General features: G+C 68.4%; 92 protein-coding genes and 6 pseudogenes. 43 read left to right on the forward strand and 55 right to left on the reverse strand.

The window, feature by feature from the left end; translation table 11 throughout:
* Window positions 1-1,163, reverse strand: a 1,163-nt coding sequence (locus O3X23_RS15280) for an RNA polymerase sigma factor (RefSeq protein ID WP_443047859.1), incomplete at its 3' end; no start/stop codon positions are given.
* Between the two features lie 201 nt (window positions 1,164-1,364).
* Here O3X23_RS15280 and radA point away from each other — a divergent pair.
* Together radA and disA are read left to right on the forward strand one after the other, a co-directional pair.
* Window positions 1,365-2,750 (forward strand): DNA repair protein RadA, encoded by a 1,386-nt coding sequence (radA, locus tag O3X23_RS15285; RefSeq protein WP_269271916.1) that lies wholly within the window; start codon window positions 1,365-1,367, stop codon window positions 2,748-2,750.
* A 101-nt stretch (window positions 2,751-2,851) separates the two neighbouring features.
* Entirely contained in the window at window positions 2,852-3,976 is a 1,125-nt protein-coding gene (disA, locus tag O3X23_RS15290; protein WP_269271917.1) for a DNA integrity scanning diadenylate cyclase DisA, read from the forward strand.
* Window positions 3,977-4,092: 116 nt separating this feature from the next.
* Here the strand turns inward: disA and O3X23_RS15295 are convergent, their stop codons facing one another.
* Window positions 4,093-4,842 (reverse strand): hypothetical protein, encoded by a 750-nt coding sequence (locus tag O3X23_RS15295; protein ID WP_331283916.1) that lies wholly within the window; start codon window positions 4,840-4,842, stop codon window positions 4,093-4,095.
* A 206-nt stretch (window positions 4,843-5,048) separates the two neighbouring features.
* Here O3X23_RS15295 and O3X23_RS15300 point away from each other — a divergent pair, with 206 nt between their 5' ends.
* The 5 genes from O3X23_RS15300 (at window position 5,049) to O3X23_RS15320 (ending at window position 9,204) form a co-directional block, all read left to right on the forward strand.
* Window positions 5,049-5,945 (forward strand): A/G-specific adenine glycosylase, encoded by an 897-nt coding sequence (locus O3X23_RS15300; RefSeq protein WP_269271919.1) that lies wholly within the window; start codon window positions 5,049-5,051, stop codon window positions 5,943-5,945.
* Window positions 5,946-6,156: 211 nt separating this feature from the next.
* On the forward strand, window positions 6,157-6,687 hold the full coding sequence (locus tag O3X23_RS15305; RefSeq protein WP_138354128.1) for a SigE family RNA polymerase sigma factor: 531 nt from the start codon (window positions 6,157-6,159) through the stop codon (window positions 6,685-6,687).
* Window positions 6,675-7,283 carry a hypothetical protein gene (locus tag O3X23_RS15310; RefSeq protein ID WP_269271920.1) on the forward strand — a complete coding sequence of 203 codons (609 nt, stop codon included), beginning with the start codon at window positions 6,675-6,677 and terminating at the stop codon, window positions 7,281-7,283. The genes O3X23_RS15305 and O3X23_RS15310 overlap by 13 nt, the downstream gene beginning before the upstream one ends.
* Complete coding sequence (gene cseB, locus O3X23_RS15315; RefSeq protein WP_269271921.1) at window positions 7,276-7,959, forward strand: two-component system response regulator CseB; 684 nt, start codon at window positions 7,276-7,278, stop codon at window positions 7,957-7,959. Before O3X23_RS15310 ends, cseB begins: the two co-directional genes overlap by 8 nt.
* 6 nt (window positions 7,960-7,965) lie before the next feature.
* Window positions 7,966-9,204 carry a sensor histidine kinase gene (locus tag O3X23_RS15320; protein ID WP_269271922.1) on the forward strand — a complete coding sequence of 413 codons (1,239 nt, stop codon included), beginning with the start codon at window positions 7,966-7,968 and terminating at the stop codon, window positions 9,202-9,204.
* A 68-nt stretch (window positions 9,205-9,272) separates the two neighbouring features.
* Here the strand turns inward: O3X23_RS15320 and O3X23_RS15325 are convergent, their stop codons facing one another.
* The gene (locus O3X23_RS15325; protein WP_269271923.1) at window positions 9,273-10,853 is read right to left on the reverse strand and encodes an MDR family MFS transporter; all 1,581 of its coding nucleotides are present in this window, start codon (window positions 10,851-10,853) and stop codon (window positions 9,273-9,275) included.
* Window positions 10,854-11,048: 195 nt separating this feature from the next.
* Here O3X23_RS15325 and O3X23_RS15330 point away from each other — a divergent pair, with 195 nt between their 5' ends.
* Window positions 11,049-11,624 (forward strand): TetR/AcrR family transcriptional regulator, encoded by a 576-nt coding sequence (locus O3X23_RS15330; protein WP_269271924.1) that lies wholly within the window; start codon window positions 11,049-11,051, stop codon window positions 11,622-11,624.
* A gap of 19 nt (window positions 11,625-11,643) precedes the next feature.
* Here the strand turns inward: O3X23_RS15330 and O3X23_RS15335 are convergent, their stop codons facing one another.
* Window positions 11,644-12,348 carry a M23 family metallopeptidase gene (locus O3X23_RS15335; protein ID WP_269271925.1) on the reverse strand — a complete coding sequence of 235 codons (705 nt, stop codon included), beginning with the start codon at window positions 12,346-12,348 and terminating at the stop codon, window positions 11,644-11,646.
* A gap of 509 nt (window positions 12,349-12,857) precedes the next feature.
* Here O3X23_RS15335 and O3X23_RS15340 point away from each other — a divergent pair.
* Window positions 12,858-13,217: a trypco2 family protein gene (locus O3X23_RS15340; protein WP_269271926.1), complete on the forward strand. Its 360-nt coding sequence runs from the start codon at window positions 12,858-12,860 to the stop codon at window positions 13,215-13,217.
* Between the two features lie 62 nt (window positions 13,218-13,279).
* Here the strand turns inward: O3X23_RS15340 and O3X23_RS15345 are convergent, their stop codons facing one another.
* On the reverse strand, window positions 13,280-13,717 hold the full coding sequence (locus O3X23_RS15345) for an ATP-binding protein (RefSeq protein WP_269271927.1): 438 nt from the start codon (window positions 13,715-13,717) through the stop codon (window positions 13,280-13,282).
* Window positions 13,718-13,957: 240 nt separating this feature from the next.
* On the opposite strand from O3X23_RS15345, the gene O3X23_RS15350 reads away from it, so the two are divergent.
* On the forward strand, window positions 13,958-14,854 hold the full coding sequence (locus O3X23_RS15350; protein ID WP_269272072.1) for a helix-turn-helix domain-containing protein: 897 nt from the start codon (window positions 13,958-13,960) through the stop codon (window positions 14,852-14,854).
* Window positions 14,855-14,865: 11 nt separating this feature from the next.
* The gene (locus O3X23_RS15355; RefSeq protein WP_269271928.1) at window positions 14,866-15,066 is read left to right on the forward strand and encodes a DUF397 domain-containing protein; all 201 of its coding nucleotides are present in this window, start codon (window positions 14,866-14,868) and stop codon (window positions 15,064-15,066) included.
* A 237-nt stretch (window positions 15,067-15,303) separates the two neighbouring features.
* On the opposite strand, the gene O3X23_RS15360 is transcribed toward O3X23_RS15355, so the two are convergent.
* Complete coding sequence (locus O3X23_RS15360; RefSeq protein WP_269271929.1) at window positions 15,304-17,838, reverse strand: ATP-dependent Clp protease ATP-binding subunit; 2,535 nt, start codon at window positions 17,836-17,838, stop codon at window positions 15,304-15,306.
* Between the two features lie 429 nt (window positions 17,839-18,267).
* On the opposite strand from O3X23_RS15360, the gene O3X23_RS15365 reads away from it, so the two are divergent.
* Window positions 18,268-18,849 carry an SCO3374 family protein gene (locus O3X23_RS15365; protein ID WP_269271930.1) on the forward strand — a complete coding sequence of 194 codons (582 nt, stop codon included), beginning with the start codon at window positions 18,268-18,270 and terminating at the stop codon, window positions 18,847-18,849.
* Here the strand turns inward: O3X23_RS15365 and O3X23_RS15370 are convergent.
* The 10 genes from O3X23_RS15370 to O3X23_RS15415 all read right to left on the reverse strand — a co-directional run bounded on the left by O3X23_RS15370 (window position 18,780) and on the right by O3X23_RS15415 (window position 26,686).
* Complete coding sequence (locus O3X23_RS15370) at window positions 18,780-19,118, reverse strand: histone-like nucleoid-structuring protein Lsr2 (protein WP_138354121.1); 339 nt, start codon at window positions 19,116-19,118, stop codon at window positions 18,780-18,782. The genes O3X23_RS15365 and O3X23_RS15370 overlap by 70 nt on opposite strands.
* 122 nt (window positions 19,119-19,240) lie before the next feature.
* Window positions 19,241-19,759 carry an amino-acid N-acetyltransferase gene (locus tag O3X23_RS15375; protein ID WP_269271931.1) on the reverse strand — a complete coding sequence of 173 codons (519 nt, stop codon included), beginning with the start codon at window positions 19,757-19,759 and terminating at the stop codon, window positions 19,241-19,243.
* A gap of 9 nt (window positions 19,760-19,768) precedes the next feature.
* Window positions 19,769-20,164 carry a BlaI/MecI/CopY family transcriptional regulator gene (locus O3X23_RS15380; RefSeq protein WP_269271932.1) on the reverse strand — a complete coding sequence of 132 codons (396 nt, stop codon included), beginning with the start codon at window positions 20,162-20,164 and terminating at the stop codon, window positions 19,769-19,771.
* A gap of 39 nt (window positions 20,165-20,203) precedes the next feature.
* Window positions 20,204-20,383, reverse strand: coding sequence for a hypothetical protein (locus O3X23_RS15385; protein ID WP_269271933.1), 180 nt, complete (start codon window positions 20,381-20,383; stop codon window positions 20,204-20,206).
* A gap of 14 nt (window positions 20,384-20,397) precedes the next feature.
* Window positions 20,398-21,126 (reverse strand): hypothetical protein, encoded by a 729-nt coding sequence (locus tag O3X23_RS15390; protein WP_269271934.1) that lies wholly within the window; start codon window positions 21,124-21,126, stop codon window positions 20,398-20,400.
* A gap of 158 nt (window positions 21,127-21,284) precedes the next feature.
* On the reverse strand, window positions 21,285-22,082 hold the full coding sequence (locus O3X23_RS15395; RefSeq protein ID WP_269271935.1) for a type III pantothenate kinase: 798 nt from the start codon (window positions 22,080-22,082) through the stop codon (window positions 21,285-21,287).
* A gap of 8 nt (window positions 22,083-22,090) precedes the next feature.
* On the reverse strand, window positions 22,091-23,143 hold the full coding sequence (gene nadC, locus O3X23_RS15400; protein ID WP_269271936.1) for a carboxylating nicotinate-nucleotide diphosphorylase: 1,053 nt from the start codon (window positions 23,141-23,143) through the stop codon (window positions 22,091-22,093).
* Window positions 23,140-24,903: an L-aspartate oxidase gene (locus O3X23_RS15405; RefSeq protein WP_269271937.1), complete on the reverse strand. Its 1,764-nt coding sequence runs from the start codon at window positions 24,901-24,903 to the stop codon at window positions 23,140-23,142. The genes nadC and O3X23_RS15405 overlap by 4 nt, the downstream gene beginning before the upstream one ends.
* The gene (gene panC, locus O3X23_RS15410) at window positions 24,900-25,763 is read right to left on the reverse strand and encodes a pantoate--beta-alanine ligase (protein WP_269271938.1); all 864 of its coding nucleotides are present in this window, start codon (window positions 25,761-25,763) and stop codon (window positions 24,900-24,902) included. Before panC ends, O3X23_RS15405 begins: the two co-directional genes overlap by 4 nt.
* Window positions 25,760-26,686: a Rossmann-like and DUF2520 domain-containing protein gene (locus O3X23_RS15415; protein ID WP_269271939.1), complete on the reverse strand. Its 927-nt coding sequence runs from the start codon at window positions 26,684-26,686 to the stop codon at window positions 25,760-25,762. The genes panC and O3X23_RS15415 overlap by 4 nt, the downstream gene beginning before the upstream one ends.
* A gap of 182 nt (window positions 26,687-26,868) precedes the next feature.
* Here O3X23_RS15415 and O3X23_RS15420 point away from each other — a divergent pair, with 182 nt between their 5' ends.
* Entirely contained in the window at window positions 26,869-28,005 is a 1,137-nt protein-coding gene (locus O3X23_RS15420) for a threonine aldolase family protein (protein WP_269271940.1), read from the forward strand.
* A gap of 54 nt (window positions 28,006-28,059) precedes the next feature.
* On the opposite strand, the gene O3X23_RS15425 is transcribed toward O3X23_RS15420, so the two are convergent.
* The gene (locus tag O3X23_RS15425; protein WP_269271941.1) at window positions 28,060-29,040 is read right to left on the reverse strand and encodes a quinone oxidoreductase family protein; all 981 of its coding nucleotides are present in this window, start codon (window positions 29,038-29,040) and stop codon (window positions 28,060-28,062) included.
* A gap of 105 nt (window positions 29,041-29,145) precedes the next feature.
* On the opposite strand from O3X23_RS15425, the gene O3X23_RS15430 reads away from it, so the two are divergent.
* Window positions 29,146-29,463, forward strand: coding sequence for an ArsR/SmtB family transcription factor (locus tag O3X23_RS15430; protein ID WP_269271942.1), 318 nt, complete (start codon window positions 29,146-29,148; stop codon window positions 29,461-29,463).
* Window positions 29,464-29,517: 54 nt separating this feature from the next.
* On the opposite strand, the gene O3X23_RS15435 is transcribed toward O3X23_RS15430, so the two are convergent.
* The 3 genes from O3X23_RS15435 to cdgB all read right to left on the reverse strand — a co-directional run bounded on the left by O3X23_RS15435 (window position 29,518) and on the right by cdgB (window position 33,372).
* On the reverse strand, window positions 29,518-30,207 hold the full coding sequence (locus O3X23_RS15435) for a response regulator (RefSeq protein WP_269271943.1): 690 nt from the start codon (window positions 30,205-30,207) through the stop codon (window positions 29,518-29,520).
* A gap of 101 nt (window positions 30,208-30,308) precedes the next feature.
* Window positions 30,309-31,511, reverse strand: a complete 1,203-nt coding sequence (locus tag O3X23_RS15440) for a sensor histidine kinase (protein ID WP_269271944.1) — start codon at window positions 31,509-31,511, stop codon at window positions 30,309-30,311.
* 229 nt (window positions 31,512-31,740) lie between these two features.
* A complete protein-coding gene (gene cdgB, locus O3X23_RS15445) occupies window positions 31,741-33,372 on the reverse strand; it encodes a diguanylate cyclase CdgB (protein WP_269271945.1) in 1,632 nt (543 codons plus the stop codon).
* Window positions 33,373-33,691: 319 nt separating this feature from the next.
* On the opposite strand from cdgB, the gene O3X23_RS15450 reads away from it, so the two are divergent.
* Window positions 33,692-34,195 carry a flavin reductase family protein gene (locus O3X23_RS15450; RefSeq protein WP_269271946.1) on the forward strand — a complete coding sequence of 168 codons (504 nt, stop codon included), beginning with the start codon at window positions 33,692-33,694 and terminating at the stop codon, window positions 34,193-34,195.
* Between the two features lie 47 nt (window positions 34,196-34,242).
* Here O3X23_RS15450 and arfB read toward each other — a convergent pair whose 3' ends face one another.
* Window positions 34,243-34,671, reverse strand: a complete 429-nt coding sequence (gene arfB / locus O3X23_RS15455; protein WP_269271947.1) for an alternative ribosome rescue aminoacyl-tRNA hydrolase ArfB — start codon at window positions 34,669-34,671, stop codon at window positions 34,243-34,245.
* Between the two features lie 186 nt (window positions 34,672-34,857).
* Between arfB and O3X23_RS15460 the strand changes: the two genes are divergently transcribed.
* Complete coding sequence (locus tag O3X23_RS15460; protein WP_138354105.1) at window positions 34,858-35,433, forward strand: TerD family protein; 576 nt, start codon at window positions 34,858-34,860, stop codon at window positions 35,431-35,433.
* An 85-nt stretch (window positions 35,434-35,518) separates the two neighbouring features.
* On the opposite strand, the gene O3X23_RS15465 is transcribed toward O3X23_RS15460, so the two are convergent.
* Window positions 35,519-36,055, reverse strand: coding sequence for a GlcG/HbpS family heme-binding protein (locus O3X23_RS15465; RefSeq protein ID WP_269271948.1), 537 nt, complete (start codon window positions 36,053-36,055; stop codon window positions 35,519-35,521).
* Window positions 36,056-36,346: 291 nt separating this feature from the next.
* On the opposite strand from O3X23_RS15465, the gene O3X23_RS15470 reads away from it, so the two are divergent.
* From O3X23_RS15470 to O3X23_RS15495, 6 genes are all read left to right on the forward strand, one after another.
* Window positions 36,347-37,573: a sensor histidine kinase gene (locus O3X23_RS15470; RefSeq protein ID WP_269272073.1), complete on the forward strand. Its 1,227-nt coding sequence runs from the start codon at window positions 36,347-36,349 to the stop codon at window positions 37,571-37,573.
* Window positions 37,570-38,241, forward strand: a complete 672-nt coding sequence (locus tag O3X23_RS15475) for a response regulator (protein ID WP_269271949.1) — start codon at window positions 37,570-37,572, stop codon at window positions 38,239-38,241. Before O3X23_RS15470 ends, O3X23_RS15475 begins: the two co-directional genes overlap by 4 nt.
* A gap of 72 nt (window positions 38,242-38,313) precedes the next feature.
* A complete protein-coding gene (locus O3X23_RS15480) occupies window positions 38,314-38,802 on the forward strand; it encodes a hypothetical protein (protein WP_269271950.1) in 489 nt (162 codons plus the stop codon).
* Between the two features lie 67 nt (window positions 38,803-38,869).
* Window positions 38,870-39,283, forward strand: a complete 414-nt coding sequence (locus O3X23_RS15485) for an SHOCT domain-containing protein (protein WP_269271951.1) — start codon at window positions 38,870-38,872, stop codon at window positions 39,281-39,283.
* Window positions 39,284-39,407: 124 nt separating this feature from the next.
* Window positions 39,408-40,397 carry a zinc-binding dehydrogenase gene (locus O3X23_RS15490; RefSeq protein ID WP_269271952.1) on the forward strand — a complete coding sequence of 330 codons (990 nt, stop codon included), beginning with the start codon at window positions 39,408-39,410 and terminating at the stop codon, window positions 40,395-40,397.
* Between the two features lie 139 nt (window positions 40,398-40,536).
* Window positions 40,537-40,992: a tellurite resistance TerB family protein gene (locus O3X23_RS15495; RefSeq protein WP_269271953.1), complete on the forward strand. Its 456-nt coding sequence runs from the start codon at window positions 40,537-40,539 to the stop codon at window positions 40,990-40,992.
* A gap of 43 nt (window positions 40,993-41,035) precedes the next feature.
* Here O3X23_RS15495 and O3X23_RS15500 read toward each other — a convergent pair whose 3' ends face one another.
* Window positions 41,036-42,256, reverse strand: a complete 1,221-nt coding sequence (locus O3X23_RS15500; RefSeq protein WP_269271954.1) for a sensor histidine kinase — start codon at window positions 42,254-42,256, stop codon at window positions 41,036-41,038.
* Window positions 42,253-42,981: a response regulator transcription factor gene (locus tag O3X23_RS15505; RefSeq protein ID WP_269271955.1), complete on the reverse strand. Its 729-nt coding sequence runs from the start codon at window positions 42,979-42,981 to the stop codon at window positions 42,253-42,255. The genes O3X23_RS15500 and O3X23_RS15505 overlap by 4 nt, the downstream gene beginning before the upstream one ends.
* Window positions 42,982-43,105: 124 nt before the next feature.
* On the opposite strand from O3X23_RS15505, the gene O3X23_RS15510 reads away from it, so the two are divergent.
* The 7 genes from O3X23_RS15510 to O3X23_RS15540 all read left to right on the forward strand — a co-directional run bounded on the left by O3X23_RS15510 (window position 43,106) and on the right by O3X23_RS15540 (window position 48,494).
* On the forward strand, window positions 43,106-43,594 hold the full coding sequence (locus O3X23_RS15510; protein ID WP_269271956.1) for a hypothetical protein: 489 nt from the start codon (window positions 43,106-43,108) through the stop codon (window positions 43,592-43,594).
* A gap of 35 nt (window positions 43,595-43,629) precedes the next feature.
* Window positions 43,630-44,694, forward strand: coding sequence for a peptidoglycan-binding protein (locus O3X23_RS15515; protein ID WP_269271957.1), 1,065 nt, complete (start codon window positions 43,630-43,632; stop codon window positions 44,692-44,694).
* A 14-nt stretch (window positions 44,695-44,708) separates the two neighbouring features.
* Entirely contained in the window at window positions 44,709-45,470 is a 762-nt protein-coding gene (locus O3X23_RS15520) for an ABC transporter ATP-binding protein (RefSeq protein ID WP_269271958.1), read from the forward strand.
* On the forward strand, window positions 45,467-46,666 hold the full coding sequence (locus tag O3X23_RS15525; RefSeq protein WP_269271959.1) for an ABC transporter permease: 1,200 nt from the start codon (window positions 45,467-45,469) through the stop codon (window positions 46,664-46,666). Before O3X23_RS15520 ends, O3X23_RS15525 begins: the two co-directional genes overlap by 4 nt.
* A gap of 21 nt (window positions 46,667-46,687) precedes the next feature.
* Window positions 46,688-47,068, forward strand: coding sequence for an STAS domain-containing protein (locus tag O3X23_RS15530; RefSeq protein ID WP_269271960.1), 381 nt, complete (start codon window positions 46,688-46,690; stop codon window positions 47,066-47,068).
* A gap of 122 nt (window positions 47,069-47,190) precedes the next feature.
* Window positions 47,191-47,688 carry a Pycsar system effector family protein gene (locus O3X23_RS15535; RefSeq protein ID WP_269271961.1) on the forward strand — a complete coding sequence of 166 codons (498 nt, stop codon included), beginning with the start codon at window positions 47,191-47,193 and terminating at the stop codon, window positions 47,686-47,688.
* 2 nt (window positions 47,689-47,690) lie between these two features.
* Window positions 47,691-48,494 (forward strand): Crp/Fnr family transcriptional regulator, encoded by an 804-nt coding sequence (locus tag O3X23_RS15540; RefSeq protein WP_269271962.1) that lies wholly within the window; start codon window positions 47,691-47,693, stop codon window positions 48,492-48,494.
* On the opposite strand, the gene O3X23_RS15545 is transcribed toward O3X23_RS15540, so the two are convergent.
* The 8 genes from O3X23_RS15545 to O3X23_RS15580 form a co-directional block, all read right to left on the reverse strand.
* Window positions 48,473-50,161 (reverse strand): hypothetical protein, encoded by a 1,689-nt coding sequence (locus O3X23_RS15545; protein WP_269271963.1) that lies wholly within the window; start codon window positions 50,159-50,161, stop codon window positions 48,473-48,475. The two genes, O3X23_RS15540 and O3X23_RS15545, sit on opposite strands and share 22 nt — an antisense overlap.
* Entirely contained in the window at window positions 50,158-50,931 is a 774-nt protein-coding gene (locus O3X23_RS15550) for a protein phosphatase 2C domain-containing protein (protein WP_269271964.1), read from the reverse strand. The genes O3X23_RS15545 and O3X23_RS15550 overlap by 4 nt, the downstream gene beginning before the upstream one ends.
* 364 nt (window positions 50,932-51,295) lie before the next feature.
* Window positions 51,296-51,973, reverse strand: a complete 678-nt coding sequence (locus O3X23_RS15555; RefSeq protein WP_269271965.1) for a vWA domain-containing protein — start codon at window positions 51,971-51,973, stop codon at window positions 51,296-51,298.
* A gap of 61 nt (window positions 51,974-52,034) precedes the next feature.
* Window positions 52,035-53,738 (reverse strand): vWA domain-containing protein, encoded by a 1,704-nt coding sequence (locus O3X23_RS15560; RefSeq protein ID WP_269271966.1) that lies wholly within the window; start codon window positions 53,736-53,738, stop codon window positions 52,035-52,037.
* Between the two features lies 1 nt (window position 53,739).
* Entirely contained in the window at window positions 53,740-55,875 is a 2,136-nt protein-coding gene (locus tag O3X23_RS15565) for a hypothetical protein (RefSeq protein ID WP_269271967.1), read from the reverse strand.
* Window positions 55,876-55,988: 113 nt separating this feature from the next.
* Entirely contained in the window at window positions 55,989-56,789 is an 801-nt protein-coding gene (locus tag O3X23_RS15570; RefSeq protein WP_269271968.1) for a hypothetical protein, read from the reverse strand.
* A 165-nt stretch (window positions 56,790-56,954) separates the two neighbouring features.
* Window positions 56,955-57,602, reverse strand: coding sequence for a hypothetical protein (locus O3X23_RS15575; RefSeq protein ID WP_269271969.1), 648 nt, complete (start codon window positions 57,600-57,602; stop codon window positions 56,955-56,957).
* A gap of 270 nt (window positions 57,603-57,872) precedes the next feature.
* On the reverse strand, window positions 57,873-59,759 hold the full coding sequence (locus O3X23_RS15580) for a DUF2075 domain-containing protein (protein WP_269271970.1): 1,887 nt from the start codon (window positions 59,757-59,759) through the stop codon (window positions 57,873-57,875).
* A 334-nt stretch (window positions 59,760-60,093) separates the two neighbouring features.
* Here O3X23_RS15580 and O3X23_RS15585 point away from each other — a divergent pair.
* A pseudogene (locus O3X23_RS15585) lies at window positions 60,094-60,201 on the forward strand (IS5/IS1182 family transposase); the annotation flags it as partial.
* A gap of 36 nt (window positions 60,202-60,237) precedes the next feature.
* Entirely contained in the window at window positions 60,238-60,711 is a 474-nt protein-coding gene (locus O3X23_RS44180; protein ID WP_443047865.1) for a hypothetical protein, read from the forward strand.
* A 92-nt stretch (window positions 60,712-60,803) separates the two neighbouring features.
* On the opposite strand, the gene O3X23_RS15590 is transcribed toward O3X23_RS44180, so the two are convergent.
* The 3 genes from O3X23_RS15590 to O3X23_RS15600 form a co-directional block, all read right to left on the reverse strand.
* Window positions 60,804-61,028: a hypothetical protein gene (locus O3X23_RS15590; RefSeq protein ID WP_269271971.1), complete on the reverse strand. Its 225-nt coding sequence runs from the start codon at window positions 61,026-61,028 to the stop codon at window positions 60,804-60,806.
* Between the two features lie 233 nt (window positions 61,029-61,261).
* Window positions 61,262-61,870, reverse strand: a complete 609-nt coding sequence (locus O3X23_RS15595) for a hypothetical protein (protein WP_269271972.1) — start codon at window positions 61,868-61,870, stop codon at window positions 61,262-61,264.
* Window positions 61,870-68,580 (reverse strand): polymorphic toxin-type HINT domain-containing protein, encoded by a 6,711-nt coding sequence (locus O3X23_RS15600; protein ID WP_269271973.1) that lies wholly within the window; start codon window positions 68,578-68,580, stop codon window positions 61,870-61,872. Before O3X23_RS15600 ends, O3X23_RS15595 begins: the two co-directional genes overlap by 1 nt.
* 698 nt (window positions 68,581-69,278) lie before the next feature.
* Between O3X23_RS15600 and O3X23_RS15605 the strand changes: the two genes are divergently transcribed.
* Window positions 69,279-73,223 (forward strand): LamG domain-containing protein, encoded by a 3,945-nt coding sequence (locus O3X23_RS15605; protein WP_269271974.1) that lies wholly within the window; start codon window positions 69,279-69,281, stop codon window positions 73,221-73,223.
* Between the two features lie 219 nt (window positions 73,224-73,442).
* On the opposite strand, the gene O3X23_RS15610 is transcribed toward O3X23_RS15605, so the two are convergent.
* Together O3X23_RS15610 and O3X23_RS15615 are read right to left on the reverse strand one after the other, a co-directional pair.
* Complete coding sequence (locus tag O3X23_RS15610; protein WP_269271975.1) at window positions 73,443-74,342, reverse strand: nucleotidyl transferase AbiEii/AbiGii toxin family protein; 900 nt, start codon at window positions 74,340-74,342, stop codon at window positions 73,443-73,445.
* Entirely contained in the window at window positions 74,342-74,959 is a 618-nt protein-coding gene (locus tag O3X23_RS15615) for a type IV toxin-antitoxin system AbiEi family antitoxin domain-containing protein (protein ID WP_269271976.1), read from the reverse strand. The genes O3X23_RS15610 and O3X23_RS15615 overlap by 1 nt, the downstream gene beginning before the upstream one ends.
* Window positions 74,960-75,991: 1,032 nt before the next feature.
* Between O3X23_RS15615 and O3X23_RS15620 the strand changes: the two genes are divergently transcribed.
* The 4 genes from O3X23_RS15620 to O3X23_RS15635 are packed head-to-tail and all read left to right on the forward strand — an operon-like array spanning window position 75,992 to window position 83,797.
* Window positions 75,992-78,499 carry a type I restriction-modification system subunit M gene (locus O3X23_RS15620; RefSeq protein ID WP_269271977.1) on the forward strand — a complete coding sequence of 836 codons (2,508 nt, stop codon included), beginning with the start codon at window positions 75,992-75,994 and terminating at the stop codon, window positions 78,497-78,499.
* A complete protein-coding gene (locus tag O3X23_RS15625; protein ID WP_269271978.1) occupies window positions 78,492-79,697 on the forward strand; it encodes a restriction endonuclease subunit S in 1,206 nt (401 codons plus the stop codon). The genes O3X23_RS15620 and O3X23_RS15625 overlap by 8 nt, the downstream gene beginning before the upstream one ends.
* 43 nt (window positions 79,698-79,740) lie before the next feature.
* Complete coding sequence (locus tag O3X23_RS15630) at window positions 79,741-83,058, forward strand: type I restriction endonuclease subunit R (RefSeq protein WP_269271979.1); 3,318 nt, start codon at window positions 79,741-79,743, stop codon at window positions 83,056-83,058.
* A gap of 10 nt (window positions 83,059-83,068) precedes the next feature.
* Complete coding sequence (locus tag O3X23_RS15635) at window positions 83,069-83,797, forward strand: M48 family metallopeptidase (protein ID WP_269271980.1); 729 nt, start codon at window positions 83,069-83,071, stop codon at window positions 83,795-83,797.
* A 356-nt stretch (window positions 83,798-84,153) separates the two neighbouring features.
* On the opposite strand, the gene O3X23_RS15640 is transcribed toward O3X23_RS15635, so the two are convergent.
* The 7 genes and pseudogenes from O3X23_RS15640 to O3X23_RS15670 form a co-directional block, all read right to left on the reverse strand.
* A complete protein-coding gene (locus O3X23_RS15640; protein ID WP_269271981.1) occupies window positions 84,154-84,987 on the reverse strand; it encodes an aminoglycoside phosphotransferase in 834 nt (277 codons plus the stop codon).
* A gap of 23 nt (window positions 84,988-85,010) precedes the next feature.
* Window positions 85,011-85,373, reverse strand: coding sequence for a hypothetical protein (locus tag O3X23_RS15645; protein ID WP_269272086.1), 363 nt, complete (start codon window positions 85,371-85,373; stop codon window positions 85,011-85,013).
* A gap of 45 nt (window positions 85,374-85,418) precedes the next feature.
* Window positions 85,419-85,820: pseudogene (locus O3X23_RS15650) on the reverse strand (aldo/keto reductase); the annotation flags it as partial.
* Window positions 85,757-86,944: pseudogene (locus O3X23_RS15655) on the reverse strand (JmjC domain-containing protein); the annotation flags it as partial. The pseudogenes O3X23_RS15650 and O3X23_RS15655, both read right to left, overlap by 64 nt.
* 9 nt (window positions 86,945-86,953) lie before the next feature.
* Window positions 86,954-87,121 (reverse strand): hypothetical protein, encoded by a 168-nt coding sequence (locus tag O3X23_RS15660; protein ID WP_203673051.1) that lies wholly within the window; start codon window positions 87,119-87,121, stop codon window positions 86,954-86,956.
* 210 nt (window positions 87,122-87,331) lie between these two features.
* A complete protein-coding gene (locus O3X23_RS15665; protein WP_269271982.1) occupies window positions 87,332-87,475 on the reverse strand; it encodes a hypothetical protein in 144 nt (47 codons plus the stop codon).
* Window positions 87,476-87,650: 175 nt separating this feature from the next.
* Entirely contained in the window at window positions 87,651-88,142 is a 492-nt protein-coding gene (locus O3X23_RS15670; RefSeq protein WP_269271983.1) for an ATP-binding protein, read from the reverse strand.
* A 260-nt stretch (window positions 88,143-88,402) separates the two neighbouring features.
* Here O3X23_RS15670 and O3X23_RS15675 point away from each other — a divergent pair, with 260 nt between their 5' ends.
* From O3X23_RS15675 to O3X23_RS15690, 4 genes and pseudogenes are all read left to right on the forward strand, one after another.
* Window positions 88,403-89,746, forward strand: coding sequence for a transcriptional regulator (locus tag O3X23_RS15675; protein ID WP_269271984.1), 1,344 nt, complete (start codon window positions 88,403-88,405; stop codon window positions 89,744-89,746).
* Between the two features lie 209 nt (window positions 89,747-89,955).
* Window positions 89,956-90,512 (forward strand): annotated as a pseudogene (locus O3X23_RS15680) (flavoprotein).
* Between the two features lie 346 nt (window positions 90,513-90,858).
* Window positions 90,859-92,031 (forward strand): damage-control phosphatase ARMT1 family protein, encoded by a 1,173-nt coding sequence (locus O3X23_RS15685; RefSeq protein ID WP_269271985.1) that lies wholly within the window; start codon window positions 90,859-90,861, stop codon window positions 92,029-92,031.
* Window positions 92,032-92,410: 379 nt separating this feature from the next.
* Window positions 92,411-93,073 carry a hypothetical protein gene (locus O3X23_RS15690; protein ID WP_269271986.1) on the forward strand — a complete coding sequence of 221 codons (663 nt, stop codon included), beginning with the start codon at window positions 92,411-92,413 and terminating at the stop codon, window positions 93,071-93,073.
* Between the two features lie 54 nt (window positions 93,074-93,127).
* Here the strand turns inward: O3X23_RS15690 and O3X23_RS15695 are convergent, their stop codons facing one another.
* The 5 genes and pseudogenes from O3X23_RS15695 to O3X23_RS15715 all read right to left on the reverse strand — a co-directional run.
* The gene (locus O3X23_RS15695) at window positions 93,128-93,538 is read right to left on the reverse strand and encodes a hypothetical protein (RefSeq protein ID WP_269271987.1); all 411 of its coding nucleotides are present in this window, start codon (window positions 93,536-93,538) and stop codon (window positions 93,128-93,130) included.
* Between the two features lie 66 nt (window positions 93,539-93,604).
* On the reverse strand, window positions 93,605-95,332 hold the full coding sequence (locus tag O3X23_RS15700; RefSeq protein ID WP_269271988.1) for a relaxase/mobilization nuclease domain-containing protein: 1,728 nt from the start codon (window positions 95,330-95,332) through the stop codon (window positions 93,605-93,607).
* A complete protein-coding gene (locus tag O3X23_RS15705; RefSeq protein WP_269271989.1) occupies window positions 95,329-96,057 on the reverse strand; it encodes a plasmid mobilization protein in 729 nt (242 codons plus the stop codon). Before O3X23_RS15705 ends, O3X23_RS15700 begins: the two co-directional genes overlap by 4 nt.
* A 232-nt stretch (window positions 96,058-96,289) precedes the next feature.
* Window positions 96,290-97,105, reverse strand: a complete 816-nt coding sequence (locus O3X23_RS15710; RefSeq protein WP_269271990.1) for a DUF2637 domain-containing protein — start codon at window positions 97,103-97,105, stop codon at window positions 96,290-96,292.
* A 95-nt stretch (window positions 97,106-97,200) separates the two neighbouring features.
* Window positions 97,201-97,608 (reverse strand): annotated as a pseudogene (locus O3X23_RS15715) (ATP-binding protein); the annotation flags it as partial.
* 116 nt (window positions 97,609-97,724) lie between these two features.
* Here O3X23_RS15715 and O3X23_RS15720 point away from each other — a divergent pair.
* On the forward strand, window positions 97,725-98,096 hold the full coding sequence (locus O3X23_RS15720) for a hypothetical protein (RefSeq protein WP_269271991.1): 372 nt from the start codon (window positions 97,725-97,727) through the stop codon (window positions 98,094-98,096).
* A 2-nt stretch (window positions 98,097-98,098) separates the two neighbouring features.
* On the opposite strand, the gene O3X23_RS15725 is transcribed toward O3X23_RS15720, so the two are convergent.
* From O3X23_RS15725 to O3X23_RS15750, 6 genes are all read right to left on the reverse strand, one after another.
* A complete protein-coding gene (locus tag O3X23_RS15725; RefSeq protein WP_269271992.1) occupies window positions 98,099-98,542 on the reverse strand; it encodes a DUF6262 family protein in 444 nt (147 codons plus the stop codon).
* The gene (locus tag O3X23_RS15730) at window positions 98,539-100,698 is read right to left on the reverse strand and encodes a tyrosine-type recombinase/integrase (RefSeq protein WP_269271993.1); all 2,160 of its coding nucleotides are present in this window, start codon (window positions 100,696-100,698) and stop codon (window positions 98,539-98,541) included. The genes O3X23_RS15725 and O3X23_RS15730 overlap by 4 nt, the downstream gene beginning before the upstream one ends.
* Window positions 100,688-101,824, reverse strand: coding sequence for a tyrosine-type recombinase/integrase (locus O3X23_RS15735; RefSeq protein WP_269271994.1), 1,137 nt, complete (start codon window positions 101,822-101,824; stop codon window positions 100,688-100,690). Before O3X23_RS15735 ends, O3X23_RS15730 begins: the two co-directional genes overlap by 11 nt.
* A 152-nt stretch (window positions 101,825-101,976) precedes the next feature.
* On the reverse strand, window positions 101,977-102,249 hold the full coding sequence (locus tag O3X23_RS15740) for a hypothetical protein (RefSeq protein ID WP_331283917.1): 273 nt from the start codon (window positions 102,247-102,249) through the stop codon (window positions 101,977-101,979).
* A gap of 71 nt (window positions 102,250-102,320) precedes the next feature.
* Window positions 102,321-103,232, reverse strand: coding sequence for a hypothetical protein (locus O3X23_RS15745; protein ID WP_269271995.1), 912 nt, complete (start codon window positions 103,230-103,232; stop codon window positions 102,321-102,323).
* Between the two features lie 337 nt (window positions 103,233-103,569).
* Window positions 103,570-103,800 (reverse strand): hypothetical protein, encoded by a 231-nt coding sequence (locus O3X23_RS15750; RefSeq protein WP_269272074.1) that lies wholly within the window; start codon window positions 103,798-103,800, stop codon window positions 103,570-103,572.
* Window positions 103,801-103,897: 97 nt separating this feature from the next.
* On the opposite strand from O3X23_RS15750, the pseudogene O3X23_RS15755 reads away from it, so the two are divergent.
* A pseudogene (locus tag O3X23_RS15755) lies at window positions 103,898-104,263 on the forward strand (helix-turn-helix domain-containing protein); the annotation flags it as partial.
* Between the two features lie 164 nt (window positions 104,264-104,427).
* A partial coding sequence (locus O3X23_RS15760) for a site-specific integrase (protein WP_269271996.1) occupies window positions 104,428-105,910 on the forward strand: 1,483 nt, incomplete at its 3' end.

Genomic DNA, 105,910 nt, shown 5'->3' on the forward strand with positions numbered 1-105,910 from the left:
TCGTCGGTGCCGGTGCCGGTGCTGCCGGCCTTCTCGTACGGGTGGCCGTCGATGTCGTCCGTGCCGTCCATGCCGTCCACGTCCCGTTCGCTGGCGGAGATACCGCCCGGCTGGTCGGCACCGATCGGCGCGCCGCGGTAGGCGGCCCAGAGGGCGAGTACCGGCGCCGCCACGACGGCGGCGACGACCGTGGTGGTGACGGCGCGGTGCCGCAGTTGGGCGAGGCGGGCGGCGCGGTCCCGGTGGTCGAGGGGGAAGCCGCGGCGGTCGAAGCGCGGGGTGCCTTCGCGGCTGCGGCCGGCGCCGTCGCGCAGGGAGTACATGAGGGCGGCGTACGCGGCGGACCGCGGCGCTTCGAGCATCGTGAGCACGGCGGTGGCCGCGGTGGTGGCAGCGCCCGGCCAGGAGGCGCCGACGACGGCGCGCTCGGCGGTGAGCCGGCACTCCGGGCACTCGTCGACGTGCCGGACCAGCTCCCGGCGCAGGGCCGTGCCGAGCAGCACCTGGGCGTCGCCGGCCAGCCGGGCGACGGTGGCGCAGGTGCCGACCTCGACGACGGCGAGCGCGGCGCGGGTGCGTTCGACCTCGCAGGCGGCGCGGGCGAGGAGCGCGCGGGCAGCGTCCGCCTCGATGCCGAGGACGTGGCCGACCTCGTGCGGCGGGAGCTGGTGGCGGACCGCGAGTTCGAGCGCCTCGCGCTGCTCGGGGGTGGTGCCCGCGGCCTCCGGCCAGGCGAGGGCGGCCAGCCGGCCGCGCCGCTCCTCGGCGACCGATGCCGACATGCGGGGCACCTCGGGCCGGCCCCCCGCGAGGCGGCGCCGGCAGGACCAGCGGGCGAGGGCGTAGAGCCAGGGGCGGCGCAGCCCGGCGTCACGGAGCCGGCCGCGCTGCCGCTCGGCGAGGGCCAGTACCTCGCCGAGCGCGGCCGCGGCCGCGTCGTGCTCGCAGAGGACGGAGAGGCAGTAGGTGAACAGCCCGTCCAGATAGGGCTCGTAGTGGGCCGGGGGCTGCATCGGCAGCGTGCCGTGCGGGCGCCGGTCCTTGCGGTCACGCTGTTCCGGACGCGCTTCGGGGCGGGTCCGCGACGCCGACCGGTGCTTGCGGTGCGTACCGGTGCGGGTGCCGGTACCGGCGTCCTGGGGGTGGATCTCCTGCCTGCTCATCACCTGGCGACGGTAGGACGGCAGGAGCACCAGTCTCAGGCGTCCCGCAGGGCGTTAACCCGTATGGGTGGCGATGCCGCTCAAAAGGGGACACCCCGTTAGCTCGGACGAGTGCCGCGGGGAACGCGGGTACGGACGGTGCGGACCTCCGGTGGGAGGGATGCGGGGGCGTTGTCGGACCCTGCCGCTACGGTGAGCCCCATGCCTCCCCGCAAGACCGCTACGAAGGACCGACCGTCCTACCGCTGCACCGAGTGCGGCTGGACCACCGTGAAGTGGCTCGGCCGCTGCGGGGAGTGCCAGGCCTGGGGCACCGTCGAGGAGTTCGGCGGTGCGCCCGCTGTCAGGACCACGGCGGCCGGCCGGGTGACGACCGCGGCGAAGCCGATCGGCCAGGTGGACGTCAGCCAGGCGACGGCCCGCTCAACGGGTGTACCCGAGCTGGACCGGGTGCTCGGCGGCGGGCTGGTGCCCGGAGCCGTCGTGCTGGTCGCGGGCGAGCCGGGCGTCGGCAAGTCGACGCTGCTGCTGGACGTGGCGGCGAAGGCGGCGACCGCGCAGGGCCCGACGCTGTACATCACCGCCGAGGAGTCGGCGTCCCAGGTCCGGCTGCGCGCCGACCGGATCGGCGCGCTCTCCGACCATCTGTACCTGGCGGCCGAGACGGACCTGTCGGCGGTCCTGGGCCATCTGGACGACATCAAGCCGTCGCTGCTGATCCTGGACTCGGTGCAGACGGTGGCGTCCCCGGAGATCGACGGCGCGCCCGGCGGTATGGCGCAGGTTCGCGAGGTCGCGGGGGCGCTGATCCGCGCCTCCAAGGCGCGCGGCATGTCGACGCTCCTGGTCGGCCATGTCACGAAGGACGGCGCCATCGCGGGCCCCCGTCTGCTGGAGCACCTGGTCGACGTGGTGCTCAGCTTCGAGGGTGACCGACACGCCCGGCTGCGGCTGATCCGCGGCGTCAAGAACCGGTACGGCGCGACGGACGAGGTCGGCTGTTTCGAGCTGCACGACGAGGGCATCACGGGTCTGGCCGATCCCTCCGGACTTTTTCTGACCCGTCGCGACGAACCGGTCCCCGGCACGTGTCTGACGGTCACCCTGGAGGGCAAGCGCCCCCTGGTGGTCGAGGTCCAGGGCCTCACCGTCGACACCCAGATCCCGTCCCCGCGCCGTACGACGTCCGGGCTGGAGACGTCGCGCGTCTCGATGATGCTCGCCGTACTCGAACAGCGCGGCCGGATCCAGTCGATCGGAAAGCGCGACATCTACACGGCCACGGTGGGCGGCGTGAAGCTCACCGAGCCCGCCGCTGACCTGGCCGTGGCCCTCGCGCTGGCCAGTGCGGCGATCGACACACCGCTGCCCAAGAACCTGGTCGCGATCGGCGAGGTCGGCCTCGCGGGCGAGGTCAGACGGGTCACCGGGGTGCAGCGCAGGCTGTCCGAGGCGGCCCGGCTGGGCTTCACCCACGCCCTCGTACCGCCGGATCCCGGCAAAATCCCGCCGGGCATGAAAGTGGTCGAGGTGGCCGACATCACGGACGCCCTGCGGGCCCTCCCGAAGCGTGGCTCACGAGGCTAGAGAGGGTCCGAACAGCGGTCGCTGGCCCATTGCGGAGAGAACGTCAGTAAACTTTGCCCTGGTCTCGCCCTTTGGGCATCCGTAGCGACCGGAGGATTGCAGTGGCAGCCAACGACCGGGCAGCAGCTCCCGGCAAGTCCGGCGGGAGTTCCGCTGCTGATGCCCTGATGCGCGCTTCGCTCAGTGCGGTAGCTCCCGGCACCGGCCTGCGTGACGGACTCGAACGAATTCTGCGGGGCAATACGGGCGGGTTGCTCGTCCTCGGCATGGACAAGACCGTCGAGTCGCTCTGTACCGGCGGCTTCGTCCTCGACGTCGAGTTCACCGCGACCCGCCTGCGCGAACTGTGCAAGCTCGACGGCGCGCTGATCCTCGACAAGGACCTCACGAAGATCCTGCGGGCCGGCGTGCAGCTGGTCCCCGACTCCAACATCCCGACCGAGGAGACCGGCACCCGGCACCGCACCGCGGACCGCGTGAGCAAGCAGGTCAATTTCCCGGTCGTCTCGGTCAGCCAGTCGATGCGGCTGATCGCGCTCTACGTCGACGGGCAGCGCCGGGTCCTGGAGGACTCGGCCGCGATCCTGTCCCGGGCGAACCAGGCGCTGGCCACGCTGGAGCGCTACAAGCTGCGCCTGGACGAGGTGGCGGGCACGCTCTCCGCACTGGAGATCGAGGACCTGGTCACGGTCCGGGACGTCAGCGCGGTCTCGCAGCGGCTGGAGATGGTCCGCCGGATCGCCACCGAGATCGCCGAGTACGTGGTCGAGCTGGGCACCGACGGCCGGCTGCTCTCCCTGCAGCTGGACGAGCTGATCGCGGGCGTCGAGCCGGAGCGCGAACTGGTCGTCAAGGACTACGTGCCCGAGCCGACCGCGAAGCGGAACCGGACCGTGCCCGAGGCGCTCGTCGAACTGGACGCGCTGCCCCACGCGGAGCTGCTCGAACTCACCACCGTGGCCCGCGCCCTGGGCTACACCGGCTCGCCCGAGACGCTGGACTCCGCGGTCTCGCCGCGCGGCTACCGGCTGCTGGCGAAGGTGCCGCGGCTGCCGAACACGGTCATCGACCGCCTCGTCGAGCACTTCGGCGGCCTGCAGAAGCTGCTCGCCGCGAGCGTCGACGACCTGCAGACGGTGGACGGGGTCGGGGAGGCGCGAGCGCGTTCGGTGCGGGAGGGCCTGTCCAGGCTGGCCGAGTCGTCGATCCTGGAGCGGTACGTCTAGGACGTCTGTGCCGAGAGGGGCCGGGGCAGGTGCCCCGGCCCCTCTCTCGTGCTGCCTGACTGGGTCCTGGTCGGCTTTGGTCGGCCTTGATCAGCCCCGCTCGGCCTTAGTCGGCCTTAGTCGGCCTTGAGGACGAACGACGCCTGCTTCGGGGTGAAGCCCGCGATGCGTGCCTCTACGAGGTAGGTCGTTCCCACCGCTGCCGGTTGGTTCTTGGGGGTGGCGCAGGCCGGGGAGCTGGTCTGGCGGTTCCACTCGATCGTGTAGGTCGTCGCGCTGTGCGCCGGGACCTGCAGCAGGTAGGCGCCGCGGGCGGCCGGGCAGTCGTCGGTGGACCATACGTGCTTGTTGCCGGCGGTGTTGGTGACCGTGACGATGGCCGCCGTCGATCCGAAGTCGACCTTGCAGGCCGTCGCGGCGGAGTTGGCCGCGGTCAGCTCGAACTTCGGCTTCTCGTTGGGCGCGTAGACGTTCTGCGTGCTGCGCAGCGTCAACTGGACGTCGGAGACGGCGCAGTCGGCCAGGGTCGAGCCGGCCGGGAGCTGGTTGCCCGAACCGCCGGAGCCCGCTCCGCCGGACGAGGAGCCGGACGTCGCGCCGTTCGAACCGCCGCCGGACACACCGGCGTCGGTGCCGCCCGAGGGTGATCCGGAGGTGCCGCCGGACGACGAGCCGTTCGAGGGGTCGCCGCTGCCGCCGTTGTCCCGCCCACCCGGGCGTCCGGGGAGGTGCGAGCCGCTGGGGGTGGGGCCGGGCGTGATGGACGTCGCCGGGGTGCGTCCGTCGGGTCCCTTCGCGCCGGTACCGCTGCCGGAGCCGCCCGAGTTGAAGGCCCACACCGCCAGCACGGCGAGCAGGGCGGCCATGCAGAGCACAACAGCCCGCCGTCGCCAGTAGATGGACGACGGAAGAGGTCCGATCGGATTGCGCACAGAGCCCACACGCGAACTCTAGGGGAGATCGACCGCGCACCGTCGCAACACCCGCCGCACTGGGCGTGGTCTTTCCCGATCATCACGTTTTCCCGCCGGGTCGGTCACTGTCAGTGGCATGTGCGAGGATCGACGACGCTATGAGCACTGACACCCGCGCCACCGCACATCACGATCTGCACGCCCCCGTCATCGACTGGTTCGAGGAGCATGCCCGGGATCTCCCGTGGCGCCGCCCGGAGGCCGGAGCGTGGGGTGTGATGGTCAGCGAGTTCATGCTGCAGCAGACCCCGGTCAGCCGCGTGCTGCCGGTGTACGAGCTGTGGCTGGCGCGCTGGCCGCGCCCCGCCGACCTGGCGACCGAGCCGGCGGGCGAGGCCGTACGCGCCTGGGGGCGGCTCGGCTATCCGCGCCGCGCGCTGCGGCTGCACGCGGCGGCGACCGCGATAGCGCTCAGCCATGGCGGCGAAGTCCCCCGCGACCACGCCAAGTTGCTGGCCCTCCCCGGCGTCGGCGAGTACACCGCGGCGGCCATCGCGTCGTTCGCGTACGGGCAGCGGCACGCGGTACTGGACACCAACGTCCGCCGGGTCTTCGCCCGTGCCGTCACCGGAGTCCAGTACCCGCCGACGGCGACGACCGCCGCGGAGCGGCGTACCGCGCTGACCCTGCTGCCCGACGACAGGGCGACGGCCGCCCGCTGGGCGGCGGCCACGATGGAGCTGGGCGCGCTGGTCTGCACCGCGCGCGGGCCCGAGTGCGTCCGCTGCCCGATCGCGGCGAGCTGCGCCTGGCGGCTGGCCGGCTCCCCCGCGCACACCGGGCCGCCGCGCCGCGGGCAGACGTACGCGGGCACGGACCGCCAGGTGCGCGGAAAGCTGCTCGCCGTACTGCGGGACGCGGTCGGCCCCGTGCCGCAGTCCGCGCTGGACGCGGTGTGGCAGGAGCCGGTGCAGCGGGCCCGCGCGCTGGACGGCCTGGTGGAGGACGGTCTGGTCGAGCCGCTTGCCGACGGGGTCTACCGTCTGCCGGCCTGAACCCGGCCCGAACTCCGCCGACTGCCGGTTTAAACCCCTTCGGGACGTTGGTCCTGAGGCTGTTACATAATCGACGGCTTCCTGTGAGCCCCCTGTGCGCCCACGGTGGCAAAAGCCCAACATCCCCTCCGTAGCGTCGTCCTCGTCGGAACGGTTGGCACATCAGCGCAACAGTCGACAGGGCGGGACAGCACGGGACGGAGGGCGACCCATGGCGGCGAACGGCACGGTTCTGGAGTTCGAGGAGTACGTGAGGACGCGGCAGGACGCACTGCTGCGGAGCGCACGGCGGCTCGTGCCCGACCCGATCGACGCCCAGGACCTTGTCCAGACCGCCCTGGTGCGGACCTACCCGCGCTGGGACGGCATCGCCGACAAGACGCTCGCGGACGCCTACATGCGCCGCGTCATGATCAACACGCGGACCGAGTGGTGGCGGAACCGCAAGCTCGACGAGATCCCCACCCAGGAGCTGCCCGACGCCAGCGTCGACGACGGCGCCGACCAGCGGGCCGACCGCGAGATGCTCCGTGACGCGCTGCAGGTCCTCGCGCCCAAGCAGCGCCAAGTCGTGATGTTGCGCCACTACGGGCAGCTGTCCACGGAGGAGACCGCCCGCGCCCTCGGCATGTCGACGGGTACGGTGAAGAGCACTCTGCACCGGGCGCTGGCCCGGCTGCGCCATGAGCTGGAGCACGGCCGCTACGGCTACTCACGGATGGAGGGCGTGTGCGCCGCCTAGCAGCTCTGATCGCGGTGGCGGTGGCCATGTGCCTGCTGACCGCGCTTGCAGGCTGCAGGACCGGCACCGGGGCACGCCGTGAGGGCCCCGCACCCCTTCAGACGCTCAGGGCGGAACCCAGCCCCGCGCCGTCCATCGCCGGTGACCCGGCGGCGCTGGCGAAGCTGGTGAAGAAGGACACCCGGAACGTCAGCGCGGAGGTGCGCGAGGATCTCGCGCCCTGCGCCGGTGACGAGTACCCGGTGGACACCTCGTCCGGCGATCTCACCAGCGGCGAGGCACCCGATCTGATCGTGAACGTCGCCACCTGCGGGGACGGCATGGGGATCGCGAGCTATGTGTACCGGATGATCGACGGGCAGTACCAGAACGTCTTCGCCGACGAGCAGCCGCCGGTCTACGGCAGTGCGGAGAACGGCCGACTGGAGATCATCCGCCAGGTGTACAAGGGCGACGACCAGGTCTGCTGCCCCACCGGGCAGGAGGCCCTGACGTACGTCTGGAAGGACACCAGGTTCGTACAGGTGGAGCGCACGTACACCGACTACGGGGACGCGCTCCCCACACCTATGCCGGAAAAGAAGACGCATGGCTGAGACACACGTCCTGTTCGTCGAGGACGACGACGTCATCCGCGAGGCGACGACGCTCGCGCTGGAGCGCGACGGCTTCAAGGTGACGGCGGTCGCCGACGGACTGTCCGGGCTGGAGGCGTTCCGCGCCGAGCAGCCCGACCTCGCGCTGCTCGACGTGATGGTGCCGGGTCTCGACGGCGTCAGCCTGTGCCGGCGGATCCGGGACGAGTCGACCGTGCCGGTGATCATGCTGTCCGCGCGCGCCGACTCCATCGACATCGTGCTCGGCCTGGAGGCCGGCGCCGACGACTACGTGACGAAGCCCTTCGACGGGGCGGTGCTGGTCGCCCGGATCCGGGCGGTCCTGCGCCGTTTCGGCCACGCCTCCTCCGGTGACGAACCGGCGGAGGCTGCCCTGCTGTCCTTCGGTGACATCGAGATCGACCCCGAGGGCCTGGAGGTGACCCGCGGCGGCGAGCGGCTCGCCCTGACCCCCACCGAGATGCGGCTGCTGCTGGAGTTCTCCGCGGCACCCGGCGCCGTGCTCTCCCGCGACCGGCTGCTGGAGCGGGTCTGGGACTATGAGTGGGGTGGCGACACCCGGGTCGTGGACGTCCACGTCCAGCGGCTGCGCGTCAAGATCGGGCAGGACCGGATCGAGACGGTGCGCGGCTTCGGTTACAAGCTCAGGGCCTGACAGACCATGCCGTTGTTCCCCCGCTCCAGTCTGCGCTGGAAGCTCAGCGCCGCCATCGCCTGCGTTTCGGTGCTCGTCGCCGTGGCGCTGAGCCTCGTGGTGCACAACGCCGCCCGCGTCAGCATGATCGACAACTCCCGTGACGTGCAGGACGAGCGGGTGCAGTCCGCGCTGCGGATCTACGAGGTCACCGGCAAGAAGGTCTTCTCCGCCCAGCTCGACGACCCGGCCCTGCCCAAGCCGCTCAAGGACTTCGCGGCCAGGGGCGAACGCGCCACCTACGTCCAGGACAGCGGCGGCGCGCCGATCGTGTGGGCCGAGACACCCACCAACGACGGCCGCATCCTGTCGCTGCGCACCACCTTCAAGGACCGCTACTCGGTCCTCGTCGACCTCGACCAGGCCCTGATCGTCGGCTCGCTCGCGGTGGTCGTGGGCGGCACCGCGCTCGGCGTGCTGATCGGCGGCCGGATGTCCCGGCGGCTGCGCAAGGCGGCCGTCGCCGCCCGCAAGGTGGCCGACGGCAACCCCGAGGTGCGGGTGCGCGACGCGATCGGCGGCCGGGTCCGCGACGAGACCGACGAGCTGGCGGCAGCCGTCGACGCGATGGCGGACGCCCTCCAGGACCGGCTGGAGGCCGAGCGGCGGGTCACCGCCGACATCGCCCACGAGCTGCGCACCCCGGTGACCGGACTGGTCACCGCGGCGGAGCTGCTGCCGCCCGGCCGCCCGGCCGAGCTGGTCCGGAACCGGGCCCAGGCGCTGCGCACCCTGGTCGAGGACGTGCTGGAGGTGGCGCGGCTGGACGGGGCGGCGGAGCAGCCCGACCTCCAGGAGGTCGCGCTGGGCGACTTCGTCCGCCGGCGGGTGCTGGCGCAGGACCCCGACGCCGTGGTGACCGTGATCGAGGACGCGGTGGTGCACACCGACCCGCGCCGGCTGGAGCGCATCCTCGGCAACCTGCTGGCCAACGCGGCACGGCACGGCAATCCGCTGACCGAGGTGAGCATCAACGGGCCGTTCCTGCGGATCCGCGACCACGGTCCCGGCTTCCCCGACGACCTGCTGCGCGAGGGCCCCAGCCGCTTCCGTACCGGCAGCTCCGACCGGGCGGGCGGCGACCACGGCCTCGGCCTCACCATCGCCGCCGGCCAGGCCCGGGTGCTGCGCGCCCGGCTCACCTTCCGCAACGCCCCGGCCTCCGACGGCGGCGGCGCGGTCGCGCAGCTGCTGTTGCCCCGCTGAACCGCTCGTACGACGACGGCCCCCGGCAGATGGTGCCGGGGGCCGTCGTCATGCGTTCGGGGTCTGCGTCAGATCGCGTCGACCGAGTGCAGCGCCGCGTTGTCCGAGGGCTTCGCGTCCTTGTCGGCGCCGGGAGCCTGCGGAGCGCCGCGCAGCGGGATCTCCTTGACGAACCAGGCCGCCACGAAGCCGACGATGCTGATCACCGCGCCCCACAGGAAGACGGTGTGGGTGCCGTTGGAGACCGCGTGCAGGTAGGCGTCGCGGACCTGCGCCGGCAGGGCCGCGATGCTCTTGGGGTCCAGCTGGGCCGAGCCCGCTGTCGCCTTGCTGCCGTCGCCGCCGAGCTCCGTCATGGTGTCCTGCACGTGGTGCGTGAAGAGCGCGCCGAAGAGCGAGACGCCGAACGAGCCGCCGATGGTGCGGAAGAGCGTCGCGGACGAGCTGCCGACGCCGAGGTCCTTCATCTCGACGCTGTTCTGCGCGACGAGCATGGTGATCTGCATCAGGAAGCCCATGCCCGCACCGAGCACGGCCATGAAGACGCCGGACCAGAAGCGGGTCGTGCCGGTGTCCATCGTGGACAGCAGGTACAGCCCGACGGTGATCAGGCCGCCGCCGATGATCGGAAAGACCTTGTAGCGGCCGCTCTGGGTGGTGACCCGGCCGGCGATCAGCGAGACCACCATCATCGACAGCAGCATCGGCAGGAGCAGCAGGCCGGAGTTGGTGGCCGACGCGCCCTGGACGGTCTGCTGGTAGAGCGGCAGGAACGTCATCGCGCCGAACATCACGAAACCGACGAGGAAGCCGATCAGGGAGATCAGCGAGAAGTTGCGGTTGCGGAAGATGTGCAGCGGCATGACCGGCTCTTTGGCCTTGGTCTCGACCCAGATGAAGGCCGCGATCGCGACGACGCCGAGGACGAGGAGACCGATGATCTGCGGGGAGGCCCAGCCGTACTGGGTGCCGCCCCAGGTGGTGAGGAGCACCAGCGCGGTGATGCCGACGGTGAGCAGTCCGGCGCCGAGGTAGTCGATGCGGGCCTGGACGCGCTTCTTCGGCAGGTGCAGGACGATGTAGATCATCGCGAGCGCCACCGCGCCGAGTGGCAGGTTGATGTAGAAGCTCCAGCGCCAGCCCCAGTTGTCGGTGATGGTGCCGCCGACGAGCGGGCCGCCGATCATCGCGAGCGCCATGACGCCGGCCATCATGCCCTGGTACTTGCCACGTTCCCGCGGCGGTATGAGGTCACCGATGATCGCCATCACACCGACGATCAGACCGCCGGCGCCGAGGCCCTGGACCGCGCGGAAGGCGATCAGCTGGTCCATCGACTGGGAGAGGCCGGAGAGTGCCGAACCGGCCAGGAAGAGCACGATCGACGTCATGAAGATGCCCTTGCGACCGTACATGTCGCCGAGCTTTCCCCAGATGGGCGTCGAGGCGGCGGTCGCGAGCGTGTAGGCGGTGACCACCCAGGAGAGGTGGTTGAGGCCGCCGAGCTCCCCTACGATCGTCGGCATCGCGGTACCGATGATCATGTTGTCGAGCATCGCGAGCAACATCGCGATCATGAGCCCGAGCAGAACCACACGCACACTGCGCTGAGGAGCCGCTTCGGGTGGCGTTTCTGCGGTCTGGGACATGACCGGTGCCCTCCCCTGGATGGGGCGGCCCGCTCGTGCTTCTGGTACTTACTTGCCGCCCGGCTAGTTAACTACGACACTGAAGGTAAGCCGTCACTAGCCGGTCGTCAAGTAAGTAGATTACGTTTGACCAAAGCCATACCGGCCAGCGGCCACACGGCCACAACGGGCGTTCAACGCAGGAGAGCGGTAGTCATGGGCACTTCGCAAGCACGTCGCGGTGACACCCGCCACCGCATCCAGGACGTCGCGCTCGAGCTCTTCGCCGAGCAGGGGTACGAGAAGACGTCGCTGCGCGAGATCGCCGAGCACCTCGACGTGACGAAGGCCGCGCTGTACTACCACTTCAAGACCAAGGAAGACATCCTCACCAGCATCGTCGCGGACATAGGCCGGCCGGTGGACGAGCTGATCACGTGGGCCGAGGCGCAGCCGCGCACGCTGGAGAACAAGCAGGAGATGCTGCGCCGCTACAGCGCGGCCCTGTGGGGCGCCTCGGCGCTCTTCCGGTTCATCCAGGAGAACCAGGCCACGATGCGCGAGCTGAGCATCGGCGAGCAGTTCAAGGGCAAGATGCTCGCCCTGCACCACCTGCTCAAGGAGCCCGAGTTCTCGATGGCGAGCCAGGTGCGCTGCATCACCGCGCTCTTCGCGATGCACGCCGGGATGTTCGCCGTGCAGAACATCGAGGGCGACCCTGAGGAGAAGCGCGAAGCCATCCTCGAGGTCGCCCTCGATCTCATCGCCCAGGCCCACCGGAACCTGGACTAGGTGGTGCGGGGTCGCACCGTCACATGTTGACGCCGTGCTGGTGCAGGAACGCCAGGGGCTCCTCGCCCGAGCCGTAGACCGGCGTGGTGCGGGCCTCGAAGTGCAGGTGCGGGCCGGTCGAGTTCCCGGTGCTCCCGGACTTGCCGATCTCCTGGCTGGTGCTCACGGTCTCGCCGACCGAGACCTCGAGCTTCGACAGGTGGCCGTACTGGGTGTACGTGCCGTTGCCGTGCTTGATCACGATGTTGTTGCCGTAGGCGCCGCCCCAGCCGGCGTCGACCACGGTGCCGCCGTGCACGGCCTTGACCTGCGTGCCCGTCGGCACCACGAAGTCCTGGCCGGAGTGCTTGTGCGACCAGTGCGAGCCGGCCTGCGCGAACGACGCGCCGATCGTGTAGCTGTCCACCGGCTTCACCCAGGCGTTCACGCGCGTCTTGCGGTCGGCGGCGGACTTCTCGGCCGCACGCTCCTTGGCGTCGGCCTTCGCGGCCGCGGCCTTGGCCCTCGCCGTCGCGGCCTTCTTCTGACCGTCGGCCTGCGTCTTCATGACGTCCGCGATGCTGTTCGCCGACGCGGAGCCGAAGAGGCCCGCGTCCTGCGAGTCGGCGGCCATGGCCGCCGTAGAGCCCAGCGCGAGTGCCACGCACACGCCGCCCGCCACCACGGCCGCACGACCACGAAGGGCGGACTTCGGGGCGTGGTTCTTCGTCGAGTTCTTAAGCATGCAGGGTTACCTCACTGATTGGGGGGGGGTAGGAAGCAGAAGCGACTGCGGGCCGCTTGTGCCATTCAGTGGTAACGCGCCCTGCTGCCCTGACACAAGGCGCCTTTCTACTATCAGCGGCCGTAGCAAAAGCAGAGGCGAAACGCCTCTTGCCAGGCCGCTCGGCGGCCCAAAGGGCACCCAAATCGCCCATCGAGGCCCAAAATAGAGCCTCTGCGGCATCCGGCCTGTGCTCCACGCCACAGAATTCGCGGGTCCCTTCCCCGCAAGGAAGCGTCGACTATTCCGGCTAGTAACAGCCGAATGGCGCGTGTGCCATGTCACCAGGCAATAAGATCCATTCCCTTTCGGGCAGGACCTCGGATTAATCGCGCGGGTCGAAAGTCCTGTGGCCCCCGTCACTCGACCGACGCGATCCCGCCCGCCGCAATTCCCGGGAAACCACGGCGACGGGCGCCCGCGCTGCCCTAGCGTGGCCCCACCGGACAAGGGGTGGGGGGCACACGGCGATGGCGGACGAGTACCTGAACGACATCGAGCTGGCGGACGCGGTCGAGGCGGTCCGCGAGGGCCTGGCCACGGCTGCCGCGCGCGGCAGCGGGAAAGCGGTCCGTTTCGAGGTCGGCGACATCCACATGGAGTTCACCGTGGAGATCCGCCGCGACGTGACGGGCAAGGCGGGCGTCAAAGCCTGGGTCGTGGACGCGGGAGTGGAAGGCACGCGGTCGCGCGGCCGCACCCACACGGTCTCCTTCACCCTCAAGCCGAAGAACGCCGCCACCGGCGGCCACGTGGACGTCCGGATGCACGACGAGGGCGACAGCAGCCACTTCACCGACGCCGGCAGCGGCAGCGGCAGCGGCAGCTGACGGCGGTGCCCATCGGACGGCCGCCGCCGTCCTCAACGCCGACGCGATCCCGGCGGCCACGGTCACGCCCCGCCCACGCCCCCGGGACTGGTCCCCCGCCCGAGCGTGAACCACACCCCCGTCCCCGGCCGGGCCGCCGTGACCCCGCACCCGTCGGCCAGCGCCGTCACGAGAAACAACCCGCGCCCGCCGAGCTCCCCCACCCCCGCCCGCCGCGGAACCGGCCGCCCCGAGCCACCACCGCCGTCGTACACGGCGACCCGCACCTCTTCCCGCTCCACCGCGAGCCGCAGATGCACTTCCCCGCCAACGTGCAGGTGCACGTTGGTCACCAACTCCGACGTGCAGACGGCCGCGGTATCAGCCAGCCGCCCCAGCCCCTCCGCGCCCAGCGCGGACCGAACGAAGTCCCGGCAGACCTTGGGGGCGGTCGCCGTGCCGGGGGTGAACAGGGTGTACGTGTGCGGCAGTTGCTCGTCATCAGGCGGCTTGTGATCCACGGGGGCTCCCTTGCGCTGGCGTGGGTTGAGTACGCAGTGGCATGCCGGTCGCCGTGGCCGTGACGAGTCGGTGCGCTTCCGCGTGGAACGCGGGCATGGCGGCAACAAGGCCACCAACTCCGCTTCGTGAGGCATGCATTACTCACGGTAGATGAAAATGGCGCAGTACTGCAACCTATTCCCTTGAGGGAGTGGACCGCCGTTGCGCACCAGGGCAAACTGAGCGTCAGACCCGGAGGAGTGTTCCCCTTGCCGCTTCGCACGACCATCACCGAAAGGCAGCGCCGCCTCGGCGCAGAACTGCGGGAACTCCGCGAGCGCAGCGGCCTTTCGCTCGCCGAAGCCGGTGCGGCCGTTGGCATGGGCGGCCCCCACCTCAGCCACGTGGAGGCCGGACGAACTGCTGTCGCGACGGAACGACTGGTGGCCCTCTGTCGCACATATGGCTGCAGTAATGCGCCGTATATCGAGGCTCTGACGTCCATGGCCGAGAGCAAAGGCAAGGGCTGGTGGTCGCAGTACCGGAAGACGGCTTCGCAGCTGATGCTCGACTTGGCAGAGCTGGAGGCTCGCGCCACCGGCATCCGCACTCACGAAACGCTGCTCGTGCCCGGCCTCCTGCAGACGGAGTCGTACATGCGGGCCCTGTTCCGCAGTGCGCTGCCGACGGCTTCCTCCGGCGAGATCGACACCCTCGTACGATTCCGTCGGGCCCGTCAGGAGATCCTGGATGCCGAGTCGGCGGTGACACTGCACGCCGTCATCCACGAAGCCGCCCTGCGCATCGCTGTGGGCGGCTCGGACGTGATGCGAGGGCAACTCACCCACCTCATCCACATGTCCGGCCGCCCCAACGTCACCATCCAGGTGCTGCCCTTCGAAGCAGGGGCTCGCGCCTGGTTCGGCAATCCGTTCCTCATCCTGAGCGCCGGAGTATGCGGCCTGGAGACGGTCCTCGTAGAACATCCGGCGGAGCCGTTGCGTCTTGGTGACGACGAGTCGATCGCCCGTTACGAGGCTGCGTTCGCCGGCTTGAGCCAGAGCGCCCTACCCGAGGTGATCACAGACGCGGGCCCGGACCATCACGAGAAGCGGGACTCCTGGGGCCTCATCCAGCACATCCTCTACACCCACTAGTGAAGGTCCACATGCCGCAACTCAATTGGCAGAAGTCCTCGTTCAGCGACGGCGCGGGCGCCAACTGCCTGGAACTCGCCATATCCCCCGCAGACGTAACGATCCTCCTCCGCGAAAGCGACGCCCCCGGCGTCATCCTCACCACCACCCGCACCCGCCTCGCGGACCTGCTCACGCGCATCAAAGCCGACGAGATCACCCTCGTCCTTTGATTCGCTCGTACGGCGGATACACGGGCCGGACCTGCCCTAGCGCCAATTGTGCAGCAGCCCGCTGCACAATTGCCGTGAGGACATATCGCCCCACCCCCGTCCGTACGAATGCCGCTCCGCCCCCGCAGGGCGCGGCCCCGCGGGCCTGCGGCGGCCCCCAGGGACGCCAAAGGGGCGGGCCCGGAACCTGAAGGTTCCGGGCCCGCCCCTTGTCACTGCGAGCCGAGCGGCAGGCGCTTACGCGTCCTTGGAGAGGTTCGGGGCGGAGCCGCCCGAGCCTGCGGCCTCGATCGGCGGGGTGTCCGCGACCGTGACCTTTTCCTCGCCGCGGAAGGTGAACTTCTTCTCTTCACCCTCGCCCTCGGTGTCGACGACCACGATGTGGCCGGGGCGCAGCTCTCCGAAGAGGATCTTCTCGGAGAGGATGTCCTCGACCTCCCGCTGGATGGTCCGGCGCAGCGGCCGGGCACCCAGGACGGGGTCGTAGCCCTTCTTGCCGAGCAGCTTCTTGGCCTCGACGCTGAGCTCCAGGCCCATGTCGCGGTCCTTGAGGCGCTCGTCCACCTTGGCGACCATGAGGTCGACGATCTGCATGATGTCTTCCTCCGTCAGCTGGTGGAAGACCACGACGTCGTCGACACGGTTGAGGAACTCGGGGCGGAAGTGCTGCTTGAGCTCCTCGCCGACCTTCGCCTTCATCCGCTCGTACCCGGTCTTGGCGTCACCCGTGGCCGCGAAGCCGAGGTTGAAGCCCTTGGAGATGTCCCGGGTGCCGAGGTTGGTCGTCATGATGATGACCGTGTTCTTGAAGTCCACGACCCGGCCCTGGGAGTCGGTCAGCCGACCGTCCTCCAGGATCTGCAACAGGGAGTTGAAGATGTCGGGGTGGGCCTTCTCGACCTCGTCGAAGAGGACGACGGAGAACGGCTTGCGGCGCACCTTCTCGGTGAGCTGCCCGCCCTCTTCGTAGCCGACGTAGCCGGGAGGCGAGCCGAAGAGCCGCGAGACGGTGTGCTTCTCGCTGAACTCCGACATGTCGAGCTGGATGAGCGCGTCCTCGTCGCCGAAGAGGAACTCGGCGAGCGTCTTGGAGAGCTCGGTCTTACCGACGCCGGACGGGCCGGCGAAGATGAACGAGCCACCGGGGCGCTTCGGGTCCTTGAGGCCGGCGCGGGTGCGTCGGATGGCCTGGGAGAGCGCCTTGATGGCGTCCTTCTGGCCGATGACGCGCTTGTGGAGCTCGTCCTCCATGCGCAGCAGGCGCGAGGACTCCTCCTCGGTGAGCTTGAAGACCGGGATGCCGGTGGCCGTGGCCAGGACCTCCGCGATCAGCTCCTCGTCCACCTCGGCGACGACGTCCATGTCGCCGGCCTTCCACTCCTTCTCGCGCTTGCCCTTGGCGGCGAGGAGCTGCTTCTCCTTGTCGCGGAGCGAGGCGGCCTTCTCGAAGTCCTGCGAATCGATCGCGGACTCCTTCTCACGGCGCACGTCGGCGATCTTCTCGTCGAACTCGCGGAGGTCCGGCGGTGCGGTCATCCGGCGAATGCGCATCCGGGAGCCGGCTTCGTCGATCAGGTCGATCGCCTTGTCCGGGAGGAAGCGGTCCGAGATGTAGCGGTCGGCCAGGGTGGCGGCGGCGACCAGGGCGGCGTCGGTGATCGACACACGGTGGTGTGCCTCGTACCGGTCGCGCAGACCCTTGAGGATCTCGATGGTGTGGGGCAGCGACGGCTCGGCGACCTGGATGGGCTGGAAGCGGCGCTCGAGGGCCGCGTCCTTCTCCAGGTGCTTGCGGTACTCGTCGAGCGTCGTGGCACCGATGGTCTGCAGCTCACCACGGGCGAGCATCGGCTTCAGGATCGAAGCCGCGTCGATCGCGCCCTCGGCGGCACCCGCACCCACGAGGGTGTGGAGCTCGTCGATGAACAGGATGATGTCGCCGCGGGTGCGGATCTCCTTGAGGACCTTCTTCAGGCGCTCCTCGAAGTCACCGCGGTACCGGGAACCGGCGACGAGGGCGCCGAGGTCCAGGGTGTAGAGCTGCTTGTCCTTGAGCGTCTCGGGCACTTCGCCCTTGACGATCGCCTGGGCGAGGCCCTCGACGACGGCGGTCTTGCCGACGCCGGGCTCGCCGATGAGGACGGGGTTGTTCTTGGTGCGGCGGGACAGCACCTGCATGACCCGCTCGATCTCCTTCTCGCGCCCGATGACCGGGTCGAGCTTGGTCTCACGAGCGGCCTGCGTCAGGTTGCGGCCGAACTGGTCCAGGACCAGCGAGGTCGAGGGCGTGCCCTCGGCCGGGCCGCCGGCGCCCGCCGACTCCTTGCCGCCGCCGGAGTAGCCGGACAGCAGCTGGATGACCTGCTGCCGGACCCGGTTCAGGTCGGCGCCGAGCTTCACGAGGACCTGGGCGGCGACGCCCTCGCCCTCGCGGATGAGGCCGAGCAGGATGTGCTCGGTCCCGATGTAGTTGTGTCCGAGCTGAAGGGCCTCGCGGAGCGACAGCTCCAGGACCTTCTTGGCACGGGGGGTGAAGGGGATGTGCCCGGACGGGGCCTGCTGGCCCTGACCGATGATCTCCTCCACCTGCTGGCGGACCGCCTCGAGCGAAATCCCGAGGCTCTCCAGGGCCTTAGCGGCGACACCCTCACCCTCGTGGATCAGGCCCAGGAGGATGTGCTCGGTGCCGATGTAGTTGTGGTTGAGCATCCGGGCTTCTTCCTGAGCCAGGACGACAACCCGCCGCGCGCGGTCGGTGAACCTCTCGAACATCGTTAATCGCTCCTCAGAGCGGTCGGGCAGTTAGGGGGCGGTCCCCTCCCTGTCCTTCCGCATGCTAGTCCCGACAGCGGGGCAGCTCACTTCAACCGTAGACACCCACCTGGGCCCTTTAGTCCCACGCAGCCGACAACAGCTCCAACCTGATGGTGCGAGACGATGTTCCCGCAGGCCAGGTGAATAGACCTTTATCGAGTACGCCGATGGCGAACGCGCGCCCATCCGCCGCGGACGTCGCCCCGTCCCACTAGGTCTTTCTTACCCGCTGGCACCGACATTCCATGCGGCACGCGGCCATCGGGTGCGCTACGGGCGAACAACCTTGCGCTCATCGGCCCCATGCCGCTCCCCCATGGCGGGTACGGAGTGTGTCCATACCACCACCTTTCGTAACCCTTGCGCTTCGCGGGAGTTGCATACGGCATGGGCTGGTACGAGCACGAGCTGGGTTGGCCGATCGCCGGTACGACGCCTCCGCACCTGGTCACCGGTGCGCGCTTCGACGCGCTGCGGGTTCCCGCCAAGGTGGGCTTCGCCGCACTGACGCGCTTTCCGCGGCCGGGTGAGCTGGGCCCCGTCGCGCTGGACGGGCGGCAGGTCCTGCTGCTGGTGGCGGCGGGTACGGCGGAAGAGCTGCCGGGGCTGCTGGAATGGCTGGAATGGAGCGGGATCCCGCTCGATCTGACCGCCCTGGGCGCGGGCGATCTGATGCGGGCGCCGGCCCATCCCGAATGGGGACGCCGGGAGGCCGCCTACGACCGAACGGCTCCGGTCTGGCTGCGGCCTCCCCAACCGGGCTGCGAGGTGGAACCCACGTTGCCCGCGATGTGTTTCGCGGGCCGTGCCGGTACCGATGGCGCGGGGGAGCCCATCGGTCTGGTGGCGCTGGTCTCCGCTCTCGCGACGGCCTGCCACCGGCTCCGGCTGCTGGAGAATCAGCCGTGTTCCTTCTCGTACGCCTCGCGAATGGACGCGGGAACACGGCCGCGGTCATTGACCTCGTAGCCCTTGTCCTTGGCCCATGCGCGAATCTTCGCGGTGTCCTGGCTCGCCGAGCCGCCGCGCACAACCTTGGGACCGCGACCGCGTCCGACCCGTCCACCGGTCCTGCGACCGCTGTCCAGGTAGGGCGTGAGCAGCCCGCGAAGCTTGTCCGCATTGGCAGTGGTGAGGTCGATCTCGTACGTCACTCCATCGAGTGCGAACGTGACGGTCTCATCCGCCTCGCCGCCGTCGAGGTCGTCAACAAGAAGGACCTGAACCTTCTGTGCCACCGGCTTCCCTTTCATCGAAAACGGATTAACGGTAAAAGCAAAGCGCCTTTTAGGGAAAAACACAAACCCCTTGCGCGATGCGGCACAGGAGCCCGGTGCGCGTACCGGACATACCGGGACCCTCAGAGTTGCAGCAGCATGCGGCTGTTGCCCAAGGTGTTCGGTTTCACCCGCTCCAGGTCGAGGAACTCGGCCACTCCCTCGTCATTGGAACGCAGCAGCTCGCCGAAGACATCACCGTCGACCGGTGTCTCACCGATCTCGACGAAGCCGTGCTTCGCGAAGAAGTCGACTTCGAAGGTGAGACAGAAAATCCGGCGGACTCCGAGCCAGCGCGCGGTCTGCAAGAGCTTGGCCAGGACTTGATGTCCTACGCCCTTCCCCCGTTGTCCCGGATGAACCGCCAGCGTGCGGACCTCCGCGAGGTCCTCCCACATCACGTGAAGTGCGCCGCAGGCCACGACGGCGGCGTCCTCGTCGCGTTCGGCCACCCAGAACTCCTGGATGTCCTCATAAAGAGTCACCGTGGGCTTGTCCAGCAGGATGCGATCGCGGACATATGAGTCCAGCAGGCCGCGGACAGCCGCCACATCACTCGTCCTGGCCCGGCGGATGGTGACGTCATTTGATACGAAGGGCATGGCCGGACGCTATCGTTCGTCGGGCTCGGGAGCGGCAGAGGGGTCCACCGAGCGGACTACGCGCATTGCGTCCCTGAGTGCTTCGCGCTGTTCCGGCGACATCATGCCGAAGAAGTGCACGAGGGCGGCGGCCGGGTTGTCGCTCGCCGCCCAAGCTTCGTTCATCAGTGCGGCCGAGTAAGCGGCTCTCGTCGATACCGCTTCATAGAGATAGGCACGGCCTTCCGCCTCGCGGCGGAGCCAGCCCTTCTGGTGCAGGTTGTCCATTACGGTCATGACCGTCGTGTACGCGATCGACCGGTCCTGCTGCAGGTCTTCCAGCACTTCGCGAACGGTGACCGGGCGATTCCACTGCCACACCCTGGTCATCACTGCGTCTTCGAGGTCTCCCAATGGACGGGGCACTCTCGAATACTAGTGACATTTGCCGGAAATGCCGCTTATTTAGCGAACGTCGTCGGTTCCGGCCTGCCGGACCGCCTCGGCGTTGGCGAACGCGGCGTCGACCGCCGCGTCCTCCTTGGCCTTGTTGGCCCCGCCCTGGTTCTTGATGATCGTCACGACGAGGCCGATGAAGAAGACCGCCATCACGAACGGCGGCACGAGCGCGGATACGTAGTCCATGCCGTCCAGCGTAGTCAGGCCGTGCGGTGTTCCTCGTCCGGGGGCGTGGCGCGGTGTCCCGGCGGGAACACCTCGGCGGGCGTGGGCACCCGGCGGCCGGGGTCGGGGGCCGAGGGACCCCTGGACGGTGCGGGAGCCGGTGCGGGCACCTGGGAGGGCCGTGCGGGCTTCTCCGACGGCTTGCCCGGCGTGTCCGCGCCATGGGGCGCGGAGCCGACCAGGACGGCCGGCACGGGCGATTCCCTACGGCCGCCGGGCAGCGACAGCAGGTGTCCGCGGTCGGCGATCGTGGAGCGTCGGCGCGACGTGGGCATGTGGGCCTCCAGGCGGGCTCGTAGATCGTTTTCGGCCAGGTCCTCGCAGCGCCGCAGCAGCACGGTGCGGCGGCGGTGCTCCACCGCGCCGCAGGGGTGTCCGCGCAGCCGCCGCAGCGCCGCGAGGTCGTCGGGGCCCGGCAGATAGCCGGTGTCGAGGGCGTCCCGCAGCCGCGCGAGGTAGCCGGTGGCGCTGCCCGGGAGTGCCTCCCGGTAGCGGGCCAGCTCGGCGAGGAGGAACGTCCGGAGCCGTCCGCCCTCGCTGACCGCTTCGTCCAGGGCCTCGGCGAGCCGGAGGTACTCCTGGAGGTCGTCGGGGACGGGTGTCGTGGTGTCGGGTCGGAGGGCCGCTGCGAGGGCGCGCCGGAACACACGCAGTTCGTCCGCGCTGAACGCCATGCCGCCCCGGGAGCCGTGTGGCGTGGGCATGGGACGACTTTAAGTGCTAAACGGACAAAATTCCCGTAACGACATGGCCGGATTCAGCGCGCGGAACCAGCGCAGGAACGGCACGGGAACCAACACAGGAACCAGCGCGGGATCCGACCCCCTCGCCGGGCCGGATCCCGTTACCGGCGCGGCGCCGGCTAGTTCGTCGAGATGTTCCGCTCGTAGACCAGCCGCAGCCCGATCAGCGTCAGCCACGGCTCGTGCACGTCGATGATCGACGCCTCGCCGAGGACGAGCGGCGCGAGACCGCCGGTGGCGATCACCGTGACGTCGTCCGGGTCGTCGGCGAGTTCGCGGGCCATGCGCTCCGCGACCCCGTCGACCTGGCCGGCGAAGCCGTACAGGATGCCGGACTGCATCGCCTCGATGGTGTTCTTGCCGATGACGCTGCGCGGGCGGGCCAGCTCGATCTTGCGCAGCTGCGCGCCGCGCACCCCGAGGGCGTCCACCGAGATCTCGATGCCGGGGGCGATGGCGCCGCCCATGTACTCACCGCGCTTGGAGACCGCGTCGAAGGTCGTGGCCGTACCGAAGTCCACGACGATGCACGGACCCTTGTACAGGTGCATGGCCGCGAGGGAGTTGACGATCCGGTCGGAGCCGACCTCCTTCGGGTGGTCCACCAGGATCGGCACGCCCGTCTTGATGCCCGGCTCGACGAGGACCGACGGGACGTCGCCGTAGTAGCGCCTGGTGACCTCCCGCAGCTCGTGCAGGACCGCGGGCACCGTCGAGCAGATCGAGATGCCGTCGATGCCGTCGCCCAGCTCCATGCCGAGCAGCGGGTGCATGCCCATCAGGCCCTGCAGCAGGACCGCCCACTCGTCGGCGGTACGGCGCGAATCGGTGGAGATCCGCCAGTGCTCGACGATCTCCTCCGCGTCGAAGAGGCCGAGGACGGTGTGCGTGTTGCCGACGTCGATGGTGAGCAGCATGGCGGGTCTCAGACCCCCGTGTGGAGGGGCAGCGGGCGGAGGTCGAGCCCGATGTCCAGGATCGGCGAGGAGTGCGTGAGCGCGCCCACCGCCAGGTAGTCCACGCCGGTCTCGGCGTAGGCGCGGGCGGTGTCGAGGGAGAGCCGGCCCGAGGACTCCAGGACGGCGCGGCCCGCGACGTACGTGACGGCCTCGGCGGTCTGCTCCGGGGTGAAGTTGTCGAGCAGGATCAGGTCGGCGCCCGCCGCGAGGACCTCGCGCACCTGGTCCATGGTGTCGACCTCGACCTCGATGGCCAGCTCGGGGAACTCGTCGCGGACCAGCTTGAAGGCCTGCGCGACCCCGCCGGCCGCGATCACGTGGTTGTCCTTGACCAGCGCCGCGTCCGACAGCGACATCCGGTGGTTGACGCCGCCGCCGCAGCGCACCGCGTACTTCTCCAGGGCGCGCAGCCCCGGCGTGGTCTTGCGGGTGTCGCGGACCTCGGCCTTGGTGCCCTCCAGCACGTCCGACCAGGCGCGGGTGGCGGTCGCGATGCCGGACAGCCGGCACAGCAGGTTGAGCGCGCTGCGCTCGCCCGTCAGCAGGTCACGGGTACGGGTGCGGACCGTCAGCAGCACCTGGCCGGCCTCGACGCGGTCGCCGTCCTCGACGTGCCGCTCGACCTCGAACTCGTCGGTGCAGACGACGGAGAGGACCGCCTCGGCGACCCGCAGGCCCGCGACGGTGCCGGCCTCGCGGGCGGTGAAGTCACCGGTGGCGAAGGCGTCCTCGGGGACGGTCGCGACGGTGGTGACGTCCACACCCTGGTCGAGGTCCTCCTCGATCGCGATGTGCGCGATGTCCTCGACCTGGACGGGGTCGAGGCCCGCGTCGACCAGCAGCTGCGCCAGGTCGGCGTCCAGGCCGCACTCCAGCGGGTCGTGCTCGTACGTCTCCTCGCCGCCACCGCAGCCGCACGCGTCACCGCAGCCGCCCGCCTCCTCACCGGACTGGCTGGTGGGCAGGCCGAACTGCGGCAGCGGGAGAAGGACGGGCTGAGGGCGGTCCGGGGTACTCACGAGGGCTCCTTGAGGGCTGCGAGGGTCGTCCCCCGCGGGGTTTCTGCGGTCGCCGGCAGACCGTCCGACGGCGCCGGTTCACTGCGCACCGGCGGAAAGTCGGCCGTGTCGGTGGTGTGCACGGCCAGGGTGCCGTTGGGCGTCAGGCGGACGATCAGGTGCCGGCGCCACTGGGCATCGTCCCGGTCCGGCCGGTCCTCGCGCCAGTGGCAGCCACGAGTCTCCTCCCGGCGGCGGGCGGCCGCGACCAGGACCCGGGCGACCAGGCTCAAATTGGACGCTTCCCACGTCTCGACGCAGGGCTCGGCGGTCTTGCCGTCGCGCTCCAGATCGTCGACGGAGGCGGCGTGGATGCGCTCCAGCCCGGTGGCCGCGCCCGCCAGGCTGGCGGCGCTGCGCAGCACGCCCGCGCCCGCCGTCATGATCCGCTGGATCTCGAAGCGGGTCTCGGAGGCCAGCAGCGGGGTGCCGGCCGGGGCGGGGACGACGGGGGCGCCCGGCGCGGTCGGGTCGGCGATGATGTCGGCCGCGATGCGCTCGGCGAAGACCAGCCCCTCCAGCAGCGAGTTGGAGGCGAGCCGGTTGGCGCCGTGCACACCCGTGCAGGCGACCTCACCGCACGCGTACAGGCCCGGCACGGTCGTCCGGCCCCGCAGGTCCGTCCGGACGCCGCCGGACGCGTAGTGGGCCGCGGGGGCGACCGGGATCGGCTCGGTGACCGGGTCGATGCCGTGCGAACGGCAGGCGGCGAGGATCGTCGGGAAGCGCTCGGCCCACATCTTCGCGCCGAAGTGCCGGGCGTCGAGGAACATGTGCTCGGCGCCGGTCTCCTGCATGCGCCGCGTGATGCCCTTGGCGACGATGTCGCGCGGCGCCAGCTCGGCCAGCTCGTGCTGGCCGGTCATGAACCGGATGCCCTCGGCGTCGACCAGGTACGCGCCCTCGCCGCGGACCGCCTCGGACACCAGCGGCTGCTGGCCCTCGGCGTCCGGGCCCAGCCACAGCACGGTCGGATGGAACTGCACGAACTCCAGGTCGCTGACCTCGGCGCCGGCCCGCAGCGCGAGCGCCACGCCGTCGCCGGTCGACACGGCGGGGTTCGTCGTCGCGGAGAACACCTGGCCCATGCCGCCGGTCGCGAGCACCACGGCCTTGGCGTGCACGGCACCGACGCCGTCGCGCTGGCCCTCGCCCATGACGTGCAGCGTGACGCCCGCGGTGCGGCCGGCCTCGTCGGTGAGCAGGTCCAGGACGAGCGCGTTCTCCACGGTCTCGATGCCGGCGTCGCGGACCGCGTCCACCAGCGCGCGGGAGATCTCCGCGCCCGTCGCGTCGCCGCCCGCGTGCGCGATCCGGCGGCGGTGGTGGCCGCCCTCGCGGGTCAGCAGGATCTCGCCGGTCTCGTCCGACGTGTCGAACCGCGCGCCGGTGGAGATGAGCCGGCGCACCGCGTCCGGGCCCTCGGTGACCAGCGCCCGCACGGCCGGCTCGTCGCACAGCCCGGCGCCCGCGACCAGGGTGTCGTCCAGGTGCTGCTCCGGGGTGTCGCCCTCGCCGAGCGCGGCGGCGATGCCGCCCTGCGCCCAGCGCGTGGAGCCGTTGTCCATCTGCGCCTTCGTCACGACGACGACCTTCGCGCCGGCGGCGGCGCACCGCAGCGCGGTCGTCAGGCCGGCGACGCCGGATCCGACGACGATCACGTCGGCGCTGATGGCCCAGCCGGGGGCGGGGGCGGCCAGCCGTATGCCGGTTCCGTTCATCGGGCGGCTCCGAATTCCAGGGGGATGTTGTCGATCAGACGGGTCGTGCCGACCTTGGCGGCGACGGCGAGGATCGCCGGCCCGGTGTGGCCGGGCGGCGCCTCGGTGAAGTCTGCGGGGTCGACGAGGGCCAGGTAGTCGACGGCCGGGCCGCCGTCCCCCGCGCGCTCCAGCACTGTGCGCGCCGCCGCTCGTACGGCGTCGGGGCCCGCCTGGACCGCGTCCCGGCCCGCGAACAGCGCGCGGGACAGTTCCAGCGCCGACGCCCGGTCGGCGTCCGAGAGGTACCGGTTGCGGCTGGAGAGCGCCAGGCCGTCGCCCTCGCGGACCGTGGGGACGCCGACGATCTCCGCCGGGAAGTTGAGGTCCGTCGCCATCCGGCGGATCAGCGCGAGCTGCTGGGCGTCCTTCTGCCCGAAGAACGCGGCGTCCGGGGCGGTGAGGTGGAGCAGCTTCGCGACGACGGTGAGCATGCCGTCGAAGTGGCCGGGGCGGGAGGCGCCCTCGTAGCGCTCCCCCATCGGTCCCGCCGTGATCCGCACCTGCGGTGCGCCGCCGGGGTAGACCTCGTCGACGGAGGGCGCCAGGACGAAGTCGGCGCCGGCCCCGTCCGCGATCTTCACATCGGCGTCCAAGGTGCGCGGGTAGCGGTCCAGGTCCTCACCGGGGCCGAACTGCAGGGGGTTGACGAAGACGGTGACGACCACCTCGCCGTCCGCCCCCACGTGCTCGCGCGCGGTGCGGATGAGCGCCGCGTGCCCTTCGTGCAGGGCGCCCATCGTCATCACCACGGCGCGCGTGCGGCCGTCCCGGGCGGCCGCCCGCAGCTCCGCGGCCGTCTCCAGCAGGTGCGTGGTCATCGGGTTCCCCCGTCCGCGAGGACTTCGAGCAGTGCCTCGGCGAGTTCCGGCTTGAGCATTCCGTTGGCGATCGCGCGGTCCGCGGTGGCCCGCGCCATCGCCAGATAGGAGGCGACGGCCTGCGGGGAGTGCTTGCGCAGCTCCGCCAGGTGGGCGGTGACGGTGCCCGCGTCGCCGCGCGCGACCGGGCCGGTGAGGGCGCCGTCGCCGGCCCGCAGGGCGTTGTCGAGGGCGGCGCCGAGCAGCGGGCCGAGCATCCGGCCCGGCTCCGAGACACCGGCCGCGCTCAGCAGCTCCATGGACTGGGCGACCAGGGTGACCAGGTGGTTCGCACCGATCGCGAGGCCCGCGTGGTAGAGCGGGCGGGCTTCCTCGTCAATCCATTCGGGCTCGCCGCCCATCTCGATGACGAGGGCCTCGGCGGCCATCCGCAACTGCCCCGGAGCGGTGACGCCGAAGGAGCAGCCGGCCAGCCGCTGCACGTCCACGGCGGTGCCGGTGAAGGTCATCGCGGGGTGCAGCGCGAGCGGCAGGGCGCCGGCCCGCAGCGCCGGTTCGAGCACGCCGGTGCCGTAGCGGCCCGAGGTGTGCACGATCAGCTGGCCGGGGCGTACGGCGCCGGTCTCGGCGAGGCCCGCGACCAGGCCGGGCAGCGCGTCGTCGGGGACCGTCAGCAGGACGAGGTCCGCGCGCGCGAGCACTTCCTCCGGCTCGACCAGCGGCACGTCGGGGAGCAGGGCCGCCGCGCGGCGGCGGGAGAGTTCGGAGACCCCCGAGGCGGCGACCGGCCGGTGGCCGGCGAGCTTGAGGGCGGCGGCGAGCGCCGGTCCGACCCGGCCGGCGCCGACGACGCCGACGGTGAGGCGGGCGGGGCGCGCCTCGGCTTCTGAGGGCGTGGGGCCCGGGGTGTGCGATGCGTTCACGCTGCGCTGGCCTTCCGTTCCAGTCCTGAGCGGTACCGGACGTTCTCGTCAATGCTACGCGAATGCTTCCCGGGGTCCTCGGGGGTCCGGGGGGCGGACGCCCGGGGACGCCGGGAATCCCGCCCGGCCCGCCCGGGAATCCCCCTCGGCAGAAGGCGTCCGCGTGGGGCAGGATCGGGGCCATGGGCAATCCGATCAACGACGAGAAGGCAGCACGCCTGGCGGCTGTGCGCGCATGTGACCGGGTGCTGTCCAGCGGCAAAAGGCCACTGATGCGCGAACGGCTGGAGCGGCTGGTGGCCGAGGGCGCGGCCGCGTACGACCTGGACGTCCCGCTGGACATGTACGGCGACGGAATCGTCGACACGCTGGAGCAGCGGGTGGCGGAGCTGCTGGGCCTGGAGGCCGCGGCGTTCTTCCCGACCGGGACGATGGCGCAGCAGGTGGCCCTGCGGTGCTGGGCGGGCCGGACGGGAAACCCGACGGTCGCGCTGCACCCGCTGGCCCATCCGGAGGTGCACGAGCGCGGCGCCCTCTCGGCGGTGGGCGGGCTGCGCACCGTCCACCCGACGACCGCGCCCCGGCTGCCGACCGCGCAGGAGGTCCGCGACCTCGACGAGCCGTTCGGCACGCTGATGCTGGAACTGCCCCTGCGCGACGCGGGGTTCCAGCTGCCCACCTGGGAGGAGCTGACCGCGACGGTGGCGGCGGCACGCGACCGGGACGCCGTCGTGCACTTCGACGGGGCCCGGCTGTGGGAGTGCACGCCGCACTTCGGACGCTCCCTCGCCGAGATCGCGGACCTCGCGGACAGCGTCTACGTGTCGTTCTACAAGTCGCTCGACGGCATCTCCGGCGCGGTGCTCGCCGGCCCGGCCGACCTGATCGCGGAGGCCAAGGCCTGGCGGCACCGGTACGGCGGGCTGGCGTTCGCGCAGTTCCCGACGGTGCTCACCGCGCTGGCCGGGCTGGAGAACGAGCTGCCGCGGCTGCCCTCGTACGTGGCGCACGCGAAGAACGTCGTGGAGGGGCTGCGGGACGGGCTCGAGGGCGCGGTGCCGTTCTTCCGCATCAACCCGCCGGTGCCCTTCACCCACCAGTTCCAGGTGTGGCTGCCGTATCCGGCCTCGGTGCTGGACGCGGCCGGGCTGCGGCAGGCGCTGGAGACGAAGTCCGCCGTGTTCGGCAAGTGGTTCGACAGCGAGGTGCCGGGGATGTCGGTCACCGAGGTGACGGTGGCCGCGTCGGCGCTTGAGTGGACGGTGGACGACGTCGCGGAGGCGGTGCGCGCGTTCCTGGAGCGCCTGCCGCACGACTGAGGTCCACCGCTCGCCCGACCGAGACCCCCGCGCCGCGCGCCGGCGGCTGCCGCGTCACTCCCCGGCGACGCGCAGCAGCAGCTTGCCGGTGGTGGCGCGGGTGTCCATGAGGCGGTGCGCCTCGGCGGCCTCCGCCAGCGGGAACTCGGCGGTGATCGGCAGCTCGACCTTGCCGCCGGCGACGAGCTGGAAGGACTTGCCGGCGATTGCGCGCAGCGTCCGCGGCTCGTTCTCGGCGAGGGTGAGGATCGAGAAGCCGGCGACCGACAGACCGCGCGGGTACAGCTCGGGCTGGCCGAGCTGCCAGGCGGCGCCGCCGCCGGCGTTGCCGAAGGAGACGAGCCGGCCGAAGAGCGCGAGGGAGTCCAGGCTGCGGCGGAGTGTGTCGCCACCCACCGGGTCGAGCGCGAGATCGACGCCGCGGCCGCCGGTGGCCCGCTGGACCCCGGCGGCGAATTCGTCGCCGAGGAAGACCTCGTCGTAGCCGTACTTGAGCGCTTCCGCGACCTTCTCCGGCCGCGACACGACGCCGTAGACGGCGCCCGCCCCGCCGAGCCGGGCGACCGGCCCGGCGACGGTGCCGACCCCGCCGGCCGCGCCCTGGACCAGTACGGTCTCGCCCGCCCGCAGCCGGCCGACCTCGTGCAGCAGGGCCTGGACGGTGGGCAGCACGGTCGGCAGGGTGGCGCCGACCCGCAGGGAGACTCCCGCCGGGAGGGCGAAGACGGTGGCGGCAGGGGCCGTGACGACCTCCGCGTAGCCGCTGTGCGGGGTCAGCGCGGCGACCTGCTCGCCGACGGCCAGGCCCTCGACGCCGTCGCCGACGGCGCGGATCCGGCCGGACACCTCCAGACCGGGGCGGAAGGGCAGCGCGGGGACCCGGTAGCCGGCGGAACGGGCCTTGGTGTCGGCGAAGTTCACGCCGGCGTAGGCCACGTCGATGGTCACCTCACCGGGGCCGGGCTCCGGGACCGGAGCCTCGGTCACCCGCAGGACGTCGGGTCCACCCAACTCCCCGAATTCGACTGCACGCATGACGGCCACCCCTCGCAAGCTGTTCAGTGAAAAGCGAACACTCGGAGTGTATGGTTTTCATCGAACACTCCGCAAGGGTGAACAGGACGAGCAAGAGGACACCCGATGGGCCACCGGACCGAACCCGAGCACACCCACCCGGAGGACGTACCCGTCCTGGCGGCCCTCGCCGCCCTCGCCGATCCCGTACGCCTCCAGCTGGTGCGCGAACTCGCCGGATCCGGCGACTGGGAGCGGTCCTGCGGCACCTTCGACGTGCCCGTCGGCAAGGCCGCCCTCAGCCACCACTTCGCGGTGCTGCGCACGGCCGGGCTGATCGAGCAGCGGGACCAGGGACCCAAGCGCGTCAACCGGCTGCGCCGCGCGGAGTTCGACCAGCGCTTCCCGGGCCTGCTGGACCTGGTCCTGCGCGACGACCACTGACGCGGCCCGCCCAGCGGCCCACCCAGTGGGGCGGGGCTGCCTGCGGGGCGGGGGCTACCGGCCGCCGTTGGTGCCGGCCCGTACCAGGCCCGTCTCGTAGGCCAGCACGACCGCCTGAACGCGGTCGCGCAGGTCGAGCTTGGTGAGGATCCGGCCGACGTGCGTCTTCACCGTCGCCTCGGACAGCACCAGCTTCCGGGCGATCTCGCCGTTCGACAGCCCCTGGGCGACGAGCAGCAGCACCTCGCGCTCGCGCTCGGTCAGCCGGTTCACGGCGGTGTTGTCCGGCGCACCCGAGCTGGGCAGCATCGGCGTGAAGCGGTCCAGCAGCCGGCGCGTGGTGCTCGGGGCGACGACCGCGTCGCCGCTGTGCACGGAACGGATCGCGGCCAGCAGCTCGTCCGGCGGCACGTCCTTGAGCATGAAGCCGCTGGCTCCCGCCTTCAGCGCCGAGAACGCGTACTCGTCCAGGTCGAAGGTGGTGAGGATCAGCACCCGCGGGCCGCCGTCGTCCGGCTTGCGGTCCCCGCCGCAGATCTGCCGGGTCGCCTCGACTCCGTCCAGGCGCGGCATCCGGACGTCCATCAGCACCACGTCCACCTTGGTGGAGCGCAGGACTTCGACCGCCTCCGCGCCGTCGCCCGCCTCCGCGACGACCTCCATGTCGGGCTGGGCCTGCAGCACCATGCGGAAACCGGTGCGCAACAGCACCTGGTCGTCGACGAGCATCACGCGGATCGCCATCGTGTTCTGGTCCTCTTCTGCTGGTTCTGCCGGAAGTCTGGTTCTGCTGGAAGTCGGCGGGTCGGTGGGTCGGCGGATCGGCAGGTCGGAGTGTCCGGGATTCAGCGTCCCGTCTTGAGGGGCAGCACGGCGCTGATCCGGAAGCCGCCGCCGGGCCGCGGGCCGGCCTCCAACGTGCCGCCGATCATGGCGATGCGCTCCCGCATCCCGACCAGCCCCTGCCCGAGGCCGTCCCGCCCGCCGTCCTGGTACAGCTCGTGCTGCGCACCCCGCCCGTCGTCCTCGACGAGCAGGTCCAGTTCGGCGTCCGCGAAGACGAGCTGGACGGTGGCGGTCGCGTCCATGCCGCCGTGCTTGCGGGTGTTCGTCAGCGCCTCCTGGACGATGCGGTACGCGGTCAGCTCCACGCCGCTGGAGAGCGGGCGGACCTCCCCCGTCACCTCGAAGCGCACGGGCAGCCCCGCGCCGCGCACCTGCTCGACGAGCTCGGAAAGCTGGTCGACCCCGGGCTGCGGCACGTACTCGCCGCCGCTGTCGTCGCCCGCCCGCAACAGGCCGAGCAGCCGGCGCATCTCGGCGAGCGCCTGCCGGCCGGTGCTGGAGATCGTCGCCAGCGCCTGCTTGGCCTGCTCCGGCGAGGCGTCCAGCACGTAGGCGGCGCCGTCCGCCTGCACCACCATCACCGACACGTTGTGCGCCACCACGTCATGCAGCTCACGGGCTATGCGGGCCCGCTCGGCGGCGACCGCGGCCTTGGACTGCGCCTCGCGCTCCCGCTGGAGCCGGGCGGCGCGCTCCTCCAGCTGGAGGTAGTAGGCACGGCGGGTGCGGAGGCTGTCGCCGATGACCCAGGCGAGCGCGAACGGGACGGACAGGAAGATCACTTGGACGATGCCGACCCAGGTGCTGGGCGGTGGGTCCTCCTCGTGCCAGCGCAGCGTCGAGATCGGCGAGGCGCTCAGACCGCCGACGAGCGCGAGCCGCGAGGCCCAGCGGGAGCCGTTGGCGGCGGCGGTGTAGACGGCGACCAGCATCGCGAAGTCACCGGGATTGACCTTGACGTTCAGCACCATCTGGGCGATGCCGAGGGCGATGACCAGCAGCAGCGTCTTCTCCGGCGACCGGCGGCGCAGCGCCACGACGGCGGCCAGCCCGATCGAGATCGGAACCGCGGCCATCCGCGAGAACTCCGAAGGGAAGTCGTCTTCCAGCACCCACACCGCGTTGATCCCGAGCAGGACGAGAGCCCAGAAGCTGTCGACCCACGTCGGGTGTCTGCGGAGGAAGGAGTAGAGGCGCTGCACATTACCCAGCGTATGCAGGGGAATGGCGGTCCGGGGTCAACCGGCAGATCGATCTCGGGTACTCCGCAAGGTGGAGGGAACCCCCTTGAACCTGGCATTGGACCCGTTCCGGCCCGGCTTTGATCCCGTTTCGGTCTGTTTTCGCCCCTCAAGAGACTCAGGGGGCACGATCCGGTCACAGGGGAGCGCCCGCTTCCACCCCTGCGAGTCGGCCGCACGGCCTCGCGGGTCAGCCCGCGCGGCGGTGGTTGCGCGTGCGGGAGCGCTTCTCGATGTACATGCGCTGGTCCGCGGAGTGCAGGATCTCGTCGGCGGTCATGCCGCAGCCGGCCCAGCCGATACCGAAGCTGGCCCCGACGCGTACCGCCCGCCCGTCGACCCGGATCGGCGGGATGATCGCGTTGCGCAGCCGCACCGAGAGGTCCTGCGCGTCGGCGGGGCCCAGGCCGTCGGCGAGGACGACGAACTCGTCGCCGCCGAGCCGGGCGACGGTGTCGCCGTCACGGACCACGCTGGCCAGCCGGCGGGCCACCTCGATCAGGACGGCGTCCCCCGTGTGGTGGCCGAACCGGTCGTTGATCGACTTGAAGCCGTCCAGGTCGCAGAAGAGCACGGCCAGGCCCTTGCTGCCCGAGTCCTCGCTCTCGTCCGGCGCGATGGTGTGGGTGTGCAGGTCGTAGCCGCCGACCGCCCCCATGGGGCTGGCCATGTCGTCGGGGCCGAAGCCGTAGCTGAACGCGAACTCGTCGGGCGCCGCGTCGGAGACCGCGTCGTCGGGCCGTTGACAGAGGCGGCTGGAGAGCCGGGCGCGCAGCTCCGCGCTGTTCGGCAGTCCGGTGAGCGAGTCGTGGCTGGCGCGGTGTGCGAGCTGCATCTCGCGGCCCTTGCGCTCCTCGATGTCCTCGACGTGGGTCAGCAGGAAGCGCGGCCCGTCCGCCGTGTCCGCGACGACGGAGTTGCGCAGCGAGACCCACACATAGGTGCCGTCGCGGCGGGCCAGGCGCAGTTCGGCCCTGCCGCCCTCGGCGGAGGTCCGCAGCAGCAGGCCGACGTCCTCGGGGTGGACGAGGTCGGAGAAGGAGTAGCGGCGCATCACGGAGGCGGGGCGGCCCAGCAGCCGGCACAGCGCGTCGTTGGCGCGCAGCAGTTTGCCGTGCTGGTCGCCGCCCATCTCGGCGATGGCCATACCGCTGGGCGCGTACTCGAACGCCTGCCGGAAGCTCTCCTCGCTGGCGCGCAGCGCCTGCTGGTCGCGCTCCAGCCGGACCAGCGCCCGCTGCATGTTGGCCCGCAGCCGGGCGTTGCTGATGGCGATGGCGGCCTGGAAGGCGTACATCTGCAGCGCCTCGCACCCCCACGGTCCCGGGTGCCGGCCGTTGGTGGGCTTGTCGACGGAGATGACGCCGATCAGTTCGCCGCCGATGTTCGCGGAGGCGTACATGGGGGCGTAGAGGCGGTCGTTGGGGTGCCACTCGTCGGGGAAGCGGGGCGGCGGGCCGTCGGTGTGCCACTGCGGGACGTCGTCGTCGACCAGGACCCAGCCCTCGGTGTGCGGTATGAACCGCAGCATCCCCCAGCGCTCGCCCATGTTCAGCCGGCGCTCCCACGAGGCGCGGGATCCGACCCGGCCGGCGAGCAGTGACTCGGCGGCGGCACTACCGGCGAAGGCGGCGACGACCAGGTCGCCGTCGGGTCGCACCAGGTTCACGGCGCACAGTTCGTAGCCCAGCCCGTTGACCACCCCGTCGGCCACGGCCTGCAGAGTGTCGGCGAGACTTCGTGCCGTATTGAGGTCTGCGACGACCTGGTGCAGCTGACGCAGGGTCGCGAGACGGACATACGGCTCCGACTCGGTGTCCATGCCTCTCTCCGAGCCCTCGACAGCAACTCCTGGGATTTCTTGTCGTCCGATTGCCACGGCAACTGAATCACAGGGAGCAGTTCGCCCGGTACACAGGGTCAACAATTCCTGCCCCTTGTGACTCAAGTCACAGGAGTTTGTCCCGGCTTGACCACGGAGCGTATGGCTTTGGGCCGAGGCTCCGGCTAGTACCGGCCTAGGACTTCCGGAGGCCCCTACCCGGATGGGTCCTGGTCCCGAAGCCCGATGCGCGCGGCCAGGACAGGGACGTACCGTCCTTGGTGTGCTTCAGACATCCGCTGTCCCCCATCCTGGGATCATGGCCCACCCCGACGACTTCCGAGCCGCGATGGCCCGCCTCGCGGCCGGCGTCGTTCTCGTCACCGCCCACGACCCCGAGGACGGGCCCAGGGGCGAGGACGTCGGCATGACGGCCACCGCGTTCCTGTCCGTCTCGCTCGAACCGCCGATGGTACTGGTGAGCGTCCGTGCGGACTCGCGAATGGACGATCTGCTGGAGCGGCAGCCGCTGTGGGCGGCGTCCGTGCTCAGCGAGAGCCAGCGACACATCGCCGGGCGCTTCGCGATGCGCGGGCGGATCAGCGACCGGCTGCTCTTCGAGGACGTGTCCTACTACCGCGGCCCCAGGTCCGGCGCCCCGATACTCGGCGGCGCGCTCTCGGTGCTGGAGTGCGAAACGGAACAGCGGGTCACGGCCGGGGACCACACCCTGGTCATCGGACGGGTGCTCGCCGCGAAGACGCCGAGCGCCGACGGCTCACCCCTCGTCTACTTCAAGGGCCGCTACCGGCAGCTCGACTAGGCCCTGTCCGACGGATCCCGCCCGGCCCGGCCTCCCAGCGGCCGGGATCAGTCCCAGGAGCGCTGGTCGCGGCCGCGCTTGGTATCGCCGCGCTGCTTCTTGTGCCGCAGCCGCCGCTCGTTGATGCCGCGCGGGATCTTCGTCGGGCGGCGCGGCTTGGGGGGCGGGGCGGTCGCCGTCGCCAGCACCGACGCCAGCCGGGCGAGCGCCGTCTCCCGGTTGCGCCACTGCGAGCGGTGCTCGGAGGCTTTGACCGCCAGGACACCGGAGACGAGCTTGCCCGCGAGGCGCTCCAGCGCCCGGTCCTTCCAGACCGGCGGCAGGCACTCCGTACCGGCGAGGTCGAAGCGCAGCTCGACCTGGCTGTCGCTGGTGTTCACATGCTGCCCGCCCGGCCCCGACGACCTGGAGAAACGCCACAGGAGCTCGGCCTCCGGAACGGAGACGGAGCCGCGAATGACAAGGGGACCGGACATGCGTCCTATGATCCCGTGTTCCGGCGGCTCCCGTCACAGGGTTTTCCACGGGGTTCTCCCTGGCTGTTCGAGCCGCCGCGGCCGATCCGGAATCCTTCGAAGGGAACCAGACCGTCCTCTGACGGCGTTGTGACGGGTGACGGTAGCTTCGTCGGCAACAACCCATCTCCATGGAGGGGACTCCCAATGGCTGTAAGCCTGTCCAAGGGCGGCAACGTCTCGCTGACCAAAGAGGCGCCTGGCCTGACGGCTGTCACGGTCGGTCTCGGCTGGGACGTCCGTACCACTACCGGTACCGACTTCGACCTCGACGCGAGCGCCATCGCAGTGAACACCACCGGCAAGGTCTACTCGGACGGCCACTTCGTCTTCTTCAACAACAAGGCGACGCCGGACCAGTCCATCGTCCACACCGGCGACAACAAGACCGGTGAGGGCGAGGGCGACGACGAGCAGATCAAGGTCAACCTGGCGGCCCTCCCGGCCGACATCGACAAGATCGTCTTCCCGGTCTCGATCTACGACGCCGAGACCCGGAGCCAGAACTTCGGCCAGGTCCGCAACGCGTACATCCGTATCGTCAACCAGGCCGGCGAGGCGGAGATCGCCCGTTACGACCTGAGCGAGGACTCGGCCACCGAGACCGCGATGGTCTTCGGCGAGCTGTACCGCAACGGCGCGGAGTGGAAGTTCCGCGCGGTGGGCCAGGGCTACGCCTCCGGCCTCGTGGGTATCGCCACGGACTTCGGCGTCAACCTCTGACACCGCCTCCCGACGGCCCCCGGATCGCTCTCGATCCGGGGGCCGTCGGCGTTCGCGCGGGGCTGTCCGAGGCCGAGGGCCGGCGTCACTTCGCGAGGGCGGCCACACCGGCTCGCGCGAACTGCTCGTCCAGGTCACCGCTGGGGGCGCCGGCGACACCGATGGCCGCGATCGGCGCGGACCCGGAGGTGACGGGGGTCGCGCCGGCCAGGAAGAGGGTGCCGGGGATGTCCTTGAGGTTCGGGGCCTGGGCGAGCCGCTTGGCCAGCTCCGAGGTGGGGGCGTTCCAGGAGACCGCGGTGTACGCCTTGCGCTCGGCGGACTCGTAGGACTGCGGACCGGCGCCGTCGCCGCGCAGGGTGACGATGGTGTTCCCGTCACGGTCGACGACCGCGACGGTGACGTGCTGGCCGGCCTTCTCGGCGGCGTCCAGGGCCGCGTGCGCGCCCTTGGCGGCGGCGTCGACCGACAGATGCGTCGTCCCGACGGTCTGCGACGCCCGGACGTCGGCGGCCTTCGCGGCGGGCGCCGGGGCGGCGGACGCCGACACGCTGCCGAAGACGCCGGCGCCGAGAGCGGCGGCGGCGAGGGACCCGGCCAGCACACGATGGGAAATCTTCACGGTCACTCCTCGTTGGATCGGTGCGGCCCGCACCGGGCCTGCCCTTCGATCCTCATCCCGGCCGGGGCCGACCGGGGTCGACGTTCCAGCCCCTCCCCGCGGGCATGATGGATGACAGGGCTGTCAACCGATCGGATGATGCGGGGCGGGCGACGCCGGGCGATAAAGGGAGACGGGGGTACCGGAACCCGGCCCGGGGCCGCAGCAGCCGACGAGGAGATCCACGTGCGCACCACCCCGCGACCGGCGGAGGAGACCGCGGCCCTCGACGAGGGCCGGCTCACCCTCGTCATGCACCTGGCGTTCGTCCTGCTGCTGGGTGCTTCGCTGACGCGCTTCGTGGTCCACCATCCGGGCGCCGCCAGGGTGCCGTGGGTGATCGGTCTGAGCGTCGTGCTCGCCGTCCTGTACGCGCTGGGCCCGGCCTTCCGCCCCACCGACGTATGGACCGTGCGCCGGCACCGCCTGTGGCTGGCGGCCGTCGTCGTCACGTGGGTGGTGGTCGTGCTGCTCGCGCCGAGCTTCGCCTGGTGCGCGATCCCGCTGTTCTACACCGGGCTGCGGACCCTCCCGGCACCCGCCGCCATCACCCTGGTAGCGGCTCTCACCGTCCTGGTCGTCATCTCCCAGCTCCGGCTGGCGAAGGACTTCGACCCCAACCTCCTCCTGCTCCCGCCCGCCGTTGCGGGCCTCGCCACCGCCGTCTTCCTGCACATGCAGCGGCAGGCCGCCCGCCAGCGCGCGCTCATCGACGACCTCGTCCGCACCCGGCGCGAGCTCGCGGCGACCGAGCGGCGCGCGGGCGCCCTCGCCGAGCGGCAGCGGCTGGCGATGGAGATCCACGACAGCCTGGCGCAGGGCCTGTCCAGCCAGCAGATGCTGCTGCAGGCCGCCGCACGCACCTGGGACACCGACCCGGCCACCGCCAGGACGCACGTCACCACCGCGACCTCGATCGTCGCCCGCAACCTCGCCGAGGCCCGCGCCTTCGTGCACGACCTCGCGCCCGCCGACCTCGCCGACGGCGGCACCCTTCACGACGCGCTGCGGGCGCTGGCCGAACGCGAGTCGGCGGAGAGCGGCCTGCCGGTCCGCTTCCACCTGGACGGGAGCCCCGGCGGTTCCCCGGATGGTTCCCCGGGCGGGCTGTCGGGCGGGCTGTCGGCCGGGCTGTCGGCCGCCGCGCAGGCCGCGCTGATGCGGATCGCGCAGGGCGCGCTGGCCAACGTGCGCGAGCATGCCGGTGCCTCGGCCGCCGTGATCACCCTGTCGTACCTCGGCGACCAGGCCGTCCTCGACATCGCGGACGACGGCCGCGGCTTCGACCCGGCCGGACCGTCATCCTCGGCCGGACCGTCACCCTCGGCCGGGCCGTCGACCGCGGGCAGCGCGGGCCGCGGCCACGGCCTGCCGGCGATGCGCGCCCGGCTGCGCCAGTTCGGCGGCACCCTGACCGTGGAGAGCGGCGCGGGCGAAGGCACCGTCGTCACCGCCACCGTCCCCCTGGAGACCCCATGACCACCCCCGGAACCGCACCCGCGCCCACCGCCGCCCCGGTCCGGCTGCTGGTCTGCGACGACCACGCCGTCGTGCGCGCCGGGCTCCTCGCGCTGCTCGCCAGTGCGGGCGACATCGAGGTGATCGCCGAGGCCGGAACGGGCGAGGAGGCGGTCGTCCTGGCCGCCCGGCTGCGCCCGCAGGTCGTCCTGATGGATCTCCAGCTGGGGAACGGGATCGACGGCGTCGAGGCCACCCGGCGGATCACCGCGGCCGTCGAGGCCCCCGACGCCGCCCCGCACGTCCTGGTGCTGACCACGTACGACACCGACGCCGACATCACCCGCGCCATCGAGGCCGGCGCGACCGGCTACCTGCTCAAGGCGGAGCGGCCCGAGGAGCTGTTCGCCGCGATCCACGCGGCGGCGCAGGGCCGCACCACGCTCTCGCCGCCGGTCGCCAGCCGCGTCATGGCGCGGATGCGCGCCCCGCGGCCCCACCTCACCGAACGCGAGCTGGACATCCTCGCCCAGCTCGCGCAGGGCCTGGGCAACCGCGACATCGCCCGCGCGCTGTTCATCAGCGAGGCGACCGTCAAGACGCACCTGGGCAGGATCTACGACAAGCTCGGCGTCGACACCCGGTCGGGAGCGGTCTCGGTGGCCAAGGAGCAGCGACTGCTGCGCTGAGCCGAGCCGCCGGCCGGGGAGCCGTCGCGCACGATGCGGGGAGCGCTCGTACCCCGTGCGACGATCGACCGTGTGATCGACCTCGGCTACGCCCTCTCCCGCCGCTTCCCCGACCCCCCGCAGACGGACTACCGCAGCGCGACCGTCCAATCCCTGCGCCACGACCTGTTCTGCGGCGACGTGTACCTCGCGAAGGGTGAGCGCGAACTGTCCACAGCCTGGGGATGGGTTCCGGTGCTCGACTTCGCGTGGGCGATGTGCGACATCGTCGAGCGGCTGGACGAGGACCCGCGCGGCAGCCGCGCCTCGCGCACGCAGTACGCCGAGTTCGACTTCACCGAGTCCTCGGACCGGCTGCGCTTCGCGCGCCGCTTCGGCTACGTGGACGTCGTCGCCGACTGGGCCGAGGACGAGCCCCCGCTGTCCCTGCACCACACGACGTTCCGCCGCGAGGCGCGCGACTTCCTGCACGACCTGATCGCGGACCTGACCGACATGCACGACGGCCTCGGCGACAACCCGGCCGTCTGGGACCTGCGGGCCCGCTACCCGCGCGTGTGACCCATCGGGTCACCCGCATGGGGCAACCCCGGATGCGCCAGCTCTGACCAGGGGTTCTCCTGCAGTTATGGACAACTACCCGATGCTCGACCTGTTCTGGACGATGCTCCTGATCTTTTGCTGGGTGCTGTGGTTCTTCCTGCTGTTCCGGATCATCAGTGACCTGTTCCGTGACCACGAGCTCAACGGCTGGGCCAAGGCGGGCTGGATGATCCTGGTCATCGTGCTGCCGTTCCTGGGCGTGCTGGCCTACGTCATCGTGCGCGGCCGCGGCATGAGCCATCGCGAGGCCAAGCAGGCGGAGGCACAGCAGACCGCCTTCAAGCAGTACGTGCGCGAAGCGGCGGGAACGCCGGACGGCACGAACACCGCGGACAACAGCGTGGACCAGCTCCACAAGCTGTCCGAGCTGAAGAGCCGCGGGGACCTCACCGAGGCGGAGTACGCACAGGCCAAGGCGCGGGTCCTCGCCAGGTCGTGACACGGGCTCCCCGGCGGTCCCGTTCTCCGGGTCTCCGGCCTTGACCTGAACCTAGGTTCAGGTCGAAGGATGGGCGGCGCGGCGCCAGCAGGCGCCGCGCCGACAGAAGATCCGGAGAATCGCCATGCGCGCCGCCCGTCTGCACGCCTTCGGCCCCGCGGAGAACCTGACCTACGAGCAGACCGAGACCCCGGTGCCGGGTCCGGGGCAGGTGCGGATCGCCGTCGGCGCGGCCGGGGTCCACATGATCGACACCGTCTTCCGCCGCGGCGACCCGACGAGCCCGTACCCGCTGCCCGAACTGCCGACGATTCCCGGCCGCGAGGTCGCCGGCACCGTCGACGCGCTCGGCGAGGGCACCGACCCGCGCTGGCTCGGCCGCCGGGTCGCCGCGCACCTGGGCATGGTGCCCGGCGGCTACGCCGAGACCGCCGTCACCGACGCGGGAAAGCTGCACGAACTTCCCGAGAACCTGGACTTCGCCCAGGCCATCGCCATGATCGGCACCGGCCGCACCACCCTCGGCATCCTGCGGTTCGCCGACCTGACCGACCAGGACGTGGTGATCGTCACCGCCGCGGCCGGCGGCATCGGCACGCTCCTCGTCCAGCACGCCAAGAACCTCGGCGCGACCGTCGTCGGAGCGGCGGGCGGCCCCGACAAGGTCGAGCGGGTCCGCGGTCTGGGCGCGGACGTGGCCGTCGACTACAACGCCGACAGCTGGACCGACCAGGTGCGCACCGCCCTCGGCGGCAGGTCCGCGACCGTCGTCTTCGACGCCGTCAGCGGCCCGCTCGGCCGCGCCGCCGTCGACCTGCTCGGCAAGGGCGGCAAGCACCTCGTCTACGGCTGGTCCGCCGGCGGTCCGCTGGGACTCGGCGAGGAGGAACTGGCCACGCGCGGGATCACGTCGCAGACCGTCGTCGGCCCCGCGATGATGAAGGCGATCGGCGGCCCCGAGGGCCTGCGCGCCCTGGAGGAGGCGGCTCTCGCGGAAGCCGCGGCGGGCCGCCTCGTGCCGGCGGTGCAGCGTTTCCCGCTGGCGGAGGCCGCCGCGGCACACCGGGCGCTGGAGACGCGCGGCACGATGGGCAAGGTCGTCCTGATGCCGTAGCGGCCGGGCCCTCGCGGCGCATCGTCGCAGCTTGCGGGGGCCGTCCGGGGGATGCCGGGGAACTTGACGGGGCCCCTGGGGAGTTCCCTGGGCGAGATACGAAGAGATACGAGAGTCAACGCGTCGAGGAGACACCACCATGGCCCTGTGGAACCGCTTCAAGGAGTCCGCGCAGACCATGCAGACCCAGCTCACCGCCAAGAAGAACGACCTCAAGAGCGGGGCGTTCCGCGACGCGAGCATGGCGATGTGCGCATTGGTCGCCGCCGCCGACGGTCAGATCGACCCGTCCGAGCGGCAGCGCGTGGCGTCGCTGATCGCGGGCAACGACGTACTGCAGAACTTCCCGGCCGAGGACCTGCAGCGCCGGTTCAACGACTACCTGGGCAAGCTGACCGCCGACTTCGACTTCGGCAAGGTCGGGATCCTGCAGGAGATCGGCAAGGTCCAGAAGAAGCCGACCGAGGCCCGCGCCGTCATCCAGATCGGCATCGTCATCGGCGGCGCCGACGGTGACTTCGACAAGACCGAGCAGGGTGTCGTCCGCGAGGCGTGCTTCGCCGTGGGCATCGACCCCAAGGAGTTCGACCTGTAGGTCCTGTCTGCTCAGGCCGGCGTCCAGCCGGTCACGCGGACGGTCAGGCCGGCGTCCAGCCGGTCACGCGGACGGTCAGACCGCCGCCGGGGTTCACCTCGGCGGCGGCCTCGGCGCCGTGTGCGCGGGCGATCGAGGCGACGATGGACAGGCCCAGCCCCGCCCCCTCCCCCGGCCCGTGCCGCCTGGCCTGTACCCGGCGGAAGGGCTCGAAGAGCTCGGGCACCGCTTCGGGCGGCACTTCGGGGCCGGTGTTGGAGACCTCGAGACCGTCCGCGCCCACCCGGATCCACACCCGCCCGCCCGGGTGGTTGTAGCGGATCGCGTTGCTCACCAGGTTGTGCACCAGGTGCCCGAGCAGCACGGCCTCGCCCCGCACGGTCAGCGGCCGCAGCTCGATCCTGACGGCGACCCCGTGCTCGCCCGCCTGGTCCGCGAGCGCCCTCGCCACGCTCTCCGCGGTCGCGTCGAGTGCGATCGGCCCGACGCGCTCCAGTCCTTGGTCGCTCGCCGAGAGCAGCAGCAGTCCGTCGATCAGCTTCTCGCTGTCGTCGGCGACGTCGATGAGCTTGCGGCGGAGCCGCGCGAGCCGTTCCGGATCCAGGTCCGGGTCGGCCAGCCCGATCTCGGCCGCGGCGCGCTGCACGGCCAGCGGCGTCCGCAGCTCGTGAGCCGCGTTGGCGACGAACCGCTGCTGGGCGGAGACCAGCCGCTCTATCCGGTCGAGCATGGTGTCGAACGTGTCGGCGAGCTGCTTCAGCTCGCCGGGCGGCGCCTTCAGCTTGATGCGCTCGTGCAGGTTCTCACCGGACAGCCGCTGGGCGGTGGACGTGATGACGCCCACCGGGCGCAGCACCCGCCCCGCCATCCACCAGGCCAGCGCCACCGAGAGCACGGCGAAGGCGGCGAGCGAGATGAGCGAGACCGTCAGCAGTTTGCTGAGCGCGGCGCTCTCCGCCGCCGTCGTGATCACCTTCGTCGCGGCGCGCACATTGGAGGGGTCGAACGTCATCCCCTCCATCGGAAGGGCGGGCTGCGCCTTGACGAACCGCTCGCTCGGCAGGGCGTACGGGGGTTGCACACGGTCTATGGGGACCGCGGTGGTGACGGCGAGGCTGATGGTGGAGTAGAGGCCGCTCCGCACCAGCGCGTACACCAGGGCGATCAGCACGCCGCCGGCCAGCACCAGCAGCCCGCCGTACAGACTCGTCAGCCGGGCGCGTTCACTGCTGAGCCGCCACAGGCGCAGACGCAGCCGGCTCATGCCCGCTCCCCGGGGGCGGAGTTCGGGCTCCGGCGCTTGCTGTCGTCCACGCCGTCTTCCATGCTGTCCGCCACCATCCGGTAGCCGACGCCCGGCACCGTCTCCACCACCTGCGGTTCGCCGAGCTTGGTGCGCAGCTTGCTGAGCGTCACCCGCACCGCGTTCGTCCGGTAGCTGGTGTCCTCCTCCCACACCTGCTCGATCAGGTCCTCGCCACTGACGACCGCGCCGTCCGCGCGCATCAGAACCTCCAGCACCGCGAACTCCTTCCGGGACAGGCTCAGATACCGGCCGTCACGGCTGGCCTGCCGGCGAGCGCCGTCCATGACGAGTCCGGCGCGTTCGATCACCGGCGGCAGCGCGGGGTGCGCGCGGCGGCCCAGGGCCAGGACGCGGGCGAGCAGCTCGTCGTAGGCGAACGGCTTGGTCAGATAGTCGTCGGCGCCCAGGCCCAGCCCGGCCACCCGGTCGCGGACCGTGCCGGAGGCGGTGAGCATCAGGACCCGGGTGAGCAGCCGCTGCTCCACGACCCGGCGGCAGACCTCGTCGCCGTGGATGCCGGGCAGATCGCGGTCCAGGACGAGCACGTCATAGGCGCCGAGTTGGAGCTTCCGCAGTCCTTCGGCGCCGTCGGAAGCGACGTCCACCGCGATGGCCGCACGGCGCAGCCCGTCGGCCACCATTTCGGCCAGGAATTCCTCGTCCTCCACCACCAGAACACGCATGGGGTCCTGTTTACCCGATGCGGACCTTTCGTCGTTGTAAAGGAGGCCGGTTAGAGAAACGAGAGTCCGACGGCTGCCAATCTCCTCCTGTCACTGTCCCGAAGAGTCCGAGAGTGAGAATCCCATGAGAAATCGTCACCGCATTTCCGGCGGCGCAGCGGCATTGGCCGCTCTCGCCCTGTTCGCCACCGCCTGTTCGGGCTCCGCATCGGATTCCGCCGCGAAGGGGTCGAGCGGGAAGAGCTCGGCCGACACCGCCGCGGACAAGGCGCTCAAGTTCCGCAAGTGCCTCCGCGAGCAGGGCCTGGACGTGCCCGAACCCAAGCCTGGCGAGGATTCGCGGGGCCTGACGATCGGCAACAACGGCGGCGAGGCGGCCATGAAGAAGGCGATGGACGCCTGCAGGCAGTTCAGCTCGAACCCGTCGGGCGAGATATCCCAGGCGGACAAGGACAAGGCCCTCAAGTTCGCGCAGTGCATGCGCAAGAACGGCGTCGACATGCCCGATCCGAACTTCGGCGGCGGTGGCGGACCGCAGAAGGCGATGCCGATGCCGCAGGGCGCGGCGAAGGAGAAGTTCGACAAGGCCAACAAGCTCTGCTCCGTCGACTGACGAACAGTACGGAGAGGATGGACGGGAATACGTCGATGAAGCGCAAGAGAATCATTCTGGCCGCTGTGGCGGTGGTCGTGGTCACCGTCGGAGGCGGCGTGGCCGTCACCCTGCCGGCCGCCTCCGACAAGGGGGTGGGCCGGCAGAGTTCCGGCCTTCCGCCGGCGACCGCCCCGATCGAGCGCGGCGATCTCAGCGACAGCACCCAGAAGCAGGGCACGCTCGGGTACTCGAAGGAGCGCAAGATCAACGCGGGCGCCATGGGCACCATCACCTGGGTCCCCGGCGCCGGCTCCTCCGTCGCCCGCGACGGCAGGCTCTACGAGGTCGACGGCAAGCCCGTCCGGCTGATGTACGGCACGACCCCCATGTACCGGATGCTCAAGACCGGTGACAAGGGCGACGACGTCCGGCAGTTGAAGGAGAACCTGCGCGCCCTCGGTTTCGGCCCGGGCCTGGCGGCGGACGACAAGTTCACCGCCGGCACCGCCGATGCCGTCAAGCGCTGGCAGAAGGACCACGACCTGCCGCGGACCGGCACGATCGGCCCCGACCAGGTCGCGTTCTCCGCCGGCCCGGTGCGGATCAAGTCGGCGGACTCCACCGTCGGCGACCAGGCCGGCCCCGGCAAGCCGGTGCTGACCACGACCAGCTCGGAGCGGATCGTCGAGTTCAAGCTGGAGGTCGCCGACGGGCAGCTGGCACGGACCGGCACCGAGGTCACCGTCGACCTGCCGGGCGGCGGGACCGCGCGGGGCAAGGTCTCCTCCGTCGGCAAGACCGTCGAGGAGGGCGAGGACCCGCAGGACAAGACACCCAGGATCACCGTCACGGTCACCTTCGACGACCCGTCCAAGGTGGGCGGCCTCGACCGGTCCCCGGTGACGGTGAACCTGACCGGCCGGACCCACAAGGGCGTCCTGTCCGTCCCCGTCAACGCCCTGCTGGCGCTGCCCAGCGGCGGTTTCGGCGTCCAGGTCGTGGAGAACGGCAGGGCGCGCGACGTCGCGGTCGAGCTCGGGATGTTCGGCCAGGGGCGCGTCGAGGTCAGCGGCGGCGGGCTGCGCGAAGGCATGAAGGTCGGGGTGCCGTCGCTGTGACCATGTCCACCTCCATGTCCTCTTCCTCTCCTCCTTCCTCTCCAATCCCTTCTTCCTCTCCTTCGACCGCTGTGGTGGAACTCGTCGGCGTCGGAAAGGAGTACCCGGGCGACGTCGCGGCACTGCGCGGCGTGGACCTGACGATCGACGACGGCGAACTGCTCGCCATCGTCGGCCCGTCCGGCTCCGGCAAGTCCACCCTGCTGCACATCATCGGCACCCTGGACCGGCCGTCCTCCGGCTCGGTCGCCATCGCGGGCCACGACGTCGCCGCGCTGTCCGACCGCCGGCTCTCCGCGCTCCGCGCTCAGCACGTCGGATTCGTCTTCCAGGCGTTCCACCTCGTGCCCGGCATCAGCGCCCAGGACAACGTGGCCGAGGGGCTCCTCTACTCGGGGCAGCCGCGCGCCGAGCGCCGCCGCCGGGCCGCCGCCGCGCTGGAGCGCGTCGGCCTCGCGGACCGGATGGACCACAAGCCGCACCAGCTGTCCGGCGGGCAGAAGCAGCGCGTCGCCATCGCGCGGGCCGTCGTCGGCGAGCCCGACCTGCTGCTCGCCGACGAGCCCACGGGCGCCCTGGACTCTGCCTCGGGCGAGGCGGTCATGGAGCTGCTGCACGACCTCAACAGGGAAGGCGCCACCATCGCCGTGATCACGCACGACGGCGAGATCGCCGACCGGCTGCCCCGCCAGGTGCGGATCCGTGACGGCCGGGTCGTGGCGGACACCAAGCCGCCCCGCCCCCCGCATGCCGGCCCCGGAGGGGTCGCCCTATGAGGCGCACTTCCCTGTCCCCCGCCCGGCTCAGCGCCCGCGACCTGTTCCACGTCGGATCCGCCGGGCTGCGCGGCCGCCCCCTGCGCGTCGTCCTGTCCGCCCTGGGCATCGCACTCGGCATCGCGACGATGATCGCGGTGGTCGGCATCTCGTCCTCCAGCAAGGCGCAACTCATGCGGGAGCTGGACCGGTTGGGCACCAACCTGCTCGTCGTGACCCCCGGGGACGCGCTGTTCAGCGGCCAGGACGCCCGGCTGCCGAAGGAGTCCCCCGGCATGATCGGCCGGATCGACGGCGTCGAGCAGGTCGGTGCGACCGGGGACGTCAAGCAGTCGGTACGCCGCTCCGAGAAGATCTCCGAGGACGACACCGGCGGCATCGCCGTCAAGGCGACCACCGAGGAACTGCTGCGCACCCTGCGCGGCTCGGTGCGCAGCGGCAGCTGGCTCAACAAGGCGACCGGCAGGTACCCGTCCGCCGTGCTCGGCAGCGTCGCCGCCGACCGCCTCGGCATCACCGCCCCTGGGCAGCAGGTGTGCATCGGCGGCCGGTACTTCACCGTCACCGGCATCCTGGACCCGCTGCCGCTCGCCCCCGAGATCGAGCGCTCCGCCCTCGTCGGCTGGGACGCGGCGACACGGCTGCTGGGCTTCGACGGCCATCCGACGTCGGTCTACGAGCGCTCCACCGACGCCGCGGTCGCCGCCGTACGCGACCTGATCCCCCGCACGGCAAATCCGCAGAACCCGCAGGTCGTGAAGGTCACCGACCCCTCGGCCGCGCTCCAGGCGAAGGCCGCCACGGACGGCGCGTTCACCCATCTGCTGCTCGGCCTCGGCGGGGTCGCCCTGCTGGTCGGCGGCGTCGGAGTCGCCAACACCATGATCATCTCGGTGCTGGAACGCCGCTACGAGATCGGCCTGCGCCGCTCCCTGGGCGCCACCAGGGGCCAGATCCGCATCCAGTTCGTCACCGAGTCCCTCATGCTCTCGGGACTCGGCGGCCTCGCGGGCCTCGCCCTCGGCTCCCTCGCCACCTTCGTCTACGCCACCGCCGGCGGCCTCCCCTGGGTGGTGCCGCCGTGGGCCGTCAGCGGCGGCTTCGGCGCCACGCTCGTCATCGGCACCATCGCCGGCCTCTACCCGGCACGCCGCGCAGCCCGCCTCTCCCCGACCCTGGCCCTGCACGCGGCGTAGCGCCCCTCGGAAGGAACCCCCGTGCCCCCGGACCCCCCTTTCGCCGTCCACATCCGCACCCGCGGCACGGTCCCGATCGTCGAACTGCACGGCGAGATCGACCTCATGGCCGTGCCGTACATCAGCCTTCGGCTGGACGGCCTCGCCCACCGGGAGCGCGGGGGCCACCCCCAGGACCTCGTCATCGACCTCACCGCCGTCACGTTCATGGACTGCCGCGGCCTGTCCGTCCTCGTCCACGCCCGCGCCCTCACCACCGCGCGCCACGGCCAACTGCACCTCACCAACGTCCCCGCACCCGTCCGCAGACTCCTGCACCTCACGGGCCTGGAAAGTGCCTTCCCCTCCAGGACGCCCGCGTCGGCGGCGTATCAGCCCCCTGTCGGTGACGCGGTCCAGTGAGGTCGTCGCCCGCTCGCGGTCCGGCCGCTGCGCCTGAACCACGCATTCCTCATATCTGGTACTGCGGCCACGACTACGATGTGATCTGTCCGTTCGCGGCGCGGTGGGGGAAGAGGTCGGCGATGGCGCACGACGATGCGGTAGCGACGGCATGGCGATTACATGCCTCACTCGCCGACTGGACCGGTCGGATCGACGCAAAGGCGTCATTCGCTCTGACCATTGAATCGGCCCTGCTCGCCGGGATCGGCGCCTCGGTCGGCACCAGTCACGGATTCGGCGGGATCTCCGCGTCATGGGCGCAGGGTGCCCTGTGGGCCGGTGCGGGAATGTTGGTGCTTGCCGCGTTCGCTGCGGTCTCGGTGGTGCTACCGAGGGCGGGGACACGGCCGAACGGCCCTCCAGGGCTTGACGATTACCTGTTCTACGGCCATTTGCGTCTCTGGGCGCCGCAGGAACTGGCCGATCGGCTCACCACGGCTGATCCGTTGCCGGCGCTGACCGGCCAGCTCGTGGCCATGAGCGGCATCGCCTGGGCCAAGCACCGCCGGGTACGGCAGTCGCTGATCCTGGCAGTGGCCGGCCTGGTCCTGCTCTCCCTGGCTGTAGTGACCGGTTGAATATGAACCCCGACAACGAGCACGAGTCGCTGAACGAACGGCGGCCCGAGAGGGAGACGTTCTGGTCCCTCCTCGACGGGACCGCCCGGGAACGCCTCGTGTCCGCAGGCCACGTACACACGTACTCCGCGAGATCGCACCTGCTGAGACAGGACGAGTTCTCCGATCACGTCCTTGTCCTGCGCACCGGTTGCGTGAAGGTATACGCCGAGTCAGGGACGGGCTACCAGGTCGTGCTGGCGCTGCGCAACGGCGGTGACCTGCTCGGCGAGCAGGCCGGCCTGGACCGGCAGCCGCGCTCGGCGTCGATCTACGCGCTGACGGACACCGAGGCACTGGTCGTCCCCGCCAGCCGGTTCGCGGCTCTCCTCTGGTCGCAACCCACGATGGGCGCAGCAGTGCAGCAGGTACTGTCACGCCGGTTGCGCGAGGCCGACCGGCACCGGGCCGCGATCGGCTCGGTGCCGGTCGAAGCGCGGCTGGCCGCCCTGGTTCTGGACCTCGGGGAACGCTACGGCAGGCGCACCACCGACGGCTCGTTGCGGATCGACCTGCCGCTGTCACAGGACGACCTGGCCGGTCTGGTAGTCAGCTCGCGCCGGACGATCAGCCGGATCCTGGAGGAGTGGCGCCGGGAGAAGCTGCTCACCACCGGGCGCCAGGCGCTGGAGTTGGCCGGGCTGCACGCGCTGCGCCACCGAGCCGAGGACCCTGGTGCGGTGCCGGGCTGGATCGCGCCGCGCGGGGAGGGCCACGCACCGGGGCGCAGCGCCGGACAGGAGCCTCACACGTTGTCCCACGAGTAACGGGTCAGCCCGTACCGGTCCGCGATGTCGTTCCACTCCCCGACGAACGTCTTCTTCGCCTCGGTGGCCCGGCCGCTTGCCTCGGCAGCGTCCTGGAACTCTGGCGCGTCCCCCGTGTGGTCCGGCGAGCAACCCCCCGAGTTCAGGCTCACGGCCCATCGGCGATAGGCGTCGTCGGCCTCCGCCGATGCCGACCAGGCAGTCCGCAGATCGGTGACTGCCTGATCGCCGCCGGACAGACCACCGACGTCCAGATGGTCCAGCCGGGCCAGCAGATCCCGGCGAGCAGTGGCCGCACGCGAGAAGACGTCGGCGTCGTTCGACAGCGTGTCGCAGCGCTGCACGGACGCGACCGCGGCGCCGACTCCGCTGCGTGTGCCTGCGTTCTCCTGCAGCAACGCGTCCACCGCGGCGGCTTGGTCACGGGCCGCGGAACCGGTGCCGTCTGCCGGGGTCTGTCCCTCGCCGCCCGATCCGCCGGTGCCGGTGGAAGCCGCCTCGCTGCCCGCGGGCGCCGAGCCGTCGCCGGAGCGCACGAGATGGGTGCCGAAGCCGATGAAGAGCAGGGCCGCGAGCACCGCTGCCACGATGGCGGCTCCCCTCGCCGGCGACATCGGACTCCGGGGCTGCTGAGGCATCGGCCGCTGACCGGTCCAGGTAGGGCCCGCGGCCTGCGGCATGTACTGCACGCGCGGTGGAGGCGATGTGCGCGGGGGAGCCGTCGCGAAGGGAGGTCTCCTTGGCACGGTCGGCGGTGCCTGCGCGGGGGCGGTCGGCGGTGACGCCGGAACCCTGCGTAGCGGCCGGTGCCGTTGCGGGTCGGCGATCGCCCGCTCCAATGCCCCGCCCCAGTCCTGCATACTGGGCCGTTCCTTGGGGTTCGCCGAGAGGCCCCACCCGGCCAGTACAGCCAACTCGTTCGACACCTGCGCCAGTTGAGCAGTATCGGTGCCCTCCTGCTCACCGAGGAAGAGCCGGATCGCCAGCAGGGTGAACTTGTACCGGTCACCCTCCGCAGTCGCCAGCGGTTCCCCGTCCGGGACCTTCCAGCCCGGGGTCTCCGCCTGCTCCAGCACGCTGCGCCCCCGCAGTCGCATGGCGTCGCAGTCGATGAAGAAGCAAGCCGGACGCGGAGCCAGGGTGAACAGGAGATTCCTCGCCGACAGGTCCCCGACAGCCACGTCGAGTTTATGCAGTCGACCGAGCAGATCCGCCAGGTCCTTGAGCAGCAGTAGGCGCTGCCGGTCGCTGATCGTGATGCCGATCCGCTCGATGTACTGCTGATCGTTCAGCAGGAACTGAAGATCGGCGATCCGCCGGCGCCCCGGAGCGGTGGCCAATTCGGTCGTGAAGTCGTCCGGCACCTGACGCATCAGAAATCCGCGGGACCGCCCCGCCTGATCGACGATCGCCACGGGCCACGCGCTGCGCTCCGCCAGCCAGCGGCCCACGGCTGCGTCGAGCGACGGAATGAACTCGACCATCGCCTCCAGCGCCGCGAAGTCGGCTTCGCGAAGCGAAGTATCCGAGTACTCCTTGTAGGCGATCGGCCACTCCTTGTTGATCTTCCTTTCCTTGATCGCCCACACCTCTCCCTGGCCGCCCTTGCCGAGGTGTCGCTCCTTGACGAGCGAGTCGAGGTCGACGTGCGGAGCACGCCCGGTCATCTCCGGGCCTCCTGCAGCAGGTGTCTCGGCCAGATGGCGAGCAGCGTGCGGTCGTCGTCGAAGGTCTCCCGGGAGAAGTCCAACAGGTGGGCGAGCCCGCGAGCGGGTACCGGAGTGCGCAGGTGCCGGTGGAACAGTTCCCCAACGGCACCCGTGCCGTCACCCAGCGCGTCCCCGAAACCGTCGGTGCCGACGAGGAGAACGGATGCGGGACCGAGTACCGTCCGCTGGACCGGGAGGGGCGAAGGAACCCGGGGCAGCGGCGTCACCGCCGAGGACAGCACCTCAGTTCCGTACGAGTCCTTCGTCGTCAGGAGACGCTGATAGCCGCCCCCGCTCCTGTCGAGCAACCAGGCGCCGGAGTCACCGACCTGGACGAGGCTGACCTCCGGTACCCCGGACTCGTCGATCCGCACGACACCGGTCACCAGGGTCGTCGCGTACTTGCGCTCGGCCTCTTCGCTGTAGGCCCCTTCGGGCTCACGCCCAGCCGCCGCCCGGGCGACGAGTTGCCAGGCAGCCGACCGCACCACATGGGGCCAGTCCACGGTGGGGGCCCCTGAGTCCAGTTGCTGCAGCAAATTACTGACCGCCCCCCGGCACGCCAGGGCCGAGCCGATCGAGGACTGCTCGGCCGAGGACACACCGTCCGCAACGGCGAACACCACGCTCTGGGTGGGCTCGTGCACGGAGACCGCCACGTCGTCCTCGCGTGGCCGGCCCGCGTAGCGGTGGGCGTACCCGCGCACGGACGCCAAGCGCACCGTCACGAGATCCGTGGACCACCCGTCGTAAACGGTGTCCGGGCGGTACGACGGCGCTGCGGGCGGCCTGGGTTCGAATCGGTACCCCGGCTCCCCAACGGTGATCGCCTCCCAGTCCGCAGGCGAGTACGGCTCCGGTTGAGCCGTCGCGGGCGGCGGGGCGGGTAAGGCTGCAGCCGGCGGCCTGACGGAGGGCGGTGCTGCCGCCGGATGCGCGACGCCGGGACGAGCGCTGGGCGGACGTTCGGGCGGCGGATGAAACAGCGGCACAGGAGGCTGGTCGAAGTCCCCGCGCCACCCGTCCGATCGTACGTAGTCGTCGATCCCGGCGCCCTCGCCCGCCCGGCCGGCGGAATTCGGCCTGTCCATTTCAGACCTCGTCAATTGCCATGTGGAAACCCTCGGGCTTCGTGACGATCAACTCGGCATTGCCGTTCGCCAAGCTGCGGCCGGACTCCACCATGCTCTGGGTGAGGGCCAGGAAGAACGAGGAGATGGCCGTGCCCAGATCGGCACCTGCCACTGCCACCAGGGCGAACTCCTGTTTCGTTGCCACCTCCAGCATCATCGCCGGAGCGGCCTGGCCGATACCGCAGGCAACGACGTTCGGCGCCGCGGGCGTCACACCCCGGTCGGTCAGTCGCCGATGCGGGGTCTTCCAGTCCTCACCGGAGTTGGGCATGCCATCGCTGAGGAAGAACACCGCCGGGCGGTGAACCTTGTACCCCTCGGACTTCAACCGGTTGATGTCGTGCGGCAGCCGGTTCAGCAGCGCGGTGAACACCGCTTCGTAACTGGTGGTGCCCCGGGTGACCAGCTCAGGCAGCTGGGTCTCCCTGCGCAGATCGGCGAGTTCCACCCGCGTCACGACGTCGTCGGAGAAGCCCAGGACCGAGAAGCGCACTTTCGCCGCGGCCATCGGTTCGCCCAGCAGGGTGTTGTGCAACGACTGAAGGCCCTGATTCAGTTCGCCAAGGTGTTTGGTCATCGACCCGGACTCGTCGGCTAGTACGTAGACAGGCAGTAGAGAGCCACGGTTATCGGACACTGCGGTGTTCCTTCTTCTGTGGGTGGCTGTCGGGCGGTGCAATTGCGGGAACTGTCATGGCTCACCCCACCGTCGCGGCGGGCAGCAACCCCTTCGGACACTCGGCGATCAGGTCCGGGCGCCCGGCGAGCACGCCACGGCCCAGATGCAGCAAGGTGTTCTGCAGCAAAGCGGAGAACAGGGCCGTCTGGTCCGCCGCGGGAACCGCGGGGTCCGCGACGAAGGCCAGCTCAGGACTGGAGGCGATCCGCAGCACACCGCGGGATTCTGCTGTGCCCAGACCGCAGGCGACGATGGTGGGGGCGTAACGGTGTGCCGCGAGGCTCTGCCGGGCGTCGGGCCATTTCACGTTGTCCTGCGGAGGGGCGGTGGTCACCAGGAACACCACGGGACGGTGGACCCGGCCACCGCCGTGCTTGAGACGGTCAACATCTCCGGGCAGCAGGTCGAGCAGCCCGTCGAAGGCCGCGGCGAGGTGCAGGCCGCCGCCGGCCGAGAGATGGGGCACATCCGTGCCCCAGTCGACCCGTGTCAACGGCATCCTCATGTCCGGGCGTTCGGCGAAGCCGATCACGGACAGCCGCAGGCCTGCCGCCACGTCGGGGCTCTGGGTCAGTGCGGTGTGGAGCGAACGCAGCGCGTCGTTGAAGCCCGCGGTGAACGGCGCGGCCGACTGCGAGGCGTCGAGCACCACGTAGACCGGCATCGTCGCCCCGGCGCCCGCCGGGGCCGCACCGGCCGGCGCCCCTGGTGCCGGGCCCGCGACCGCGGCCGCGCCGCCCCACATCACCGGGGCGGTGGCGGCCGGCCCCACGGCGGGCGGTGGCGGCCCCCCGACCTGCGGGCCGTACATCGGGAGCGCGCCTACTGCCGGACCACCGTAGGACGACATCAGGTCCGGAGCCCGGAAGAAGTCCTTCTCGACCATGAACTTGAACATCTCGTCGCTGCGCTGGGTGCCCAGCTCCCAGCGCATGGCCTGAGTGCTCTCCCACTCGAGACGCAGTTGCAGCGCACGCTCCGTGTCCTCGGGATGCTTGACGAGATGCTGCCGGATGAGCCCCTCGATGTCCCAGCTCATCCCGGCAAGGGCAGCACCACGGCGCTTCTCGCGATCCAGTTCTCCGGTGAGCCTGAGGTTCTCGACGGCCTCGTCCGACGTGACCTCCGCCACCCGCTTCTCGTGTTGCCGCTGCCCCAGAGTCCCGTCCCGGCGCGCCCGGGTCAGCGCCTTGATGTACTGCCTCGCGTCGTCGTCCGGCTCGATATGGACCCGGCACAGGTAGATCGTCAGACCTTCAGGGAGCCGGACCGGCTGCTGGAACGCCCTGTTCACCTCCTCCTCCGCCCGGTCGGCCTCATCGATCGCGTAGCGGCGCGCGGTCGTGCGCAGAAGGTGGATGACGTGTCCGTACACAATGGGCAGCGCGTCGGGAACACTGCGGCGCACCACCTGCTCCGGGTCCTCGACCCGGAAGCCGACATCCAGCGTGGCCTCGAAACGATGCGCCTGGTCGCTGCACGGCAGCGGGGTGCTGCGCACTGCCGCCTGCCGTCGATGGTCGCCGAGGTCGACCGCCAGCCGGGTACCGCTCCTGCCGAGCACCTTCGCCCAGAAATTCGGGGTCGCACTCGTGCCGACGGTGAGCTTGCCGTCGGAGGCGATATGAACGATGGCCACGTTACGGTGCCGGTCCCACCAATCCTTGTGCTGATCGCTCGGCATCGAGTCCACGCTGGTGATCAGGGGCAGCGTCGCAGCCATGTCATTCCTTCTCTCGGTCGAGCACTCTGTTCACGGCCCACGCAGTGAGCGGCAGCGGGGCGAGTTCGTCACGATCGGTCCATTCGGCGGCGTACCGGCGGATGATGCGGCCCGAGCGGCCATCACCGTGCACTAGGGCTCCCAGCATGTTCAGAAAGGTCTCCCGCAGCCGGGAGTCCGTCTCGGCGAGCGCCGCCCAGTTCCGCAGCGTCTGTTGTGCCTGCCGATGGGAGATGGGCTGGCCCAGCGCCTCACGCCACAGCAGCACCAGCGGATCGCGTACCTCGGCCCGGACTTCGCTCAGGAAGAGCAGCGCCGGCCATCCGTCATAGCCCTCGAATTCCGGTTGCGTGCCGTCGATGACGAGGCCGGTCGCCATGATCAGAAAGGCCAGCAGGCAAGTGGGGCGGGTCTGCGGCGGCGCCAGGCCGGTCCGCAGCGCACCCAGCACCAAAGGTGCCCGTGTGTAGTCGTCCGCCAGGAGGTCGGTGTAAGCGTTGCCGATGGCCACCGCGACCTTGATGCTGTCCACAGCCGACAGCCGGGCCAGCCGCGTGATGTTCTGCTCCGCGTCGCCGGAGGCCGACAGCAGGCCGTACACCCGTGCGGCCGTGGCCTGGCCGAGCGGACGGCTCCGATCGGCGAACCATTCGGCGACCAGCACGTCGATCTGTGGGCGTAGTTCCGGATCGCCGGCCCCGATCGACAGCGCGTAGGCGACCGCCTCACGAAACCGCTCGTCCTGATGGAACGCCCAACCGGCCAGCACGCGCCGGTTCAGGTACGGAAACGCCGTCGGCAGCAGTCCGCCGAGAGCCACCGCCGCGTACACCCGCACCTCGTCGGAGCGGTCCGTGACCAACTCGCCCAGCCAGCCGAGCAGCAGCTCCTGAATCGGGTACTCCGACCAGGCGTGCGCGAGCACCTGCCGCGGATAGTCCGGATCCTGGTACTCCAAACAGCATCCCGTGCCGGGCGCGTCGACCCGGCCGGCGCGCAGCCGGGCCAGCAGCTTCCGCATCGGCAGAGCCAGGGGGTCGTGTGCTGGCAATGGCTGGTAACGGACCGCCGGATCCTGCGATCCGGTGTGAACGCGAACTGCGTCCAGCCGACGTTCCAGCATGCGCGCGGCGTCGGTGATGTCCTCCTGCGGCAGGCCGTTGAGCACGGCCAGCGCCAGTGAGAAGCAGCGGGTGAAGGTCTCCGTCAGACTGCCGGCCCAGATCGCGAAGGTCTCGACGCCCTTACGAGCCATCCGGTCACGGATCCGGTGCAGGTCAGGCTCGCCGGACTGATACTCGTCATGCAGCGCGGTGGCGAGATCCGCGGCGCTGCCGCAGGTCGCGTTGGCGTCCAGGTGCTCGGCGAGCAACGCCTCCACCTCGGCGTCGGCGAGCATCCGCTCCGCCTCCCGCACGCCGAACCGCCAGCGAAGGTAGCGCCTGACGATGCCGCGGAGCACCGGTGGCCGGGTCAGGTCCACCACTCCGGTCAGCAGCTCGCTGTCCGCCACGTCGGTATCGGCGATGGTGACGACCATGACGGCGTTCGCGTCCAGAAGGGCGGTCTGCAACCGGTCGAATATCTCGCCACGCAGATTCGCCGCGTCCGCCGGCCGGTCCAGCAGGAAGCCGGCACCGGCTTCGATGCCCATACCGGAACCGTCGGCTGCCGAGGTGTCCAGGCGGTCGGCCAGCGACGCGAAGTCCACCCCGCTGTCGAGGTGGTAGACCGGTCCGCGGCATGGCAAGAGGAGCCGTACGGCGGTGGCGGCTTTGCCCAGGCCGTCGGCACCGCGCAGGATGGCCATGCCCTGCTTGGCCAGCGCCACGCGCGCCTCGTCGTACCCCGGTGCCTCCTCGTACGCGTTCTGAATTCGTTCACGCAGCACCGGTGACAACGGCCGCAGTCGTTCGCGCGCCCCACCGAGCAGGAAAACGTACTTGTCGCGGCCGACAGCATCGCCGTCCACGTTGGCGAAGGCGTTGCGCAGGTGGCCGTGCCGTTGGGATCCCGCTCCGAAGCGGCCGGTGGCGGCGTCTTCCCCGCCCGTGCCGATCCGGTCGTCGTCATGCGCAGCAGGGTCGGGGCCGTGACCGGAGCCCGACGCCGCTTCCGGGGTACCCCCTCCCGGCACGCCATCGGCCCCGCCCGCAGGCGGGGCCGTGGCCGGTGCCGGTTCGGAAGCTCCCCCAACCGCTCCCGAACCGGCAGCTCCTCCCCCCGCGCCCCCCAGCGGTATGGGCTGATTCACCAGCGGACCGGTCCTTGCTGGTGAACGACCTTGTCCCGGCCGACGACGTCACCGTGGACGACACCAACCTGGATGGCGCTCCCGCCGACCGCGCCGTCCTGCGCGCGGGCGCCATCTCCGTTATCCGGCTGGGCGCCTCCAGAGGCCGCGAAAGGCGACAGCGCAGCCGGCTTCGGCTCTGCGGCAGCTTTCGGCCGCGGCGGCAGTCCCGGCGGCGCGCTGAACCCCGGCACAGTGATCCAACTCTCGACCACCTCACCGTGTTTGGTGGTGAACTGCAGCGGGAGATACGCGGCGGGGTCGATCCCCCGATGGGCGTGCCGAACGACACCGTCGTACACCTGCCCCGAGACGATGAACGCCAGATGAGCGGATTCGGCAGCTTCCAGCACGTCACGCAGCGGCTGCGCATCCACCAGGCGGCACGCCATGTTCACCGCGTCCCCGGACCACCCGTGCCGGTCCTTCGTGACCAGCCCCTGGTGGAGGGCCAGTCGCATGCGCAGGGAGTGTGCTGAGCTGAAGACCTGAGCCTTCTCACGCAGTCCGTCATCGAGCGCACGCACCAACGGCCCCGCCAGCCGTACCGGCGAGATCGTGGGCGGCACCAACATCAGAATGCCGTCCCCGCGATCCTCGGCAACGACCACCCCACGGTCGATGCCCACCTGCGCGAAGGCGCTCTCCACCACCTTGTACATCGCGTCGCGCATGGACCGCTGAATGAGGTCGGACCTCGTGCTGAAACTCTCCAAGTCCAAGACCAGGATCCAGTAGTGCAGCGCTTCGGATGTCATCGAACCCCTCTCGCGGAACCGGTCACTTCCCGGCTCCTCATGTCCTACGGCACGGCTCAGCGTCCGTCTACGCCATATGGCGCACAACGGCTCAGACCGGCTTCTGGGTGCGGGGTGAGGCGACCCATCGAAGACCGGCAGACAACCGCCCTGCCGACTACCGGGTCAGCGACGCAGTTGATCTGGCGGAGCTTGGGGATCGGTGAAGACGGCCAGATACTGGAATTCGCCCCGAAGCCCATCTTGGCGCGAGTATGGCTGCCAGTTGAGGCGGTACCTGCCGCGCAGCGTCCGGGTGTTCGGTTCGTAGTCGCCGCCGCCCCAGAGCAGGTTCCCCGTGAGCGTGCGCCCTTCGTGGATGCGGAAGTCCTGGTCCCGAGTGGACTTGCGGCCCTGCTTCGGCGGTGTCCACAACCCGGCTTCGTTGGTGACGAGGAGCGCCAGACCGTTCTGGTCAGGTCGATTACTGAAGCGCTCCAGCCTGGCGATGTCGGAGACGAAGCCGAGCCGGGCCAAGTCAGCAGCGGAGTGCGCCTTCAGCGCGTACTGCTCAGGGACGTGCCCAGCCGTACCGATCCGTTCCGCGGTGCGGTACTTGAACTCGATGGCCGTGCGGGTCGAAGGACCGATGCACATCAGGTCGAGGTACTCGGCGGGCGCCGTAGTCGCTTGGTGCTGACGCACCTCCAGCCTGGATCGGATCGAGGGGGCCAGTTCCCACAATGCCCGCGCGAAGCTGTGTTGAAGATCCGCCTCGGAGTGGAATACCGGCCACTCCAGCCGGAGCCGGGCCATGACGTCCTGAAGAGGCACCTCTCCGGCGATAAGTGGTTCGGGCGTCATCGCGGAGCCCGGTTACCGCGCGGCAAGCGGCGCTGTTGTTTCCCTCTCACACTTCCCCCACATGTGCGGAGATTCCCTCGGGAGTGACCGTAGCTACGTTGCACGGGCCGAATCAGTTGTTTCTCACAACCCCTGCAGCTACTACGGCGAGAAGAGTAGGGCCGACGCTGGCAGCCGGGTCTGCAGCGGATCCTATGACCGACAAGCCGTCCAATTGTCCTGGCGGTCGGAGAAGAGCCGTCAGACGGAAACGGCGATCCGCTGACCCTCGACCAACTCGCGCAGCCTGTCCTGGCTCTCCGGGTCCGTCGAGTACACCACCGTGCCGACCATGCCGCGCGTCAGCAGGACCTTGTAGGTATTGCGAATCAGGCGGTCCACGTCGGCGTCCGGCGTGGACTTCTTGAAGACCGGGTCCTTGGACTTCGTACGGTCGGTGACCCAGCGGTCGCCACGCCAGACCAGGTCCGGGCCGATGATGACTCCGGACCAGTCGTACTCGAACCCCTGCGCGGTGTAGACGCAGCCGATCTGTCCGAAGCCGGCCGGGTCGGTCGCCCACAAGGCGGACGGAGGTGCTCCGGAGATCGCACGATCGCCGCGCAGGTTCCACGGGCGCGTCCAGTCGCCGATCACGACATCCGCCGGAAGCGGGTCTCCGGGCCTGGGCTCCGGTGACCAGGGCCAGCAATAGCCGGCGGACATCCGCGCACTCGCGTGGTCCTCGGCGCGGCGAGCCTCGAGGAACGTCTCCATCTCCCGCGGGCTTCGCGCAACCTGGAGGTGCATACGGTCGTCGGGTTCCCACGAGACCGGGCCTCCCGGCTCCAGGCCGAGGAACCGTATTACCCATCTCAGATAGGCGTCGCTGCCGCCGCAACGGAACTGGCTGTCCAGCGACACAACACGGCAGTCGATTCCCTTGCGGGTCGCAGCCGCCTCGATTTCAGCCACCGTCCCCATCTCGCCGGGGCGCACGACCTGGTGCTCGTCGAGGAGGAAGACAGGAACGCGGGCAACGTCGATGAGTTCGTCGATCTGCGGCCTGCCCGTACGGTGGGCTGCCGAGGTGTAGCGGTTGGCGGAGGTTTCCCGGATGCGGTGGGCTTCGTCGCAGATCACGACGTCGAGGGTGTTCTTCTCGGCCGTCATGAAGCTGTTGAAGTACTTGAAGAGATCCTGCACTTCACGCTTGCGGGCGCCGGCCACCTTGCGCATGGTCTTGGTGAACGACTGGGATCCGGTGGCGTGCAAAGCCGGGACGCCTTGGCGATACAGCTCACCGAGAACCGACAACGCGATGACGCTCTTGCCGGTCCCAGGACCACCCGTGACGACCACGACCGTCTTGTGGTCGGACTGTTTGGCGTCGCGGACGGCATTGAGCACCGTCCGGTAGGCGACCTGCTGCTGGTCCAGCAGAACGAACTGTTCGCGCTCGCGCACCTCCTGTGCCGCTAGCGCCATCAGCTGCTGGGACGGCACGGTCTTGCCGGCCAGGAGCTCGTCGGCTGCCCCAGCCCCCGGATGCTTGTCGGACAGCTTGGCGCGGAGGTAGTCGAGGAATGCTCCCCTGCCTTCGGCGGTGAACAATTGCCCCCGGTCGTCGAGTTCCACCTCCCGCAGACCATTCACGCCGTACTCGGTGGCGTTGTGGAGGTACGCAACGCCACCGACCCGCTTCGGATGCCCGGCAAGGGCGCCATTGAAGTTGACCAAGTACTCGCAGTACCGACGTACCTGCTCGATCGGGTTGAGGACCGGATGCGCGTAGGCATCTACAAGGCAGAGCTCGGGGTCGTCGTCGTGCGGGCTGGCCTGGCTCCACTGCTTCAGCTCGACAACGACATAGGACGGCTCGCCGCTGACCGGATGCACGCCGGCGAGCACGGCGTCGGCTCGCTTGCTGTTCAGCGGCAATGCGTACTCCAGCATCACCTCCACGTCACCGAGACCGGCGTCGTTCAGCGCCGCGGCCAGCAGCGGAATGCTGCGCTCCCACGAGCGGACCTCGGAGGATCCGGGCCGGTACCCGTGCATGTGGACGAACTGCTCGGTGAGGCGGAGCGGAAGCGAGCCGTCAAGGGCCATGACGGCAACCGTCCTGGCTGACGCGCGGAGCAGCAAGGAGTTCCCCCAGGCAGCACGAAGTGACTCGTGCGGGTGGGGGCATGTCCTTCGAAACTCCACTGAGGTGGAGCGGAAGCCCGTCGGGCCGCGATGACTGGATCAAGGGTACTCAGACGTCAGATGGGCCGGAGGATCTTTCGCTCACACGGCGCGCGAAAGCCTCGTCATCAGGACGACCAGAGCCCAGATCTGCTGGGCAGTATCACTGAACCCTTTCAATGTGGTCACCGATCGAGTGACGGCGGTGAGGGGGACCAGAACGCAACACACGAGGCTCCCGAACCGTTGAGGGAGGTGTTCGACGTCTTAACCCAGCGGCGTAGAAGCCTCGTTGGACTTCTACACCAGCGCGCTCGACCTGCCGCACGCTGTGGTCGAGTGGGTCACGATGCTCATCGTCACGCGCGAGAGTGACCTGCGGTGCAAGTTCCCGCCGCACGGGCCTGCTGAAGACCCTGCGCGAGCGGGCCCCCGCCTGGGAGGACTGGGGAACTGCCCCTCGCGGTCCAGACTCGGTGTCGCCGTGGGGCAAGCGGCTGGAAGCCGCCGGAGTAGTGCGCCCGTAGTCGAAGCGGCGGGCGGCGACATGAAGGACATCCAGGAGACACTGGGCCACTCGTCCCTCACCGTCAGCGCGGACGTCTACACCAGCCTGCTGCCGGAATTCGACCGGGCCATCGCCGAGCGCGCGGCGCTCCTCGTACCCCGCGCCAGCAGGGCGAACGGGCCGAACGGTGCTCCCCCGTCCGAGGCACTCGCAGAACCGGTTGGGCCGTCCGCTCACGCATCGCTCACGCAAGCGGCCCCGGACGCAGAGTCCGAGGCCGTTGATGACGCTCCTAGACGACCAAAACTGCAGGTCATCCAGGGTGGGAATGAGAGCCCCCTGTCGGATTCGAACCGACGACCTTCGCTTTACAAGCGCCGCTGGGATCGTGATCGTGAGTGACGAACCGCGCCGCACGGTGCTGTTCCTGCTGGTCAGCGCCGCGCGACATGTTTCACTGTCCGTGATGGGTTGGCCCTTTCCAGCCCGTCCGCTCACGCATCGCTCACGCAAATCTCCCACCAAGTGCCGGCCGGGTGGTGGTTCTGGTGTCGGTCATTCACGGTGATCTGACGGCCGCACAGGTCGTAGCCATAGGTCCAGATGTTCTTTGCCGTGACGTCGGTGCGCGGCGCCGGCTTGCCGGCCGGAGTGTGGGTGTAACTGGCGACATCGGCACGACTTGCGTGCCCCGTGACCCGGGGCTGCGGTAGTGCCACAGCTGGCTGGCCAAGCCCCGCGCATCAGTGAAGGTGGTAGCGGGAGCGCAACCGCTGGGGTGTCACATCGGTCGCGTCCACGCCGGGGACGGCCCATAGTGGTGCGCCACTGATCAGTGCCCTTCGCGCTGAAGATCCAGGCGGCGACTTGCCCTGCCAGCCAAAGACGGTGCTGATCTCGGAATTGATCTCACCATCCGAAAACACTAGCCAACCATGGCACGCAATGTTCATTACAGCCGGGGTCTGATACTCAACCACGCCTCAACCTCGGCATGAAGTTCCTCATCCACGAGTGAATTCTCCACCCATTCGAGCGCGGATAGAATTCGCTCAACATCTTGCAGCTTGCTGATATGCGGGTCAGGTTCCTCCCAGAGCGGCGCCCCTACGCCCACTGGGGCATAGAAGCCATCATCGGCACGTTGATGGGCAGCGGCACGCTCTTCTGCATACTCCACTACCTCCTCGCGGGATATCGGCATAATACTGAGCGCCCATTTGGCTGCCCCTTCTGGAGTAATCAGCTCAGGCAACCCGGCGATCTTCGGACTAGATTTCAGCGCTAGGGCCGAAAGACGAAGAAACCAATAGGCCGCCAAGGCGGGCGAAACCTCTCCTCGCTCGCTGGCCACTCCAATCAATTGGCCACCTAGTCCGAAAATATCTCGCCTCCGGCCAGTTGGGATATCACGAAATTGATTCCCACCAGGTTCGATCTCCTCAAATATTGCCCCCCACCACTGCACAGGTGCTGACGCAGGAAACCGAGCATCGAGCCAGGAAGCAAGCTGTTCGTGCGAGAGTTGCTGAATCTGTCGAAAGTCTTCGCGAATTCCCATCAAGGAGCCATTCCGCCGTAGTCTCTGATTGCTGACAATGGAACCCTAACCCCTGCACTCGCAAACGCATCAACGCCTCTCTGGTTAAACACGCAGGAACATTCAGGCGTCGGCGTGTAGTGGCCAGTGAGGTTGTCGAATGATGTCACGCGACCACTACTTCCAAATGTCACCTGCCCAGCAGCCATTACCGGATCTCCTCCAGAAGCAATGGTGTGATGTATACCCGGCAAAGCACGCACCATATTGAGATCACCACCCTCACCCACCGTCCATAGGTAGCTTCCACCGTCCGCAACCGCCTGCGTGAACTCTGGCGTTCCCGAGGTGATTCTGGTCACCCCGTCAAACTCTGCCGCGAGCTGTTCGAAGGTGAGATCTTCAGGCTTGCTATTAGCAACGGGCCCGCAGCCACCCGTATTGTGGACCAGGACGGGCGTCGACCCGGCCAATACATAGTACGTGTGTATGGATTCGACAGTGAGGTCGTATGTCCGCTGCGCCTTGCGGAAATGACGGACTGCCACCACCGGGACGGATGAACCATCTTTGGTGCGCAGCGTCATGCCCTGCACGAGGTTGCCGGCGTCGACCCAGCTGCCCTTGTCGGCCACCCAGAAGGGGTGGGTGTCCGTCGCAATGATCGTGGCCGGCGCTCCACCATCCTTGATCGTAAGTTCCGTGAAATCCTTGTCGTGGTCGGTGATGATATCTGCGACGACAGGCCTAGCTTCGGTCTTTCCAGTATCGGGGTCGGTGGCGAGGACCTGCTCGCCCGGTTTCACATCCTGGATACTCTTGTGGATCCCATCCGCCATTTCAACTTCCGTGTTGGCAACGAAGCTATGGCAAGGACCTTCGCCCACAAGCCCTTTCATTCCCCTTGGGTTCATTCCCAAGTATTCGAGCGTTCCGGATCTTCCGCCAATTGCCATCGGCGCCATCGCCATCATGGTCAGCACCGAGAAGACGCTCTTCGGGCAATTTCCCATCTCTCCGCAGATTTTGAACTTCCAGAGAGCGATCTGCGCCGCAACAATAGGATTTGCCGCATCCATCATTGAATCTGGATTTGATCCTATTCTGCCATTTTCATAAAAATCATTGAACCTTCTTTCGAATTCGTCGCCACCTTTCCAGTCGGCAGGGACGAATACGTGGGGAAATACCATGCGGGCGTTTGTTCCGCTGACTGTGACTCTGCCGTGCTTGTCCGTATCAAGGGGCAGGCTTGGGAGCGGTTGATACACGGAGCTGGAGGGGTCGACAGGAGTGACTTCGCCGTGGGTAGCACCCCCCTTGCCTTCGCCGCCGCCGCACAGGTCCACGGGGCACAGGCCAGAGGGATCGGAGAGATTGACGGGGTTGTTGTTGGCGTAGGCGTAGCCGTTCCATTGCTGGGGGTTTGCGGCGTCGAGGAGGGGGTCGGGGTTGAGGAAGCGACCTGTGGCGGGTTGGTATTCGCGGGCGCCGAGGTTGGTGAGGCCGGTAGTGGGGTCTTGGGTGCCACCGACGAAGCCCTTGTCTCCGGTCCAGGTGGCGGGTTGGGTGCCGCGGGGGTTGCCGAAGGGGTCGAGGGGGCGGCGGGATTCGGCGAGGGTGGTGGCGTCGAGGGCGAGGGTGGCGGTGCCGTGACCGTCGCTGACCTGGATGGTGCGGGTCGTGCCCTGGCGGACGATGGTCAGGCCGTTGGGCTGGGGGTAGTAGCGGGTGTTGGCCAGAGTTTTGGTGGCGGTGGTGTAGGTGAGTTCGTCGCCGCCCAGGTTGAGGGTGGTCTTGCCTGGGTCGCGGCGGATGAGTTGGTTGCCGTCGGCGTCGTACAGGTAGGTGGTGGTGCCCGCGCTGTTGACGAGGGAGTCGAGTTTGTCCTCGCCGTTCCAGGTCAGGGTGGTGCTGGCGCCGGCTGTGGTGACCTTGGTGGTGTTGCCCACCGCGTCGTATTGGTAGGCCGAGGTGCCCGGGTTGTTGGGGCCGGTGCTCGTTGTTGCGGCGAGGCTGTGGGGGCCGCCGGTGCCGCCTCCGGTGCCGACCGCGGTGGTGGGCTGGTTCATCTGGCCGGCTGGGGCGAAGGTCTGGGTGGTGGTGACGTCGTTGGCAGTGATACCGGCGGTGTTGTGCTGGGTGAGTGCGGTGCGGTTGCCGGTGGGGTCGTAGCCGTAGCTGGTCCAGTACGGGGCGGGGCCGCCGACGGTGGTGGTGCCGCTGCTGGTGGGAGCGGTGTGGGTACAGCCGCCGATGCCAGGTACGGACGGCTGAGGCTGGGTGGTGGTGCCGCCGGTGTCAGTCCAGGCCGTCGTAAGGCGGCCGAGACTGTCGTAGGTGAAGCACTGCAGGTCAGTCTTGGCCGGGGTGTTGTTCTGGATGTCACTGACGGACGTGGCCTGGCCGGCCGGGTTGTACGTGTAGGTGTACTGGTCGACCGCGCCGGTGGTGGAGGTCTGCTTGTCGATGAAGTTCGACACCGCCCGTCCCGTGGCCGCGTCGTAGTTGGTGGTGGCGACGACCTGGGTACCCCACGGGTTCAGGGTGGTGCGGATCGGACGTCCGAAGGCGTCGTAGTTGGTCTGCAGGTCGTAAGTGATCTGTCCACTGGTCAGAATGAGCGGGCCGTTGACGTCGTAGTAGCTCGCCAGTGTCTCAGCGCTCGAACCACCGATGGAGGGAACATCGATGGCGCTGATCTTCCCGGTGATCGGGTCGTAGTGGGTCTTGTTGGTGTACGTGAACGGCGTGGTCTGGCCGACCTCTGATCCGGGAATGGTCAGCGTGGTACCTGTGGGGCGATAGCCGTTGTCATAGCCGAGGATCGCGGTGTTGTAGGCCGTGCCGGTCGCGCCGCCGACGTAGCGGATGGAGCCAGCAGGCTGGCCCTTGCCGTTGGCGGCGGTGTCGTACGTCCAGGCGGCGAGCTGGTTGGCGGGGGTCACGCTGCCCGTGTACAGGCCGGTCTTGCGGCCGTTCAGGTCATAGCTGTAAGCCAGGGTCTTCTGTCGGGCGTCCTTGCTGGTGGCCAGTCGGCCGTCGCCGTCATAGGTCTGGGTGGTGGCTCCGGTGTCGGGGTCAGTCGCGGTGATCTGACGGCCGCGCAGGTCGTACCCGTAGGTCCAGGTGTTCTTTGTCGTGGCGTCGGTGCGCGTCTCCGGTTTACCGGCCGGGGTGTAGGTGTAGCTGGTGACATCGGCGTCGCCGGCGTGCCTGGTGACGCCGGGGGTGCGGTAGTGCCATAGCTGGGTGGTTGAACCCCGGGCATCCGTGAACGTGGTGGTGGGCGTGCCGCCACTGAGGGGTGTCACGTCGGTCTCGTCCACACCAGGGCGGGCTGTGGTGGTGCGCCACTGCTCAACGCCCTTCGCGCTGAAGACCGAGGCGATGACCTGCCCTTGCCCGTCATAGACAGTGCTGGTCTCGGAGTTGACCTCGTCATCGGGAATGAACCGGTTGCCGGTGGGGGCGGTGGAATCGTCGTAGTACGGCGCCCGGGTCTGAATGGGCCAGCCGTGGGAGTCGTAGAAGACATCTGTGAGCAGGCGCCCGGGGAGCGATGACAGTGCCGGGATGGTCTGGGTCTGCCGTGGGCGCCCGAACCCGTCGAGGATCTGTACCGACCTGCCGTAGGTCTCGTCCTCCTTGAGCGTGGAGGTCGTCGTCGACGAAGGCCCGGCGGACCCGTTGATCGCGTAGGCGAAGGTCATGTTCGCGCTGTCGCTGGTTGTCCGACCGGGTAGCCACACGCTGCTCAAGCGTCCGAGCGCGTCGTATGCCTCGACGGTCGTCTTACCGTTCGCGTCCACCACGCTCAGGGGAAGGCCGTGGGCGATGTCCTGGGTAGTGGTTGTCTTCCAGTCGGTGGTACTGCCGGGCGCGGGGGCGGTCACCGTGATGGTGTTCGGAAGTTCACCGCTCTTCGCGGAGGTGTAGACCGTGGTGGTTTTCGCACCGCTGAGGTGCTGGGCGTCCGTGGTGTTGGGGTCGGTCGCCGAGGTCGTTCGTCCGTAGGAGTCGTAGCTGGTCAGGCCCGTGGTGACGAACACCGGAGTGCCTGAGGTGTCGTAGCGGTCCAGGGTCTGGCCGGATGTCGCGTCTCCGAGAGCTCCGGCCTTCTGGAAGGCCAGGCCGTCATACAGGACGCGCGAGTACGAGACGGTGTTGGCCGCGCTCGGGATTGCGGTGCACGATCCGCTGCCCGAGATGGTCCTGGTCTCGGCGACCAAGCCAACCATCTGCGCACTGGTGCCGACGGCGTACTTGGTGAGCGCGCACTGCTCGGGAAGGCCGTCGGCTGTCGTGCGCACGCTGTCCGTGCGGTTTCCATGGCCGGGGTCCGTGGTGGAGGTGGTAGCTGTGGTGCGCCAGGTGTTGTCGGCCTTCAAGCCCCTCTTCGTCTCGACCACGCTGGTGGAGATGTACCGTGCGACCAGGTTGAAGCCGGTCAGGCCGGTTCGCTTGTGGGTGGCGGTGGGGAAAGGGGCTGTGGCCCGGTGCACGGTGTAGGCGGTGATCTTGCCGCCGGTGCCCGCCTTGTCGTAGCTGTCGGTTTCCAGGGCCTGTCCGGAAAGCCAGTCGTCGTCGGTGACGTGCTCGCCCAGGGAGTCGTCGACGGTGACGGTTTTGGTGCCGCCCGCTGCCAGGGCGTCGCCGTCCATGCCCTGCAGGTATTTGGTGACGGACTGGGTGACCGGGCCGTCCTGTCCGCTGCCGGTGGTGGTGGTGACGGAGGCGTAGCCGCGGAATTGGTCCCAGGTGCGGTCGGTGCTCTCGGTCAGTTCCGAGTCGTTGCGGTGCCAGGCTGGATCACCGTAGTCGTAGTTGGTGATCTTGGCTGGAGAGCCGCCGACAAGGTCGTTCTGGGTGATCTGATGGACGGTGTATCGGTTGAACCAGTCGGATGCCGGAGGGGCTCCGTACACGGTTCCCGGCGGGTACCACTTGACGTTGTAGCAGCCCATCGCGTTGCGGTCGGCCGAGGCGGGCATGCGGTGTTCGACCCGGGAGCAGGTCGGCAGGTTGTAGTCGACGACGATGTTTTCGCCGGTCTCGGTGGTGATGCTTTGGATGCGGGCCCGGTTGTAGATGGGCGGTGCGGGGACCAGGTCCATGCCGTCGACGCGGTTGGGCAGCATGGCAGGTTTGAAGGTGACGGGCTGCAGCGCTGGGAGAGTGGGTCCGTCCAGCCCGGTGCGCTGGATCGTGTCCAGCCACTGTGCCTGCTTCGTTCCGTCTTTCGGGTCCGGGTAGGACTGGGTCAGTGCGTAGGAGTCGACGGGCTTGGGCGTGCCGTTGGACATGACCTGGGTGGCAATGGAGTTCAGGCGCTGGTTGGACCAGAAGCTGGGGCCGTAGTTGGTGCAGGGGTTGGCGTCGCAGTGTTGGTCGTAGGGCACGTCCGGCCAGTGGGCGGCGTTCGTCTTCGACAAGGTTGCGCCGGTGCAGGTGAAGCCGCCGGTGGTGTCACAGCGGCCCTCGGGTGCCGGGTTGAAGGAAATCGTCGCGGCGGCCTTGGCCGCACCCTTGGCGGCGATCTGCCCGGACAGCGTCTGGCCGTAGTTGATGTAGCGCAGCGCGCCGCCGCGGGTGTAGGGAGTGAGGGTTCCGGTGCCGTTGTTCTGGCCACCACCGCGGGAGTAGTTGTCGCCCTCTGCGGTGTAGGTGTAGGTGGTGAGGTTGCCGTGGACGTCGACGGAGTAGTCGAGGTTCCAGCGCCAGGCCATCTGGCACCACGAGCCCTTGCCTTTCGCGGAGTCATAACACGGGTCGCCGCTGTTGGGTGAGTACACCGGGACTGCCCATGCGGAGTGGCTGGCCGGGTCGCTCTTGTCGCCGCCGGGCAGGTGGTTCAGGCCGAAGTAGTAAACCGTTCCGGCCGTGGTGGTGACGCGGACGTACTCGCCGCGCGAATCGTCGTTGCTCGCTCCGGTGAGGAAGTCGACTTTGGATCCGTTGTCGTCCTTCAGCCGCCAGGCGCCGCTGTCGTCGTCGCGCACCAGTTCGCTGGAGTGTCCGTCCAGGGACAGGGTGGCGTTGTAGCCGCCCCAGCACTCATCGCCCGAGTACTGCAGGCCGTCCTTGTCACAGGACTTGTAGGAGCGCTCGATGAAGCCCGGTTTGTAGTCCCAGCCGTCGCCGATCCATGACGCCTGGGCGTTGGTAGACGAGGTCCGCCCGTCGACGGACGAGGAGTCGTAGGACAGCGACACCTGCGGTGCCGACCCGCCCAGGGCCGGGGGAACCTGGATCGGGTAGGAGTAGCTGAAGCCGCCGTTCGACGATCCGGCGGTCCATTTCGCGCTGGGAGCCAGGTCGGTTGCCGCGAAGGTGCCCGCTGAGCCGGCCGGACTGCTCATCGGCGCGAGCACGATCTGCTGTGCAACGGGGGTGGCAGTGAGGGAAGGCGACTTCGGCGTGGTGGCCAGGGCCGGGCTTGGTGCGGCAGTGGGCAGGGTGACGTCCGCGACCAGGCGGTGAGTGGCGGCGTCGTAGTGGGACGGCACCGGTGTCTGTGTACGACAGGCCGGCACGGTGGGGGTGGTCAGCGCGCAGGCCGGGATGCGGACCAACCGGGAGCGCTGAGCAAAGCCGCCTCCCCAAGCGGCGTCCAGGGAGCTGATGTCGATGCCGACCTGGACTCGCCCGGCGAGGGCTGTGTCGGTGCGGGCGAGCGTTACGGCCAGGCCGGGAAGCCCCGCTGCCGCTATCGTCTTCTGATCGGCCACCGAGACACGAACCGACGCTCCCGTGCTGCTGGCAGTCGGCCTCGTGGTGCTGGAGGGAGCTATCCAGACGGGCAGATTCCCTGCTCGGACAGCTCCGGCGGTGGCCTTGGCGGCGGGGCCAGTGGGGACAGTGACGCTGGCCATGCTCCTGAAGGGGACGGGTTCGACCTTGCTGGGCGCCCGAGTCCCGGGCACGGCATAGCGCAGTTTGGCCACCGCGGGAGCGGGAGCGTTGTGCCCGGGAACCGAGGGCGTCTGCGGCAGCGCAGTATTGGGCGGGGACCAGATCTGTCCCGGATCGGGGGCCTTTCCTGCCGCGAGGGCCTCCGGCGTCAGAGGCGCGAGGAGAGCTGCAAAGATCGCCAGTACGCTTGCCGAACCCAGCAGTGCATGCCTGCCGCGCAGCTTCCGTCTGGCGCGCGCACCGGTGCTCGAACCCTGCACAACTCCCCCTCGGGTCTTGCCCGTTCGCACAGAGTTGCGCGCGAATGACACGGACCGTAGGGCCTGCTGTGGCGCGAGTGAACGGCACTTGACTCACCGTTTACCGAGTGACCCATGTCACAGGGGCATCAGACCGGGACATCGCTGGAGGAGTGTTCGGCTCCAGTTGGGGACGGCCTTGACCGCTGTGACGGGTGTGGCCCATCGTGCCCACGGTCATCGCGCCACCGGTACGACCCGGAACGGGGATCTTCATGTCTTCTGTCCGTCTTGGCTCTCCCAGACCCTGGCGCCGCGGCAGACCCCGCCGCCGCACCGGGGTCGCCTCGCTCGTCCTCGCCCTGGCAGCCGGACTGATCACGCTCGCACCCGCCGCCTCGGCGGACACCCCGGCCGATCCGGCCGAGAACCAACAACCAGCAATCATCGGACCTGATGAAGCCGCCGCTGCCGCCGCGCAGGCGAAGGCCAGGGAAACCGGGCAACCGGTGGTCATCGACGCGCTGACTTCTGAATTCGAGCAGACATCCGTCCATCCGGACGGCACCTACAGCACCAGCAGCAGCGTCCAGCCCACTCGGGCCAAGATCGCCGGCGCATGGGTGCCGGTGGACGCCGCTCTGCACACCAACGCCGACGGCAGCCTGTCGCCCAAGGCCGCCATCACCCCCGTACGTCTGTCACACGGGGGTGATGGCCCGCTCGCCGCCCTGACCAACGCCGCCGGCAAAACGCTCTCGCTCAGCGTGCCGTTCACCCTGCCCGCACCCACCCTGTCAGGCGACAGCGCGCTGTACGCCAACGTCCTGCCGGACGTGGACCTGAAGGTGACCGTCACCGTGCGGGGCAGCGTCAAGCACGTCGTCATCGTCAAGACCGCAGCAGCCGCGACCAACCCCGCGCTCAAGACCTTGGACCTGGCCACCACCGGCGCCGGGATCAACATCACCGCGGACAGCGCTGGGAACCTCACCGCCACCGATACCGCCAGCGGAGCCAAGGAGTTCACCGCCTCCGCACCGCAGATGTGGGACTCCAGCACCACAACAAGCGCCCAGGCCACCGCGAAATCCTCCACGGCCGCCGGCCCACAAGACACCGAGAGCGGGACCCCGGCGGAAGTCAGTACCGCGGACGGTCCCGGGCCTGGCGCGCAGACCGCCACCATGCCCACCACCGCCGACGGCGACACCGTCACCATCACCCCCGTACCCGGCGTGCTGGGCGGCCCCGGCACCCACTACCCGGTCTACATCGACCCGGAATGGTTCGCATTCAGCGGCACCAACCCCGAATGGACCTGGATCCAATCCGCCCACACGGGAACTCACAACACGGGAAACTCTCCCGCCCTGGGCCTCTGCGGCACCTACTCAGCCGGCGGCAGTTGCAGCCCCCACGACACCGAGCGCCCCTACTACCAGTTCAACAACCTCGGTGCCATCGCCAACTCCACGATCCACTACGCCACGCTGACCTTCACCCAGACCTCTAGCGCCTCGTGGTCCTGCAGCGACACCTACCCGGTCTCCCTCTACGCCACTGGCCCCATCGCCGGATACACCTGGGCGAACCACAACAGCGGCGACACCCCCTTCGGCCTGACCGACCAAGTCGGCGGAACCGGCAACTCCGGCTGCGCCGGCGACGTGCCTTTCGGCTACGTCATCACCGCCCACGTGCAGAAATACGTCAACAACGGCGCCCTCGCCTTCGGCCTGCACGGCGATGAATCCAACGCGAACGGCTTCAAACACCTGACTCACAACCCCGTCTTGTACATCCAGTACGACAAAGCCCCGAACGTACCCACCGTCAAACCACCCGTCCCCACTCCCCGTACCGCTTCCACCAACACGACCCAGCCGTGCGAGACCACCACCGCACCCACCAACCGGGCCTTCCTCGGCACCCACGACGGGCAGAGCGTTCAGCTGCCGGTGACCGTGACCAGCCCTGTCGACCTGCCGGTACGCGCCTACTTCACCGCTTGGGAGGACGCCACCCCCGGCAACACCCGTGTCGGCGAGGGCTATACCGGCTATGTCGACTCCAACATCCCCAATCCGAACACCGTCACCTTCACCATTCCTTCAACGGCTTTCAAAGACGGCCACTCCTACGCCTGGGGAGCCTCCTCCAGCGACGGCATCCTGGCCTCCGCGGCATCCCAGATCTGTCACTTCCGCGTGGACAAAACCCTGCCGACCCTCACCGTGCCCACCTCGGACCAGCAGGTCGACGACCCGCGAGACACATTCCCGCCCTCCGGAAACGGCCAGACCACGACTTTGCACGTCGGCGACTGGGGCCAGATCCCCTTCACCGCCGCCGATCCCACCCCCGCCGAAGGAGTGGGCTCCGGCCTGGCCTGCATGCGCTGGAGCTTCGACCCCACGCTCTCCGACGCCGCCTGGCAGTGTGGCAGCGCCCTGCCCACAGGACCCGCCGTCTGGATACACCCGACCCACTGGGGCACCAACATCGCCTACCTCGAGGTCAAGGACAACGCCGGTAACACCCAGAACGCCTCCTACCCGTTCTACGTTCCCTGGGTCCCGACCCCGCTCGCCTACGGCGACGTCACCAACGACGGCCACCCCGACCTCCTCGCCCCCGACCCCTCCACGGGCGCTCTGCTCAACTACAGCCAGGGCCTTAACTTCAACTCCATCCCCGCCATCCAAGCTGCTACAGCCGCCCAGGCACCCGACGGCATGACCTGGAAGAACTTCCGCATCACCCACCGCGGCACAACAGCAGCCGGGACCCCCGTCGACGACCTCTTCGTCCACCAGGACGGCAACCCCACAAAGCCGGACACCGACCCCACCAAGACCGCCGGGACAAAGCTCTACTATTACCCCAACAACAGCGTTGACTTCGGCAAGTTCAACGCCGCCAGCTTCCAATTGCCACGCCCGGACTGCGTCGGCGATACCACCCAGTGCCCCGGCCTCGCTGCCGGATCCACCTGGGCGCCGGGCGCCACGTGGGCGTTGTCCAATCAGATCACTCCGATCGGCTCCGCGAGCACCACCCTCACCCCGGATCTGAAGACCACCGACGCCACCGGAATCCTCACCGTCGAAGCCGGCAACCTGTGGTTCTACCCCAAGACAAGCACCGGCGCCTATGACGCCAACGGCAAACACTCTCCCTTCGGTGCTCCGACGTTGGTGGCGAAGGGCGGCTGGGACAACTACGACCTCATGATCCCTGGCGACGCCCTCGCCACCGGAAAGCCCACCCTGTGGGCCAGGGTCCGCACCACCGCAGGCGGCCACACAGCCGGCGACATCCTCCAGTACGCCCTGACCACAGCCGCAGCCACCGACGACAGTGGCACCGCTTACACCTCCGTCACCGGCGTTACCGCATCCCCCGCCACCGCGATCGGCGGCGGCATCACCACCGCCGCATTCCCGCTGGTCGGTTCGGACGGCGACCTCAACGGCGACAACATCCCCGACCTGTGGGCCTCCTCCGGCAACGGCAAAATCGTCACCTGGGACGGCGTCACCCCCGACGGCACCGCCAAGACCGCCGTCAAGTACTTCACCAGCCGAAGCAACCAGTGGCTCCTGAACGGCACCCCCAACGACGCCTCCGGCGGTAACAACGCCACCCCCGTCGGCATCGTCACCTGGGCCGCCAACCACACCGGCGCCACCCCCGGCGCCGCCGCCTTCAACGGCACCTCGGCGCTGGTCTCTCAGTTCGGCGCCGTGGACACCGCGGTCAGCTACACGATCTCCGCCTGGGTCAAACTCAATACCCTCACCGGCGACCAGTACTTCGTCGCCCAGGGCGGCACCACACGCCAGGCCTTCGACCTCGGCTACCGCCCTGACACCAAGACCTGGACCTTCATGACGCCGACCGGCGACACCATGGCCAACGCCGCGCCCTCAGCCGACGCCGCACCAGGCGCCGCGACCACCGGCACCTGGACCCACCTCACCGGTGTCTACGACGCCACCACACACGCCTCAACCCTCTACGTCAACGGCCACTACGCCGGCGCCGCCACCAACCCCACCCCCTGGCACTCACCCGGCCGCCTCACCATCGGCGCCATCCAACTCACCAGCAGCACCACCCTCTACAACCCCGCCAACGCCACCATCGGCGACTCACGCATCTACCCCTACGCCTTCACCACCGAACAAGCCGCCAACCTCTACAGCACTTCCTGACCCAGCCGATCACACCGTCCGCTGGGCCCGCGGCACATGCTGCGGGCCCAGCAACGTCTTCAGGTATGGCAAGGACAGCATCGGATACCGGAGCTGGCATTGACGCCCGAAGCCTCACCGCAGGAGACATTCGCAGTCGTGCGTGCCGGGAAGGCGTGGGTGAGCATGCCTGAGACGGCCGCCAGTACCAGCGTCGGGCCTGGATAGTTCACGACGCGTCTATGACCATGCTCCGCGATCGGCGTGCCAGGTACGTGCATCGGCTTCGCCGCCGAGCAAAGGATCCGCGAAGGCCGTGACCAGCGCCACCACAACGCCGAAGGTCTCCGGGTAACCGGCTGCCGCCGGGCCCTGTCGACGGCGCCAAGCCGCATAGGACGTCTGGCGGCGCTCACCGAGGTCAGTGATCGAGTCACTGAGCAACTGGAGTTCAATGCCACGGTGAGCGGCCGTGGCTGTGAGCGCTGCGCCAAGTTCGCCGCCGTCGAGACTGTTGAGCGAGATCAGACGGTAGAGGTCCGCATAGTCGCGGTCGCGGGTGTTGAAGTCGCCGAGCGAAACCGCAGTAGAGAGCTTCTCCGCGATGACTGTGGCGATCGGATAGCCGAACAGCCGGAAGCTGTCGGCGGCGAGGTGCTGGGGGTATTCGATGATCTGAGGACTCGGTGTGACGGGATCGCCGAAGCTGACATCCAGCTGCAGCTTGAGGCGCGCACGGGCGATCGTGGCAACCATGGCCAGCCGCACGCCGTGGTACTCGTCTTCCTCACGGATCGGCGCGGTCTTGAGTGTGTCTGTGTCGAATGCGACACCGTCATCGAACTCCAACGCCGCGATCGCAGCGATCCTGCGTACGATCTCGGCTTCATCGCCGGGGAAGGCGCGGGCGAGGATGTCGATGTCACGGGTCATCCGACGGGCGCCGAACTGGGCGAGCAGGAGTCCGCCCTTCAGTACGAAGTGCTTCCCGCCGAGGGGTGATTGCGCCAGCCTGTAGAGGAAGCGTTCGAGCACGTACTCGACCATGACCTCGTCGGTGGACCGTCCCTCCCTCCGGGCCAAGTTGCGCAGGTCGTTGTAGACACGGCCGGCTGTGGTGTCGCGGGTCGGCTTCGACATCAGGCAAGAACCGCCTCAACAGCAGGACGGACAACGGACAGGACTCCCAGTTCGCGCGCGATGCGCTGCAGCTCGCCTACGCCTTCGCGCCCGCTCCCGCGCACATAGCGGCCGAGCGCGGAGAGCGCGAGCATCTCCCCGAAGCGGCTCCGCAGGCGCATTGCGTCAACAACACTGCGCGCGGCGCCGTACACAGGGATGGGCTCCCCCGGAGCCGCTTCGAACTGCTCTACCCCCAGGCTGAACGTCGCCGCCGCATACTGAGCGACCACAACAGGCGGATAGGAGATCACCGGCCGATGCGTGCCACGCGGGACAGCGATGTGTACCGCTGAGGGGATGTCGTCGATCAGCTCGTGAAGAGCGAGAGCTGATTCGCCGCACAGGACAGCATGGGGAGCCCGAGCACAGACAGCGAGCAGGTCCAGGTATGCGGTCTCCGGTGCGGTCGCGAGACGGTAGACACCCCGCGAGAGCTCGTCGATCTCCCCGGCTTGGGCCAGAGCGGCCAGATCCCGCGGCGACAGGGACGCCCTACGAGCCTGTGCCGTGGTGAACGTGGGCGGGAGCGCAGCCAGCCGCAGCCCGAGCCGAGAGGCATCTTCCGAGGGATCCACGTATCAAATCCTACCCACACTTGGCCGCCATGGGATGGATTCGATACATCGTCCACAGCGAGACCCCTACCTAAGCAGCCTCTGCCGCTCACGCACGCGGCCCTCCGCATCCCTCGGCGAAGACCCGATACGTGCTCTGACCTGCTGTTCTATTGAACCTCCGTCGGATTCCAAGCCGTCGGCCCTCGCCTTACAAGAGCCGCTGGGATCGTGATCGTGAGTGACTGAACGTGCCGCGCGGCGCTGTTCCTGCTGGTCAGCGCCGCGCGGCATGTTTCACTGTCCGTGACGGGATGGGTCTTGCCAACCCGTCCGCTCACGCATCGCTCACGCAATTTCCCTTCTCCGGGGCCAGCGCGTCGCCAGGTGGCATCAGCCCAGGGCGTCACCACTCGGGACGGTGCCCGGGCGCCCCAGCAGAATTCCACCCGCGCGCACCTGTCTTACACCCGGCGCCACGCCGGGTTCGTCCTCGCTTGCCAGCGTGCTGCCTGGCTCATCCCTTGGAAGCCGGTACACCACTGCCCAAGATCGCCGCCTCGTGCCGACTTGGATCACCGCCTCAACCCCACGGATATCGAAGCCGATCGGCTACAAGATCACCTCGAAGCCCAGAGCCAACGCGCTTTCTTGACCGACCACCTTCCTCCCCAAACGACATACGCCGAGATCTCCGACTAAGGCGATTGATATCACCAGGTCAGAGCCCGGACCTGAGTTGTCTGGCGCGGTCCAGGGCTCTTCTCGACACGACCATCCCTCAGGTTCCTCCCGGCTCTCCTCCCACGATTGGTGCTACTTGCGCCCTTGTACGGGCAGTTCTGCGGTCGACGATCAAGTAGCCCATCGAAACACGCCAACGCGTCCTCGCAAGCCGAGCCGGTGGCGGATCAAGTGGGGTTCCTGCGGGATGATGAGTTCCGGTGTCGTGAGTGCGATGCAGTGAGACGGTTGTGACAACCAGAGTGCGCACGGGGTCAGCAGGTGGCGGCCGTTGACCTGCGCGACTCGAACGATGAGAAGGAGGCGCACGTGGCACGGTTGACCCTGCCCCAGTTGGAGCGACACCTGTTTGCGGCGGCAGACATCCTGCGGGGCAAGATGGATGCGGCGCAGTACCAGGAGTACATCTTTGGGATGTTGTTCCTGAAGCGCGCCTCCGACCAGTTCGAGGTCGTACGCTCCCAGGTCATCGAGCAGCGGCTGCGCGCCGGCGACTCTCAGAGCCGGGCGCTGGCCGTAGCTGAGGCGAAGGGGTACTACCCAAGCAACCAGTTCTTCGTACCTGAGCGCGCCCGCTGGTCCTACATCGCCGACCATGCCCGCGAAGCAAATCCCGGCGACCTACTCAACAAGGCGCTCGGCGAATTGGAAGAGCGCAACTCGCTTGCCCTCGGCGGGGTGCTGGATCACATCGATTTCACTCGAAAGGTTGGCAACTCTCCGCTCAGTGCCACTGCAGTTCGGGATCTGATCGACCACTTCGGCCGCTATCAGTTGCGCAATGAGGACTTCGAATTTCCCGATCTGCTCGGCCATGCTTACGAATATCTCATCGGCGAGTTCGCCGATGAGGGCGGAAAGAAAGGCGGCCAGTTCTACACGCCGCGCTCCGTAATCCGCATGATGGTCCGCCTCGTGGAGCCACAGGAGCGCCAATCGGTCTACGACCCCTGCTGCGGTTCCGGCGGCATGCTGATTCTCGCCAAGGAGTACGTCGAGGAGCACGGACAAGACGCTTCAACGCTTGCTGCGTACGGACAGGAAGAGAACGGAAGCGCCTGGGCGATGGCCCGGATGAACATGCTGCTTCACGGGATCACGGGCGAGGGAATCGCACACGGCGACACCCTAGCTGACCCCAAGCACGAGGATGCGCAGGGCGAACTCCTTCGATTCGACCGTGTCCTCACCAACCCGCCCTTCGCACAGAACTACAAACGCAAGGGCATGCCGCACCCCGAACGTATGGCATATGGATGGGCTCCAGAGTCAGGCAAGAAAGCTGACCTGATGTTCATCCAGCACGTGCTGACGGTGCTGGAGCCGGACGGCGTCGCGGCCTCCGTCATGCCGCACGGCGTGCTATTCCGAAGCGGCGAAGAATCTAAGATCCGGAAGCAGATGATCGAGAATCACCGCTTGGAAGCGGTGATCGGCGTCGGCCCGAACATCTTCTATGGCACGGGTATCCCCGCCTGCATCCTGGTATTGCGCGGATCAGATGGCCTGCCGGAGGACAAGCAGGACGGCGTGCTCTTCATCAACGCAGACCGCGAGTTCGCGGCGGGGCGTGCTCAGAACACCGTAGATCCACAGCACGACGAGAAGATCGTCACCGCCTTTCGGGAGCGGAATAACATCGACCGCTTCGCACGAGTCGTCTCATTCAAGGAATTGAAGGAAAACGACTACAACCTCAACATTCGCCGGTACATCGACAACACTCCACCGCCTGAGCCGCAGGACGTACGGGCCCACTTGCACGGCGGCGTACCGAAGGCCGAGATCGCCGCCAAGACCGGGCTGTTCAAGGCGTACGGCATCAATTTGGAGAATCTCTTCGAAGAGCAGGACGCCGAATATTGCAAATTTCGCGAGGCCGGATACGAGGCGACAGCCGCCGAAATTCCAGCGCTAACCGCGCCACGTGAGCGTAACCTCGAAGAAACATACGACCAATGGTGGACCACGCATGTGAAGCACCTCGTCGCCCTCGGGGAGGTGTCTGAGAGCGCCCCCGGAAAGGGACTTGAAGTCGTCTCAGACAAGAGCGGCGAGCTGATGATGACACGCGGCGAACTACTGACGACCTTCACTAGAGACCTGCTGCCAGTGGGCGTACTCAACCGCTTCCAGCTCTCTGGAGTGATCGCCGCGTGGTGGTTTGAGGTCCAGTACGACCTCAAGAGCCTGGCTGGACAGGGGTTCCAGGGGGTCATCGAGCGCTGGGTGGCCAACATTGAGTCAGCCTTCGAGGAACCAGAGGATGCGGATGCCAAAACACTGGCACGACTCCGCGCCGGCCAGCGCAAGGCAAGGGGCCACCGGTTGGTGCCAGCTCTGATCCCGGAATACGTGGAGCAGTTGGAGGCCGCAGAGGCGCTGGTCGCCAAGCTCGATAGCAAGATCAAGGCCGGTACACCGAAGAAGTCTGCGGCCGCTAGCGACGACGAAAGTGACGAGCAGGAACAAGACCCGGAAGAGGTCCTTAGCGCGGCGGAACTGCGCAAACTGAGGGCAGAGCTGAAGAATGCCAAGGGGGGAGTGAAGGAGCTGCGGGCCGCCTTCGTCGACGAATTGAAGAAAGCGGCAGCAGGGCTGTCTGCACAGGAGGCCGAGGAGACAGTCCTGTCTTTCCTGGACGCCGACCTCCGGGCAAGGTTGGACCGCTTCGTTGCAGCGGGCCGCCGGGAGTTGGTCGTGGCCTACCGCAACTGGGGTAGCAAGTATGCCGTACCGTTGGCCCATCTAGAGAAGAGGCGGGACGCAGCGGCTGAGCGCCTGGCGGGATTCTTGGAGGAGCTGGGCTATGCGTGACCGCATTGTGCCGACAGGATGGCGCCTAGTCTCATTGGGAGATGTCACGACGGAGCGCAGCGAACGCGTAGGGAACGCAGTTCGGGATGTCACCGTCTTGTCATCGACAAAGCATCGAGGCTTGATCCCTTCGAACGAATACTTCAAGAATCGCGTAGTTTACAGCGACGATCTTTCTAGCTATAAGACTGTGCGCAAGGGCTGGTTTGCCTATGCCACGAACCATTTGACCGAGGGCTCAATTGGCCTCCAGAAGGATCACCAAAATGCCTGCGTAAGCCCGATCTACACGGTCTTTTCCTGCTTGGATGATATTGACGAATCTTATCTATACCGCTTCGTCAAGAGCCCGGAAGCCATGAATGCTTACGCCATCCATGATCAGGCGTCGGTTGATCGTCGAGGCGCCGTGCGGTACAGGGACTTTTCAAAAATCCAGCTCGCCCTACCTCCACTGCAAGAGCAGCGCCGAATCGCGGAGATTTTCGACGCGATCGATCATCGAATTTCCGAAGTCCAAAAAGTCGCGATGAAACAAAAATCCGCAATGGTCGAATTGGTAACCGCCGCACTATCGCAGGTAGCGTATCGAAGAATTCCGTTGCGCGCATGTGTACGGTCGAATGTGCCAATCGGATATGGGATTGTGCAGGCAGGCCCTCATATCGAAGATGGGGTTCCATACATCAGGACTGGCGACATGGCCGGCGATCAAATTGATTCTGGCTCGCTACTGCGAACGACGCCTGAAATTTCAGAATCCTACGCTCGCACCCAAGTTGTTGCCGGCGATCTAGTGGTCACGATCAGGGCAACCGTAGGGAAGGTTCTTCCGGTTCCTCCAGAACTCGAAGGCGTAAATCTCACCCGTGGCACTGCGCGGGTGGCACCATCGGAGGAACTGGCGCCGGGGTATCTTTTGTGGGCCTTGCGTAGCAGGGAATCGCAAGCGCAGCTTGCGGCAGCCGTCAAGGGAACCACATTTTCGGAGATTACGCTGGATCAACTGCGTGATTTGCTTGTGCCCGTTCCCCACAGAAGAAGTCATCAAGAGGCGATTGTCCGGTTGATGGAGGCATCGACAGGGCGCTCCGCTGCCGAGCAAGCGGTGATCCTCAAACTGCAGAACCTTAAGCGGGCACTCATGGATGACCTCCTTACCGGTCGGGTACGGGTGCCTGTCAGCGACGAACTGTAGCCTCGAATGGCCAGATGATTCGCAGGGGGAGAAGGAGAACATCGTGTCGGAGTCGGGGTTCGAGTACGTCCTCGTCGAGGAACCGCTCATCACGCAGCTCGTTTCGATGGGGTGGCGCCACGAGCGAGGAAGCACAACCGTCGCGGTGGAGCCGAAGGACGCTGGAGGATCACTCCGTGACTCCTTCGCCGAGCCGGTTCTCGAGCGACTCCTACGGCGCAAGCTGCGGGAGTTAAATCGTGACGCACACGGTGTTGAGTGGCTGGACAAAGTGCGCGCCTCCCAGGCTGTCAATGCGCTGACGCGACTGCCCTCAACGACACTCCTGGAAGCCAATACCCTCTCCACTGACCTTCTCTTGACCGGTTTCAGCGTCGACGGCCTGCCTGGCTGGGACAGCGGTCGCGAGCAGCGGGTGCAGTACATCGACTGGGCGCATCCAGAGCGCAACGACTTCCTCGTAGTCTCGCAGTTCCGCATGGACGTAATAGGGACATCTGGTCAAAAATCCGTCATTCCGGATCTGGTCCTGTTTGTCAATGGCATCCCGCTGGTAGTTGTCGAGTGCAAGAAACCCACCATGCACGGCGGCTCCATCTCCCAGGCAATCGACCAGCTGCGCCGATACTCCAATCAGCGCGGGGCAAAGACGCATAGAGAAGGCAGTGAACCGCTCTTCCGGACCGTCCAGCTCACTGTTGCAACCACTGGCGACAAGGCCATGCTAGGCACGTACACCTCGCACGCTGACCACTACACCGTGTGGCGCGACCCGTATCCCCTGGCCAAGGTCGATCTCGCCGTTGAACTCGGTAAGAACAAAGACGCCCTCTGGGCGCAGGATATCCTCGCTGCGGGCGTGCTGCGACCTGGCCAACTGTTGGACATCGTTAAGAACTTCGTCGTCTTCATGGATGTGGCCACCGACGAGGGTGGCTCCCGTCGGGTGAAGATTGCCCCTCGCTACCAGCAGTATCGTGCTGTGAACCGTGCCGTACAGCGCCTGCTAACTGGCAAGACCAGGTTGCAGGACGGCAAGGACGACCGGCGGGGCGGGATTGTCTGGCATACCCAGGGATCTGGTAAGTCCCTGACCATGGTGTTCCTGGTGCGCAAGATGAGATCGACTGCAGGATTGAGTCAATTCAAGATCGTGTTGGTCACGGACCGAACTCAGCTTCAGACGCAGTTGTCGAAGACGGTGGAACTCACCAGCGAGAAGTCCGATGTGGTCAAGCGGTCGATTGGTGTGCCAGCCGTGCTGCGCAAGAAGGGTGCTGGCCTGGCCTTCGTGATGCTACAGAAGCAGATCGATGCAGCCAAGGTGAAGCAGGCCGCCGCAGTAGATGCCCTCACCCATGATCGGGCTGTCGGCTGGGGGCAACTCAACAGCAGTGAGTCAGTGTTGATCCTGGTGGACGAGGCCCACCGCTCCCACGGCTCCAAGCTGCACCAAAACTTGATGGCGTCCCTTCCGAATGCTGCCCGGATTGGCTTTACCGGAACGCCGATCATCATGCGGGCGAAGGATCGCACGACGGACATCTTCGGCACGTTCATCGATGAGTACCGGCTCGCCGACGCTGAGGAAGACGGGGCGATCGTCCCGATCGTCTACGAGGGCCGGATCGCCACGGCCGCTATCGTGGACGCCGAAGACCTGGATGATGCCTTCGCTTCGTACTTCCCCGAACTCACCGAGGAGGAGTACGACAAGCTCCAACAGCGGTACGCCACGACCAGCGACGTTCTCAGCGCCGACAGTCTGATCCTGAAGAAGGCCCGAGACATGCTGGCCCATTACGTCTCCAACGTGATGCCGAACGGCTTCAAAGGGCAGGTAGTCGCGCACTCCCGGAAGGTCGCTGTTCGGTACCGGGACGCGTTGCTTCAGGCTCGGGACGAATTGGTCGCGGAGGCCGAGAGGTTGTCACCGGCGGTTCTGGAAAAGCCTGCCGAACGGCTGACTTCCAAGCAGGCGATTGCTGTTGCCGCGCACCGGCAGAAGGTACTGCTCAAGGCCATCGACTTCGTTCCGGTCATCTCCGGCGACAACAATGACGACGAGGAAACGGCCCAGTGGACCGACGAAAAGGGACACGAAGACGTTGTAGAACGGTTCCTCAAGGCATTCCCCGACAAACTGGCCCACGGGGAGAAGCCCGTCGCGTTCCTGATCGTTCGCACCATGTTGCTGACTGGCTTCGACGCTCCAATCGAACAGGTCATGTACCTAGATCGGAAGATCAAAGAAGCGGACCTTCTACAGGCCATCGCCCGAGTCAATCGAATTGCTGACGGCAAGGTCGCTGGATTCTTGGTGGACTACGCGGGCATCTCTAAACATCTCCAGGCAGCCATGGACGCGTACGCCGCCGAGGACGCTGAAGGTGCCCCCACCGACTTCAGCGCCGAGATCGCGAGATTGGAGCCACGTCGCATCCGTATACGAATGCTGTTCACGGAGCGCGGTGTCACCCCGACTGGTGCCGAACAGACGGTCGAAGAGTGCGTCCAACTCCTCGATGACGATGAGCTACGCAGCCAGTTCGATAGCGCGCTACGGAAGTTCCTCACCAGTGTCGAGACAGTTATGCCTCGGCGGGAGGCGAAGAGCTATCTCGCCGATGCCCGGTTGTACTCACTCATCAGCACTTGGGCGCGGGCCCGTTACCAGGACAGCGGTGACTTCGACGCTTCCCTCTACGGCGAGAAGGTCCGCGAACTCATCGATGAGCACATCACCGCTCTGGGCGTGAAGCAGGTGATACCGCCTAGGCAGCTCACTGCGGGGGATTTTCCCCACAAGGTCGAGGAACTGCCTGGCGCGAAGGCGCAGGCTTCGACGATGGAACATGCCATCCGACGCCACATCGAGGTGAATATCGGAGGGGACCCCGCTGAGTACACGAAGCTGCGGGAACGGTTGGAGGAGATCCTTCGGCATTATGCCGACCAATGGGAGCAGCAGGTGATGCTCTTCAAGGACCTGGTGATCAAGGTCGTCGCTGTCCATGAGGGCAGCAGCGACCATGGGGATCAGAGGTTGGCAGCAAGATCGCCTCTGGAGCGGGCGCTCTATGGCGAAATGGTGTCGGAGGCAGTCACAGATGGCGTCCTGACGGAGCAGATGCATGATCGCCTCATCGGCGTGGCGGACAAGATCGAGGATGAGGCGGTGAAGCACGTGCGTAAGAAGAACTTCTGGTCCAATCCCGTGGCTCAGGGAGACCTACGTGCCGCCATCTTCCGCCTTCTGATTAATCTCGATGTCGCAGAACCCTCACAGGTTGATCATCTCGCCGACAGCCTGCTCGACATCCTTGGCCACCACCGCCAAGCGCTGCAGAGAAGCAATTGAGGTGGGCGACATGGCGGCGGTGGAGCTACTGGGCCCGGTTCGTGCTGGCCCGCTGCGAATCGGTCGTCTGGAGATTGACATCGTGGTGGTACCAGACCGCAGCGGTGTGCGGCTGACAGTAGAGCGTGATGCGCGCATCACCGCAACTGTTCCGGCCGGGATTGACATTGCCCAGTTGGTCTCTGCTGTTAAGGGCCGACGACGATGGATCTACGACAAGCTAGAAGAACGGACAGACGAGGCGGCCATCCGGCCTACTAAGGAGTTCGTTACCGGCGAAGGCTTCAACTATCTGGGGCGCAGTTACCGATTGAAGCTAGTTGATGATGTGCTGGCACCGGTCGGACTGGTTCGAGGTCGATTCCTGATGCGTCGAGATCATCTGGACCGCGCGGAAGACGCACTTATCGCGTGGTATCGCGGCCGCGGTCGGGCTTGGCTGCCGGCTCGAACTGAATCTTGGGCACTTCGGATGCGTGCGCCGGTGCAAGAAATCACCGTACGGAGGCTCGGGTACCGGTGGGGGTCATGCAATCGCGATGGCGGAGTGAACATCCACTGGGCTGTGATGCAGCTGCCGCCAAGCTTGGTTGACTACGTCCTAGTGCACGAACTCGCCCATCTGCACCGGAAGGATCATTCGAGGGAGTTCTGGGCTGCCGTTGCTCGTGCCATGCCGGACTACGACGTTCGACGCGCTCAGTTGGACAGGCTTGGCCCCACGCTATGGCTCCCTTGAGATCCGCGACCCAGATCCAGAGAGCTTTGCAACGTGGCGGTGGGGCCAGGCCACCGGGCGCGAGTGAAGATCCGAGGGTGGCCAGCTCTGTGAGGTTGCGAGGATGAACTACTTCAACCCCGATTCGCCCAAACAGGGGCGCTGGGATCCGATGGAGAGCGCCGGTCGTTGCGACGAACTGCGGTAGCTGGCTGTCGAACTTGGCCAGGATTTCGTACGCCTCCTAAGGGCTGTCCGCAGAGGATCCGGTCCGCTTGTGAACTTGCGTGCTGGACCGAGGTTGACGGCCGACTGGCCAGAACCTTTCGGCGCCCCCGTTCGGAGGAACTAGGTCACGGATCCGATGGGCCCGTCGTTCAGGGGAGTTCGCCGAGAAGTGACTGCGCCACGGAAGCCATTGCTTCCGTCTGAGGGGCCGGCTTACCCGTTCGCCGGAAGGCCCTTTCGGTGTTGGCGCAGAGCAGTAGGCGGGACAGGCGGCCGGAGCGCGTGGACAGCGCGTCGTCGAAGAGGGTGAGGACTCGATCTGCGAGCGTGGGGACAGCCAAGGAGGCGGACCACAGGCAGGCGGCGTCCCAGCCCGTTGGGCCCATGCCCCAGCTCTCCCAGTCGATGATCGTCAATTGTGGGCCGCAGAGGTTGGCATAGCCGAGGTCGCCGTGGGCGCAGGCCCAGTCGGTGATGGTGGTGTCGATCTGATCACCGTAGATCTCGTGGATCCGGGCGGTGAGGTGTGCTTGGCCCATGGCCACTCGGTCTGTTGGGTGGGCGGCCAGGTTGGAGAGCGACGATTGAAGGTCAGTCCACCACTGATCTGGCAGGTGCGGATCTGTGGTGATGTCCCCGGTCTGGGAGAGAGCCGGGTCGCCCGCCAGGGTCATTTCGTCACCGCGCCACACGACGTCCCGTGTTGGATCTGACCAGATGGCCGCCGCGAACCATTGCGGTCGTGGCACTCCTTGGATGGCTGCAGCTGCCTCGTAGCCGTTCCAGGTTTGGGTGTTGAGCTGCTCGGTGCGCCGCCAGGCGAGGCGGATCCAGGTATCGGCGTCGGTAGGAAATCCGGCAGTGCCGTTCCACTGGCTGTAGTGGCCGTCCTGGCGCTTGAGCTGGCGTCCCAGCCGCCGCTCAACGGTCTCCAGGACATCGTCGAGCGGCACGTTGGAGAGATCATCCAGGTTGAGCTGCACCGTCGGTCCTTTCCGGCTGTGACTCATCCGTTCACCGTAGCCCTGCGGCGCAGTAGCGTCCGGTACTGATTCACCGTCTCGGCGTTGACCTCAAAGGAAACGGCCTCGGCCAAGTCGGCCAGGTGGTCGAGCCGCGAGGTTCCGACGGCTAGCCGGGTCACTCCCGGTATCGCGAACGCTGTCGCAATTCCGCTCTCGAGGGCCGAGCCCTGCTGGCCAGGGGACAGGAACTGGCAGGTGTCGACCTGTGTCCAGATCGGACCGGCCGCGTTGCCAGCGAACGGTGACATGCCCCAGATCTGGCGCGCGCCCAGCCGTTCGGTCAGTTGCTCACCGGCGTCGAGCACGAGGGAAGGCACGCTCAGGCCGGCTCGAACCATGATCACGTCAGGACTGGGTACTTCCCACGCGGATTCGAGCAGCGGGACCGGGGACCACGTCGAGATGCCCCATGCCCCGCACAGGCCCTCCTCCCGCACCTGAGCGAGCGCCTCGCAGGCAGCTTCGAAGTTGGCGGCCGAGCACTCGGGGTTGTGCAGCAGGATCGTGTCCGGGGTCCTCCCAAGAGCAATCGCCGACTGTTCGGCCGCTGCCCGGAGGCTTCCGGTACTGAGGTTATGGCCCTCGGGGAAGTAACCGATCTTCGTGGAGATCGAGAAGGCTGGGAGCAGGTCCGCCGCGATGGCGGCCAGCGTTTCGTGCGACCCGAAACGCTGGTAGTTGAAGGCGGTGTCCAGGTCCGCCACGCCCAGGCCGAGCGCTCCTTCGAGAAGTTCACGGGTGTGACGAGTCCGGTATAGCCCGAGAGCGATTCGGCGGTCAGTGGTGCGCACAGCCCCTCCTTGATCAGAACCTCGGCCACCGTAGTGAGGTCCGTGGCATCCCCCGTCAGCCCGACGGGATGACCGGACAGCAAAGCGCGCAGAGCAGGCTCGGCCCGCCTGTGGAAGGTGAGCTGTTTACCTCCACCGATCACCTGAATGACGTCGTCCGCATGTGTGATCACCGGTTCGAATTCGGTGACGGCCACCACCTGCTCTAGGGGGCCGAAGGCCGCAATGTGGGGCATGTGCCTGGCGGGCTGCGTGTTCGCCCTCAGCTCCTTCACGTAGCGCTGCGGCTCGTAATCGCGAGCGAGTGTTGCCAGCTTCGCGGTGAGCAGCTCGTGCTGGGCTGCTCCCTCACTGCTCTCCAGGTCGGTCCTGAACAGCTCGTCCGCGCGTGCTGCGTCGGACAGGAAGTTGGACCAGGTGACGCCTGTGCGCTTGGTGAGGCCGAAGGTGACGTGCAAAGAGTGGCCTTGGCTTCCGGTGCCGAGCCGAGTCGCGGTGTGCCAGTAGCCCCGGGGTATGTGCATGACATCGCCGGCGGTCATGGTGCCCGCCCACAGAACCTCGTCGGGTTGGGTGAGGTTGCGCTCGGCGTCTCGGTACATGGGCACGGGTCGCGACGGCCCGCGGACTTCCCAGGACTTCTCCCCGGACAGCTGGACGGCGATCACGTCGTGGTCATCCCAGTGCAGGTGGAAGCCGTCGGTCTCACCCACGGCCAGGTAGGCGTTGGCGGATGCCAGTTCGCCCGACCACCAACCCAGAGCTCTGCAGGCGATTTCCAACGTGGGATCGAAGAAGTCGACGTGGTCGAGGACTACGGTGCCGCCGCCATTGAGAATGCGTCCGAGGGCCGCCATGTCTGCCTGGTTCACTGCCTGCCTGCGCCGATTGACGGCGGTGGACAGAAAGGTGGAGGGGTGGACTTCGTCACCCTTGGCGTAGCAACGCAGCTGGGGGTTGGTCAGGTGACGGCGCTGGATGGTCTCCAGCAGCCGGTAGGGCGTCATCAGCCGGGTGAGCAGGTCCAGGTCCGTGAGCTGCCCGCGAACGAACGCGGTCCCCACGGGCCCCGGCCCGTCCCAGCCGAGCGCCTTCTCGATTCCTGTGACGAGCCGGTGCTCCATGGGTTTCTCCTACTCCTTGGGAAGGTTCAGGTCGCGGTTGTCCCCGTCATCGCCAGCGCTGTTCTGCGAGCTGGTGACATCGGAGCGCTCTGCCTCGCTCCGGTCGTGAGCCATCGCCAGCTGATCGACCGCGATCAGCAGGCCGACGTCGGTGCCAGCACCTTCTTCGCTCTTCATTCGGTTCTCCTTCCATCGGGCCCCTCGGTGGTGAAAGGCCATGGCGAAATGTGCGGATCTGCCCGGGGGCGTCTCCGCCCTATGAGGTGGTGCAAATCCGGCGCGTTTCACGCCGGGGACCGCCCCTCGGCCATGGCGAGTCGTGCAGCCGTGGGACGGAGATCGGGTGGCTGTCGCAGCCCTGGAGAGGTGCTCGCGAATGGAGCTGCTCTATGTGGCTCTGGCGGTCCTAGCGCCCTGGTCCTTGCGCATGTTGACGAGCAGTACGCGCTGGTCCAGCTCATAGAGGCAGGCCCAGCAGGAGAAGAGGGCGGCGTGCATACCGCTGGACTGGACGGGTCCGATCCACGTCACATCGACGTCCTCACGCCCGCACCACAACCAGCATTCGCCTCGTGTTCGCCATTCGTGGCGGTCCCAGAGGGTGTAAGCCCTTGGATCACCCGATGCCGGATCGATGTCACGGCGAGACGGCCGGTACACGACGTCGGGGTCGGGCAGGGGGAGGCGCGCAGACCCTGTGGCCGCATCAGGCAACCGCCAAGGCGAAAGGATGGGGCGTGGGTCTGGCAAGGGCATTTTGCTGGGCGCTGAAGAACCGGCGCAGTACTGCCGCGCGGATGGCCGGCGCCGGTTTGGGGAGGGTGATCTCCGCCCAGACGTGCTTTCCGCGTTCGGCAGGCTCCCAGCCGGATCGTGTCGCGAGCGAGGCGACCAGCGCCATGCCGCGACCGCTCTCGTCCTCATCCTCTGCGACTTTCAGCAGCGGGGCCGCCGGGCTCTCGTCGAGAACGTCGATGATCAAGCGTCCAGGCTGGTGATAGAGGCCAATCGTGATCCGTCCTCCCCCGTGGAGAACCGCGTTGGTGATGAGCTCGGAGGCCACCATGCCGATGGCGTCCGCCGTTTGCTCATCCAGAGGTACGCCCCAGACGCGAACCTGCTCCACGACCGCACGCCGAGCAGGTGAGACCGCTCCTTCGGTGCCCGCGAGGACGATGCGAGTGACGAGGGTAGGCATGGCAGACGCCTCCGGGAAGGTAGAGCGACACCGACCCTGACGGGGGACGCAGGGTCGGAGCCGCCGATCTGGACGGCCATCCGGGGCGCACGCTTTGGTGGTGCCAAATCCTGAGCCCCTGGACGGCGTGATCCTCAGTCAAAGGCCAACAGGCGTAAGCACGGAACGTTTCTGGGGGGTTTCTCCTGGTAGGCGCTCTCCCCCCTCTCGCACACAGCGAGTAGCCTCCGAACTACAGCGCGAGAAGACGGGGTGGCGACGTGCTTGGTGATCCGTTAGCAGTGCATCCGCTGGCCTTCGTCCGACAAATCCGCGGATGGGGGAAGGCCGAGTTCGCCCGGCTCATGCAAGCCCACGGCAAGCTCCTCGGCATCCCCCTGGCCACCAATCGCACAACCGTGTGGAAGTGGGAACAGGGGCAGGAACCGGACGGTGACGCCCAGCTCGTCCTCGCTGACCTGCTGCGAGTCCCGTACGCGCAAGCCCGTTCGGAAGGATGGCCCCGTTGGCTCCCCGTATGGGAAGTCATTGGACTGACAGCTCCCTGGACCGAGGCCGGTACCGTAGAGGCATTGGCTGATCTGGTCGGGAGTGGTCGCATGGATCGTCGAGGATTTCTCACCATCACAGGCGTGGCCCTCGCGGGCTTGGCTGCGAGTTGGGCCGAGGCGCCATCCGCGTTCGCCTCAGCACTCGACGGAGATCGCGTAACCGACCGAATGGTTAAGACAATTGAGCAGCGCGTCAGCACGCTGCGCACGCTCGATGACCAGCTCGGCGGGGCCCGGCTTCTGGAGCAGGCGCGAGGCGATCTTGCCCTCATTTCGGGACTCCTGAGCACCGGCCGATACACCGAGCAGGTCGGCAGGCGTCTGTACGGGCTGGCCGCACGAGTGTCGTACCTGACCGGTTGGATGGCGTACGACGCGGGCCTGCGATCTGCCGGACAGCAGTACTACGTCGGAGCGCTCCGCAGCGCCCGAACGGCAGGAGACGATGCCTTCGGAGCCTTCGTGCTGGCGGAGATGGGCATCCATGTCTCCGAAGCCGGACGAACCGCGGAACGTGTGGAACTCATCTCCACTGCCATCGACAACGCCCCTCGAACGCTGACGCCTTACACGCAGTCCTACCTCTACCTGCACAGGGCAGAGGCACTTTCACGGGACGGCGCGCACCAGGAGGCCGGCACCGCGTTGAACCGGGCGATGAGTTTGTGGGATCGCCGTACGGACGAGGAGACCCCGGACTGGCTCGACTGGTACGGGGAGGCGCAGCTGAAATCCACCGAGGGCAAGGTACTGCTGCGCGCAGGGCAAGTTGAGCGCGCCACCAGCGCCTTGGAGCTCTCGGTCAAGAAGGCGGTTCCCCGAGACAAGGCAGTACGAGCCAGTCGTTTGGCCGAGGCGCGACTGGCCGGCAACGACCTCGACGGAGCGCTCGACGCCGCGAACGCAGGCGCCGAACTTCTGGAGAACCAGGTCAGCTCGATGCGCGCTCTGGTCCGGTTGCGAGAGTTCTCGAACGAACTCGGCCCGCACCAAGCCGTCCCAGCTGTCTGCGAGTTCCGTGATCGCCTCGAAGCTCTGGATGTCGCGGCCTGAGACTGCACGCCCGGATATCCACGCATTGTGGATATTTAGTCGATCCATGGGTTCATACCGGGTCGAAAAGAATCGCGAAGAAGGACTGTGCGTCGAAGGTCATCCGCCGGCGGCCTGTCGTGCTGGGCCGGCGGTGACATGGTGGGCCACGACCGGAGCGGCGTTGTCCCCCAGCTTTGCCGTTTCTGCCAGGAGCTGGGAGTCCAGGTTTGACTGATCCGAGCGAGCCGTTTCTCTACGTCGTCGTCTGCGCCTCAGGCGTCGCGGACGACGTGGGCACGCTCATCACCGCCGCTCACGACGAAGGCTGGAAGGTCGGCGTCGTGGCCACCCCCAGCGCGCTCGGTTTCATCGATCAGGAAGCCGTCGAGGCACAGACCGGTATCCCATCCGGTCGGGTTGGCGCACGCCCAGCGTTCCCCAGCCGCTGCCACCGGCGGATGCCATCGCGGTCGCGCCAGCGACGTTCAACACCATCAACAAGTGGGCCGCCGGGATCTCGGACACCCTCGCGCTCGACATCCTCTGCGAGGCGCGCGGGCTCGGGATTCCCACCGCTGTACAGCCGTACCTCAACACCGCCCAGGCCGCCCACCCGGCGTATGACGAGAGCCTGGCACGGCTTCGCTCGATGGGCGTCCTGATCGGCGACTACGTGCCGCACAAGCCCAAGGCGGGCGGAGGCCGGGAGAACTACAACTGGACCTGCGTCCTCGACCTGCTCCGCCCGGTCACGCGGCCAGATACAGGACGCGAATTGGGCTGAGGTTCTCCCGAGCAGCACTGGCCGTGTGTGACCCCCGGCGGTTGGCGCGCCGGACGGGTCCTCTTGTGTCGTTCTCCGATGATCCTGATCATCTAGTGTCGGCGGCAGCCGACGGAACGATCAGGGCTTGATAGCTCAGCCGACAGTGCCAGCTCGCCGAGGTCCGTGTCGACGCAACGCGGAAGTGCGCCGCCGCCGATCCTGGTACGGGTCGCCTGCTCGTCGGAAGCGCAGCCGGTCCGGCGTCGCTGCGGCTGAGCCACGGGAGCACCGCCGTTGACCAGGCTGTTGCCGGCCCGCTCAAGGGTCCGGTGACGGCCGACGAGGAGAAGGACGAGCCTGAACCGTGCCCACCGCACCCACGATCCTGAGTGATATCCCCGGTTCTTTCGCCTGGGGCGTCTTCCATGAGCGGCACCCGAAGCTCGTCCAGCAGGTGCTCGACGCCCTGCCGTACGGGCCGACGCAGCGGGCAGCGGTCGAGGAACTTCTCTCCGAGAGCACCAACGGCGTGTTGCAGCCGCTCGACAAGAGCGCCCACGATCACCACCAATGGCTGGAGTGGGGCGGGAGCTTGTTCGGGCGGCCGTGGTCCGATGCACCGTTCCTGTGGGCCGAGAGCTACTTCTACCGCAGGCTGCTTGAGGCCACCGGCTACTTCCGGCCCGGGGCTTGGCAGGGCATTGATCCGTTCGCGCCGTTCAAGAACGCTGAACTGGCCGGCGTGGCTGTCGACGACGAGTTGGCGGCTCTCCGCGAACTGCCGTCCCTGTCTGCCGAGGAGCGATCCGAGTTGCTGCTCTCGTCAGCGCTCTGGGGAAACCGGGCGGACCTCAGTTTTAAGATCACGGCCTTGGCCGGGGACACCCAGTCCTCCACCCTGATTGCGGACGACAGCCCACTCCTGTGGTCAACGCTCGCTGCGGCGAGCAACCCGATGATCTGCGTCATCGCGGACAATGCTGGGCGGGAGCTGCTGTCCGACCTCGTCCTGATCGATCACTTGTTCACGAGCGGGTTGGCTGCCGAGGTCGTCCTGTACGTCAAGCCTGCCCCCTACTACGTGTCGGATGCGACCACCGCCGACGTCCTCGCGACGATCGAGCGCCTTTGCGCCGGACCAGGGCAGGAGGCGGAACTGATCGGCCGGCGACTCTGGCAGGGGCTGAACAACGGCACCTTCATCATCCGCACGCACCAGTTCTTCTGCGCGCCGCTGCCGTTCCACGACCTGCCCGCCGACCTCAGGGCCGAGCTCTCCGCCGCCACGATGACGATCCTCAAGGGCGACCTGAACTACCGGCGCCTCGTGGGGGACCAGCTCTGGGACGCCACGGTGCCGTTCGCTGAGAGGGTCGAATACTTTCCGTCCTCGGTGGCGGCCCTGCGTACGCTGAAGTCGGACGTCGTCGTTGGCCTTGAAGGACCGGTGGTCACCGGGCAGGACACCACGGGCGAGCCATGGCGCACTAGCGGCAAATACGGCCTCATCCAGGCCCACGCCCGGACACAGCGCTGACGCTGAACCGTCATTGGTAGGGCCTGGCGGAATGTGAACGCCTACAGCTGGCACCAGCGCATGGATCCCACGGCGCCAGAGGATCGGCTCGATCACGAACGGCCGAATCAACCCACCGTCACACCCGACCAGCAACCTCACCAAGATCCTGTCACAAGCTCTTAGGCCACCCAAGGCCGCCTGCGCAGAGAGAAATTTGCGAAGCTCAGCGGCAAAGCGTCAAGTGCGCAATGCTGTTGCAGCGTCTTCCACCGCGGACCCATATCGCGAGACTGGGCTAATTTTCTAGCGAGGTCCAATGTCAAGTTTGCCTGACTTCACTGCGTCACTAGGCAGTTTCCTGGCCATGGTTGGGATACATCCCGCGATCATCGCTCTCGTGACATTGGCTTACGCGGTAGAGTCGTACGTAACGAATGCCCAGAACGCGATGAAGCTTGCGAGGGCAACTCAGCGCGCCGGGAGCGCAGGAATTTCCCGTCTCCTCGGCCAGCCGCTTCCTCGGCTCATCATCACGACGATCATCGCCGCCATGGTTATCTTCGTGCAGTTCGTCATGATCCGCCTTGCATACATCGTGGGCAGTATCATCTCCTCGGCATTCGATCCTGCACGACGAGATCGATTTGCCCACCTACCCGCCGATTCATTTCTTGAAATAGAATCGCTGTCGCCCTACCTACACGCGGACCTGATATCCGTTGGATTCACTGCATTTGCCGCCTTCTTGATGATCAATGCCTACCGCAATAGTAATTCGAGCAGGGGCCTGTCGTACCTGTTGGCTGCACCCTGCAACATCATCGCGTTCGGGTTCCTCTCCATGGCGGCCCTTACGCTCCTCATTGATGCGTTGCTGTTGGGTGTTCCATTCATCCTCTCGGGGGGAGAGTTCGTCAACAAGAGTCTGAGCGCGGAGTGGATCACTGATCCAAACGGCTACGTGGTGGCTATAGCCTGTTTCATCTATACGGTCACTGCCGTGGTTTCCGTCGAGGGAGCCCGACTCGTCGGGAGGCTATTCCGAGAGACTCCGGCCTAAGAGGTCAGGTGGTGCCGTTCCGGGCAGCCGTTGTGGGGGCTGCCCGGAACGATGTCAGCGGAAGTCCTCCTCGGTTGTGCAACTCGCCAGGAACTTGGCTTGGGCGGACTCAGAGCGGGACTCGAAGGCGGTCAGGCCCGCGAGCGTGGCATCGAGCAAGTCGAGGGGGTTGCCAATGTCAGCTCGGGCGGTGCCGGTTGTCACGATGGCGGTCAGCGTCTGGACGACCGGAATGAGGCACGGGTCGAGTTCGACGTCGCCGCACGTGTAGCGCGCGAGCCATTCCAGGGAGGCGGTCATGGTGCAGTCGTCCTGGACGGCCCAGAACGACTGCCCGAGAAGGGCGCTGACAGCGGCGCGGATGCGGGCGAGGGTTTCGGGGTCGGTCAACCAGAACGGGGAGTGACCTGCCTTCACGGTGCACTCGTGCTCGATACCGGCGTCGAAGGTGTAGGGCGGGATCATGGCGGGTGTCCTTCCTTAGGGGTGTAGCGCTGCCGGGATCGGCGGCGGCGGTCTTGTGGGCGGTGGTTACCGCCGGGGCCGGTGGGCTGGGGGCATGGGTGCCGTTGCCGGCCTGGGGGTCTGCGGAGTTGCTGCTCGGGCGGGCTTCCTCTGGGTCGGCTGGACGACGGCCGACGTGGTGGGGAGGTTGGCGTTGCGGCGGATGCGCCAGGTCAGGACATTGCTGGCGGATTCGGCCGCGGCGATCTCCCGCGCGCTGAATGCGTCTCGCAGTACGTCCACGGGTAGCTGGCCCTGGGCGGCTGCCTGGGCGAGCGTCGCCGCGAGCGCGCTCCAGCCGGGTTCGGCCAGCACGCGCGCCGCGAGGTCGGGGGGCAGGGCTTGGTGCACTGCCTGGGCGTGCTGGTTGCGTACCGCGGGTGGCAGCCGTTCACCGTGCAGGGTCAGGTTCGCCAGCGGCTTCGCGGAAACTGTGAGGTAGGTGGAGCGCAGTTGGTCGGCGGCGGCGCGGGTCGCGTTCGCCTGCTGGCGGTGGCCGTGGGCCTCGTGCCATCGGTAGGCCGCGATCACGAGCAGTACGAGGGTGCTCAGCACCATCGCGGTCGCATCGGCGTCTTTACCGCTTCCGAGGGCCGGTCCGCCGTCGAGCAGTGTCCGCGCTGCACCGCGTAGGGCGCGCAGTTGCTGGTCGGCGGCCCTGTCGTGGACGTAGGCCGCCTGCCCGTACGCCTTCGCGGCCTGCCGCAACTGGCGGCCCGTCGCGCCGAAGTGGACCTGTGGGAGGACGTCGAGGATCTCCCCGAGGCCGGCACTGATCGCGGTCGCGGTCCGCTCGTCGGTCTCGTTCGCGGTGAGGGAGGTGATGACGTGCAGTGCCCGCTCGGCCGCATGGTCGGCCTTGTGGTGTGCGTCGGCAGCCCCGGTAACGGCGACGATGGTGGGCGTTGCTCCTGCGTGGAGGCGGGCGCGGATCTTGGGCAGGGTCAGGTCCGGGCCCAGTTGGGTGCCGGGGAACCACAGGGGTTCGCCGTTGGCCTTGCGTTCGCCGGGCAGGGCGAAGGAGTAGCCCCTGGCGTCTCCGGAGGGCAGCCGGTGGATCTTCACGCGAACGCCGTGATCGGCGAGACGGGCGAGGAATTCTTCCTCGGTGACGGCTCCCGCGAGGGACTCGCGCACGGCGGAGCGCAGGGTCTGCCGAGAGGGTTCGGGCTTGCCCAGCCGCTTTGCCTTGTGCAGCTCCGCGCGGGTCGCCCGGCGAGGTGAGGTGCGCCTGCCGCTGGGGCTGCGGTCGACCTGACGCAGCCCAAAGTCCTTCTCAATGCTGCTGAGTTCGGTCATGACGCGGTGCCAGTCCCGGTGCAGGCGGGCGTGGGTGAGGTCGGCGCGGACGGTGGTGGCGACGATGTGGACGTGGTCGTCGGCATGGCGGACCACCACCCAGCGGCAGCCGTCGGGGTCTCCTGCCGGGGCGATGCCGGAAGCCGCCAGTACGCGGCGGGCGACCTGTTCCCATTCGGCGTCGCTGAGGTGCCGGTCCTCGGGGGCCGCGCGCAGCGAGCAGTGCCACACGTGTTCCTTCGGGGAACGCTTGCCGGCCTGGACCACCCGCAGGTCCAGGATCTTGGCGAGCTGGTCCAGGGCCTGTTCGGGGTTGGTGGCGAGACCGGGGTCGGGCAGGAGTTCCTCGAAGCCTGCGACGGTGTGCTGGTGGGTGTGTTCGTCCGTGTCGCCGGGGCCGTAGACGTAGGCCAGGACACCGCGGGTGCGGTCGCCCCGGCTGATGCTGGCGATCACCCTCGCCCCCGGCGCTTGGCAATCCCGTGGGCGGCCTCGTCAAGGAGCGCCACCGCGCGGGGGAGGTCCTGGACGAGGAGGTGCCCCGCAGTTTCGAGGAACTGGGTGGCGGGGCTGGGCACGAGGGTGCCGCCGGTGTTGAGGTGCCGGGCTATCTGGTTGAGGTTGTTCCCCCAGGCGCTCAGCTCTGCGCGCGTCGAGGCCAACTCGTCGATCGCCGCATCCAACTGTTCGGTGCGCTGGACCGAGCCTGCGGTGGCGGTGGCTGTGCCAGGCGTGAGCGCGCGTCGTGCGACTAGGTGCGCGAGGGAGAGGCCGGCGGTGGCTGCCTGCTCGTCGAGCTGCTGCTTCTCGTGCTGGTCGAAACGGACGGTGACGCGGGACTTCTTCTTCTGTGCGGCATCGCGCTGGCGGCGCTTGGGCTTGCGACGTGCGGCAGCGGCAGCGGACGCGCGCACGACGGGCGGCTGCTGACAGGTGGCGGTGCGCTGCGAGGGGGGTTGCGGGTCCTGGTCGCGGCTGCCCTCGGCCGCGACCACCTCCAGGCCCGGCGCCCCCGCCGGACCATCCCCGCCCCCCTGGGCGGGGGCCTGCGCCTGCGAACGCCCGTAGGGCGGTCGCAGGCTCTTGCTGGCTCCGCATGTGGTGGGTACCGGTGCATCCGTAACTTCGACGCCGGAGTGGGGCACTGATGTGCTGGTGTTCCTGGAGTTGATCTCGCGCATGCTCGGCTCCTGAGTGTCGTGCTGAGGGAAATTTGCCGAGGTCGGACGACTCTGCGGCTGTCTGGGGCGGGACCGCTTTGCGACGGGGCGCCGAGGGCGTACGGCCTGGCGCGTGTCATGGGGTCGCCGCCGTCCTTGCGGACGGGGTGACCGGAGGAAGCACGGCGGGGTGGGTGGGGTGATCGGAACCCTTCCGATCACCCCACCCACCGAGGACGGAGGCCGTCTGCGGTCAGTCGGCGGTGCTGCCCGGCGCCTCGTCTTCCTCTTCGCGCAGGCGGTTCATCAGCTCGGTGAGGCGTTCACCGCCGAGGGTGAGTCCGGCGTTGCGGACGGCGTCCCGAACGACCTTGCGCGAGCTCTTGCCCTCTTCAGCGGCTGCCCTCCGGGCCAGGACCATCAGCTCGCCCATCTCGGCGCCCGGCGGGCGACCGATGCGCCGGATGTCGGCAGGGAGCGGGAGAGGGAGTTCCGACGGGGTTGCGGTGAGGGGTAGTTGCTGAGCCTTCGTCGGGGTGTCAGTGGCGGCGGTGCGGAGCGGCTCGACGTGGGGCGCGTGTGGTGGACCGCTGTCCTGTTCGGAAGGCCGGCTCTCCTGCTCGGGCGTTCCGGCTGGGTGGCGGGCGATGAGGATGTAGAGGTGGACCGCTCCGGCCAGGGCGAGCGGGGCCAGGACGGACAGGGTGCCGACCGTGGTGTCGCCGAGCCGCAATCCGGAGACCGGGTGGTGCTGTTGGTTGATCCGGACGGCGTGGAGGGCGTTGGCCCAGATGCTTGCGGCTGTCGCGGAGCCGAAGAGGGTCCAGACGTATAGGCGGGCGGCGAAGGGGGCGGTGCGCAGGACCAGCAGGGCGCGGACGCCGTAGGAGATGAAGCCGTCGATCACTAGCGGAAAGAGGTAGGTCAGGATTCCGCGGACGTGGATGGCTACGGCCATCTGCTGGAGGGCGTCGCAGGACAGGGCGCATCCGGCGGCGCCGAGGGCGAAGATCGCGGCACGGTCCCAGCCCTGGATGCGGGCAGGCGGTGGCGCGGTGGCGGTGGGCATGTGGGGTCTCCGATCGCCCTCCGGGCGCACAGGGGTCAGCGCGGGCGCGGCCCGGAGGGTGGTGGGGCAGGTGATGGGCAGAGGCGGACGGCTGGTTAGGCGGTGTGCCTTCTGCGGTCGGGGCCGGTCAGGACGGCCCGTTCGGTCATCTCGGCCAGGCGGGAGGCGATGCGGTCGCCGAGGATCGTGCGGATCTCGCGGATCGGGATGTTGGTCGTGAAGAGCGTCGGCAGGAGCTGCTCGTAGCGGTGGTTGATGAGCCGGTACGTCAGCTCTTCGGTCCACTCGCTGGTTTTGGCCGCGCCCAGGTCGTCGATCATGAGGAGCGGGCAGCGGGACAGGTCACGCATCTCCCGTTCGCTGTCGTGGCCTTGGCGGGGCCGCTGGGCGGCGTACAGGTCGGCGGCGGTGATCGACTGCCACCGCAGGCGCACACCGGCCTGTACGAGGCCACGTACGGCTCCGTATGCCTGGTGGGTCTTGCCGGTGCCGCCCGTTATCAACGGGTCGTGCGGCGCGAGTGGATGACATGCCTGGTCAGAACGTCGATGCGATCTGTTCGTCGTGGACTGACGACGCTGCGGCCCAGGGTGTCGGTCTCGGGTGGTAGACATGGGTTATGGCGACGTTCATGGTGCTTGTCGACGGTCAAGCGGGTGGCTGGGGCGTCGACCGCGAGGCTCTGACGGTTGCGATCCGAGACGGATGGGCTGGAGTCGAGATGGATTCGGCTCGCCGCAGCGAGGCACGGAGCTTCTGCTGGTCCTTCGAGTCGGAGGACGGTCCGGGTGAGGCGTATCTGCATGAGGACGGCACTTGCCTGTATCTCGACTCGTCGGAGTCTGACGCGGTGCGCTTGGCGGTTGTGTTCCGCAGGCTCACTCCGGAGGGCCTTGACCTGGTGTTCTGCGATGAGGGATATAACTTCGACGTCCGGCTCCGGTCGGACGTGTCGGACGCCGAGTTGATCGAGTTGATGGCCGCGGACTGATCTCAACAGGATCCGATGGTCTGGGTTTGTGGCGGGACGTCGCCGCCGCGTCGGGCGAGTTCGCGTCGGAGGTCGAGGTTTTCGCCGTGGGCCTGTTCGAGTGCGTCCCGCAGGGCCTGTACCTCTTCTCGGTGCTGCCTCTTCAGGCGGGTGATCTGACTGGTCAGCGCGAGGACGAGGGTGTTCTGCTCGTCAGCCGCAGGTGCCGGTGCAGGGATGGGCAGGGCCTGGGCTCGGAGATGTTCGATGCGACCGCGCAGGTCGGGGTGGTTGTAGAGGAAGGCGTGGGAGACGCCGGCCTCGCGTTGGACGGCCTGGAACGTGATCGGCTCGCCGCGTTTGACCAGGGTGCGGATCGCCTTCTCCGTCGCTTCCGTCTTGGCCTGGGACTTCGCCTTCGCGGCGGCGGCGAGGGTCTGGGTCCGCTGGGTGCGGGTGTCGGTCATGGCCGGGTCCTTCGGTGGCGGTCGAGGTCGAGGGTGAGCGGGACGGGTCCGGTGGGGGCGGTGCCGCAGCCGGCGCCTTGAACTGCCCGGCCAGGTTTGTCGCGGATGGTGTCCAGCAGCTTTGCGAGGGCCGCGTGCTCGGCCCGCCGTTGCAGGAGCCAGACGTTGTCCTCGGGCATCGGGCGGCCGTGACGCTCCTGAAAGGCGCAGGTGCTGCGGTCGATCAGTGCTGCGGTTTCGGTCAACTGCCTTTCCAGGGCGGGTTGGTGGGAGGCGTCGGTGACGAAGACCGAGCAGGTCAGGCAGGCGTTTCCCTTGTCGCAGGTCTGCATCGGCGGCAGCATGCACCAGCCGTGGGGCAGGAACCGGTCCGCGCGGTTGAACAGGTGGAGGCTGTCGTGGTCGTCGCGGGAGAAGACGATGTGGGTGCCGTCCGCCCGCAGCTTGGCGGTGGCCAGGAATGCCTGCTCGGCGTGTTCCTGGCGGGCGGCGACGTAGTGCATCGACATCGACGGGGTGGCATGCCCGGCATAGCGCATCAACACGTGGACGGGCAGGCCGAGTTCGGCGAGCCGGGTCAGCTTGGTGTGGCGGAAGCGGTGGGTGTGACTCAGCCCGACCGGCTTGCCCTTGCTGTCGGTGATCTTCACGGTCTTGCTGAACTCGCGGAGCATCCAGCTGTAGGTGCCCGAGGGGTAGGGTTTGTCGCCCTGGCGGTTGCCGGTCCGCTGCATGAAGAGGTGGCGTGGGGTGATGCCGGGGAAGCGGTCGTGGATCCACTGCCGCTGTTCGTTGATGACCGCGACGACCTCGCGGTCGACGAGGATGTTGTCCGGCGCGATATCGATCTTGCTCTGTGCGTAGTGGAAGCGGGCGATCTCCTCGCCCTCGGCGGCGTCGACCGGCCGGTCGGGGACCGGGGAGAGGCAGTCGAAACGGCAGGTGCGGATCTCGCTGGCCCGCCGGCCGGTGAGGATCTGCAGCAGGATCATGCGCATGGCCTGCGGGTCGTCCATGCCCCGGGCGGTGGCCTGCTGTCCGTCACCACGCGTGACCGCCATCTCTTCCGTGCGGCTCAGGCCGAGCAGGGGCAGGGCGGCGGGGATCTGCGCGAGTGCGTGGTCGTCGACGTAGTGCTCGTCGTTGAGTTCGCGCTGGTGCGGGATGCGGGAGACCTGGCGGAACCAGCCGGCCGCGTGCGCGTCGGTGACGCGCGACCACGGGTGCGTCCCCAGGACCTGGCGGGCCTCGGCGGGGTTGGCCGCGATGAACGCGAACAGCTCGGCGACGGCCCGCAGGTCGTCGTTGACCAGCCGGGGATGGACGGGCTTGTGGGCGAATCGTTGCTCGGACCGGCGAAGAAGCCGGTTGGTGGGGTCGGTGTCCCAGCGGCGGAAGGCGGCGGCCAGCTGGACCGCATGGGCGGGATCACCCAGGACGTCCAGCGGGTCGGTGAAGGTCGTCGACAGCCACCGGTCGAAGCGGACCAGGCAGCGGATTCGCTCCTGGCTCACCGTGGACCAGCGCAGGACTCCCGCTTCGAGCTGGGTGCCGAGCCACCACTTCACCGCCTCCCGCAGCCACCCCTGGCCGATCGTGGAGGGTGAACAGCCGTAGTGGGCCTGGGGCTCGTGCTCCGCGAGCGGAATGCGCGGGTCGCATCTGGGGTGCCACTCATCCAGCGTCCACCAGGGCTTGTCGGTGCAGCGGACGAGCAGGGCGAGGCGGGAGAAACGGAAGATGACCCGCAGCCGGGCGATGCTGCCGTGCGGCGGGAGCCGGCCCCAGCGGGTGGCATAGAACCACCGCTGCAGGGCGGCGGCCGTCTCCCAGTCCATGGCGCGGACCGAGGCCGGGAAGGGGTGCCTCTCGCGGATCGCCCGTCGCAGGATGTTCGCGAACTGGTTGGTGCCCAGCACCGACGAGCGGGTCCCGTCCATCGCCTGCCAGTGCGCCATCCAGGCCAGTTCGGCGGCGATCAGGTCGGGCAGACCGGTCAGGTCGATGCGGCGGTCGCCGTTCTCGGTGATCTTCTCCCAGTCCTCGATGCCGTCACCGATGACCGGCCCCTTCCACGGCCCGGGCAGATCAGACCACAGCCGCCAGATCGGATCCTCGCTGCCGGCGGCGTGCAGACGGCGCTGTTCACCGGCCATCGGTCACCTGCCAGGAGGAGACGTACGACTTCCAGTTCGCCGCGGCCCGCAGTGCCTCATCCTCCCGGACCCAGCCATAGAGGTCGAGCGTGGTCTGCACATGTGCATGTCCAAGTCGCCGGGAGACCACCCACTCCGGGGTCCCGGCCAGCAACAACGCGGTCGCGTGAGAATGCCGGAACCAATGCGGCGTCCAGGAAGCGGGACCAGCGCCCTTCCTTCGCAGGGCGGCGGTCTTGTCCCGCACCGTTCCTTCCCGCAGGGCGGCCAGCAGCGGCGGCCGGGTCAGGTTCACCAGCAGCGGCGAGTCGGTACGAATCTCGATGCCCAACTCGGCGGCCCGGCAGGCGAGATGGGTGAGGTAGTCGGCGAAGAGCTTCTCCAGATCGGTGCCAACGTAGACCCGCCGGGGGCGCATCATCTTCACCCTCGCCCCGTTCGGGTTGTCCTCGCGGGGGACGATCTCGATATAGGGGGTGCTGCCGCGGCCCATGACGAAGTCGCCGATCCGCAGCCCCAGGGCCTCTCCCAGGCGCATCCCGCTCTCCGCCAGCAGCGCGAACAGCAGCCGGTCGCGCAGGTTGCCCGTCCACTCGCCGACCGAGGCGTCCGGCATCGCGCAGCCGTCCAGGATCGCTTGGATCTCTCCCGGCAGCAGCAGGGGCGGCCGTCCGCGATGCCGGTGGCGGCGGACCCTGACCAGCGAGGACGGGCCCGGGGCGGTGCGGGCATCCAGGTGCGCGAGCAGGCCACGGGCCGCAGCTCTGCGTGGCGCCCCACGCATCAGCCGTCCCGCGACCGGGACGGAGAAGACCGCCTCCTGCCAGCGATAGAAGGAGATCAGCGCGGCCAGCCTCGCCTCCAACGTCTCCGGCGCGGGCGCGTCTTCGGGCTCGACCAGGGCGTGCTCGACGGTGCGGCCGTTGCGCAACCAGGACAGGAACCCGGCGACGGCCGGGACCCCGAGATCCCTCCACTTCGCGGCCTCGTCGCGCTGTTCGAGGAACGTCCACCACTGGGCCAACGACGTGGCATAACCGCGGACGGTGTTCGGCGACCACAAGAACCGGTGGGCCTCCAACCACTCCTCGACCGGGGCGACTGTCCGGTACTTCTCATCGATCACGGTCCATGTCCGCTGCCCGCTGGCGGGCTGGACAGCCAGGCTGTGTGCCACTGATGCCGTTCCGTCTCGTTGAAGAACTCCCGTTGATAGCAATGCATCAACGACACAGAACGCTCACAGTGACGCTCGTCGAAGACATAGAAGAAGGGGACTCAAGCCCCGTTGATAACGGTGGGGCCTGCGATCAGCAGCGACGGGCCGGTGGCGATGCCCGGTGCGCCACCAGGTCCCGGCCTGGCGGCCAGGGTGACGTGCCGGACCCAGGTGGCGACCTCGGGGTGGTCCGCCGTGGCCTGGCGGTAGCGCGGCGGGATGCGGCGCTCGGCCAGTTCCAGCGCGGCCGGTTGTCCATCGGAACCTTCACCGGGTCCCTCGGCTTCCAACCGGTTGGGGTCGAGCCCGCGCGTGGCCAGGAGGCGCTGCATGCGGGCATGCAGGGCAGTGCCGGCCTGTTGGGGGTCGCGGTCGGGCTGCTGGCGGGGTTGGTGGCGGCGGATCACAGTTCGCCCCCGTACGCAGCTGCGGCGTCGGCGGGGTTGGTCCACGCCCGGTGCGGTGAGCCACCGGGCTGGGTGGCGTTCATGACCTCGTTGACCAGGCTGGGCAGGACGCCGGGGTGCATCGGCTTGGCCCGGAAGCGGTCCAGGGAGGTGCGGATGTGCGCGGGGTCGATGCCTTCGGCGAGGAGCTGGTTGATCTCCCGGCCGAGGTGGCCGAGAACCTTGCCCGGTGGCCTGGCCGCGCAGCCTGCCACGTATTCGGCGATGAGCTGCTGAGCGGAGACGGTGTCCGGTGCGGGGGCGCTCGCGCCCCCCGTAAGGAAAGATCCTAGATCCAAGATCCTAGGTCCTAGATCCGGGCACTGAGGGCTCACCGCTTCCTCCGCGATCCCTCCCTGAGGACTCACTGAGCCCTCACTGAATGCCGGTTGACCTGCTGCTTCTTGGTTCAGTGAGGGCTCGCGTATTTCTCGCGAGGGCTCACCGAGGTTGCGGTGAGGGCCCGGTGAGCCCTCCGTGATCCCTCCCTGAGGGCTCAGTGAGGGCTCACTGAATGGGGCCCCGTCGTGGGTAGGGCAGGCCGGTGCGCGGGTGCCGCTGGGCCGGTTGATCTTCTGGTGCTTGTGCCAGGTGACGAGGTGCAGGTATCGCTTCCCGGCGCCGCCCGCGTATCGGCAGATCAGCCCGGCGCCGTCGAGCTGGACCAGGTCCTCTTCGACGTGCACGGGGGTGTGTTCGGCACGCAGCGGCCACAGCAGGCCGGTGATGACGGCAGCGTTGTCGCGGAAGCGGCCGTGGTCGTCGACCTGGGTGAGCAGGCCGGCGAAGGTCCGCTCGGCGGTGAGGGACACCGACGCGAGGGATTCGGAGATGAACATCTCCGGCTTGATGGTGCGGATTCGGGCCACCGGTCAGCGCCCCGCATTCGCGGTCGGGCGGTGCGATGGGGATGCGGGAGGGATGGGGAGGGTCGTACTGTGGGGCACAGAAGCTCCTCACGGCGCGCTCGGAACTAGGTACTCCGGCGCGCTGGTTGGTCGTTCAGCGATGGGCGGTTACGAGGGTTCTGCTGGGCCCTCGGCGTTCGGAGCGCCGGGGGCTTTTTTCTGTTCAGATCGAGAGCTTGCTCGGTCTTGTCCCGAAGGCGTCGGGAGCAGCGCGACCAGGACCATACGACCGGATTCCGGCACAGTCCACCGGTTCTGCGTTCTCTCGACACACCTCCGTGGACGCGGCGTTGTCCCCTCACGCCGTCAGGCCCAGCACCGCCTGAAGATCCGCCGTCACCACGCGGTAGGCGTTGCCCAAACGGAGGACCTTGCACGGGTACAGGCCCCGGCGCGCCAGGTCGTACCCCTTGCTCCGCCCCAGCCCCAGAGCCCGGTTGCCCGTTTCCAGGTCGACTGCGGCAGGCAGGGCGAGCAGTTCTTCGCGTCCCATGCCCTTCACCGTCTGGGTCATCTCGTTCTCGCGCATCACGCGACTCCGCTCCTCGGCTGAGCCCTCGGCGAACGCGTACTCGCATCCGACTCCAAGCCATCGGAAGTGAGTGTGACGAAGCTATTGTGTCGCCGTGACACAACACGATGACGACCATGAAGACACCAACGTCCTGGAGTGGGCTGACCAGGTCGTCGCCACGGTGGCGGCAGAGGTTCGGCGGCGAAGAAAGGATCTCGGCATGAGCGGCGAGGACCTGGCGCGCGCCTGTGCCGAGATCGGCTATCCCATCCCCCGGAACGTCATCGCCAACATGGAGTCCGGGCGCCGCACGACCTTGCCGCTGGTGGAGGTGATGGTTCTCGCCGAGGCACTGCACACCTACCCGATCTCCCTGATCTACCCCGTCGGATACACCGAAAGGGCGCAGACGCTCCCCCTCCGCGATGACGTCTCCACCTGGAACGCCCTGCAGTGGTTCACCGGCGAGGAGGAGTCCTTCATGGGGTCCCACCCCAGCGTGCAGCGCCGTCGCCCGCACCCGTCCTGGTCGTACGACGCCGAGGGAAAGATCGTCTGGTCCCAACACACCCTGGAGACCGACCTGGACGACGAGTCTGAAACCGAATGATCAACGGCCAACACGCCTAAGGAGAAGTTCGCTTGAAGGGCTCCACCTATCGCCGCTGCTACTGCCGCGACGCCGGGACCGGCAAGCCGCTCGGCAAGTCCTGCCCGAAGCTCAAGACCCGCAAGCACGGCACCTACTCCGTCCGCCAGGAGCTTCCGCAGCGCGCCGACGGGTCGCGGCGTGCGTTCAACCGTTCCGGCTACGAGACCGCTAAGGAGGCGCAGGCCGAACTCGACCGCATACGTGCCCTGCTCGGCATCCCTGACGCCGACGACCCCGAGGCTCTGGCCGCCATCGCCGACATGCTGGAGCAGGCCGCCGACGCCAAGTCGCCGCTGCCCGGCGTCGAGGAGACCCGACGTCGGCTCCACAGCGGCCAGGAACTCACCGGCCGCCTCACTGTGGGCGAGTGGCTGGAGACGTGGCTGGCAGCCAAGAAGGGGCGCCGTGGGGCCATCATGCGCGACGAGGGCATCGTCCGGCTCTACCTTCAGCCGCACCTCGGGCACCTGCGGCTGGACCGGCTGTGGGTCAGCCATCTGACGGCGATGTTCGAGGCGATCGCGCAGGCCAACGTCCAGACCGCCGAGGCGAATGCGGCCCGGTGGCAAGCAATAGCGGACCTCGCCGAGATCCCCTGGAAGGGACATGAGGAGCGGGCACGGCGTAAGGCGCTCAAGGAAGCCATCGCCGCCATGCCCTCGTTCCGGCGGATCGTCGGTCCCTCCTCCCGCCAGCGGATCCGCTCCACACTCCGCGCCGCGCTCAGCAAGGCGATCTCGCAGCAGCTGATCACCTTCAATCCCGCGTCCCACGTCGAGATGGAGTCGCGCCAGCGCCCCAAGGCGCTGATCTGGACCGATGAGCGGATCGAGTACTGGAAGCGGACGGGCGAGAAGCCCTCCCCCGTCATGGTGTGGACCCCGGAGCAGACCGGCCGCTTCCTGGACCACGCCGAGAGCGACCGGCTCTACGCGCAGTTCCACCTCATCGCGTATCGCGGGCTACGACGCGGCGAGTCCTGCGGCCAGAAGTGGACGGACACCAGCCTGGCCACCGGGACCATGACCGTGGCCAAGCAGCTCGTGGTGAACGGGTGGGAGGTCTGCGAGGACGATCCCAAGACCGATGCCGGCGCCCGGACCATCACGCTCGACTCCCTGACCGTCGCTGTGCTGGAGCGGCACCGCGAGCAGCAGGACAAGGACCGGGAGGAGTGGGGCGCTGCCTGGGTGGAGACCGGGCGGATCTTCACCCGCGAGAACGGGGAGTGGCTGCACCCCTCCAACGTCACCCGGCGCTTCACGGAGCTGTACGAGGAGGCCGGCCTGCCGCCCGTTCGCCTGCATGACATGCGGCACGGGACGGCCACGCTGATCCACGCGGCGGGCGGCGACATGAAGGACATCCAGGAGACACTGGGCCACTCGTCCCTCACCGTCAGCGCGGACGTCTACACCAGCCTGCTGCCGGAATTCGACCGGGCCATCGCCGAGCGCGCGGCGCTCCTCGTAC

It is taken from the genome of Streptomyces sp. H39-S7 (genome assembly GCF_027158205.1).
Classification (GTDB): Bacteria; Actinomycetota; Actinomycetes; order Streptomycetales; family Streptomycetaceae; genus Actinacidiphila.

Bases quoted from the DNA above. Each gene is read 5' to 3' on its own strand.
- cdgB (WP_269271945.1), bottom strand. From the start codon at position 33,372: ATGGACACCGAGTCGGAGCCGTATGTCCGTCTCGCGACCCTGCGTCAG.
- O3X23_RS15750 (WP_269272074.1), bottom strand. From the start codon at position 103,800: ATGCGCGAGAACGAGATGACCCAGACGGTGAAGGGCATGGGACGCGAA.
- O3X23_RS15545 (WP_269271963.1), bottom strand. From the start codon at position 50,161: ATGACCGGGCGTGCTCCGCACGTCGACCTCGACTCGCTCGTCAAGGAG.
- O3X23_RS15660 (WP_203673051.1), bottom strand. From the start codon at position 87,121: ATGAAGAGCGAAGAAGGTGCTGGCACCGACGTCGGCCTGCTGATCGCG.
- O3X23_RS15535 (WP_269271961.1), top strand. From the start codon at position 47,191: ATGGCGCACGACGATGCGGTAGCGACGGCATGGCGATTACATGCCTCA.
- O3X23_RS15300 (WP_269271919.1), top strand. From the start codon at position 5,049: ATGAGCACTGACACCCGCGCCACCGCACATCACGATCTGCACGCCCCC.
- O3X23_RS15705 (WP_269271989.1), bottom strand. From the start codon at position 96,057: ATGCGCGAGATCAACTCCAGGAACACCAGCACATCAGTGCCCCACTCC.
- O3X23_RS15610 (WP_269271975.1), bottom strand. From the start codon at position 74,342: ATGTCGAAGCCGACCCGCGACACCACAGCCGGCCGTGTCTACAACGAC.
- O3X23_RS15420 (WP_269271940.1), top strand. From the start codon at position 26,869: ATGGGCAATCCGATCAACGACGAGAAGGCAGCACGCCTGGCGGCTGTG.
- panC (WP_269271938.1), bottom strand. From the start codon at position 25,763: ATGACCACGCACCTGCTGGAGACGGCCGCGGAGCTGCGGGCGGCCGCC.
- O3X23_RS15725 (WP_269271992.1), bottom strand. From the start codon at position 98,542: ATGACCGACACCCGCACCCAGCGGACCCAGACCCTCGCCGCCGCCGCG.
- O3X23_RS15325 (WP_269271923.1), bottom strand. From the start codon at position 10,853: ATGTCCCAGACCGCAGAAACGCCACCCGAAGCGGCTCCTCAGCGCAGT.
- O3X23_RS15375 (WP_269271931.1), bottom strand. From the start codon at position 19,759: ATGCCCTTCGTATCAAATGACGTCACCATCCGCCGGGCCAGGACGAGT.
- O3X23_RS15710 (WP_269271990.1), bottom strand. From the start codon at position 97,105: ATGCCCACCGCCACCGCGCCACCGCCTGCCCGCATCCAGGGCTGGGAC.
- O3X23_RS15720 (WP_269271991.1), top strand. From the start codon at position 97,725: ATGGCGACGTTCATGGTGCTTGTCGACGGTCAAGCGGGTGGCTGGGGC.
- O3X23_RS15525 (WP_269271959.1), top strand. From the start codon at position 45,467: ATGAGGCGCACTTCCCTGTCCCCCGCCCGGCTCAGCGCCCGCGACCTG.
- O3X23_RS15365 (WP_269271930.1), top strand. From the start codon at position 18,268: ATGGGCTGGTACGAGCACGAGCTGGGTTGGCCGATCGCCGGTACGACG.
- O3X23_RS15340 (WP_269271926.1), top strand. From the start codon at position 12,858: ATGGCGGACGAGTACCTGAACGACATCGAGCTGGCGGACGCGGTCGAG.
- O3X23_RS15460 (WP_138354105.1), top strand. From the start codon at position 34,858: ATGGCTGTAAGCCTGTCCAAGGGCGGCAACGTCTCGCTGACCAAAGAG.
- cseB (WP_269271921.1), top strand. From the start codon at position 7,276: ATGGCTGAGACACACGTCCTGTTCGTCGAGGACGACGACGTCATCCGC.
- O3X23_RS15560 (WP_269271966.1), bottom strand. From the start codon at position 53,738: ATGGCTGCGACGCTGCCCCTGATCACCAGCGTGGACTCGATGCCGAGC.
- O3X23_RS15520 (WP_269271958.1), top strand. From the start codon at position 44,709: ATGTCCTCTTCCTCTCCTCCTTCCTCTCCAATCCCTTCTTCCTCTCCT.
- O3X23_RS15570 (WP_269271968.1), bottom strand. From the start codon at position 56,789: ATGACATCCGAAGCGCTGCACTACTGGATCCTGGTCTTGGACTTGGAG.
- O3X23_RS15625 (WP_269271978.1), top strand. From the start codon at position 78,492: ATGCGTGACCGCATTGTGCCGACAGGATGGCGCCTAGTCTCATTGGGA.
- O3X23_RS15330 (WP_269271924.1), top strand. From the start codon at position 11,049: ATGGGCACTTCGCAAGCACGTCGCGGTGACACCCGCCACCGCATCCAG.
- O3X23_RS15390 (WP_269271934.1), bottom strand. From the start codon at position 21,126: ATGCCCACGCCACACGGCTCCCGGGGCGGCATGGCGTTCAGCGCGGAC.
- O3X23_RS15435 (WP_269271943.1), bottom strand. From the start codon at position 30,207: ATGGCGATCCGCGTGATGCTCGTCGACGACCAGGTGCTGTTGCGCACC.
- O3X23_RS15595 (WP_269271972.1), bottom strand. From the start codon at position 61,870: ATGGGAATTCGCGAAGACTTTCGACAGATTCAGCAACTCTCGCACGAA.
- O3X23_RS15605 (WP_269271974.1), top strand. From the start codon at position 69,279: ATGTCTTCTGTCCGTCTTGGCTCTCCCAGACCCTGGCGCCGCGGCAGA.
- O3X23_RS15305 (WP_138354128.1), top strand. From the start codon at position 6,157: ATGGCGGCGAACGGCACGGTTCTGGAGTTCGAGGAGTACGTGAGGACG.
- O3X23_RS15355 (WP_269271928.1), top strand. From the start codon at position 14,866: ATGCCGCAACTCAATTGGCAGAAGTCCTCGTTCAGCGACGGCGCGGGC.
- O3X23_RS15320 (WP_269271922.1), top strand. From the start codon at position 7,966: ATGCCGTTGTTCCCCCGCTCCAGTCTGCGCTGGAAGCTCAGCGCCGCC.
- O3X23_RS15405 (WP_269271937.1), bottom strand. From the start codon at position 24,903: ATGAACGGAACCGGCATACGGCTGGCCGCCCCCGCCCCCGGCTGGGCC.
- O3X23_RS15425 (WP_269271941.1), bottom strand. From the start codon at position 29,040: ATGCGTGCAGTCGAATTCGGGGAGTTGGGTGGACCCGACGTCCTGCGG.
- O3X23_RS15505 (WP_269271955.1), bottom strand. From the start codon at position 42,981: ATGCGTGTTCTGGTGGTGGAGGACGAGGAATTCCTGGCCGAAATGGTG.
- O3X23_RS15430 (WP_269271942.1), top strand. From the start codon at position 29,146: ATGGGCCACCGGACCGAACCCGAGCACACCCACCCGGAGGACGTACCC.
- O3X23_RS15485 (WP_269271951.1), top strand. From the start codon at position 38,870: ATGGACAACTACCCGATGCTCGACCTGTTCTGGACGATGCTCCTGATC.
- O3X23_RS15295 (WP_331283916.1), bottom strand. From the start codon at position 4,842: ATGGCCGCCCTGCTCGCCGTGCTGGCGGTGTGGGCCTTCAACTCGGGC.
- O3X23_RS15500 (WP_269271954.1), bottom strand. From the start codon at position 42,256: ATGAGCCGGCTGCGTCTGCGCCTGTGGCGGCTCAGCAGTGAACGCGCC.
- O3X23_RS15740 (WP_331283917.1), bottom strand. From the start codon at position 102,249: ATGCAGCGCCTCCTGGCCACGCGCGGGCTCGACCCCAACCGGTTGGAA.
- O3X23_RS15470 (WP_269272073.1), top strand. From the start codon at position 36,347: ATGCACCTGGCGTTCGTCCTGCTGCTGGGTGCTTCGCTGACGCGCTTC.
- O3X23_RS15495 (WP_269271953.1), top strand. From the start codon at position 40,537: ATGGCCCTGTGGAACCGCTTCAAGGAGTCCGCGCAGACCATGCAGACC.
- O3X23_RS15360 (WP_269271929.1), bottom strand. From the start codon at position 17,838: ATGTTCGAGAGGTTCACCGACCGCGCGCGGCGGGTTGTCGTCCTGGCT.
- O3X23_RS15670 (WP_269271983.1), bottom strand. From the start codon at position 88,142: ATGCCTACCCTCGTCACTCGCATCGTCCTCGCGGGCACCGAAGGAGCG.
- O3X23_RS15385 (WP_269271933.1), bottom strand. From the start codon at position 20,383: ATGGACTACGTATCCGCGCTCGTGCCGCCGTTCGTGATGGCGGTCTTC.
- O3X23_RS15475 (WP_269271949.1), top strand. From the start codon at position 37,570: ATGACCACCCCCGGAACCGCACCCGCGCCCACCGCCGCCCCGGTCCGG.
- O3X23_RS15730 (WP_269271993.1), bottom strand. From the start codon at position 100,698: ATGGCCGGTGAACAGCGCCGTCTGCACGCCGCCGGCAGCGAGGATCCG.
- arfB (WP_269271947.1), bottom strand. From the start codon at position 34,671: ATGTCCGGTCCCCTTGTCATTCGCGGCTCCGTCTCCGTTCCGGAGGCC.
- O3X23_RS15450 (WP_269271946.1), top strand. From the start codon at position 33,692: ATGGCCCACCCCGACGACTTCCGAGCCGCGATGGCCCGCCTCGCGGCC.
- O3X23_RS15395 (WP_269271935.1), bottom strand. From the start codon at position 22,082: ATGCTGCTCACCATCGACGTCGGCAACACGCACACCGTCCTCGGCCTC.
- O3X23_RS15515 (WP_269271957.1), top strand. From the start codon at position 43,630: ATGAAGCGCAAGAGAATCATTCTGGCCGCTGTGGCGGTGGTCGTGGTC.
- O3X23_RS15490 (WP_269271952.1), top strand. From the start codon at position 39,408: ATGCGCGCCGCCCGTCTGCACGCCTTCGGCCCCGCGGAGAACCTGACC.
- radA (WP_269271916.1), top strand. From the start codon at position 1,365: ATGCCTCCCCGCAAGACCGCTACGAAGGACCGACCGTCCTACCGCTGC.
- O3X23_RS15695 (WP_269271987.1), bottom strand. From the start codon at position 93,538: ATGATCCCGCCCTACACCTTCGACGCCGGTATCGAGCACGAGTGCACC.
- O3X23_RS15510 (WP_269271956.1), top strand. From the start codon at position 43,106: ATGAGAAATCGTCACCGCATTTCCGGCGGCGCAGCGGCATTGGCCGCT.
- O3X23_RS15540 (WP_269271962.1), top strand. From the start codon at position 47,691: ATGAACCCCGACAACGAGCACGAGTCGCTGAACGAACGGCGGCCCGAG.
- O3X23_RS15635 (WP_269271980.1), top strand. From the start codon at position 83,069: ATGGCGGCGGTGGAGCTACTGGGCCCGGTTCGTGCTGGCCCGCTGCGA.
- O3X23_RS15335 (WP_269271925.1), bottom strand. From the start codon at position 12,348: ATGCTTAAGAACTCGACGAAGAACCACGCCCCGAAGTCCGCCCTTCGT.